Here is a 115,343-nt window from a genome sequence, read left to right on the forward strand (position 1 = left end):
GAAATTATGAATCTCAGTGACAGAATCGCCGTTATTTTTGAAGGACGCATTATCGCCAGCGTTAATCCGCAGGAAACCACTGAACAGGAGCTTGGTCTCTTGATGGCAGGAAGCACGCAAAAGGAAGCGGGGAAAGCAAATGGTTAAACGACTCTCTCATTTACTCGTGCCGCTCATCGCAATCATACTTGGTCTTGCGGCCGGCGCGTTGATTATGCTTGTGAGCGGCTACAGTGTGGCTAGCGGATATTCGGCTTTGTGGAATGGGATATTCGGAGAAATCTATTATGTCGGAGAAACAATCCGGCAAATTACGCCTTATATTTTATCCGGATTGGCTGTCGCCTTTGCATTCCGAACCGGACTCTTTAATATCGGCGTCGAGGGACAGCTGCTCGTCGGCTGGACAGCAGCGGTTTGGGTCGGTACGGCGTTTGACGGACCGGCATATATTCACTTGCCGCTCGCATTGATTACAGCGGCAGCTGCAGGAGGATTATGGGGGTTTATTCCCGGCATTTTGAAAGCGCGATTTTACGTTCATGAAGTCATTGTCACCATTATGATGAATTATATCGCGCTGCACATGACCAATTACATCATTTCAAACGTCTTGACAGATCATCAGGACAAGACGGGGAAAATTCACGAATCCGCCTCCCTCCGCTCTCCTTTTCTTGAACAGATCACCGATTACTCACGGCTGCATTTGGGAATCATCGTTGCCCTTCTCGCAGCAGTTATCATGTGGTTTATCATCAACAAATCTACAAAAGGATTTGAGCTCCGGGCGGTCGGGTTTAACCAGCACGCTTCCCAGTATGCCGGCATGAGCGTGCGGAAGAATATCATGACCTCCATGCTTATCTCCGGCGCTTTTGCAGGTCTTGCCGGAGCCATGGAGGGCCTAGGGACATTCGAATACGCAGCAGTGAAAGGCGCATTTACCGGCGTAGGCTTTGACGGTATCGCTGTCGCTCTTCTCGGGGGAAACACAGCCGTAGGCGTTGTACTGGCAGCATGCCTGCTTGGCGGGCTGAAAATCGGCGCATTAAATATGCCGATTGAATCAGGCGTTCCATCAGAGGTCGTTGATATTGTGATTGCCATTATTATTCTATTTGTGGCTTCAAGCTATGCGATTCGTTTCGTCATGGGCAAATTGAAGAAAAAGGGGGCGAACTAAGTGGACATTGTGCAGATTTTATCTATCATTGTCCCTGCCACACTCGTCTATGCGGCCCCGCTTATTTTAACTGCTCTCGGCGGCGTGTTTTCCGAGAGATCAGGTGTGGTGAATATCGGCCTAGAAGGCCTCATGATTATCGGGGCGTTCACCAGCGTGTTATTTAATTTATTTTTTGGTCAGGAATTAGGTGCCGCCGCACCTTGGCTTTCGCTCCTTGCCGCCATGGCAGCAGGCGCCCTGTTTTCACTGATTCACGCGGCAGCGGCGATTTCGTTTCGCGCCGACCAGACAGTCAGCGGTGTCGCCATTAACATGCTGGCGCTTGGGGCAACTTTATTTATCGTCAAACTGATCTACGGCAAAGCGCAGACAGACAAAATTCCAGAGCCTTTTTATAAGACGAAAATCCCCGGTTTGGGCGATATTCCCGTCTTGGGAAAGATCTTCTTTTCGGATGTCTATTATACGTCTATTCTTGCAATAGCACTTGCCTTTATTTCCTGGTTTATCTTGTTCAAAACGCCGTTCGGCCTTCGTATCCGTTCTGTCGGCGAGCATCCGATGGCGGCCGATACGATGGGAATCAACGTATATAAAATGCGCTACATCGGCGTGATGATCAGCGGATTGTTCGGCGGTCTCGGCGGCGGCGTATATGCCTCCACAATTGCGCTTGATTTCACGCACTCTACCATCTCCGGGCAAGGTTTTATCGCCCTGGCAGCGCTTGTATTCGGAAAATGGCATCCGATCGGAGCACTGGGGGCCGCCCTGTTTTTCGGATTCGCCCAAAGCTTAAGCATCATTGGATCGCTGCTCCCTCTTTTTAAAGACATACCAAATGTGTATATGCTGATGGCTCCTTATATCTTAACGATTCTCGCTTTAACCGGCTTTATCGGGCGGGCAGATGCGCCAAAAGCCAATGGCGTGCCTTATATTAAAGGAAAAAGATAAACATTCTCCCCTGGGAAGACGATTCTCAGGGATTTTTTTCTAATCCAAAAGACCCCCTTAATTTAATTGTTTATTAGTTTTTTAACTTAAAAAAATATGAAGTGTTAACGCTTTCTTGTAGACTGTAACAAACAATACATGGGGGTGTATGACATGGGAGCAATTCCAAAAACGGGGACAATTTCACCTGAGCAAAAAGACTCACAGGAGAAAAACCTGTTTCAAAAAATTTGGTCTTGGGAAATCGGTGTGATTCCTTTGCCATTATACACAGTATTAGCTGTTATTATTATTCTTGCAGCATATTACAATGAGCTGCCGGCAAATATGCTTGGCGGGTTTGCCATCATTATGATTCTTGGTGTGTTTCTCGGAGACATAGGCCAACGCATACCGATATTGAAGGATATTGGCGGCCCTGCTATTTTATCTTTGTTTGTTCCTTCATTTTTAGTCTTTTACAATGTACTGAATTCAACATCTTTAGACGCTGTAACCAACTTGATGAAAACGTCTAACTTCCTTTATTTCTATATCGCTTGCCTTGTTGTGGGAAGTATCCTCGGTATGAACAGAATTGTTTTAATACAGGGGTTTATCAGAATGTTCGTTCCACTGGTTGCAGGAACGATCGCGGCCGTTGCAGCCGGCATCCTTGTCGGATTTATTTTTGGCTATAGTGCCTATGATTCCTTTTTCTTTGTTGTTGTCCCGATTATTGCCGGGGGAATAGGTGAAGGGATTTTGCCGCTTTCAATCGCCTATTCACAAATACTGGGCTCATCCGCCGATGTATTTGTGTCTCAGCTGGTGCCAGCCGCAATTATAGGAAACGTTTTTGCTATCATATGTGCAGCCTTAATGAAAAAGCTTGGCGACAAGCGTCCAGATCTAAATGGGAACGGACGTCTCGTAAAATCTAAAAAAGCAAATGAGATTTTCAATCAAAAAGAAGCCGAAGCAAAAATTGATTTTAAACTAATGGGAGCAGGAGTTCTGCTCGCGTGTACATTCTTTATTTTTGGCGGGTTATTGGAGAAATTCATCTTCATCCCGGGCGCGATCTTAATGATTATTTCAGCTGCGGCTGTCAAGTATGCAAATATTCTTCCGAAAAAAATGGAAGAAGGCGCTTACCAGCTTTATAAGTTTATTTCTTCAAGCTTTACATGGCCGCTGATGGTCGGTCTCGGCATCCTCTTTATTCCGTTGGATGACGTAGCGTCTGTGATTTCTATACCGTTTGTCATCATCTGTATTTCAGTTGTTATCGCGATGATTGGTTCTGGATATTTCGTAGGCAAGCTGATGAACATGTATCCGGTTGAATCCGCAATCGTTACCTGCTGCCACAGCGGTCTCGGCGGAACGGGTGATGTTGCCATTTTATCGGCATCAGGAAGAATGGGCCTTATGCCGTTTGCCCAAATTTCAACCCGTCTCGGCGGTGCAGGCACAGTTATTTGCGCGACAGTGCTGCTTCGTTTTTTCACTTCATAAACAGAAAGAGTTCCGTTTTATGCGGAACTCTTTTTTTATTTATTCACAATCCGAATATACTCTCGGGGACCAAACGGCAGATCCTTTGATTCCGTCTCACTCATTCTGGCTGACAGGTGGTGCTCCAGTAAATACAGCTCCCACTCATCACAAGCCGCCACACCGCTGCGCCCGTCATATTGATTCAACATGAATGCCCCTGCAAATACTGAGCAGAATAAACCTGAGCACATCACGACTTTTGTTTTCACATGACCAGCTCCTTTCCTTCAGCTTGATCAGGATTGATTTTAAATATACAAATAACCTCTTTTTTGTTAGACTTATTTTGAGGTCAAAAGAACTCATAAAAATCCATTACAGCAGTTCGAAGCGTGGCAGCTTGCAGAAAAGTGCGATATAATTTGGACTAGGTCGTTTGACCGTATATTTTATACATAGCGCATTTTTCAATTGAGAACGAGAAAAGGAGGTCTTATCTTTGCAGCTCTTACATCTTGCTATTTTATCGCCTTTTTTATTTGCTTTTATCATTCCCTTCTTGGCAAAATACGCAAAAAGAGTGCATACGGGCTGGTTTGTGTTGATCCTGCCCGTCTTGCTGTTTATATACTTTCTCCCAATGATCAGGATGACGCAATCTGGAGAAACACTTCGATCGGTATTAGAGTGGATTCCGTCACTCGGCATTAACTTTACCGTTTATATAGACGGCCTCGGGTTATTATTCGCTTTACTGATCACAGGCATTGGCTCTTTGGTCACTCTTTACAGCATTTTTTATTTATCGAAAGAAAAAGAACAGCTTGGGCCCTTTTATGTCTACTTATTGATGTTCATGGGCGCCATGCTCGGCGTCGTTCTAGTAGACAATGTCATGGTTCTCTACATGTTCTGGGAGCTTACAAGCCTTTCATCCTTTTTGCTGATCGGCTATTGGTATAAGCGGGAAAAGTCGCGCTATGGCGCAGCCAAATCACTTTTGATTACGGTCAGCGGCGGGCTGTGCATGCTCGGCGGATTTATTCTCCTTTATTTGATAACGGATTCCTTCAGTATTCGAGAGATGGTTCACCAGGTTCAATTAATTGCCGGCCACGAATTGTTTATCCCGGCTATGATTCTCATTTTATTAGGGGCTTTTACGAAATCGGCGCAATTTCCTTTTTACATCTGGCTCCCTGACGCGATGGAAGCTCCGACGCCTGTCAGCGCTTATCTCCATTCAGCTACTATGGTAAAAGCCGGCATTTATGTGATTGCGAGATTCAGTCCTATTTTCGCCTTTTCAGCTCAGTGGTTTTGGATCGTGTCCCTCGTCGGCCTCTTTACGATGGTTTGGGGTTCATTCCATGCCGTGAAACAAACTGATTTAAAATCGATTTTGGCGTTTTCAACCGTCAGCCAGCTCGGCATGATCATCTCCATGCTCGGAGTCAGTGCTGCGGCCCTTCATTACGGACATACAGAATATTATACAGTTGCCGCTATGGCTGCCATTTTCCATTTGATCAACCACGCAACCTTTAAAGGAAGCTTGTTTATGGCAGTCGGGATTATCGATCACGAAACAGGCACACGGGATATCCGGAAGCTAGGCGGCCTGATGGCGATTATGCCGATTACTTTTACCATTTCCTTAATCGGGACATTTTCAATGGCCGGCCTACCGCCGTTTAACGGATTTTTGAGTAAAGAAATGTTTTTCACAAGCATGCTTCGCGTGACACATTTTGACCTGTTCAACGTGCAGACATGGGGCGTTCTGTTCCCTCTTTTCGCCTGGATCGGAAGTGTATTTACGTTTATCTACAGCATGAAATTGCTGTTTAAAACATTCAGAGGAAATTACCAGCCTGAACAGCTTGAAAAACAGGCTCACGAAGCGCCTGTCGGTATGCTCGTTCCACCGGTCATTCTTGTCGCTTTGGCTGTCAGTCTCTTCTTTTTCCCGAATATATTGTCGTACAGCCTGATAGAGCCTGCGATGAACTCAATCTATCCGACACTGCTTGACGGCCATGAGAAATTCCACGTTCACATTTCACAGTGGCATGGGGTTACAACGGAATTGCTCATGACTGCGGGTATTGTTGTGATCGGAACAATTGGTTATTTGTCGCTGAATAAGTGGAAAGGAATCTATAAACTGTTTCCTTCGAAACTCACACTCAACCGGTTATACGATAAGCTTTTGACTATGATGGAGAAAGGCTCTTACCGGGTCACAAAACAATATATGACCGGGTTTTTAAGAGATTATTTGCTGTATATCTTCGCTGGTTTCATCATTCTGATAGGCGGAGCTTTTGCCATTAAAGGCGGATTTTCATTTAAAACGGAAGGCATGGCTAAAATCGGTGTATACGAAATCATTTTGACGCTTGTCATGATCAGCGCCACAGTGGCGACTGTTTTTGCTAGGTCAAGACTGACGGCGATCATTGCACTCGGTGTTGTCGGTTATACGCTTGCATTGTTTTTTGTCATTTTCAGAGCGCCGGACTTGGCATTGACTCAGCTCGTCATTGAAACGATTTCTGTGGCACTGTTTCTGCTTTGCTTCTACCATTTGCCGAAACTGAGGCTGAAAACAAAAACGAGAACGTTCCGGATGACGAATTTTATCATTTCTTTAGGCGTCGGTGTTATCGTTACACTGCTCGGCATCGCATCCTCAAGCCAGCGGACAAAAGACAGCATTGCGTCCTTCTTTGTCAAACACAGCCACGATCTCGGCGGAGGGGATAATGTCGTCAATGTCATTCTCGTTGATTTCAGGGGATTTGATACAATGTTTGAAATTACGGTATTAACGATAGCCGCTCTCGGCATTTACAGCATGATTAAAACAAAAGTAAAAGAGGAGGGGAAAAGCGGTGAATGAACAAAAAACAAATGACTTGATTCTTCAAACCGCGACAAAGCTTGTATCCTTTATCATTTTGCTTTTCTCTTTCTATTTATTTTTATCAGGGCATAACGCGCCCGGAGGAGGCTTTGTCGGCGGACTGATCACGTCCTCTTCCATCGTTCTCTTGCTCTTGGCATATGATTTAAAAACCGTGCGTTCCCTTTTGCCTGTCAATTTCATTTATGTCGCGGGAGCCGGCCTTCTGCTCGCTGTATTAACAGGCGTTGGCTCCTTTGTCTTCGGGGCTCCTTTTTTAACCCACACATTCGGATACTTTCAGCTGCCGATCCTTGGGAAAACGGAGCTCGCCACAGCGACGATATTTGATTTAGGCGTTTATCTTGTTGTCGTAGGCATAACGATGACCATTATTCAAACGATTGGAGAGGAAGAATAATGGAAATCTTAATGGCTGTATTAGCCGGTATTATTTTTATGGCTGCTACGTATTTGCTGCTGTCTAAAAGCCTGCTTCGCGTCATTATCGGAACAGCACTGTTAAGCCATGGCGTTCATTTAATGCTTTTGACTATGGGAGGATTAAAGAAAGGCGCCGCTCCGATTTTGAGCGAGCATGCCAAATCATTTGTCGATCCGCTTCCGCAAGCCCTGATTTTGACCGCAATTGTCATTTCTTTTGGCGTTACGTCATTCATCCTCGTCATGGCCTTTCGCGCTTATCAGGAATTGAAATCGGACGATATGGATCAAATGAGGGGAAATGATCAACATGAATAATTTTGTTATTTTGCCAATCCTGATCCCGCTTTTGTCGGCTATTCTTCTGATTTTCATGACGAAGAATCTTATGCTCATGAGAATCTTCAGCACGGCGGCATCGGCCATCGGGATTGTGATTAGCGGCATACTTGTACAGACTGTCTTCACAAAAGGCATCCAGACACTCAGCCTAGGCGGATGGAAAGCGCCGTACGGCATTGTGCTTGCCGCAGACCAATTCGCCAGCCTTCTCGTTCTCACAACAGCGATCATCGGTTTATTGGTTGGGCTTTATTCCTTCCGTTCTGTCGGTGAAAAACGGGAGCGCTCCTTTTACTACTCCGGCGTTCAGTTCTTGCTTGCCGGCGTCAGCGGAGCGTTTTTAACAGGCGATTTATTTAATATGTACGTATTTTTTGAGCTTCTGCTTATTGCTTCCTATATGCTGATTGTATTAGGCGGCACAAAAATTCAGCTGCGGGAATCCCTTAAATATATTGTGTTTAATATTGTATCGTCTGCCCTGTTTGTCATAGGGGTCGGCTTTTTATACGCTGTAACCGGTACGTTAAACATGGCGGATCTTAGCGTGAAAATCAGCGAATCAGGACAAACCGGGCTGATCACTGTGATTGGTGTCCTGCTGCTTTTGGTATTTGGCATGAAGGGCGGAATCTTCCCCCTCTACTTTTGGCTTCCAGGCTCTTATTACGCGCCACCGGCGGCAATCTCCGCGTTGTTCGGCGCTTTGCTGACAAAAGTCGGGTTATATGCGATTACGAGGGTTTTCACATTGATTTTTATTCACGATACAGCCTTTACCCATCAGTTGATGATTTGGCTGGCGGCGCTGACTGTGATTTTTGGTGTGATCGGTTCACTCGCTTATTCGAATGTCATGAAAATTGTGATCTATAACATTATTACCGCTGTCGGCGTGATTTTGTTCGGTGTGGCAGTACACACCCCCGCATCCATTCAGGGCGCGATCTACTATCTGATTCACGATATGCTGATTAAGGGCGCTTTGTTCATGCTGGCAGGTACGCTGATCGCATTGACTGGAACCGCGAGCCTGCATAAAATGGGCGGGCTGATCAAACGCTATCCTGTTCTTGGATGGATGTTTTTCATTTCCGCTATTTCTCTTGCAGGCATTCCGCCACTGAGCGGATTTGTCGGCAAATTTAAAATTGCAGAGGGCGGCTTCGCAGAAGGTGAATTTACGATATCCATGCTGATTCTGCTTTCGAGTCTGCTTGTACTGTACTCTGTGCTGAGGATCTTTATACATGCGTTTTGGGGCGAAGAAAAAGAAACGCCAAAACCAAATCATCGAACAGCTAAAGGACTTCTTTATCCGGCAGCTATTTTTCTCTTGCTGTCCCTTCTCTTCGGATTGGGTACAGAATGGGTGTCGCCTTACGTTGATCAAGCGGCCGAGACGCTGCTGAATCCGGAAAAATATATCGAAGCTGTTCTGAAGGAGTAGATCGCATGGCATTTCAAATTTTATTAAATGTGTTTCTCGCTTTTTGCTGGATGTTCTTAAGCAACAGTCCAAGCGCCGCAGGATTCATTACAGGCTATATTCTGGGAATGCTCTCTCTCTTTTTCTTCCGGCGCTTTTTCACTCGCCAGTTTTATCTATGGAAATTGATTTCTATTATCAAGCTCTGTTTCATTTTTATAAAGGAACTGTACCTTGCCAATGTCAGTGTGATGAAATCAGTCTTATCTCCAAAACTGAATATCAGACCGGGTATTTTTGCTTTTAAAACTGAACTGACGAAGGACTGGGAAATCACCATGCTTTCTCTGCTCATTACATTAACGCCGGGAACCTTGGTGATGGATATTTCAGATGACAGAACAATACTTTATATTCATGCAATGGATATCGAGGATGCGGAAAAAGCGATTTTTGACATTCGGGAGTCATTTGAAAAAGCCATACAGGAGGTGAGCCGGTGATGTTTACGCTGATCCTGCAAATCGCGCTCGGCATTATGGCAGTGTCTACCTTTTTGTATGTCATTCGTGTCATTAAAGGTCCGACTGTGCCTGACCGGGTCGTGGCTCTGGATGCAATCGGCATCAATCTGATCGCAATCACGGCGCTTGTCTCCATTTTGCTGAAAACAAGTGCGTTTTTGGATATTATTTTGTTGCTGGGGATTTTATCGTTTATCGGAACGATCGCATTTTCCAAGTTCCTGGAGAAAGGAGAGATTATCGAAAATGATCGAAACCGCTAAGGTCGTTGTGGCTGTATTCATTTTGCTGGGTGCTCTTATATGCCTCATTGCTTCATTTGGCGTACTTCGCCTTCCCGATGTGTTTACACGCGCTCATGCTGCTTCTAAAGGCTCAACATTAGGTGTCAATATGATTCTGCTCGGTGTCTTCTTCTATTTGTGGTTTGTGACGGGGGAGCTCTCCGCTAAAATCCTGCTTGGGATTCTCTTTATCTTTATTACGTCGCCTATCGGCGGGCACTTGATCTGCCGTGCTGCGTATAACTCCGGCGTCAAGCTTGATGAGAGAAGTGTGCAAGATGACTATAACGGAATCAGAAACTTTGTGATTAAACGAAAAGAGGATTCTTATTTATAAAAATAAGCAGCCGGACAGGCAGAGTTCCGGCTGTTTTTTTATTTCTTGATGACAGCCAGCGTGCATCTGGATATACAGATCAGCCTCTCTTGCTCGTCATATATGTGAATATGATAGACAATCGTCGTTCTGCCTATATGAACGGGCTCGGCTATCGCCTTTACCGTTCCTTCCTTTACAGATTTTAAATGGTTGGCGTTAATCTCCAAACCAACACAAGCTTGCGTTGTATGATCAATCAGGTTCTGTGCACCTGCGCTCGCCGCGGTTTCCGCCAGGGCCACTGAAGCGCCTCCATGCAAATATCCGAACGGCTGTACCGTCCGATGATCCACCGGCATGACCGCAACGCATCGTTCCGCTGTGTTTTCAACAATCTCAATACCAAGCGCTTCAAGCAATGTGTGCTTCATATCCATCTCTACACCCCCCAACATTTAAAGTACACCGTCTGATTTCGCAATCAAAACCGCTTCCGTCCGTGAACCGACATTCAGCTTATTGAAAATCGATGTCAAGCTGTATTCAATGGACCGCTTGCTTAAATGAAGGGCATCTGCGATTTCTTGGTTTGTAAATCCCTTTTCAACTTCTTGAAGAATCAGGCATTCTCTAGGTGTGAGCACATCTTGTTCTTTTTGAGAGGAAGGAGCCGGCTTTGTTTTTTGCTGAGTCATCAGCTGTTTAAAGTAAGCAAAATCGACTAAAATTTCTCCGTTGAGTACGTGGTATATGTATTGGGTGATCTTTTCTTTAGATTCCGTTTTGCTGATGGCACCGTGCAGACCCGCACGAATCGCTTCCTCGAAATAATCCTCGACCTCATAACCGGTATACACGATAATTTTACAATGAGGATTCTCTTGTAAAATCTGTTTAGAAAGCTCCATCCCATTGACCTCGCCGCCTAGATTCAGATCCATTAAAATGAGATCATATGACGAGAAATCATGCTGCTTGATAAACTGTTCGCTCGGTTCAGGACTGAGACAATCAACAGACAAATTCGAATCCGTTTCCAAAATTGTCTTGGTGCCTTCCATGACAGCCGGATGGTCATCAATCACTAGTATCTTTTTCATGTTTTCCTCCCTTTTACTCACTCTTTTCCATTTTATAAAAAAGACTTGGCCTGTGCCAAGTCGTTTCCGTTATAAATCCATTACAATTCGATTTCAATATCAGCCTTAAAGCCCTTTCCTTCACTTGTTTCAATCCGAAGGCGCCCATCTAAAGCCCTGACTCTCTCCTTAATGCCAGAAAGCCCCATGCTCATGGAATGCTCAGTATTTTTTTCTTGATCAAACCCAACGCCATCGTCCTCATAATGAAGAACGATTTTGTTTTGAATACTGATGAGCATAATCAGCACATCCGTCGCCTGAGAGTGCTTGACCGCATTAGACAGAAACTCTTGAATGATCCGGTACAAATTCAGCTGCGAATCCAGATCAAGGGAAGCCGTAAATCTCCCGGTATTTAAACGGATATGAAACGGAACCCGCTCCTGCTGCTGCGCCACCAGCTTCGACAGCGCCTTCACCAATCCAAGATCATACAGAAGCTGCGGCCGCAGCTCATGACACGTCTCCCTCGTCATCGAAATCACATCAGACATCTGCTCATTCATCTGTACAAGCTTGTCCTGCACCTCTTCACGGCACGGATTATCATCCTTCTTGAAATCACCCAAAAACAGCTCACACTGGCGTTTTAAGGAAATCAAATCCTGAAGAACCGAATCGTGGAGATCGCGGGCGAGTCCTGAACGCTGTTTTTCTTCGATTGCAAACATTAGCTTTTTCAGCCAGATGGGGTTGGTTCCCTCTTGTTTTAAGTCCTTCAAATGTTCCATGAGCTCCTCAATATGCAGGACATTTTCCATGGACACACTTGTATAAAAAGACAGTGTTTTCAGCCACGATATTTCATCACGTGTTAGCCGGGGAGTGTTAATATTAGATAAACAAAGCAGAACATAAGAACTACCGCCTCGTTCACCAACTTTCATAAGAAAGCCTTGATTGACTTCTATAATTTTCCCAATTTCTGAAGTTACGTTTTCAAATTCCTCTTGATAAAAATTCCAGTCCGGTCCAACTTCATGCTTATCTAAAAATATCACTTTGTGATCAGGAGTAACCTCAAAGGTATAAGCTTTGCTTACAAGCAAAACATCCAGTATAGTATTTTTCAGTTCTTTAAAAACTTGTTGAAGAGAAGTTACACCCCTCATTAGCTGAGTATATTTAAAAATACTGTCCTGATAGTTGAATTTTTCGGAGAAACGTTTTAACCGAAATTTAAAATCCATGACCTCTTTAAAATAAAAGACAGCGAACATGACAACGAAAAAAAATACAGTTTGACGCACAGGGTTCATCTGGATGTCCATTACATCAAACAGAACTAATGCACCAACTATTAGAAGAGTTGGTATCATGGCAAGTAGAGCATAGTATCTCATTCTTCCTAAGATAAACTCTATATCAAACATCTTATTGGCTACAAATTGGTATACTAACCCGAACGGAATTAGTACTAGTAATGACGCCGAAGCTAATGCCGGGAAAATATAATTACCTGTAAATATTATTGGAAGAACAAAAAATATCAAAAAAGGCGCAAATGAAAGAGTGTTTGTTAAAATTAGTAATTTAAGAATAAACGAATGCTCAGCATATTTATATTTATTAAGATGTAAGTATATCGCTGAAAAAGAAAATAGAGTCAAAGTTGCAAAAGAAACCAAATTAAGAGTTGCTAAAAAATCAATATCTACTTGTAAATAGTCTTGAAAAAACTCAATACCAAGATTAAATATTGGTATGATATAAAGAAAAGAAATTCTATTCAAAAAAGTTTTACCTATTTCTCCAAGGTATCTTTGTATAAATTGAAGATAAAGAATAGGAGAAGATATAAAAGTAAACAAGTTAATATACCGATTGATTATATGTCCTCTAAATGGTCCGCCTGCACTTATATATGCTATCGAAATGTCTAATAACAATAGAATAAGAATATAGGCAGCAAATGATCTCCTTTTTTTATTTACTTTAAGTATATAAAAAATACATATTATGCTTAAAAAATAAAAAACCAAAGGAAGTACGAACAGAAAAAAACTATAAGGTCTATTTAGAGTAACTAAATCAAAATCTTTGAGATGAATCTTTTTTCCACTTCTCAAAATATCCAGACTGTTAATATGACTCAAATATCCCCATTTCAAATGTTTGTCTGAAGGTTTTTCTTTATTAATTTTTAATATGATGTCTCCCTGTCTCAGACCAACAAATTGTCCATATGAAGATTCCGATATTTCTTCTATCATAAATTGACTTTTATCATTTTTATGAATCTTAGTCCCAATAATAATTCCATTCATACTGATATAAGTTGTATAGCTTATATAAAGGATACTCAAAACAATTACAGCTATTGTGAATTTTTTTATTAAGTTCTTCAATATTAATCCACCTATTAATCACCCCATTGACGGGTTATTGGATCAGCCAGATAATAATCATTATAAGCTTTAATTATTGTTTCAGTTTCTTGCACATCAAAACCTATAAGGCAGGCTTCTTTATTTTTCAATTTTTTTAAAGCCTCAGGATAATTTAAAAAGTAGTTAATTAGGTCTTGCATCTTGTATCCCCCTTTGTATAACTTAATAAGCATTCCTTTATTAGCTCTTTTTTTTCTTTATCTAAATTTAATTGTTCTATAGCAGAAATACATTTCTGTTTATATATTTCCAATAATACCGAAATGTATTGAGTAACTCCCGCTTTAATTAATTTTTCTTGGAATTTCTCTTTATCAAGTAACGATTTATAATATAAGTCTTTATGTGAAATTAAGTATAATAAATCTTCCGAAGCATCATTAAAAAGGCGCTTAAGATATAAGTAAATCAGTGTATGTTTGTTTTTTTCAATATCACTGCGATTTCCGGATAAAAGAACATAATAATCTCCAGAAATTTGAGCTATAATCCCTTTATAGTAGGAATATCTTTCAACTGTTTCATTATATTCTCCTGTAGCCAATAAAACACCTGCTACATTTGCTAGTGCAATCAGACTTCCACATTTTAATCTAATTACTTCTAAACTTTCATCTTCTGTTTTAGATTTATTAGTGATATCGTCATGTTGACCTTGCATGGCCTCGTTTACGTATTTTAAAACATATTTAAAAATTAGAGGATTGTTATTTAATGAATAAATACTCGTTAATCCTACTGTATACAAGGAAAGTGCTGCATTTAACGACTCCGAGCGATTAATTTTCATCCATAATGCATGGTGATTATCTTCATCTTCAAGATCATCCATAATATCTGATGAAAGAATAAGAATTTCTATTCCCGCGCCAAGCCTTGTTGCAACATCTAAATTCTCCCCTCCAAAAACAACATAATGTAAGATTGTGGATTCAGCAAAGGAGAATGTTTCTTTAGAATCAATAAATGAGTAAAGAAGTTGTGACAAATCCTCGTTAAATATGTTTTGCTCCACAATCTCCTTCATTTTCTCCTTGATCCGGACAGAATCTAAACATATCTGCTCAATAACGACTTCCCCCCTCCCATTCCATTTTACTAAATGGGACATTTAAAGGACAGCAGGTTTTTCGTTTTTTAACAATCATATAATACTTTATCCATTTATTGTATCGGTAGAACGAAAAAAAAGACTTGTTTCCAAGTCTTTTTCACGAAATTTTCATTGCATAATTGTATTTATCGAGTTGATCAATGCTTTTGTTAATGTTTCGTAATGAATCTGTCGTTTCTTTAATATCAAGTTCGAGTCGGAATAACAATTGTTTTACTTCTTCAAGTTTCTTTTCCATCGTTTCCACACTCCTTTTTTTGAAAGATCAATGAATTGTGTATGGTGAACGAGTCCTAGGTATTTGATCTGTTACTAATAGTGTATCTGCTTTCGGCTCATTTTTCACCGAAAAGTATGCAAAAAAGTCCTGCGTGACACCGCAAATCTCAATAGGTCCTTATACTCAAAGGAATCACAACAAGAACGGGACTATCTTTCTATGCGAAAGAGCGTTTATATGTGCTGAAATTGAGAAAGATTCTTAATCTCCTTGATTTTAACGGGTTTCGCATTTTCACTAAGCAAGACTATAGTCCTTCATACCGTATTTTCAAAATTGAATATGCGATTCTTGGCGTTTCCTGACCGACAAACACCGAAAAAGACCGCAACGCTAAAGTTGTGGCCTTTTCGCTTTGTCATATTCGGCAATTAGGGATCTATACATATAGAAACATCCTTTTTTGCGAGGTGCTCCCATGAGATATCGTTATCCCTGGTTTTACGTGTATCCGTATGAGGTACGCCGTCCGCCCGCTCCTGCCAACAATATTGATACCTTTATCCGTTCAGCGAAGCAGGCCGCAGGGATATTTGCGGATGCCCAGCTCGTTCTCAGCCGCATTGCGGGCTCGCGGGAGCTTTCGCGCCGCATTCTGACCGCAGCCGAACAGTCTGATAAACAAACTATAAGGCGCCTGATCAAACAAATGGGCGTCCGGCATGAAGTGGATACGGTCTTTAATCCCGACGGCATCTATATCAGCCTTATCGGAACGCAAAGCCGAATGATTCTTGCTTTGCGGTGGTCAGAGGACCGCAATCATTTTGCGTCCATAAGATTATGACACCATTCCAGAGCCTCTAAATAACATTCATACGCTTCTTCTTTGTCCAGTTGATTGCCTAATTCTGAGCAAGTGTCCCAGTTGTTGCTTTCAATTAATTTCACAAGCTCAAGCATTTGGTAGTAGTCGTTTTGATGGCCTAATAATGCTTGCCCGACTTCATCTTTTAAAGGCAATTCTTGAACAATTTCCTCTATTTCTCTATGCAGGAGGGTGTCTATGAGAGAAAACATTCCGATCAGCATATAAGAAGCAGGCTGCGGCCGGGATGTCTTTCTCGCCAGCAGTTCGCAAAGCTTTGCTCTTATCAGAGAAATCTTAATGATTTCGTGCTTGCTGGAATGCCCTTTCCTGCTTAAATCCTTAAAGGAAAGAATATATATCCACCGTTTGATTTCATTAAATCCCAGCAGCATAATGGCCTGTTGAATGCTTTCAATTTTCTGGCTCAAACGGCTGTGGGATGAGTTTAAAAATTTTAAAATTTGATAGGACAGTGATAAATCCCGCTCTATGTACTCTGTCACACGCTTTATGTTAGGCTGCTCTTTACTCAGTTCGTTAAGCAGTTCATAGTAAGAATAGAAATGAGTCGATAGGTCATGCCCGCTGATGATGCGCGGCTCGCTGAAAAAGTAGCCTTGGAATAATTGAAAGCCGTCTTGGACCGCCTGTTTATATTCTTTTCGGGTCTCTACTTTTTCCGCTAAAAAAATCAGGCCGCGGCAGCCGTAGGTTTGCAAAATTGTTCTGCGTTCCATTCGTGTTGTTTTGAGAAAATCAATTTTCAATATATCAATATAGCTCATGAGTTTTTCCAGTAAGTCCTCATCTTGCGGATTTATTGCATAAAAATCATCAAGCGCCAGCATATACCCCATTTTTTTCAATTCTTTGCATCTAGAAATGAGGGCCGGCGTGATCGGTATATCTTCAAGGATTTCAATGACAAGCTGTTTCGGATTGAAGGAGGTGGGAAGATTCGAAAACATCAGGCTTTCCGTAAAATTAACAAAACAGCGTTTCCCTTCCGTCAGCTTCTCAATTCCGATGTTTAAAAAGCTGTTGATCACCAAATCTGTTGTTGCCTGATCGCCGTCTTTAGCGCTATACACGTTCTCTTCGCTTTCTCTATACAGCAGTTCATAAGCAACAACCTGTTCTTTTCTATTAAAAATAGGCTGTCTTGCAACAAACACCCTCATTGATTTATCCCCCTTACAATACGCGCGGCTTTCACCCCTAAGTATATCAAATAATTTGACGAAAATTGTCTAAACATGAAAAATAATATATACATAAAGAAAACTGGCCCTTCGCGAATGAAAGGCCAGTTTTTCTTTATTCTTCCTCAAGCTCTTCTTCAATTCTGCTTTTCACTTCGTGGATCCGCTGCATTTTATTGCTCCAGCAGTCCTCGCTTAAATCAACCGGGTATTCCTCCGGCTTGCTGATTCTCTTATATTCCTCCCAAAGCAGGCTGAGGTTATCCTGCACATACTGCTGTATGTCTGAAATCTCAGGGTTTTGGTAGCAAAGAATACCCTTCTCAAAAATCAGTTCATGAAGATCCTTCGCATAAAAATTCGTGACAAATTTGCTGATGAATGTATGAACCGGGTGGAACATTCTGAGCCGCTTCTGATCATTCACCTGCTCATCATAAAGCGCAATATAGTCGCCTTCAGAATGATGGTTGGACTGATTAATAATGCGGTAGACTTTCTTTCTGCCCGGTGTCGTCACTTTTTCAGGATTGGACGAAATTTTGATCGTGTCGACCATTTTCCCGTCTTCTTCAATGGCAACGAGTTTATAAACTGCGCCGAGAGCCGGCTGGTCATAGGCAGTGATCAGCTTCGTACCGACACCCCAGACATCAATGCGCGCTCCCTGAGCCTTTAAATTCATAATGGTGTGCTCATCCAAATCGCTTGAAGCAATCACCTTCGCATCTGTAAATCCTGCTTCATCAAGCATTTTCCGGGCTTTTTTTGACAGGTACGCCAAATCGCCGCTGTCCAGACGGATGCCAATGAAATTAATGCGGTCGCCGAATTCCTTGGCAACCCTAATCGCGTTCGGCATGCCTGAACGAAGCGTGTCATACGTGTCAACTAAGAAGACGCAATCCTTATGTGTTTCCGCGTATTTTTTGAAAGCTGTATATTCATCGCGGTAAGCCTGCACAAGCGCATGCGCATGTGTGCCGGAAACCGGGATATTAAAGCGCTTTCCGGCTCTTACATTGCTTGTCGCGCTAAAGCCGCCGATTAAGGCTGCTCTCGCTCCCCACATGGCCGCATCCATTTCGTGCGCCCGTCTTGTTCCGAATTCAAGCGCAACTTCATCACCGATGACGCCTTTAATCCGGGCAGCCTTTGTTGCGATTAATGTTTGATAGTTCACAATGTTGAGCAAAGCTGTTTCAATCAGCTGCGCTTCTACCAGGGGTGCCTCCACCCTCATAATCGGCTCATTGTTAAAAACGAGTTCTCCTTCTTTCATGGAGTAAAGTGAACCTGTAAAAGATAAGCCGCGCAAATATTCAATAAAATCTTCATGATACCCGAGTTCATCCTGTAAATAACTCAAATCGCTATCCGTAAACTTGAAATTTTCCAAGTATTCAATGGCTTTTTCCAAGCCCGCAAATACGGCATAGCCATTTTCAAACGGAAGCCTTCTGAAAAACAGCTCAAAAATCGCTTTCTTTTCATGAATGCCGTCTCTCCAGTACGTTTCCGCCATATTGATCTGATAAAGGTCTGTATGTAATGACAGGCTGTCATCTTTAAATCCGTACTCTAACACTGTTTTTCCCCTTCCTTACTCTGCCACTTGCGCTCCGATGCTGTTTGCAAAATGGGAAAGAGCCCATGCGTGCCCCTCCTGATTAAAGCTGGCAACAGCTTGTTTATGCACAACAATCCGAAAACCTTTGTTGTATGCGTCAACAGCTGTATGCAACACACAAATATCTGTGCAGACACCGGCAAGATGCAGTTCGCCAATCTGCCGCTCTCTGAGTTTGAGCTCTAAATCAGTTCCCGCAAAAGCAGAATATCTCGTTTTTTCCATGTAGTAAACATTAGGTTCATGTTCATGTTTCTGATATAGAGGCAAAAGCTTTCCGTACAGATCTTTTCCTTCCGTGCCTTTTATATTATGCGGAGGAAAAAGACGGGTTTCAGGGTGATATTGATCCCCTTCATCATGAGAATCTACTGCTAATACGACGTAATCACCGTTTGTGATGAATTCTTTAGTTAAATTGACGATCGCCTCTTCAATCATTCTGCCGGGCTCCCCGCAGGTCAATTTTCCGTCACTCGCCACAAAATCATTCGTATAATCAATACAAATAAGTGCTTTTTTCATAGCCGGCCTCCCCGCCATCAGTATGAGAACATTATATCTTATCTCCAGTTGTAAGTGAATTGCCATGAACAAAAAGACAAACGGTCCGTTTGTCTCTTACGATTTCAGTACTGACCGATTATAAATGTCGTCCTGAATATATATCAATTCACGATTCACAGCGATATCAGCCGCAATGACGATGCCTAAGGGCGTATGAAACTGGAGATCAGATACAATCTTGAAAGGCACTCCGTACCGGCTCGCCATTTGGATATAAGAAGAGTAAGACTGATACTGAAGCTCTCCATTAATCAAAAGGGTGACGTTATGGCTGTTTTTCAGCTCGTGCTCTGCCTCTTTATACGGTTTGCTTCTAAGCACCTGTCCTTTCGTCAGTGCCAAAACGACTCTTTCTCTTAAAGAGCCTAAAAACAAATGGCGCTCGTCAGGCTTTGTCTCCAAAGGCCCATACATTCCTTGCTGCAAATAGAGATCCATTTTATCTTCACTCAAAAGCCTGTCCTCCCGTCTTGTTTGTCTTCATTATCACCTGATCAGGCAGGAGCTAAACTTTCAAGCGCCGTTTACATTTCTGTTACCCAATGAATGATTTTTTTGGCCAGCTCACCAGCAGGGGTTTCCTCTGTATGCCGGCGCAACGACGCTTCCAGCCGTTCAGGCAGAGTTGCTTTATCTTCTTCATAGGAAATGATCGTGCTCCACTCCAGCTGCGGTACCGCTACAAGCGTGCGCAGTTCTTTTCTGTTTTCATGCAGATACACGTCCGTGATCATTCCGGTTTGCGTATTGATATTTGCTTTTCTGATTTTCATAACATGACCTCTCTATTCAAAGACTACCCATATTATACAATAAAAAAGCAACAGCCTCTTGTGAAAAGGCTGTTACCCGTTAAACGAAACTGTTTCATCAGTGATATCGGCATCTTTGAAGAGAGTTTTACTCGTTTGGTTGTTAATCTTCACAAAATCACCAAGCTGAAATGTGCCTGACCCCGCCCCTGAATGAGCGACGCTTTTGGGCGAAATCGCAAATACGTCTCCAAAGCTTGCCGCGGCATTATCCGTAACTGACATGATATAAATCGGCCCCACAATTGCAGGCATTTCCCCACCTCCGCATTGATTTACAGCATCATATGCAAGGAGCCGATAATGGTGCCCGCCTATTCAGCTGGCTTTGCGTTTTCCTCGAGTCGTGACCGCTGGCGCAGCTTGATCAAGCGGACAATATTCAGGAAGAACGCCTTCACTACCGCATAAACCGGCACCGCTAAAATCATGCCGAGAATTCCGCCGAAGCTTCCCGCTCCGATTAATAGCAAAATAATCGTAAGCGGATGGGTATTCAGCCGCTTTCCGATCACAAGAGGAGACAGCAGGTTTCCGTCCAGCTGCTGAACGATGACGACCACAATAATCGCAAACAGCGCTTTGGCCGGCGAGTCCATAAAACCGACAATGACAGCCGGCGCGGCACCGAGAAAAGGCCCGACATAGGGAATGATATTGGTAATCGCCATGACAATCCCAAGAATCAGGGCATACGGCAGTCCGGCAATTAAATAGCCGATAAAACACGCTGTTCCGACAAAAAGACAGATTAACAGCTGCCCCTGGAAATATGCCGCAAGCGTATCGGATAAATCTTTAAAAATCTTTAAGCCTTCTGTCCGATAAGAAGCCGGTAGAATTTTTACTGCCAAATGCGGAAAGCGGTGTCCGTCTTTCAGCATGTAAAAAAGGATAAATGGAACAGTAATAATAACAAGCGTGATGTTTGTCACGACACCAAACACCGCAGATAAACTGGACGTGATATTTTGCGGCAGGTTTTGGAGAAAACTTGTCAATGACTGTTCAATTTTTGATATCGATACATAATCCTGGTTCATCATCCAGGTAAACCATTGAGAATGGGACAAATCCTTTGTCAGCGCCTGAATCTGTTTTATATAATCAGGAAGGTTGTTAAACAGCCCTGTCACCTGTGCGGTGATGATAGGTCCGACTGACGCTGAAATAAAGGCAAGCAAACCGATAAACAGTAAATAGATCAATAGAATGGATAATGTCCGCGGAATTTTTTTCTCAAGCAGGCGGACGACCGGATTAAATATGAAATACAAAATTCCCGCAATTAGCATCGGGAAAAACAATGTCGAGATAAAAACAATAAACGGCTGAAATACAAATGAAACTTTTGTTGCTACAAAAATAATCAGCAAAACAAATAAAATCTGCAATGTCCAAAAATGGACTTTTGATTTCAACAAGCTTTGTTCCTCCTAGTTTTTCTTTGTCTGTCAGATAAAAGAACTTATACCCCATCATTGTAACAAAAATGAACTCATATCAGAACTCTTAATATAATGAAAGGAGTGTTGGTGATGAAGGCCGTGACATACGATACAGATTCAGAACTGGCTTATATCTATGTTCTTCCTCCGAAAAAGAACAGGAATGTACGGACTGAGGAGCTCAGAGTCAATGATTGTCTCCTGCTGGATATCAGCCAAGATGGCAAAATCGCCGGATTCGAATGTTTTGGTGAGGCAGCACACCTCTGTGCCCCATTTGCCGGGAAATCCCGGCTGTATGTAAAAGATTCAGACGGTTATCATTTTCGGGTCTGCCAGCATGCTTCAGTCCGTTCCTGCTATACGGTGTACCGTGTCACTTTCTGTTTTTCAGATGGTGACTATCAGGAATTTGCCGGCTTTGACCTTGATGGAACAATGTATCATAGTGCGTTTTTACAGCGCTTAACTGAAAAATAGGACGTCCTGTTGTACGCCTATTTTTCATGCGCAAGCACTGTTAGACCCGCTCACTGTAATCTGGGGTGACGGAAATCATGTGCTGGATTCTGATCAAACAAACAGAATTTCGGGCTCCTTCAATTGTGATATGGTCAGGTTTTACATCGATCAGTCTGCCTCTGACCGTATCTCGTACTGTCTGTATAACGAACCTTGAGCCGATGAGCTTTTTAATGGTCTGATAGACATAAGGATCGACTAAAGAGACCAGTTGCGGACTACCTTGGTTGACCATACTTTTATCCCCTTTGTGTGTTTTATCTCAGCTTATGCCGCGCTTATGGATAATGACACAGGCTTACCTGATAAAACAAAGGGGTGCGGAGATTTTAGGAGAATACGTTTGGAGGCGGGTGTAAAGGAAGTATCGATGAAGCGGAGACAGCGAAGAAAGCTGGCGCTGTTCCGTACTTATACAGGCTTTATCACGGATGCCTGGGCTTGGTCGATTAATTGGTCCAGCTTTTCTATTTTTTTTCGTGCGGTTGAAGGATCAATTTGGCGGTAATGATGGTGGCCGCCCGGCTCTTCATCCAGTTCGTCCGCTTTTTTGACAATCTGCTGCAGTGTGTTTTTATCTAATTCGCCTTCAGGCAAATAGGAATCTGTATGAAGCAAAATGGCTAGTGCAATCTCTTTTGCTGCTTTCGGTTCCTCGCCAAGCCGAATCAGAAGTTTATGCGCCCGTTCCGCCCCTTTAATGGCATGAATGTCATTTCTTTTGTATTTCTCATAATCCCACTTTCCGTCTGTATACCATTCATAATGGCCAATGTCATGAAGCAGTGCCGCTTTTGCTGCTAAATCAGGATTAATGTCAGCCTTCACAGACAGCCTGTATGCATGATAAGCGCAGGCAATCGCATGTGCCACGCCGGAACGCTGAAGATATTTTTGTGCAATTGGATGGGTGAAAACATCCATTAATGTAACCTTTCTCATGGAAACCCCTCCTTTAGATATTTTTAGAATCCTAACATAATTTGCAGAGAAACTCAATTCTTATGTCACATCATTTTGATCTTCTTATCATCATTGTTATACCCTAAAAGCAACGTTTCAGTCAGTATATGCGGCTGTTCAATAAAATGCGCTGGCTGCAGCCTTTTGTATAAAAAAAAGAGCAGAAAATATCTGCTCTACAAAAACTCTTTAATATCATAAATGCGGCCGTTTTCCGTCCCTTTTTCTAGTAAAGAAAGCAGCGTGCCGGCAATAAAGTCCGGACTGCGAAGGCTTCCTGTTTCATTTAATTTCCGGAATCGTTCAATGTGGTGGAAATCCTTTTTCGATGAAGAACGGATGACGGCCTGCATCTCAGTGTCCATCACTCCAGGTGAGAACGAAATCATGTTCACCGGCAGCTCTTCATCCTCCTGTTCAAATCCGAATGTCCTCGTAAACATGTCGAGCCCGGCTTTTGAACTGCAATACGCGCTCCATCCCTTATATGGATTTTTGGCGGCTCCTGAAGTAATGTTGACAACCGTCTTTTTGCCGCTGTATGAAGCAAACCGTTTTGTAAACAGCTGACTCAAAAGCACGGGCGCAGTCAGGTTCAGCTGATAATGGCGCTGAAGCTCGTCAAGAGACGCTTCGCCGGCACGTTTGATCGGCGTTACCATTCCGGCGTTATTAATAAGGGTAATACCAGAATAACGATCTGAATCGATGGATGAGAGCAATGTTTCAAATTGCTGTTCAGCTTCTTCGAGATTGATGAGGTCTATTTGATGCTGCGTTAGTTTTTTGTGAGAGACATCTGTTTTCGTTCTGGATAAGGCATGGACTTCATGCCCCTTTTCTAAAGCCTGTAATGCAATGGCTTGACCCAGCCCTTTTGACGCTCCGGTGATGATATAAAGTTCCATTGGAAACCTCCTTTTCCGTTATTATTGTACGGCACCTCTTTTACACAACACAAGCACGCGGCCTACGCCTTCTTGTTTTCCTGCGCTGTGACTTTTGGGATGAGGAACACGATGCCTGCAATTCCGAGCAGGATCAGTACGACATAGATCATCGGCAGCAGCAATGATGATGTTTCTTGTTCATCTTCTGTTTCCGTTGATGATGTCTTTGTCATTGGTTTTTCAGCAAAAGTAATTCCAAGCTGTTTCGACTGGGCCGCAATCGTGTTGGAATCCTCGGCATTTGTTGATGTAAACAAATCTTTTATCAGCTCGGCGTCCTTGTCCTTCGGTTTATCAAAAGTGATATCCTTTTGTTCCTCAGGCAGTTCTGTTTTTTCTTCATAGTAGGTATCTTCATGCAAATAATTCGTATCGATTTCGATGTCTTTTTTCTCATACTGGTTTGGCGCGACATCTGTATTTTCTTCAGTTTGGGCAGCCGCTGCAGAGGGTATGAAAAGGGAAAAGGAGAGCATACAAATCATGATCCCCTTTTCCATGCTGCGATCACGCTTCATACGTTTCATCGCTTTCTGCTGTGTGTTCAGCCATCAACCGGATAATCAGCGGCAGAGCCACGGCAATCACCGTAATGATCAGCAGAACTGTTATTCCCATTGTAAACAAGTGCCCAGTACCGTACTGGATGTCGATATATACTTTCGAAACCGGATCTTCAAATGTAAAGTTCGGCATGATCAAATCAATAAGCGGTGCGACATAGAATAGGATCATTGCTGCTGAAGCAACCCAGCCAGGGATTGATCCGAATCTGAATGCCGTCCGGATGAAGGCAGAGCTTGCGACCAGCAATAGAATCGTAAACACCGACCACTTAATCGTCTGATCGTCCGGCAGTGAATAAATATTCAAGCCGAACAAGCTGATCATAAGTCCGACAAGGATATTCAGAATTCCGAATAACGCTCCTTTGACGAGAAGCGGTGCGTTTTGGTAATACGAGCTGAAATAGCCGATTAACAGACTGCTGATCAACACAATGACAAGGATGACAACCGGAGGTACCGTCTGAATTTTTTCTTCCGGAACCTCTCCGCTGATTTTAAGCGGATTCGCTAAGTAATCATATACATAGCCATTGTTTTGCCCGTCTACTAATGTATTTCCGAGTATGCCGTATACGTCATTTCGCACGAGTTTCGTGGAGGCGACATTTTTCCCCCAGTTGTTGTTTAAGGTGTCGGCTTTCGCTTGAACATCATTAACGCTTTGCTGCATGTTGGTTGTGTAATCAATGATGCCGGACTGGCGATCAGACAATGAACCCATCATGTCTGACATTTGCAGCACTTCCTGGCCGACCGTATCTTGGACACTCAGTGCCATGGTACCAGACAGCCCATCGTTGCTGAACGTCGCAGATTCCTGTGTTGCGCCCGTTACAAGCTGTTCTGACGCTTTTGCGGCACTTTCAGAGATTTTCGTCAGTTCGTCGAGAACACCTGCTTGAGAGTCACGGATATAGCCGCTGTAGTCGTCCGCAAATTTGGTCATGCCGTCGATGAAGCTGTTAATATCCTCATCTGTTTGCATCGTGTTGTTTTTGAGAGCTTCCCAGCTGGCTGATTCTTCAGGTGTGAGAGCCAGGACTGATTGGACGTTGCCATCTTGCTCTTGGATGACTTCACCTTTAATAATAGTCAAAGAGCCTAGATCCAGATTATCATTTAGCGTAGACTTATATAAATTTAAAGAGTTGTAATACTTCATCAAGTTAGAAATATTATCAGTTTCAATTCTACTTGAAAAAATTGAACTTAGTTTTTCTTTCTGATCTATATAGCCTCTACTCTGCAAAGTTTGTATTATTTCGTCTTCCAAATTGTATATTAACCTATAAGCATCATTGACATTATTATCAAAATCAACCAACTTTTTTGTTAAGTCACCAATTTGATCATTTAATTTTGAAACTGTTTTATTTAACTCTTTAATTTCTTGATTTAACTCATCAATATGTTTCTCTAGTTTGTTGTTATGTTCCTCTTGTTTTTCTTGAAGTGCATTTTCTATTTCCTCTAATTTTATCGCTGCTTCGTTCAGACGTTTTTTTGCACCTGAAATATCAGTTTCACCGTCAGCTCCGTCACCCTGTAGCCCATCACTTTGATTTGAGCCATCGTTTTCATCTGCGAGTTCAATCAAAGAGAAATCTGTTTTAGAGGTTCCTGTATTCTCCGTGTTTGTATCTTGTTCAGGAACGTTTTTTGAAGATTCTTGATGTTTTTGTCCCGTTTCAATGTTAGTTTGAACATCATTTTGTGATCCATTATCTTGAGTACCCTCTTCTGATGAGCCAGTATCTTCATTTGTTGGCTGATCATCGGATGTTGGAATATCATTCGACGGTTCTTCAGTATTAGGAGAATCATCGGTTGATGGTTCTTCAGCATCGGGTGTTGTTGGTTTTTCTTGTTCAGGTTCTTTTAACCCTTCAGAGATATCTTTAATTTCAGTTGCAACATTTTTGAGCTCATCCCGCTGCTTCTCTAAATCCAATTTTATATCTTCAATATCTTCCTTATCTGTGTCATCTTTATTATCAGATGTGTCTTCTCCATCTTCCTTTTCGTCGCTTTCCTTAGGTTTAAGTAAACTAAGGCGGTTCTTCCCGATATTCTCTTGCAATTGATTTAAATTTTGATATTTAATAGCTTCATATTGACTTTTATATCGAGATAGAAATGCATTAAACATGTCATTCTCAATTTTTTTCATACCCATTTCTTGCAATGGCACTTGATTTTGCCTTAACTTTTCAGCATTGTTCAACGCAAGGTTTGTCAGTCCTATTTGTGTCTTCGCTTGGCCGATCCCGGTTGCCAATCCGCTCATGCGTTCGCTGAACTGATTCGCCTTTTGCTGTGCCTGGATGGCATCCAGACCTGTCCGGATTTGCTGCTGTGTTGAATCCTGGGCTGCCAAAAGCAGCTTTTTCTGATTCTCTTGATATTCTTTGTACCTTTCAACTGTATCAATGAATTCTTTCAGCGTGTTTTTGGCTTCCTCCGCCGTAGAAGCTTTTTCTTTTGTCGTGCCTTGCGCTTCATTCATTGATTTCTTCAGCTCATCGATTAAGTCTTTTTGCTGTTTGATTTCACCTGCTAAATCATTAGAGCTTGGTTTGTAAAAGTTGTACATGACATTCTGGAATTCAGATTCTTTATTGACGATCTTGTCAAATTCTCCTCTGATGTTGTCCACTTTTTGCGAAACAAAATTCCAGTATAAGGCCGACATTTTTTTGTTCATTGTCTTTTGGGCATCCTCAAGCTCACGCTGAACTTTTTCTTTGTTAACCGCATTCAGGTTATCTTGAATGCTGAATTCGAGCGTTGCCTTTTGAGGATGGTCTTTGTCATAGCTCAAAATGTTTTTTGAGAAGTCTGAGGGAATGTAGACAATCGCATCGTATTTCTTTGAAGCGAGACCGGTCTCGGCCGCGCTTCGGTTTACGACCGTCCACGAATAATCAGGACGTTCACCCAGAACGGCCGCTACTTCCTTGCCGAACTGGGCGGATTTGTCCTCTTCATCAGACTTTACCTCATCACTCAATACGCCTGTGTCTTCATTCACCACCGCGATTTGCCGGGTAGAATTGACTGCTTTTTTCGTTGGGTCGTCTCCGATAAATCGGAAAAACAACACCGGCAGCAGCAAAATGATGATGACGGCGGATATTAACTTGATCAAGCTTTTTCGTTGTTCTGTCATCTAGCACTCTCCCTTTCAGCAGAACATAAAGGAATTTGAACTTTTTGCTCCTTCCCGTTTTCCACAACATATCCGAAGCCCGGCTGAATCTCAGGCTCCTGTCTTTGGTACGGGAGAGGAATGACATTTTGCTCAGACTTTTTCATCAGCAGAATCGCGTGGCGGATTTGCTTCATCTCAGTCGTCAAGGAGTCATAGCCTTTTGAGAATTCGCTGTGGTTTCCGCCCGGGATAAAGCTGAACCCAAGATGAGCGTATGATTTCATGAAGTTAGCGAGACGATCTTGTATTCTCGTATCAATCGTCTGCTGGAATCTCGTTATCCCGTCAATCATCAGCACGACTTGTGAGAATCGCAGATTTTGTGCGTCTCCTTGGCGGACGGCTTCTACATACATGGCTTCTCTTGTTTTGAAAATGTCTTCTGCTGTTTCAATCCACTGCTCAATATCTTCTTTCGTTTCCAAATATGAAACATCTGATTCCTTCGCATAATGAGATAAGCCGCGGTCAATCGAGTCAAACAGGCCGATCATTTCGGTTTCATCATCAATCAGATGTTCAAGCATGACTTTTAGGACGTTTGTTTTCCCGCGCTGAGTTTGGCCTAAAATCAGGCAGTGCTTATGCTTGCCCAAATCAAAATAGACTGGGCTGACTGTTTCTTCATGAAGCCCGATCGGTACAGATAAAGGCTTGCGTTCCAGCTTGAAGCGGATAGACAATTCTCTCGTCGACAAGCTCTCAGGCAGCATCGGAATCGGTGCCGGCTGCTCCATTGAAGCAAATCGCCCTTGAAGTTTCTGTACGTCTGATTTCAGCTCGTTGAACATGCCGATATCATCATCGGCGTCAACAGGCAGGAACATTTGCGCGAAATAAAGCTCTTCCTTTTGAATGATGACGCGTCCCGGAATCGGCTCAAGATTGAATTTCGGACGGCCGTAAATGGAATATCCTTCTGATTGATCCATGAGATAATGGACAATCTTTGTTTTCAAGTTATTTAACAATGACTGGCGGACAGCATTCACCCGCGTTGCTGTCAGCATAAAGTAGATACCCAAGCTTTGTCCGTCTCTGGAAAGCTGGACAAATTCCGATTCAAGCTCATGCATCTCATCCTTGACAATGTCAAAGTTGTCAATGGTGATAAAAATGAATGGAAGCTCTTCTTCGCTCAGCGCATTGTACATTTTGATGTGGCTGATTTCTTTTTCCCGGAACAAACGTTTACGGCGGTCAATTTCTTCTTTGATGCGAATCATGAACTTTTCAATTTTCCTTGACTGGTCCATCAGGAAGTAATCCGCGGTATGCGGGAGCTTCGCTAATGGCAGCAGCGTTCCGTTTCCGAAATCAAAGATATAGACATGAAGCTCTTCAGGTGTGTATACGTCCGCAAAACTCATCAGGAACGTTGCGGCTGCAATCGATTTTCCGTAGCCCGAAGAGCCGAAGATGCCGATATTTCCATCTTCCATCATCTTATAAGCAATTGGCGCCTGTCTTTGCAGATCAGGTTCATCGACATACGCAAAGTGGAAATGGTCTTTTTCGTTTGAAGGGAAAAGAGTGCGCGGAATACGTTCCGCAAGCGGCGGCAGCCAAGGGCTTGGCAGCTTCTCGATTCCCATTTCATCTTGGATGCGTTCAATTTCGTCAACTACAGCTTCGATTTCGGTTTGAACGTCTTTTTTCGCGTTATCTTCGGTATCAACCTCAGAAAGCGGGATCAGACCCGTATCTGTGACGATCGCGATTTCATCCTCGGTACCGTAGACTTCCTCTAAGTAAGGCGCCCCGCTCCATGCAGATTGGAACAGCTCATACACTTCATTGTTTCCGACCTGCAAATAGCCGCGGCCTGTTACGGTAATGTTTGCGGCATCGCTGTTTTTCAAAATTTCTTTACTGTCGGTGGCATCCTGGACCTTGAGCGCTACTTTAAAGCGCGAGTTACTCCAGATCTGGTCGTCGATGATGCCGCCTGGCTTCTGTGTCGCCAAAATCAAATGAACGCCGAGGCTTCGTCCGATACGCGCGGCACTGACAAGCTCCCTGATAAAATCAGGCTCCTCGCTTTTCAGCTCGGCAAACTCATCAGAAATTAAGAACAAGTGAGGCATCGCCACTTCTGCTTTCCCTTGCTTGTATAGCTTTGTATAGTCATTGATGTGATTGACTTGATACTGGTCAAACAGGCGCTGCCTTTTTTTTAGCTCGCTTTTAATGGAAGCAAGCGCACGCATACTGAAGTTTTTGCTTCCTTCAATATTTGTGATCGTGCCGAGGAGGTGGGGAATGTTACGGAACGGCTGCGCCATTCCTCCGCCTTTATAGTCAATTAGTAAGAAAGCCGCTTCATGCGGATGAAAATGCACTGCAAGTGACAAGATGTAGGTCTGGAGAAATTCACTTTTCCCTGATCCCGTTGTCCCCGCAAGCAAGCCGTGCGGACCGTGTGCTTTTTCGTGAAGGTTCAGATACACAATGTCATCTTTCCCTTTATAGCCGATCGGCACTGACAGCGACTTCGACGATTCACTTGTCAGCCATCTTTGCTGAATGCCGATTTCTTTTACTTCCTTCGCATGAAAAAGCTCCAGGAACGATACCGTTTCCGGAATGGAATTCGTAATGCCGACCTGGTGGTTCAGCGTCCGCAGTGTGCGTGAAAACCGTTCGTTATCCTCACGCTGATGATGATCGAGACGGAACGGAATTCTTACCGCTTTTTTCTTTTGTATTAAAATGTCGCCTTCATGCTCATTAATGTAGCGGACAAGAGTTGTAATGTTTTCCGACAAGCTTTCCTTTGTTTCTGCAGCGACAATTGTCGAGATGCCCAGATGCTCATGCTGCCCTTCTAAATATTCGAGAATGACATGCTCAGAGATCAGCTGCTGATTCGTGATGACAAATACAAAATGCGGTTTGAACTGCAGTTTTTCTTTGTCATCTTCGAGATCACGCTCTCTGATCAATTCGTAAAGTGAAGACAGGAGCTGATCTCGGGTTTGCTCATTATAAATAAATCCTTTTGCATAAATATGGGGCATTTGAAATTGCGGAAGCCACTTCATCCACTCCCAGTCTTTATACTCTTCTTCATGAAAAATAAATACGAAACGCAAATCGTGATAGCTGTTAAAGAACGACAGCTGTCCGATTAGCTGGTGAATCTCATTTTTCACAATTTGTGATTTACCGACAAGCCCCATCGGACCTTCTGCCAAATCGACCGTCACCGGCGCATTACGGATATCTTTATAGACGCGTTGCATGTGCTGCGATTTCTCCATGAGGTCATCGATATCACGATTCGCCAAGTCTCCGCCACTCATATTGATTTCATAGCTTGACGGAACTGTTCCCGTCCCAAGCCGCAGCTGGAGATAATCCTTGCTTTCAAGTGATTTTTCCCAGATCCGGTCACTGATTTCACTTGTTAAGTATTTCATTTGTTCAAATGAAGGAAAGTGAAATTCAAGAACCTGCTTTTGCTTTTCAGCAAGTGCCTGAAGCTCTTTCCGCTTATTGTCTAAGTAAAGCTTATATACACGCTCCCGTTTTTCCTCGCGTTTTTTCCGCTGGTTTTTATCACGGAAATATTGCACTGTCGAGGTAATGAGAGTCATCATAAACATCGCCAAAGAAACGAGTATAAATATGCCGCGCGGCTGGATGATGGCAACTACGCCCATCACGATCAGCATCACAAGCGGAGGCAGGATGACGAGCCACAGCCCTCTGTTGGTTTGATCGCTCTCCTGAGAGGGAAAACTGAAAGAAACGCGGTCATCCGGCAGATCGTATACCATCCGCGGCGTTCTTCTGTACTGCGGATATTTTTTCTGCATCTCTGTACTCGGTTTGACCGTTTCTGTTAACGCTGTTTCAAACTGGGCATAATGAACAATTTCTAAAAGGTCTTGTTCCGTCACCCTCATTTGCGTGAAGTTCCAGAATATTTCATCCCCCGGCTTGAGCGGCGTATTGGCGTTGATTTTCTCTCCGTTCAAGAAGATCGTTCCGCTTTCAGGGCGGACCGACCAGCTGCCGCCTGCACGGAGCAAAGAAAACGTGCTTTGTTCTGCAAATGCAAAATCTTGCGGATTCAGATAAATATCTGCATTCGTTTTTTCTGAGGAACATACAATTTCATCCCGATTTCCCGTAAAATAAACGGATTTCTCAGGTTCACTGCCCGTCAATATCAAGCGTATATCCTGCTGATCCGTTTGGAGAGTAAATGATATATCCGTCTCAATCGTGCCGAGACAATCATTTCCCAGGAAAACTTCGTATTGGCCGCCGGATTCCTTTCTTTTAAGAGAAATCACTCCGCTATTAAATGGAATGGTGCTGATCGTAACAGAATCCTTCACATCAGGCCCTATGGTCACCGGATGAGACGACGGGAGGTTAGACAGATTTAATTTTTGAACGTTATTTTGGTAAAAAACCCATAATAGACTCAAATGGCGAACCCCCTTACGGCCGAATGGCAGCATGCGATGACCTGCGCTTCATGTCTCACGTTATTTGTCATCTTTTTTCTCATCTTTCTTTTCTGTTTCTTTTTTCTCGTCTTCTTTTTCCTTCTGTTCTTCTTTTTTCGCTTTTTCCTCGGCTGCGGCTTTTTCTTCTGCCGCTTTCTCTTCTGCTTGTTTTTCTTCGTCTGTTTGTGTCTGTTCTTCGCTTGTATCGACTAACGATGTTTCAGAATTAGACTGTTTATTTTCTTGACGTTCTTTTTGGGCTTTTTCAAGCTCACTATTTACTGAATCAAGTTCTTTTTGTATGTCTTCATCATTTGTATCCTCAGATAAAAGCTGCTGTTTATATTTAGCTAGGGCAAAGTAAATATAATCATTGTATTCCAGCTTACGGCCGATACTGATCGCTTCTTTGTATTCTCCTCGACCATAATCAATCCAATATAAGAAATGCTGAGGGTCTGATTGAAGGGTGACTAAATTATTTTCTATATTTTTGGTTTTTGCACTCCCCAGGTTTTCGACCTCAACATAGGACGTCGCCAGCTGATACTGCACCGATTCAGGCAGGCTTTCCGCATCGTACTTGGACAGTGTGCTGATGACTTCACTGTACTGCTTGTTTAAGAACGCACGGTTGCTGTCCACTATCGCCTGGTGCTTTGGCTGCGCGAAAAATAAGGCGTACATCGAATAAATAAGTGCCGGTACAAGCAAAACAATGAGCCCCAGGCCGATATATCGCTGGATGTTCCACTTCTTTCTCGGGATATGTATGTATGTTTTTGCTTTGGCTTCGAGCTCATCAATATGGGTTTGAATCAGCTCGAGCAAATCATCATAGGATTCAGCATCTAATATCGCCTTTGCCTCTGCGGAGAACGTCAGCGTTTCATTGAATTTCAGGTAGTCTTCAAACGCAAAAGCGCCGTCAACTGCCAAAGCCGCTGCCGCTTTCAGCTCCTGCCATACTCTTTCCTCATCACGCTCGTAAGGAGGAATGCTTTCTTTTACTCCATAATGGAGAAAATAAGGCGTAAGCCCTTTATCGAATACAATGTTTTCAGGAGCGACAATCAAATTCAGCCTCGACAGATTGTGCTGCTGTACGGCTTGAACAAGCTGATAGGCAAACTGCCATTTACTTTTTTTATCCTTAGCTTTCATGAAGCGGAATGCTTTATAGGAGGAGGGAGGTTGGATTGTGATGATTACTTCATCATCCGTCACATCGATTTCTTTATGAAAAAATGGATTTATATCTTTGATCACGTTAGCTTCAAGACCGTCGAGAAGCTTTATTTTTTCCCGTTGAAAGGTAAATGTATAGCCGGCATCTGTTTTCTCGGCAACAGCTTCTAATTGGTTTTCTAAATATGATTTTTGTTCACCTGACATTCAACCAGATCCTTTCATAATATTTCAAGCCGGTCTCCGTTTGTAATGCCGCAATCAGACAGCTTGCATTCTCCGGAAAACACCTTATCCTTGTTCACCACTCTGATCCAGTGCCCTTCGCGCGGAGGCATAGATACGCTTTGGGCCTGCCAAGCAATATCAATTACTTTTTTCACCGGGTGGTAATCTGACAATCTGAGATCAAAGACACTGCCGTTATAATGTTTCAAATCTATTGTAATATCAATATACATTTAGGATCACCCTTACATAGAAAGAGCGCCGTCTTCTTTTGAATCAGGCGCTCCTTCCCTTTCATACTGTTATCCGCGGATTTGATTTGCGATGTCTTGGTCAGTAGACTCAAGTGTATTTGCTGTTTGATCAAGCTGCTGATTCACATCTTGAAGCAAATCTGACATTTTGATAAATGAAGGTTTGAGCTGCTCGTATTGATCTGCGAACGCTTCGCTTGAAGCACCTTCCCACATGCTTTTCAAATCAGAGATCATTCGGTTTAAACGATCAACCTGATTTAATACTTCTTGGCTTTCAACGCCGTATTGCTTCGCCATCGCTCTTAGCTCTTCGGGTGTGACACGAATTAATCCTGCCATATTCCTCATTACCTCCTGTGCCATCAGCCTAAATATGGGCTAATTCACTTATTTTTAGAACGTCATTATTATAAAAACAGTTTTTCGGCATAGTCAAACAAATATGTTTTAATTTTACAAAATGAGTCCAATGGTTTACCCCGAATCACTCAAAAATGACATATACTGTAAAGTAAATAGGTTTATTTTCTTAATCTTCTCTTCATTCTCCGAATAATCCAAAAGACCCAAATAACTCTCCAACTCCCAAAAAAAACCTTTCAGAAAATTTGATGCTACAGCACCATTTCTGAAAGGTTCAGTTTTTTCTTTCCTTAATTAGTCTTGCCTCCGATGACTTTCTTAGAAGATTAATAGGATAAGCTGTCGTATTATATGAGACATACACTGTCCTGCAAAAAGGCGATTACACCGCCAAATGTATATAGAACGTTTCTCTCATGAAATTGTTTTTTTGCTTCTGTTCTTTGTTGTTGATTTTCACAAACAACAACAATCATAATAAAAGGAAGGGGATGAGATGTCAAAGAGAAATCAAGCACGAAAAGTAGGGAGATTTATGACCATGCCGAATGATCCGTTTAAATATAGTTTTGACAGACTTGAAGATGTGGCTGATCATATCAGCGACGTTCTGCGGTGCCCGATCACCATAGAGGATGTTAACCACAAGCTGCTTGCCTACAGTACACACAGCGACTGCACAGACCCTGCCCGGACGTCTACCATTATTGGCAGAAGGGTACCGGAGAAGGTGATTAACAAGCTGTGGAAAGACGGGACAATTCCTGCTCTCTTAAAAACGGACCAGCCGATCAGAGTCAAGCAAATCGATGAAGTCGGGCTGAGCAATCGCGTCGCTATTTCGATTTGGAAAAACAAGCAAGTACTTGGCTTCATATGGGCGCTTGAGATCCAAAAAACATTGTCCGATGAAGATCTGCTGACATTGCAAATGGCAGCAAAAGCAGTGAAAAACAAGCTTCTCAAACTTCAAATCAGAAAAACGAAAAATGAAGAACGCAGCCAAGAATTTTTCTGGAAAATGCTGACCGGACACATCCATCAGGAGGATGATATGGCGGATGGGTTCCATAAGCTTGGAATGGCCGCTCCTTCAGAGTTTTCCGTTATGATCATCCGCATAAATGGCGAGCTGACTGAAAAAATCGAACAGCAGCTGCAATATTTACAGGAAACGACCCAGCAGGTTTACGTGCTGCTGGCGACCGTAGATTCCAATGAACTTATTATATTAACCTCACCCAAAACAGATCATCCTTTTCAAGATTTAAAACAGTTTGCTTTAAGTACGCAAAAACAGCTGAAGGAGCGGTATAAAATAGAAGACGTTTCTATCGCTTTTGGCGGAATATACAACTCTATTTCTTTTGTCTCCCGCTCCTATCAGGAAGCATTGTCCGTCTTAAAAACGAAGGAACGGTTCGCTGAAGAGACCAAACATCTTTTCAGCTTTTCTGAGTTAGGCATTTATCAATACTTAGATGTCTTAAATGAAAAACGGAAACAGGCGGGCCATTATAATTACTCGCTTTCCAAACTGGAACAATATGACCGGGATCACCAGTCAAATATGGTAGAGACGCTAGAGCGCTTTATTGAAGCGGACAGCAACGTGAATACCGCTTCCAAGCTGTTAAATATACACGTTAATACGTTGAATTACCGACTCAAGCGGATCAGCCAGATCGCTGAAATTGATTTGAAAAATGTGAATCAAAAATTCACCATCTATTTAGATATCAAACTTCGGCACATGGATTTGTGAAATTTCACAAATCCATGTTTTTTTATTTTCTTAATCAAACAAAGAATTTTCCAAAATATCAAGCTACACTAAAAATATCACATATACAGGAGGAGACAGATATGATCATAGGGGTTCCTAAAGAGATAAAAAACAATGAAAACCGTGTCGCATTAACACCCGGGGGCGTTTCTCAGCTCATTTCAAACGGCCACCGGGTGCTGGTTGAAACAGGCGCGGGCCTTGGAAGCGGATTTGAAAATGAAGCCTATGAGTCAGCAGGAGCGGAAATCATTGCTGATCCGAAGCAGGTCTGGGACGCCGAAATGGTCATGAAAGTAAAAGAACCGCTGCCGGAAGAATATGTTTATTTTCGCAAAGGACTTGTGCTGTTTACGTACCTTCATTTAACAGCTGAGCCTGAGCTTGCACAGGCCTTGAAGGATAAAGGAGTAACTGCCATCGCATATGAAACGGTCAGTGAAGGCCGGACATTGCCTCTTCTGACGCCAATGTCAGAGGTTGCGGGCAGAATGGCAGCGCAAATCGGCGCTCAATTCTTAGAAAAGCCTAAAGGCGGAAAAGGCATTCTGCTTGCCGGGGTGCCTGGCGTTTCCCGCGGAAAAGTAACAATTATCGGAGGAGGCGTTGTCGGGACAAACGCGGCGAAAATGGCTGTCGGCCTCGGTGCAGATGTGACGATCATTGACTTAAACGCAGACCGCTTGCGCCAGCTTGATGACATCTTCGGCCATCAGATTAAAACGTTAATTTCTAATCCGGTCAATATTGCTGATGCTGTGGCGGAAGCGGATCTCCTCATTTGCGCGGTATTAATTCCGGGTGCTAAAGCTCCGACTCTTGTCACTGAGGAAATGGTAAAACAAATGAAACCCGGTTCAGTTATTGTTGATGTAGCGATCGACCAAGGCGGCATCGTCGAAACTGTCGACCATATCACAACACATGATCAGCCAACATATGAAAAACACGGGGTTGTGCATTATGCTGTAGCGAACATGCCAGGCGCAGTCCCTCGTACATCAACAATCGCCCTGACTAACGTTACTGTTCCATACGCGCTGCAAATCGCGAACAAAGGGGCAGTAAAAGCGCTCGCAGACAATACGGCACTGAGAGCGGGTTTAAACACCGCAAACGGACACGTGACCTATGAAGCTGTAGCAAGAGATCTAGGCTATGAGTATGTTCCTGCCGAGAAAGCTTTACAGGATGAATCATCTGTGGCGGGTGCTTAATTCACAATAAGCTTGCAGAAAGATTTCTGCAGGCTTTTTTATTTTTTAAAAGGAAAAAAGAGACCATTTCACGAATTATGACTATGAAGTTGATCATAAAGGAGGATTCATATGGCTGTTCAGCAATATGGCGTGTTAAAAGGCATAGTATTAGACATGAAGCGGGAAACAGATGATGACAGTCCTCATTTCCAAGTCAAAATGCTCGGTGAAGAGAATACGTATTACAGGTGCGCCATCAATGTGATGTCCAGTTCTGAGGAATCTGAAGTATTGTATTTGGCTGACGATCAGTTTGATTCGGGCTCAATTACCATCCTTCCGAACATGCCGTATGGATATACAAGGATCAATGAAGCAAACCGTGAAGTGGCACTGGATTATGTGCGGGGCAATTTGTTTGACCCGCGGGAAATGAAGCCTTTGCCTCATGAAATCACGGGACCTGATAATGATTTAAATGATTTTATTGAAACCTATATGAAGAAAGCACAAGATGAGAAAACGCCGGTTTATATATTCGGTTCAAAATTCGGCCCTGAACAGGCTGCAGATAAAATATTCGGCTTTACCCCGACTAACGGAATGCACAATATCCATATGAATCAAGGGAATGCAATGGATACCCGCTGGAAAAAAGACAACGGCTCTTGGCATGACGGGGGTATTCTGATTCAGTTTGCAGATCAGTGGGCCGCTGTGTTTTTAGCGTTTTTATCCCAATCTTGGTGTACCGATGAAAACGGAAACCCTGTCAGAGATTGTGATCATACCCAAACGTCTGCGTAAGATAGAAAAAGAGACTGCGGCAAGCAGTCTCTTTTTGATAAGATTACACATTTTCAACAGTCTTTAGGCTGTTTGGCCTCATATCGCTCCAATGCGATTGGATATAGTCCAAACAAGCTTCACGCCCTTTTTGCTCATGAACGACTGTCCAGCCGCTCGGCACATCTATAAAACCCGGCCATAGGGAATATTGGCCTTCTTCATTGACCAGCACCAAATATGTGCCATCCGCATTTTCAAAAGGATTTGCCATTCTATTTCTCCTCCCTTATTTATTCAACTCTTCCAATTTGACAGCGAGAACCTTGCCGATTTGAGCCAGAGGTTCAGGCTGACATAAATCTTTATGACGGCAGTCGATGTCGATTTGTTCAATCTGTCCGTTAATATAAGGCTTCCACGAGTCAGGTTCAATCGGGTCAAACCATTCAGGAATGATTGTTGATCTGAAAAACAAAACATTTCCGCGGAAGGTTTTCGGCTTATAGGAACCTAAAATGCCGACAGAATTTACATACGTATTCTTCAAATTTAAAATGACCGTTTCATCCAGGCTCGCAAGCGCACTGCCGTCACGGCGAAGAATCTCAATCGCCGCTTCAAAATCTAGCGGTTTTTCCCCTAAGCTGTCTGGATCATACCCGCCTAACGCCAGAAGGGCAATAAGCGCTTCCTCATCATCCGGTGCCTCTTTTATAGGAAGGAAGTGGTTCGGATAGGCGTCCAGCATCACCAACAGGGATACTTCTTCTCCTTGATTTTGCAGCTGGGTAGCCATCGCTTGAACGACATTCCCGCCCAGGGACCAGCCCAGCAGATGGTACGGGCCTTTTGGCTGGACCGTTCGGATTTGTTTAATGTAATCGGCAGCCATGTCATCAAGTGTTTTCGGAAGCTCCTCGCGCTGCCCGATTCCCCGTGCCTGCAAGCCGTAGATCGGATAATCTGTTCCTATATTGGTCATCAAACCGGCATAACACCAGCTGAGCCCCCCTGCCGGATGAACACAGAATAAAGGAGGCTTGTCTCCGCTTGTTCGGAGCGGCAGCAGAACGTCAAGAGCGCTTTGGCTTGATCCCATTTCAAGTCTTTCAGCGAGCCCGGCTACAGTAGGTGCTTCGAACAAGTTGCCGATGCTGAGTTCAACGCCGAGCGCTTCACGAATGCGGCTCATGAGCTGTACAGCAAGCAAGGAATGTCCGCCTAAATCAAAGAAACGGTCATCAATGCCGACACGCGGCAAGTGAAGCACCTCCATAAAGAGGTCACAGAGAATTTCTTCCTGCGGCGTTCTCGGTCCTCGTCCTGTCACTGCCGCTGCGAAATCCGGAGCGGGCAGCGCTTTACGATCAAGCTTTCCATTCGGTGTCAGCGGCAATTCTTTCATCGTCACAAAGGCAGCAGGCACCATGTAATCCGGCAGTCTCTCAGCAGCATATCTGCGCAGTTCCGCCGTATCAAATGTTTCTTCCGAAGGGATGACATAAGCTGCTAACCGTTTATCTCCCGGCTGATCCTCACGAACGATCACTGCCGCATCTTCAAGCTGCGGATGCTGAACAAGCGCGGCTTCAATTTCTCCCAATTCAATCCGGAATCCCCGAATTTTCACTTGATGGTCTGCACGGCCGACATAGTCGAGAGAACCGTCAGCGCGGAGGCGGGCCACATCCCCAGTGCGGTACATCCGGGTGCCTGGAGGACCGAACGGATCAGCTATGAAGCGTTCAGATGTTAAACCAGGCCGGCCTAGATAACCTCGTGCTAACCCCGCTCCTGATACATACAGCTCTCCGGCAACACCCGGCGGGACCGGCTGCAGGCGTTCATCCAGCACGTATACACCAAGATCGGGAATGCCGCAGCCGATCAAGCTGTTTGCCCGTAAAGCTGCCATGCTTCGGTCTAATTCGATATAGCTCACATGCACCGTCGTTTCTGTAATACCATACATATTGATAAGCTGCGGTCTATTTTCAGGGTGGCGGTTGTACCAATCCTCTAAACGGCTGAGTTCAAGCGCTTCTCCGCCAAAAATGACATAGCGCAGACTGAGTGCCTGTCCGAGATCCGGCTGTTCCCGTTCCGCCTGCATAAACTGATAGAAAGCAGACGGTGTCTGGTTCAGAACAGTCACCCCCTCTTTGACAAGCAGGCGCAGAAACGCTTCTGGCGATCTGCTGACGTGGTGAGGCACGATTACAAGACGTCCGCCATGCAGCAGAGGACCCCAGATCTCCCACACCGAAAAATCAAACGCATAGGAATGGAACATGGTCCAGATATCACCTGAGCTGAAACGGAACCAGTGCTCGGTCGCTGCAAATAAACGTGTTACATTTTGGTGAGGAATCATCACACCTTTTGGAACACCTGTTGAGCCGGATGTATAAATGACATATGCCGTATTCAAAGGGGAAAGCGGCTGAGTCCTATCCTTATTTTTTGGATTACCTGCAGGGTACGTGTTTAGTTTCTCTGCCAGCTCGGGATCATCCAGCACGATTTTCGGCACGTTTTCAACTGGCGGAATGTGATTTGCAGCTTTAGTGTTCGTCATGATAAACGCAGGCTGTGCATCTTTTAGCATAAAAGCAATTCGATCAGCCGGATAATCCGGATCAAGAGGGAGATAAGCTGCCCCGGCCTTTAGCACCGCCAATAGGCCGACAGCCATTTCCAACGATCGGGGCAGTGCCAATGCCACAAATTGCTCCGGCCCGACACCTTCACTAATCATCATTCGGGCAAGCCGGTTTGCTCTTTCATTCAGCTCTGCATAGCTCAGTTCCTGATTTTCATATACAACGGCAATGGCATCAGGACGTAAAGCAGCCTGCTTCTCAAATTGCTCTGGCAAACATGCGTGCGGAATCTTTTCAGATACACTTTGCCAATCAGTCACCATGCTGCTGTGTTCCTCTGGCGCAAGAATATCCAGATTTCCGATTTGCTCGTCAGGATCAGACTCGGCAGCCTCCAACAGGCGCATCAATCGGTCAGCAAGAGCCTGAGCAGTTTCCCGTTTGAAAAGATCAGTGCTGTATTCAAGCAGTCCTTCCATTCCGTTTGGTGTCCCGTCAGCAAGGCGATCTTCACTAATTTCCAGCGTCAAATCAAACTTGGCAGAACCGACACTGTTGATTCGCAGGCTGCTCTCCATATCAGGAAGATGCAGTTCAGCGTCCGGTGTGTTTTGGAACGCAAGCATGATTTGGAATAAAGGATGCGTCGCACGCGAACGAGCCGGATTGAGCACCTCTACAAGTCTCTCAAACGGCAGATCCTGATTGTCATAGGCGGCCAGATTCACTTCCCGTACTCTGTCTAGAAGCTCACGAAAGCTTGGGTCACCGGACGTATCAGTTCTGAGCACCAATGTATTAATGAACAGCCCTACAAGATCGCCCAGCGCATCATCATTCCGTCCCGCGATCGGACTGCCGATCGGAATGTCGGTGCCCGCCCCGAGCCTTGTCAATAAAGCGGCGAGACCGGATTGAAGCACCATAAACAGGCTCACCCTATTTGCGCGAGCCAGCTCCTGCAATCGCTTGTGAAACTCGGGCTCAATACGAAAATGAATCGTATCTCCATCATGACTCGGCTCAGCCGGACGTGAATAATCGGTTGGCAGTTCAAGCTGATCAGGCAGGTTTTTCAAGGTTTCTTTCCAGAAAGCAAGCTGTCCGGCAATCAAGCTATTTGGATCATCCTCGTTTCCAAGCAGTTCTTGCTGCCAAAGCGCATAGTCTGCATACTGCACAGCAAGAGGCGCCCATTCGGGAGATCGTCCGTGGCAGCGAGCCGCATAAGCTGTCCCAAGGTCTCTGGTCAGCGGTGTTAAGGACCAGCCGTCCCCGACAATATGATGGACGAGAAGAAGCAGCACGTACTCGTCAGGACCGATCACAAAAAGCTCGGCACGAAAAGCAGGTTCAGCTGCAAGATCAAAGCTGTAGCGTACAGCTTCGGCAAGCCGATCAGAAAGCTCCTTCTCAGCAATTTCAGTAACATGTAACTCGGGACAGGCTCGATCGGCATCTAAAATATGCTGATAGGATGTCCCCTGTGATTCAGGGAAGATCGTCCGAAGACTTTCATGACGGCAGACGAGGTCATAAAGTGCCGCTTTCAGCAATCCTTGATCCAACTCACCTGACAAACGGACAGCAACCGGAATATTATAAGTAGGACTCGGTCCTTCCAGACAATGCAGGAACCATAGCCGGCGCTGGGCAAATGAGAGCGGGATCTTTTCAGGCCGCTCAGCTCTCTGCAAAGCGGGACATGCACTCTGCGCCAAATCAAGATGGGCAGCGAGTCCGGCTACTGTCGGTTCGTCAAAGAGCTTGGCGATACCAAGTTCGGCTCCCATTACCTCGCGAATGCGGCTCATCAGACGGGCTGCAAGAAGAGAATGGCCCCCAAGCTCGAAGAAACTGTCATCGATACCGACGCGTGCCAAACCGAGAACCTCTGCAAACAAGTCACACAATATCTCTTCCTGAGGAGTCCGCGGGGCCCGATCACTGACAGATGTGCTGAAGTCTGGTGCCGGCAGTGCTTTCCGGTCAAGCTTGCCATTAGGTGTTAACGGCAGCTCGTCCATCTCCACAAACGCCGACAGTACCATATAATCAGGAAGACTAGCCCCCATATAACGACGAAGCTCTGCAGTATCAATAGCAGCATCAGCGACTACATAAGCCGCCAATCGTTTGTCTCCCGGCTGATCTTCCCGTACGACAACCGCGGCCTGTTCAATGTGCGGGTGATTGGCAAGCACGGCATCAATTTCTCCAAGTTCAATTCGGAATCCGCGAATTTTGATTTGATGATCCGCCCGCCCGATATAATCCAAAGACCCATCGGCGCGCCAGCGGGCCTGGTCTCCGGTCCGATACATCCGAGTTCCCGGCGGTCCGTATGGATCTGCAACGAAGCGCTCCGCCGTTAAATCAGGACGATGGAAATAACCTCTGGCCAAGCCGGTTCCTGCAATATAAAGCTCTCCGACAACGCCCGGCGGCACCGGCTGCAATCCATTATCAAGCACATACACCTGCGTGTTCCAAATCGGTTTCCCAATCGGAGGAACGCCCTTCAGCCCTTCTTCAAGAAAAGCTGCGGCAGACCAAATCGTTGTTTCAGTGGGACCGTATAAGTTCGTGACTGAACAATGAAGGTCTTGAAGTTCCTGCAAAAGACCGCTCGGCAGCGCCTCGCCTCCTACAAGCACTCTAAGCCCCCGAAGTTTCTCAGGTTCACTCGTTACCAAAGCGTGCCACAGTGTCGGTGTCGCCTGCATAATGTTAATATCGAAATTTTCAATCATTTGAGCTAATGCCTGCGGCTCACGGATCGTTTCTTTCTTTGCGATCACGATTTGCGCTCCGCTAATCAGCGGAAGATATAACTCCAATGCTGAAATATCAAAAGCGACAGTCGTCACAGCCAACAGCCTGTCTTCTTCTCCTAGAGAAAATGCCTCCTGCATAGACAGCAGAAAATTGCTTAAGCTTTTCTGTGTCACAACGACTCCCTTCGGTCTTCCTGTTGATCCTGAGGTATAGATGATATACGCAGGATGGTCAAGCGAAACCGATACATCCTGATTTTCCGGCGAATAGCGTTTTATAATCTCCTGTGTAACAGCCTGATCAAGCACAAGCTCAGGTACAGCCAGGTCATCAGGCAGACTGGCTGCTATTTCCTCAGTCGTTATGATGCATGAAGGTTTCGCATCCTCCAGCATGTAAGAAATGCGGTCGGCTGGAAACTCCGGATCAAGGGGGAGATACGCCGCACCAGTCTTGAGCACACCAAGCATTGAAGCCACCATCTCAGGGGAACGCGGCAGCGCCAAAGCGACAAATTGCTCCGGACCAATCCCTTTTTCGATCAACAGACGCGCGAGGCGGTTTGCCTCTTCATTGAGCTTTCGATAGTTGACTTGAATGTCATCACACATGAGAGCGATACGTTCTGGCGTAAGAACTGCCTGCTTTTCGAACATGTCCTGAAGGCTGACCAGCTTCTCGGATTTTGCCGTCTCATTCCATTTAGAAATGACTTTTTCTTTCTCCTCTGGCAACAGAAGCTCCATTTGCCCAATCAGCATGTCCTCTCCGGCAGAAGCCGTTTGCAGCAGCTGCAAAATACGCTGCTGATGAAGCTTAATATCAGACTCACTGTATACCTCGGGATTCGCATCAACATCAATTCGCAGCCCGCTGCCGTCTGTTCTGTCATATACATTGATTGATAGATCATCAACAGGACCGGCTGAAAGATTATGCGTTGTGCCCCGGACGCCGGCAAAGTCGAGACCGTAATCAAACGGCATAAGATTGATTTGAGGGCCAAATAATCTATGATTTTCTCCTATCAATTTCAGATCGCGCCTAAGCTCTTCATGGCGATACTTATGATGTCGCCGAATACTGCGGATTTCCCGGGAAATTTGCTGAATCAGTTCAGAAAAGCTCATCGAAGAGCTTACCGTCAGCCGGAGCGGGAGAAGGTTCATCACCATAGCCGGTACATTCAGTGACGCGGACCCTATCCGACCCATCATGGGCAGGCCGAGCACAACATCCTCAGAGCCGGTCATACGGTGCACATAAACAGCTGACACCGCAATCATGACTTCATGCCAGCTTCCTGAGAAATAGCGCGCCGCTTCTTTTAACGCGTTTACATCAGACGGAGGCAGATATGCCGTATGACGAAGAAAACTGTTAGATGTTCTTGGCGCCCGATCAGCCAAGCTCACAACTTCAGGTGCATCTGCAAAACGGTCCAGCCAGAATTGACGATCCTTCTCATACTGCTCTGATCCGCGATAATCTGTATCCTCCTCCAAAATGGCCTGGAGAGACCCAAAGGAACGGCTTTTAGCTGTTTGTCCTTTTATAAGGGCAGTATATGTACTTGCCACACGCTGGGCTATCAGGGAAAAACCGAAGCCGTCGATCGCTATATGGTGAATGCGCTGATACCAAAAGAAACGATCAGGCCCGGCAATAAACAGAGCTTCATTGAACAAAGGGGCATACCCTAAATCAACCGGCTTTGCTAAATCAGCTTTCATCCAGTTTAATGCTGTTTTTTCCGGATCAGGCTCAGAGCTGACGTCAATGACGTGCAGCTGTACATCCGGAGACGGGTTTATCATCTGCCAAGGCCCGTCCATATTTTCACCGAAGCGGACATGCAGCGATTCCGCTTCCTTGATCACGTGCCGCAAAGCTTCTTCAAAAAGAGCAATATTGATTGGTCCATTGATTTCTATATATTCCGCTGTATTGTAGATTGGATTGTCCGGATCAAGCTGCTGAGCAAACCATATGCCAGTTTGCGCCCCGGTCAAAGAATATTGAAGATCTTTTGTATCAGGCATCCGTTTGTTTACCCTCCTTTTATAAATAATCCGCGTTTGGCAGCACTTGCTGGCTGCGGGTTGTGAGCAATTTCTGCCATTCTTCGATCGTTGGGCGTTCAGCCAATTCCACGAAAGTCACCTCTGCCCCTTCACGGCGCCATTGTTCCACCAATGTCATGATCCTTACCGAATCAAGACCACGATCGAGCAAATCCTCTTGATCTGTGATGTCTTCCGGTGTTTCTTGTAGAAGCTCAGCAATTTGTTTACGGATATTCTCACATGTAAACACGTTCTTTTTGCCAGTGTTTGCTGACGTTTTTTGAACGTCTGCCGGCGCATTCTGCAGCTGATCAAGAAGACTGTCAGTCATCACGGTAAACGCACAGCGTCCAGCCGCATATTCCAGCGCCATTTGATGTTTTTCTAATGAAAAATCAGCAACTGCATCTCCCACAAAAAAGGCTTTAATATCCTCCATAAATGCTTCACATGCTGTAACAAGACAGCCGATATGGGCGTAAATTCCTGTAATGATCAGCTGATCGCGTCCCTCTTTGCGCATCATTTCAAGCAGATTCGTTCTCTTAAACGCGCTGTATCTCCATTTTGTCAGCACAAGATCATCATCCTCTGGTGCCAGCTCGGTTATAATTTTCTCCTCATAAGGACCGCTGTTTAATCCCGGGCCCCAAAAGTCTGTCAGCAGCGCACGGTCATCCGGATTTTGGCTTCCCGGCTGTGCGGTATAGACAACAGGAATCCCAAGCTGAACACATTGATTCTTCAGCTTTCGTATATTCGCTGAAAGCTCTGTTACCGGAGACGCTCCCGCTGTGAAAGCATCAACAAAATAGTTTTGCATATCGTGTATTAACAAGACAGCCCGATTCGGATCAGGCACCCATGATACTTTGTTTTGCGGCATATCAGATGCTGTCGGCATTTGATACGGCTGAATGGCAGGTATAGCCATATGAACACTTCCTCTCAAATTGTTGTTTTATTTTTTTAATCCTGCAAGAAGCTTCTCGGAAATGGCTTCACGGAGCGCTTTTTTGCTGACTTTTCCTACTCCTGTCTGCGGGAAGGATTCGACAAATTCAACTCGATCAGGGATTTTATATGCCGCCAGTCCGCGCTCTCTCAAAAATGCTTTAAGCTCTGCGGCTTTTGGGGCTTCATCCCGGGGAATAATGAACACACAAGATCTTTCGCCAAGAAATTGATCAGGCATGGAGACCATTGCCGCATCATGGACAGCCGGATGCGCCAGCAGATGATTTTCTACCTCTTCAGCCGCAACCTTTTCTCCTCCACGGTTAATTTGATCCTTCGCCCGGCCTTCAACGACAATATAGCCGTCTCGTGTCAGCCTGACGATATCACCCGTACGGTAAAAACCGTCCTCAGTAAATGAAGCGGCGTTATGCTCTTCTGCCTTATAGTAACCTCGAATTGTATACGGCCCCCGCGTCAGCAGATGGCCTGTTTCACCAGGTTTTACGTCGCGATCATGATCATCCCAAACACGCACTTCATCATATGGAGACATCGGTTTTCCTTGGGTGTTGACAATGATCTCCTCAGGATCATCCAATCTCGTATAATTGACGAGACCCTCTGCCATTCCGAACACCTGCTGCAGCGTGCAGCCGAAAACAGCTTTTACCCTGCGCGCGGCTTCAGCACTAAACTTGGCACCGCCGACCTGCAGCACTTGAAGGCTGGATAAATCATCACGGCGTGAGGATGCCGCATCCATCCATACCATCGCAAGAGGCGGAACAAGAGCGGTTATCGTGACCTTTTCCCGTTCAATTAAAGGAAATGCGTCATCTGGACTTGGAGAAGGAGATAATACCACTCTTCCTCCAGCGTATAATACGCCGAGAACGCCGGGTGAGCTCAGCGGATAATTGTGTGCCATCGGCAGCGCGGCCAAGTACACCGTGCTGTGGTCGAGCCAGCAGACCTCCACACTCCGCTTCAGGCTGTATATGTAGTCATCGTGGGTCCTCGGAATCAGTTTCGATAGCCCGGTGCTCCCGCCAGAAAGCTGGAGGAACGCCACATCCGATGATTTGACTTCAGGCAGTTTTACAGGTTCTGCATGCAAATCCTCCAGCGGTAAAAATTCCTCTGCCTCACCTGCGACAATGATGTTTTTCAAAGTCGGCAGCTTACTTTGAACCTGTCTGGCAAGCGTACGGTAGTCAAAACCGGAATAAGCGTCGGGAATGATATATGCAGCCGCTTCAGCAAACTCGCAAAAATATGTAATTTCACTGCTTCGATGAGAAGGCAGTGCGAAGACTGGAAGCGCCCCCAGACGGAAAAGCGCGAAAATGACTTCAAAAAACTCTTTGATATTTGGCAGCTGCACCACAACACGATCCATCTGTTGAATGCCGAGCTTTTGAAATCCGGCAGCCAGGCGATCAGCTCTTGTGTCAAGCTCTCGATAGCTCCAATGGGTGTTTCCGTATGTAATGGCAATGCGATCACCATATTTGGCTGCCCGGTCCCTTAACAAATCTCCAAACGTCTCACCGGCCCAGCAGCCGTTCTTTCGATAGGTCTCAGCTAACTCATCAGGCCAAGGCGTAAATCCTTTCAGCATGTTGTATCCCTCCAGCAATTCATTCTGTTCATATGTGATCCACGCCCATTGCCCGCAGCATTGTCCGAAACTTTGCGGACGTCTCCTGAAGCTCGTCCTCAGGCTTTGAACCGGCCACAACACCAGCTCCAGCATACAGGCGGAGTGAGCGTTCTTCTGCTTCTGCACAACGGATGGTCACGATCCATTCTCCGTCACCGGCATCGTCACACCATCCGACCATGCCGGTAAAGAAACCGCGGTCAAATGGTTCAATGCTGAGAATCGCTTCTCTTGCAAGATCAGTCGGTGTTCCGCAGACGGCTGGCGTCGGGTGGAGCGCCGCCGCCAATTCAAGTGCGGTTACAGACGGATCGGAAAGCTCTCCCTTAATCACGCTGGACAGGTGCCACATCGTTTCCGTTTTGATCAGTGAAGGCTTCTCCGGAACCTCCAGCGTCCGGCAGAAAGGTCTCAGCGCTGCCGCAACCGCGTCAGCGACAACCGCGTGCTCATGAAGATCCTTTGCGGAAGAAAGCAATTCAGCTGCCCGGCGCTGGTCTTCAACAGGATCATTACTGCGCGGCCTTGAGCCGGCTAATGGGTTGGAAACGACCTGTGTTCCCATCCTTGAAACGAGAAGCTCCGGACTTGCTCCGAGCAATGTTCGGCGGGGAGACGTTTCCTCCTGACTGGACACGTCTGCGGCAAACGTGTAGCCATGCGAGTTATGCTGAGCCAGATGGCGAAGCAATTCATCCGTCTGAATCGGTTCAGGCGATGTCAAATGCAGCGACCTGGACAGGACGATTTTGCTGAGTGTTCCATCGGCAATGCGTGCCAGCCCTTGTTCAACACCATTTTTATAATCCTCAGGTTCAGGAACAGGCTTTATGTGGTATGTATGCCCAGCCTGCTGTTCCTTTTCCTCATGATCAAATTGAAGCGGTCCTGACCAGCGCACTTCTTCAGGTACAACGAGCCGCGCTGCTTTTACTTGATCAAAAGGAACGGCCCCGACAACAAGCGGCCGGCTTTGCCCTGATTGTTTTGCCTGACGTAACGCCTCTGCAATTCGGCCAGAAAGGGTTTCCATTTGGTTTTGCCCGTCTGCCTCCGGTACAATTTCACATATGCCTTTCGCTAACAGTACACGATGAGGAGACGCTAAGAAAAAGGCGCCCGGCTGATATTCATGAAGCAAATGCTCCGCTTTTGTTTCTGTTATAACGTTTTGATCCAACATTCTCATGAACCTCCTTTAAATTCAGTTACACGCCTAAGGTCGCGCCGCCATCTACGCATAAATTATGCATCGTAATATGCCCTGCCTGGCCAGAAACCAAAAAGAGCACCGCATCCGCAATATCCGAAGGCTTGGCTAGTTTTTTGAGCGGGATCCCTGTTTTAAATGTCTCAAGTGATCCTTTTATGACTTGCTCCGCTCCATTCTCGTCGGCCCATAATGACCACTGCATGTCTGTTTCCGTTGATCCGGGAGATACAATGTTGCAGCGAATATTGTATTCTGCAAGCTCAAGGCCAAGGCATTTCGTAAACATCACAGCCGCAGCCTTTGAAGACGCATATGCCGCCATAGATGTTCTTGGTACACCGGCAGCATTCGATCCGACTGTTACAATCGAACCCGATCTTCGGTCCATCATATATTTGCTGACTGAACGCGAGGCGTTAAATACGCCAGTCGAATTCACTGAGAACGTCGCCTCCCATTCCTCATCGCTAAGCGAATGGATCAGTCCCGGGCGAAGGACACCCGCTACATTCACTAAAATATCAATCGGCCCCATTTCACGTTCGATGCGCGCCGTGATCTCGTCAATCGCCGCGCTGTCTCTCACATCCGCAGGAAAAGCTTCTGCATGGCGGCCTTCTGCTTTGAGGCTGCTCACAACCTTTTCCAGCTTTTCAGGATTATAATCAACTGCCGCAATATGTGCGCCTTGACTGGCAAGCGTCCGCGCAACAGCTTCGCCTATTCCTTGGGCAGCCCCTGTTATAAAAGCAATTTTTCCCTCTATACCCTTTGCATTCATATCATCAATTCCTTTCTTCGCTCTAAATGCCAAACAGACATCCAGCGAAAAAGACTGCTGCGCCTTGAAAAACGCAATCTATTGATAATGATTATCATTATCAATTATAAAAATAATCATATCCAAATGTCATGTGACAGTCAAATATAATTTCAGTGACAAATATTTTTTTAAAGGCAAGGCTGAGTATGTCTCAGCCCATTGATAGATGCGGTCCGTCAGGGTGAAGCGCAAAACGCAGCGCCCTGCTGACCAAAACAGGAAGAACTGAAATATGTCCTTCTCCTGAAAACTCGCAAAATTCTGCCCGTATACCTTGTTCAGATAAAACGGCCAGCCGCTCATAAAGCTCCCTTGCATTATCATTCATCCGGCTTTTATGATGCTGCTCTAATTCTCCTGCGGCAAGCAGGATATTGATAGGCTGATTGTTTTTCTTGGTGAGAGAGACGAAATGGTCCGTTTTCTTGAGAATAAACGGTTTATTCCAATGAATGGACGGACTTCCCGCGATATACGTTTGAAACGCATCGGGCTTTGTTAGCAGCACCTGCAGCACGAAAAGCCCTCCGAGCGAATGGCCAAAGATTGTTTGTCTTTTTTTATCAATCTGGTAATCTCGTTCTATCTCCGGTTTTAAATCCTCTTCAATAAATCTGAAAAAGCCCTCCGCTCCGCCATGCTCCGGCCATTCTCTGCCGTCGGGCCTTTCCGGCAGCTTCGATTGGGCTGTTGGCATTGTAAAATCCCGGTGGCGTGCTGAGGAGAACGGCTCCGCTGTCTCATAGCCAATGCCGACGATCACTGCAGGGATCACCCCGGTTTTTTCGGGTCGGCGTCCCTGTATTCGAACGGCTTCCGTCATCGTTCCGAAGACAGAATTGGCATCCAGCAGATAAATCACAGGATAACCAGCGGGTGGCGGCGGCGTACTAGGTTTCGAGATAAAAATGTGATAGGTACGGTTTTCATTGCGTGAAGACATCATACGCACTTCCGTACCAGGAATCGTAAATGCGTTTGATGTCCCGCCATTTGTCCGGTCTGTTGTTTGTTCTTTCATGCAGTACGACATTCCTCTCCTTAAACTAAACCGCAATGTATGATAATGATTTTCACTATCAACTAGACACCTCAAATAATAGGTTTTCTTCCAAAGAAAGTCAACTTTTTCCCGAATAAAAAAGGCACCTTGATCAAATAAGGTACCTGCAGACTATCAATATGGAAGTAAAAACCTAATAAAGATGCGTATTGTCCTATTTGAAATAGAACCTTAATCCCATGTAAACCTTTGATTTTGCCAAGGGTCGCCTCTCATGTGATAGCCATTCCGCTCCCAAAAGCCAGGGTGATTTTCTTTCGTAAATTGGATGCCGCGCAGCCACTTGGCGCTTTTCCAAAAATACAGATGCGGAAATACACCCCGCAGCGGAAAGCCGTGTTCAGGGGTTAAAGGTTCGCCATTATGCGCATAAGCCAGAAGGGAAGTTTCCGCTAAGAAATCATCAAGCGGCAGATTGGTCGTCCAGCCCTCTTCAGCATGTAAAATGACGTAGCCCGCTTCTTCTTTTACACCCGCTTTTTCCGCTATATCACAAGCCCGCACGCCTTGCCACACATTATCAAGCCTTGACCATCCCGTGACGCAATGAATGTCGTTTTTCGATTCATACCGTGGAAAGGCTTTGACATCTTCAAAGCTTAGCAGCATCGGATGGTCAACCAAACCGTATACTTGAAGATTCCATTTCGTCATATCTTCGTAATATGGGACATCTCCGGTATGAAGCACAGGAAATGAAGTGGTGACGTTTTGATTTGGCGGCACTCTTCCAGATTGATCGGACTGTCTTGTTTTTCCGAAATACATATGGGCCTCCTTTTTGTTAACCTAATTTAAAATCATGTTGACAATCTTTTTGTTCTTTATTACTCTATGATTGTGTATGTCAACCTAAGGGGGAACAACGATGAAACAACGTAAACTTCGTGCGGGAGATATGGCGCTGATTGGCATGTTCGCCGCACTTATGGCTGTCGGGGCCAACATTACATCAGTAGCACCCTTTTTACAAGTAGCCGGCATTCCGCTTTCGATGCAGCCGTTTTTCTGTCTCTTGGCAGCTTTGCTTCTTGGCAGCAAACGGGCAGCGATTGCCATGATTGTATATGCACTTGTGGGATTGGCCGGAGCGCCTGTGTTTGCTCAATTTTCAGCAGGCTTCGCACCGTTTGCAGGGAAAAGCGGCGGGTTTATTATCTCATACATTCCGGCAGCATTTGCAGCGGGATGGTTTTTAGAACGAAACATTCAGCCAAGTAAAATTCGATTTCTCATTGCTTCACTTATCGGAACGGCGATCATGTATCTCATCGGCACTACCTATATGTATCTTGCACTGAAGCTGTGGATTCATACGCCAGTGAGCTACGGCACGGCTTGGGGCTTTATGATTTGGTTTATGGTAAAAGATACAGCGCTGGCTGTGATACTGTCGTTTATCGCACCAGCAATCTACCGCTCTATTCATAAAGCAACCGGCTTTAACAGAAATCACATATCATCTACGTAAAAACCGTTCTATTGGACGGTTTTTTTATCATAACGAGAAAAGGCTCCCCAGTAAAGGGGAGCCTTTTTCCTATAAAACAAGCGCTGCAATCCAGCCAAAGATGACAAGCGGAATATTATAAAATATAAATGTCGGCACACAAGTATCCCAAATGTGGTGATGCTGGCCGTCCGCACTCAAACCTGAAGTCGGCCCAAGCGTACTGTCACTGGCAGGTGAACCGGCATCGCCAAGCGCAGCAGCAGCCCCGATAATCGCAATCGTTGCCATCGGGCTGAATCCAAGCTGCATGCATAGAGGCACGAAAATGGTTGTGATAACAGGAATGGTCGCAAAAGAAGATCCGATCCCCATTGTAATTAATAAGCCGACAATGAGCATCAGCAATGCGCCCAAGGACTGACTGTGTCCGATAAAACCAGCTGACGTTTTGACCAGTGACTCGACATCTCCGGTTTTCGTCAATACGTTTGAAAATCCGGCTGCAACAAGCATGACAAAGCCGATAAAGGCCATTAAAACCATTCCATCAGTAATCAGTGAGTCCGCTTCATCACGCTTCATCACACCGCTGACAAACAGAACAATCAGACCAGCGAGCGCCCCCATAATCATTCCTTCTACTCCCAAAGTCTGAGATAAGTAAAGCTGGACGCCGAGTGACACAACAATGGCTAGAACCGCGATACCAATACTTTTTCTCGTATATGGCGATGCTTCTGCACCTGAAATGTCTTTTGTTTCATATTGTTTCGGTTTACGGTATACGATCACTGATAAAATAAGGCCGACAACCATACCTGCAACTGGAATAATCAGTGCGTACGGAATATCAGCAAGCGGAACGTTTAACCCGGCATCCGCCATATTGTCCTTCAGCATGCCTTGGAAGATTTGGCCGAAACCGACCGGAAGCAAAATATAAGGAGCCGTTAAGCCAAATGTAATTACACACGCGATCAGACGGCGGTCCATTTCAAGTTCATTAAAGATTTTCAAAAGCGGCGGAATCAGCACCGGGATAAACGCGATGTGAACCGGAACGACGTTTTGCGAAAAACAAGATACAATTAAAATAATCAGCACAATCAGCACCTTAGACAGTGCTTTTTTTCGAGAATCTTCTTTATTTCCGATTAATTTAACGGAGGCTTCCACCATTGCGTCCGGAAGACCCGTTTTCGTCAAAGCGGCGGCAAACGCGCCAAGCATGGCATAGCTAACTGCAACGGTGGCATTTCCGCCGAGACCGTCTGTGAAAGCTTTAACCGTTTCGCCAAGACCGAGCCCGCCTGTTAACCCGCCGGCCAAGGCGCCTATAATTAATGCGATAACAATATTGACACGCAGCAGGCTTAATACAAGCATAAGCAGGACTGCGATGACGACTGCATTCATGATGATACCCCTCCAAAAATCCTTTAGTTTGCTAATGTAGTAGATAAATAAAGTACGAACGTATCGTATCATAACCGATCCACTTTAGTCAACTAAAGATTTCGGAAGAAAAAATCCCTGCCGCATCATACAGCAGGGATTTTTCATTACTCGTTTTTATCTTCTTCCAATGTAAATCGCTCCGCAAGTGTAGCCAGTGTTCTTGCCATAACGCCAGTAGCCCCGGCCGGTCCGAAGCAGGTTGCTTTATTGGCAGTCGCTGTGCCTGCAATATCAAGGTGAACCCAAGGTGTTGACTCAGCGAATTCACCAAGAAACGTTCCTGCCATAATCGCATGTCCCTCGCGTCCCGGTGAATTGCTGAGATCCGCCATTTGGCTGCTTTTCACGCGTTTTTTATCCTTCTCTGTTATCGGCAGCTGCCAGATCGCCTCGCCGCACTCTTGTGCAGCATCAGCTACCTGCTGGTAAAAGCTTTGATCATTTGTCATTGCACCGGTTGTTTCTGTTCCTAATGCCACAACGACGCCGCCGGTAAGCGTAGCTACATCGACAAGAACTGATGCGCCATGCTGTTTCGCGTATGTAATGCCATCTGCAAGCACTAGCCTTCCTTCAGCATCCGTATTAAGGATTTCTATTGTTTTTCCGCTTAAAGATACGATCACGTCATCCGGCTTCATGGCCCCGCCGGAGATCATATTATCGGTTGATGGAATAACGCACAGCACGTTTTGTTCAGGACGAAGCTCTCCGATCGTTTCCATAGCCCCGAGAACCGCAGCTGCTCCTCCCATATCTGATTTCATGCCAACAATTCCAGATTTCGTTTTAATGGAGTAGCCGCCTGTGTCAAAGGTAATTCCTTTCCCGACTAGTCCGACGACGTCTTCCCATTCCTTTTTGCCCTGATATTTCAACACAATCATTTTCGGCGGTTCGGTGGAGCCTTGGTTTACCGCAAGTATTCCGCCCATACCGAGCTCTTCCATCTCTGATTTCTCCAATATCTCACACTCAAAATCATATTTCGCCGCAAGCTCTTCAGCATACGAAGCGAGGTCAGTCGCTGTCAGCATGTTTCCCGGCATATTCACAAGCGTTCTAGCCGAATTTGTCCCTTGTCCGTATGCCTGGCCGACGCGAAGCCCTGCCTGCACTTCCTGTGTATCTTCATCTGTTACAACATACACGGCTTCAATTTGTTTGTCAGGCTCATTTGATTTATGCTTATAATCCTGCACCTCATAGGAAGCAAGCAGGCAGCTCTCAGCTAAAGCATGAGCGGCATCGGCTGGAGGCACGTCTTCCGAAATAAACGTATCAAGCAGAACAGCAGTTTCTTGTTTTCGATCTTTATGAATGGCTTGAAAAACATGAGCAAAACGTTCCTTCGCCTGTTCAAACGAATAATTTGCTTCTCTCCCCAGGCCAACGAAATAAATCCGTTTCATACCCGCAGAAGATGGAGGGAATACTTTTGATACTTGATTCGGTTTCGCAGAGACATCACCCTCTTTTAAAAGCTGTGTCAGATGGCCTTCGAGCATTTCATCAATTTCCAACGCTTTTCCTGTCAGCTGGCTTTTTTGAAAAAGCCCGACAACAAGGGTTTCTGTATGCTCTGATTGTTGAACCGCATAAAACATGAGGCTTACACTCCTAACGTAATGGGTATTTGTAATGAACAATGGTATAATAGGAAAAACATTCTTTCCACTATACTTATTTTAACAAACAACAGTCTAAGACTTGCTTTTTTCTTTTGAAACACGAAGGATTTTTCAAATAGAAAGGATGTCGCCGATGGAACTTTTAACGAATTTTCCTTTATTATCAAGCCTGGCCGCAATTATTTTTGCTCAGGTCATCAAAGTGCCCATACAGTTTATCGTGTCCAGAAAACTGGACTGGTCGCTGGTCACAAGCACAGGCGGCATGCCTAGCTCTCACTCCGCAGCGGTCACTGCGCTTTCTACAGGCGTAGCCTTGGAGCATGGATTAGACTCCTCACTCTTTGCGGTTTCCGCCATTTTCGCCGTCATAACCATGTTTGACGCAACTGGCGTCAGACGTCACGCCGGTGAGCAGGCAACAGTCATTAATAAGCTTGTTATTGATTTTAACCGTTTCGTAAATGAAGCGAAGGACTTCCCTAAGGCTGCAGAGAAAGAAAAGCAAAAAAAGCTGAAAGAGCTTCTCGGACATCAGCCGATCGAAGTCTTTTTCGGAGGATTAACAGGTATTTTACTGACATTGGTACTCGCTTACTTTTTCATGTAAAAAAAACGCTCCTGCTTTCGCTGGAGCGTTTTATTCTTTCACCGTTTTATATTGATTTCTGAACACTTGCAAAGATTTTGTTTCATTGAGCTTCTCAAGCTCATCCTCGGTAATCTTTCCCGTTCCCTTTTTAATCACATATACATCAAGGGTTTTTTTGCCCCATTCATTGTATACATCTTTGACTGTCTCAAAGTACAGATCAAGGCGGTTTCCCTTAATAGCTGATCCTGTGTCGGCCACAACTCCGAGACCGTAGTTCGGAATGAATAAAATTGTTCCGATCGGGAAAACGGACGGGTCAGCAGCAACCGTGGAATATAAATCCCGTTTCACTTTCACACCTGAATATGTAAGCCCGTATAATGGATCACCGGGATTTTTGCCCGTCGACTCAGCTCCTGCTGTGTAGCCTGTTGCTGTTACTCTTTGGACTGGATATTCATCCCAATCAAATGCCTCTTCTAACGGTTTTGTTTTATCCTCAGCCGCGGACGTGGTTTGTGTTTGTTTCTGCTGCAATGCTTTTAATCTCAGTCCTGCATGCTTCAAGTGCTTTTCCTGATGTTCCTGCACCCATTTTGACAAGTCCTTCGCTTCAATTCCTGACACTGATAAAAATGTCGTGCCAAATGCAAGCAGAAATAAACAGGTCATCAGCAAACGTCTGATCATATTCAACATCATTCACCTCTCCTCCGAATCATTGTTCCCAAGTGGAGAGAGCATTATTCAAAATGGTGAATGAGCTGAACGCATAAAAAAAGCTTTCTTTAGAAGAAAGCGGCATTTAAAACATTTGATATCCTCTTTTTCTAAGCATGTTGATCGCTATACCGGACACGATGGCGCCGGCCAAACCGCTGACTAAAATCAGCACATCAGCAGCCGCTAATGATAAGACACGATGAAACAGGCTGGCAAAGGATTCTCCCGGCGACTGGACATAGCTGATCAGCTTTTCTTTGCTGATAATGAAAAGGCATACAATTGGATAAATCACAGCCATAATCCAAGACATTCTCAGCAGCATGTTTAATAAGAAACCGATTCCAAAAAACAAGACAAAAAACAAAACAATTGAGATGATTACGACTGGCAGACTAATCAACCTATTCCACCCCCCTGCGTTGTTTTTAGTGTAACGCGGGGGCTGAAATAAAGTCAACGGCTGGAAAAAGAATGACTGTCTTTTCCTGTCCCCTGGCAAGACGGACAAGTCTCTGAACCGCCGAGAATCAATTGAAAATATCCTTTCCCTGAACAAAATGGGCATGCATGTGAAGCGGTTGTCGTTGCAGTTTTCATCTAATCATCACCCTTTTTCTTAATTTTCTGATAATATACCATATCAAGCTGTCAACAATAAAGTCAGATCATGTGACAAATCTTTTGATGTAAGCGGAAACATACTTGTTTTCCTCTCGTTCTCTTTTTATTTTGGCGTTTTTTAATAAAGAAAACCCGCTTCCGCGGGTTTTTAGAAAAACTTGAACTTGCCTTTTTTCAATGTCAGTCCGAGTCCGCCAATCATAAACAGTGAGCGGTTATCAATGACTTTTTTCATAAACGAAGCGGGCGTGCCTTTCAGCTTTCTGCCATAAACAACCCCAACCGCGTTATGCTCGCCAAGAGAAGCCACTGTTCCCTTAATGTCCGGCTTGAATTCCTCAAGCTCTCCGCCTTTAATAAGCCTGCCAAGGTTTTTAGCGACCGTTATGCCCTGCTGCATTGCAATTTGCGCAGTCGGCGGATACGGGCGCTCTGTATCTTCATTCATAAACAGCGAGCTGTCGCCGAGAATAAAGACATTGTCATGTCCCGGGGCGCGGAGATCAGGGTTGACTTTGACTCGGCCGCGCATATTCTCAAAACCGGCTTCCTCCACAATCGGATGGCCGCGGACACCTGCCGCCCATACAACGGTTTGCGATTTGATCTGCTCTGGTTCTTCATCTTTTTTGCCGACTCTGACTCCTTCTGGTGTACATTCTTGTACAGCCGTTCCGATCTTGAACTCAACTCCGTTTTCCTCAAGATAATGTACGGCGTAATCAACAAGTTCCGGATCAAAGCCCGGCAAAACGGTCGGCGCTGCTTCCACACAAATGATGCGGACAAGGCTTCTGTCAACGTCATATTCCTTACAGAGCTCCGGCACGCGAGCAGCCAGTTCGCCAAGAAATTCAATTCCCGTAAATCCGGCACCGCCAACAACGATCGTTAACCTGTCCGGCCGTTTTTCCGCTTCCGTATTGTAAGTCGCAAACTGCAGCTCAATATGTTCCCGCAGCAGGCGCGACGTGTTGATGTTGGCAATCGGAAACGCATATTCTTTTAAGCCTTTAATGCCGAACGTTTCAGGCACGGCGCCGAGCCCGATGACTAAATAATCGTACTGCAATTCTCCATTCGCAAGCACAACTTTTTTCTCATCAATTTTGATTGCCTTTACGGTATCCTGTACAAAATTCACCCGTGACTGGTTGATTACATCTTTTATCTGATAACGGCAGCGGTCATGATGGAGCGTACCCGCGCTCGCTTCATGCATCCATGTCGTTTCATAATGATAATTGTGTTTATTTACAAGCGTAATGTCAGCATCATTCGGCCCGACATACTTCGTCAGCCTTGTCACCGTCATCAATCCGCCATATCCTGCACCTAAAATCACGATTTTGGGCTTATTCAATGCCATCACATCCACCTTCTCTTTTTTTGCTTTTGTTAGACCCATAATAAAATCATCATTTGTGTTAGCTTCAGCTTATTGGCGGGATTTTATGAAATATATTGAAAAGTTTTTTGTGAAGTCCTTACCCGTAGCACTATTATCATGTTTATCCGGCTGGCCCAAGAAACATTCAGAAAAAGATCATTTCATTTGGTTATTATCGTAGCGGCCTGCGGAAATATTTTCAAGAACGGATGGGCACGTTAGATCCTTACGATTTTTTCTGCTGACTCGTCAATTTGAACGGCAATATGGTATAATTAATAACAATTTTCATTTAGGAGGCAATTTTCGTATGCGAGAGGATACAAAGGTTTATGATATTACAATTATAGGCGGGGGACCGGTCGGCTTATTCACCGCTTTTTACGGCGGGATGAGACAGGCAAGCGTCAAAATTATCGAAAGCCTGCCTCAGCTCGGCGGACAGCTTAGCGCCCTATACCCTGAGAAGTATATATATGATGTAGCGGGATTCCCGAAAATCCGCGCGCAAGAGCTTATCAATAACCTAAAAGAGCAAATGGCGAAATTCGACCAAACCATTTGTCTGGAGCAAGCGGTTGAATCTGTTGAGAAACAAGCGGACGGCGTGTTTAAGCTTGTAACAAATGAAGAAACCCACTACTCTAAAACGGTCATCATAACTGCAGGAAACGGCGCATTCAAACCGAGAAAGCTGGAACTTGAAAATGCCGAGCAGTATGAAGGCAAAAACCTCCATTACTTCGTTGATGATCTGCAAAAATTCGCCGGCAGACGCGTTGCGATCCTTGGCGGTGGAGATTCCGCGGTTGACTGGGCGCTTATGCTTGAGCCAATCGCAAAAGAAGTATCGATCATTCACCGCCGCGACAAGTTCCGAGCGCACGAGCACAGTGTGGAAAACCTTCATGCGTCGAAGGTTAATGTCCTGACACCATTCGTCCCTGCGGAGCTGATCGGCGAAGACAAAATCGAACAGCTAGTGCTTGAAGAAGTGAAAGGCGACCGCAAAGAGATTTTAGAAATTGATGACTTAATCGTCAACTACGGTTTCGTTTCATCTCTTGGACCGATCAAAAACTGGGGCCTGGACATCGAGAAAAATTCCATTGTCGTGAAATCAACAATGGAAACAAATATCGAAGGCTTCTTTGCAGCAGGTGACATTTGTACATACGAAGGAAAAGTCAACCTGATTGCCAGCGGCTTCGGCGAGGCACCGACAGCAGTGAACAACGCCAAGGCTTACATGGACCCGAAAGCCCGCGTACAGCCTCTTCACTCAACAAGTCTTTTTGAAAATAAATAATAAAAAAAGGAGCTTGTGTCTGCGACACAGCTCCTTTTTTATTTGAAGATATTTATATAATTCAATGCAGTTCCTACAACCAGCGCAATCACAAGGGCTGCGACTACCCAGATCATTGCCATAATAATGCGGTCCTGAATCTTTTGGGACTTCGGTGTTTTTTCTTCGTTTTGGGCCATCTTATTCGCTCCTTTCCCATGTCCATGCCATAAAGAAAGCCTGGTGCTGAACGACCAAGCTTTGCTGAACGTATATCATTCGCGTTTTGATCCGCTCTCTAAGACCATTCGTTAAAACTATGATACCTAAACTCACCCTGCATGACAAGCTTCGGCACTTGCACCACACCTGCCAGCAAATCATAATGTTTGACATCCTAAATAAAACAGAGTACATTATATAAGGCGAACATTTCATATATTATACTTTTAAATATTCGTTTTTAGGAGTGAAAACCATGGAAAACGTATTTGATTACGAAGATATTCAGCTAATTCCTGCAAAATGCATTGTGAATAGCCGTTCAGAATGTGATACATCCGTACGTTTAGGCGGACATACATTTAAATTGCCCGTCGTCCCTGCCAATATGCAGACGATTATAGATGAAAAACTAGCGATTTCATTAGCCGAAAATGGCTACTTTTATGTGATGCACCGATTTGAGCCTGAGACACGAATTGATTTTATTAAAGATATGAACGCACGCGGGTTATTCTCTTCTATCAGCGTGGGCGTCAAAGATGAGGAGTATGAATTTGTCCGCCAGCTGGCAGAAGAAAATCTGACTCCTGAATACGTGACAATTGACATTGCTCACGGGCACTCAAATGCTGTCATTGAAATGATCCAGCACCTTAAAAAACATTTGCCGGACAGCTTTGTTATTGCTGGCAATGTCGGAACGCCGGAAGCGGTCAGAGAGCTTGAAAATGCGGGAGCGGATGCCACTAAAGTCGGCATCGGACCGGGAAAAGTATGTATTACGAAAATCAAAACAGGCTTCGGCACAGGCGGCTGGCAATTAGCAGCGCTGCGCTGGTGTGCCAAGGCTGCCAGCAAACCGATTATCGCGGATGGCGGCATCCGCACCCATGGCGACATCGCAAAATCAATCCGATTCGGCGCAACGATGGTCATGATCGGTTCACTATTTGCCGGACACGAAGAATCGCCAGGCCAAACGATCGAAAAAGACGGAAAGCTTTACAAGGAGTACTTCGGCTCAGCCTCTGAATTCCAAAAAGGCGAAAAGAAAAATGTCGAAGGCAAAAAAATGCACGTGGCGCATAAAGGCTCAATCAAGGATACACTGATTGAAATGGAGCAGGATCTTCAATCTTCTATTTCTTATGCAGGCGGAACAAAGCTTAACGCCATCCGCAATGTGGATTATGTGATTGTGAAGAATTCCATTTTTAATGGGGATAAATATTAATCATAAAAAAACGCCAAGTCAGCGGTTCTCCGCTTGAGTTGGCGTTTTCTGCTACTTCTTCAGCAAAGTAAGCTTATATTTGCTTTTTGAGTTTATCTTCCATCAGTTCTGCCATTTGTTTTGCATTTGGATTTTCTTCATTTTGCAACTGTTCAATGACGTTCATATAATCCGTTTCATTTCGGTTCTGGCTTAATTTATATGCCGCTTGAATGTCTTCCACCTTAATCTTAAATCCAACAATACCTTTCAATTCACTTTCTAAGAGTTTTGGAGAAAGCTTATCCCATAACACAGGATTGTCACGATGTTTTTCGTATTTCTCCAACATGATTGTTAATTCTTCTGCTAATTCATCTTTCTCTAACATACTTGCTTTTCCATACATGTGGACAGCCTGATAATTCCACGTCGGAACATTTTCGCGCGAATACCAGGAAGAAGAAATATAAGCGTGCGGTCCCTGAAACATCACAAGCACATCTTCACAGGCTTCAAACGTTCTCCACTGAGGATTTCCATAAGCGAAATGCCCCGTAATATAGTAATGATCGTCTTTTTTATTGAATCCTAACGGCAAATGTGTGGCAATTGGTTTTCCTTGTTCTGTTGTGACAACCGTACCAAAGGAGTTTTCTTGTACAAAATTCCAAATTTCTTCAGCATTTGTGACTTTAAAATATTTTGGAATATACATCATCATCCACCCTTCGAAAAATATTATATGAGTGTTTTAGCCATGATTAAATCCGTTTGTTCTTCATCACCCATATAAAATGAGTGGGCGCCGGTCTGAACAAACCCCATTTTCTTATAAAAGGCAATGGCATTTTCATTTTTTTCCCACACACCTAGCCAAATGTTCTTTTTATTACGTTCCAGCGCAATTTCTATCGCTTTATTCAGCAGATGTTTGCCAAGCCCATGTTTTTGAAAGCTGTTCTTTATATAAATTCTCTCGATTTCAAGTGATTCAGCACCCATTTCTTCAGACTGAGCATCATCGATATTGACCTTTACATATCCAGCGATTTCATGATCAAAGTAAATAAAAAAGAATTGCGAAGACATATTAGATAACTCTTTTTCCAGCTGCTCAGTGTTAAATGCGCTTTCTAAATAGGCTTTCATATTTTCAGGTGAGTTCTGTTCTTTAAAAGTGTCATTGAATGTTTCAATACTCAATTGTTGAAGTGTTTGTAAATCTTCCCGGCTGCATTTTTTCATTTTTACACTCATTGTTCGGATTCAGCCCCTTTATTTAAAATTCAATTGTCTTGTGTCCCTTTTATATATTTAAACACGGAACACATACTGACCTTGTTACCATTCCAAAAATCTTCTTCATCACCAACTCCCTATCGTGATTTTGTTGTAAATGCAATAAAATATACTCCGCATTAAATATATCGTAACTTTGCTGTATTTACAACAAAAATCAAACAACAAAGCAGCGTTTCTCTTGCCGAAGTTCCCGGAACTCTCTGCATCATTTCCCCATAATAAAAACGCCTCCCTTAACGATGATTTATCGCTAAGAAAAGCGTCAGTAATAGTTGCTATCCGTTTTTAGTGCTTAGCACTCTTCAGGCTTGCCTGCATTCGTTGCTGTTCTGAACGAAGAACCGCAGCCGCATGAAGCGATGGCGTTTGGATTGTCGATGGTGAAGCCGCCGCCGAGCATGGATTGTTTATAATCAATCACGGTGCCGTTCATGATGTCAAGGCTTTCTTTGTCAACTAGAACAGTGATGCCGTGCTGATCAAACACACTGTCTGATTCACTCTTTTCATGCTCAAAGCCCATGCCGTAAGAAAGTCCGCTGCAGCCGCCGCCTTTGACGCCTACACGCAGAAACGCGTTTTCTTCTTCATGCTCTTTCATCATATCTTTTATATGCAAAGCTGCTGCTTCTGTAATTGTTACCGGGTTGCTCATCATTATGAACCTCCTTTTAAAAACCGGTTGCTGTCTTTTATTATAAACATGATCGTTCCAATTCTCAAACAAGGTGTTTTACAAGAAATAGACACCCTCACAAACGGTTTCAGCCGGCCCTGTCATCATTACATGGCCGTTATCTTTCCAGTTTATCACCAAATCCCCGCCTGCTAAATGCACCGTGATGTCTTGATTTCGCTTTGATACGCCGTTTAATACAGATGCGACTGCCGCTGCACATGCTCCTGTCCCGCATGCCTGAGTAATCCCTGATCCCCGTTCCCAGACGCGGAAATGCAATTCTTGTTCATTCACGGTTTCAACGAATTCCACATTGATGCCTTCCGGAAATCTCGGATCTTTCTCAATCACCGGCCCCAGTGTCGTTAAGGGTGCCTGTTCAATGTCTGCGATCGGAAAAACGATATGCGGATTTCCCATTGAAACGGCAGTGCCTGTTAGTTCTACTTCACCAAATGCCATCGTTTCATTGATTGTGTGCTCTTCCCCGCCGTCAAGCATAGGAAGCTCGGATTTTGTCAAGCGCGGTTCGCCCATATCGACAGTGACCACATTCACTTTTCCGTTTTCGACTTGAACCTCCGCTTTCACAAGCCCGGAGAGAGTTTCAATCAGAAAAGATGTTTCCTCAACCAGCTTATGCTCATATGCGTATTTTGCGACGCAGCGCAGGCCGTTGCCGCAGTTTTTCCCTTCAGACCCGTCATTATTAAAAATCCGCATTTTAACAGGCGCTTGGTCTGATGGGCATATCAGGATCATTCCGTCGGATCCGATCCCTGTATAAACAGAAGAAACCTGAATTGCAATCTCTGACAGTTTTTCTTCTGGAAGCTGTTCTTCAAATTGATTCACATAAATATAACTGTTTCCCAGGCCGTGCATTTTGGTAAATCGAAATGAGTTCATAGGTGCCTCCAACTTTTTTTCTTTTTCTTAGTATAAAAGCTATTATAAGCGGACACAATACAATTATCCCCCGTTTTTCATACATAAAAGCTCCTTGCACTGACGCAAGGAGCTTTTATCGTTTATATAAACATGCCGGCAATGGCTGCGCTGAGCAGATTGGCTAATGTTCCTGCAAGAACAGCCTTCAGGCCGAGACGTGCGATATCTGAACGGCGGCTGGGCGCTAAACCGCCAAGCGTACCAAGCATAATCGCAATTGATGAAAAATTGGCGAATCCGCATAACGCGAAACTGATAATGGTAGCAGTTTTCTTAGAAAACTCGCCGATGTGCGAACCGAAGTTAGAATAAGCGACAAACTCATTCAGCACCAATTTCTGGCCGATATAGCTTCCCGCCTGCAATGCTTCATGCCAAGGCACGCCAATCAAAAAGGCGATAGGAGAAAACACATAGCCGAGAATGGATTCTAATGTTACGCCTTTTAAACCGAACAAGCCGAAAGCCCCGCCGAGAATACCGTTTACTACAGCGATTAACGCAACAAACGCAAGCAGCATCGCCCCAACATTTAACGCAATTTGCAGTCCTGTTGACGCTCCCTTTGCAGCTGCGTCAATGACATTGGCTGCGCCTTCGCCTTCATCCATTTTGAAATCGCTTTTTACGGTTTGCGTTTTTTCCGTTTCGGGTATAATCAATTTACCAAAGACTAGTCCAGCTGGAGCAGCCATAAAGCTGGCCGCCAGCAAGTACTCAATCGGAATACCGAGAAGCGCGTACCCAAACAAGGTAGATCCCGCAACTGCCGATAGACCGCTCGTCATAATCGTAAACAACTCAGAGCGCGTCAGCCCGGCAATCAGGGGTTTGATCACTAACGGAGATTCTGATTGTCCTACAAAAATATTGGCAGCAGCCGCCAGAGATTCCGTTTTGCTTGTTCCAAGGAGCTTCGACAATCCGCCGCCAATGACACGGAAAACGAGCTGCATGATTTTCAAATGATATAAAACTGCAATCAGTGCTGAGAAGAAAATGATAACGGGCAGTACACTTAATGCAAATGCCGGACTGTCTCCGACCTTTAGAAGCGGTCCAAAAATAAAACTGATGCCTTCATTCGCATAGTCAATCAGAAGCTGTACACGGCTTGAAAACCATAAAAAAACAGCGCGTCCCGCTTCCCATTTCAACACGATGTATCCAAACGCCACCTGTGTGCATAAACCAACGATGACGGTTCTTATCTTAATATTGCTTTTCTTTTCTGAAAATAAAAACGCGATAGCAATGATCGCAACTGCGCCCAGCAGCCCCCACAGAACATTCATGAATACTCGTACACCTCTTAAATTTTATTTAAAAAAATATCTTTTATACGATAACAATAATATTTTTTGATGTCTACACATTTTTTTAGTTCTTTTGTACGGCAAAATAAAAAAGGGCCTGTCCAGGCCCTTTTCTTTAAAACATTGGATTTTCTTCAATAAAGGTATATATATTCTCAACAAGCTCAGCAGGCGTTTCACCCATGACGACTTCTCCGTTTACCAGAGCGAAAAGCGATTCCATACATGTCCCGCAGTAGCTTAAGCAGCCATATTCAAGGACATCAAGGTTGGGATCCTTCTCCAAAATCGCCCGGGCTTCCTGAGAGCCGTGAGCCAGATTGCTGACACAAAATTCAATCATTGGATTCATGCGGTTTCACCTCACATATGTCCATTATCGCGAATTTTTCACTATTCGTCAAAGACAACGGATGATTCAAAATTTATTATCGTAACATATTATTTCTCAAATAACGTTTTACTAATTTGTGTTTTCAGGCTAAATTGTAGGTTATTTTGAAACTATTATTGTGATTTTAGATCAAATTCGATATAATTCTAGATGTTATTTTACATAGTTCGTATTTTCTTCAATGTATCTATCATACTCTTCGGATTAAAGGGGAATTCAAATGAAAAAATTGGTCTTGATCGGCGGAGGTTACGGGAACATGCGCGTTCTTCATCGCTTATTGCCAAACCAGCTGCCTGATGATGTTTCAATCACGTTAATTGACAGAAATCCTTATCACTGCTTGAAAACAGAATATTATGCCCTTGCCGCAGGCACAATTTCTGACCATCATATCAGAGTGTCATTCCCAGAGCACCCTCGCCTGGATGTCCAATACGGTGATATCACATCAATTGATATTGTACAAAAACAAGTGCTGTTCCAAGATCGTGAACCGATTTCTTACGATGACGCCATAATCGGGCTCGGCTGTGAGGATAAATATCACAACGTGCCGGGAGCGCCTGAATTCACCTACAGTATTCAAACCATCGATCAGTCCCGCGAAACCTACCAAAAGCTGAATAATCTGAGCGCTAATGCCACCGTCGCCATTGTCGGAGCGGGCTTAAGCGGCGTTGAGCTTGCAAGTGAATTGAGAGAAAGCCGTGATGACCTGAACATTATTTTGTTCGACCGCGGTAATCTCATTTTATCAAGCTTTCCCGAGCGTTTAAGCAAATATGTGCAAAAATGGTTCGAAGAGCACGGTGTCCGCATTATTAACAGGGCAAATATCACAAAAGTAGAAGAAGGCGTTGTGTATAACCACGATGATCCGATTTCTGCAGACGCCATCGTGTGGACAGCCGGCATCCAGCCAAACAAAGTCGTCAGAGACTTAGATGTGGAGAAGGACGCACAAGGGCGTATTGTATTAACGCCTCATCATAATCTTCCAGGTGATGAACATCTGTACGTTGTCGGCGATTGCGCCAGTCTTCCTCATGCACCGAGCGCCCAGCTGGCAGAGGCTCAAGCAGAGCAGATTGTCCAAATCTTGCAAAAACGCTGGAATGGAGAAGCCCTGCCTGAATCAATGCCGCAGTTTAAGCTGAAAGGCGTCCTCGGTTCACTCGGAAAAAAAGCCGGCTTCGGGCTTGTTGCTGACCGTCCGCTGATCGGCCGTGTTCCGCGTATGCTGAAATCCGGCTTGCTGTGGATGTATAAACACCATAACGGTTAATGATAGAGAAGAACCGCTGATCAAGTCAGCGGTTTTCTGTATACCCATGCTTCTCCATTTCCTCATAAACGTCTTTTAATTTTGGATTGCCTTCACCGACAATTTTGTCTTCTACAAGCACAAGCGGATAAAAATACTCGTCATTTCTGATTTTTTCCGCAAGCTCTTTCGCATGTTCATTGTCAGGCGGCTCATGAATATCGATGTACTGCATCTCAAAAGGCTGATTTGGATATTTTCTTTTCAGCGCAGCCTCAAGCCACTCGTATGTATCCTTGGCTGTCGGCATATTTACACAGCTCGCACAAACGTTTTCTGCCCCGTACACGCTTAGCATGACTGGTTTCATCACTTGTAGACGCCCCCTTCTCCTATGTAAGTCCTTTCTTTTAAGTATACAGAGCCTAAGGGCGTTTTTATAGAAAAAAACCGTTTTTGTGTTGAAGTCTGAATGTGCTATAATAGGGAAAGCAACTTTGCAAACCAAACAATAGATTTTTATTGTTACACTGAATATAATGGTTTTATGACGACGAAAGGAGCGAATGTCATGACTGAAGTTGAAATGAAAGAACAGGTGCAGGAAGTACTGGACAAACTTCGTCCGTTTTTACTTCGTGACGGCGGTGACTGTGAGCTTGTAGACGTAGATGAAGGTATCGTTAAGCTTCGTCTTCTAGGCGCATGCGGCAGCTGCCCAAGTTCAACAATTACGTTGAAAGCCGGAATTGAGCGCGCTCTTCTTGAAGAAGTGCCGGGTGTCGTTGAAGTAGAACAAGTCTTTTAATAAAGCAGCCAGGCTGATATTTGATCAGCCTGGCTTTTTTATTAGAGATGTTGATCAAACCATGAGCTGATATAATTCAGGCGCTTGATCCGCTGTCTTGGGTGTCCGGTGCGTGATAAATTGTGCGATGCATTCGGAAAACGGACAAGCTTGGTTTCCTTGCCCATTTTTTTCAGAGCGATAAACAGCTGCTCCGCCTGCTCGATCGGGCATCGGTCATCCCGCTCGCCATGCAGTATCAAAAGCGGTGTCTCCACGTTTGCTGCGTATTTTAAAGGAGACCGGTCCCAGAGCTTTTCTGTGTCCTCAAACATGTCATGCTCAAGCTGCCAGTCTGTAAAGAAATAGCCGATATCACTGACGCCGTGAAAGCTGATCCAATTTGATATCGAGCGCTGGGTAACGGCAGCTTTAAAGCGGTTCGTCTGCCCGACGATCCAGTTGGTCATAAAACCTCCGTAGCTTCCGCCCGTGACACCGAGCCGCTTAGGATCAATATGCGGATCTCGTTTGATAGCCTCATCCACAGCCTGCATCACATCGTCATAATCCTTTCCCCCATAATCTCCTCTGACCGCATTCACAAATTCCTGCCCGTAGCCGTGGCTTCCTCTCGGATTGATATAAACGACCGCGTATCCTTTCGCCGCCAGCACCTGAAACTCATGAAAATATGTATGTCCGTACATCATATGCGGACCGCCGTGTATGTTAAGAATAAGTGGATATGTTGTCTCACCTTCCATTTGTGCAGGCCTCATCAGCCAGCCGTTCACCATCACGCCGTCTTCTGTAGCATATTGAATCTCTTCAGGTATTGATATCGTATGCTCCCTGACAAACTTGTCATTCGCGCCAGTCAGCTGTTTCTCTTCCTGTCCAAGCGGGATACTGTAAAGCTCACTCGGTCTGTCCGGCTTTGTCACACTGGCAATAAAGTGCTGTTCATCAGGTGAAAGAGAAAAGCTATTGATGTACTCTTTTTCCAGACGAATCGGATACACAAGGCCTTCAATCGAAATATAATAGATGCCCGTACTGCCTTGATCTGTGCCGATGACATAAAACCCTTGGCTGTCCTTTGTCCAAATCGGGCGCTGTTCAGCACCACCGATCAATGAATCTCCAATCAGCGCATCCGCTAAATGAACGTCCAGCATCTCAGTAAGACATGTGAGGCGGCCTTGTTCGATATCATAGAGCCACGCCTTTGAGAGCGTAGCATTCTTATATTCCTTTTCATTTCCAAGCAAAGCAAGATACCTTCCGTCTGGTGAAAATGAGCTTGATCCGAATGAGCCGCGATGAGGTGTAACCTGCTTAAGATCTCCAGACTCCAGTGACATTATGTAAACATCATGCGGCTTGCTGGCATCATCTGTTTCAGTTAAATTAGCTGAGAAAACAAGCCATTTGCCGTCAGGAGAAAAAGCAGGATCACCATGATCAGCTTTGTGACTTGTCAGCTCTTTCATCTCACCCGACTTTACGCTGACAAGCACAAGCTGGGCATACGCACCTCTCGTCAGCCCTTTGCCGTCCCGTTTGTAGGAGAGGCCTTGCACTTCAACAGGTTCATAGCTGTCCTGCTCTGTTTTTTCTCGGTCATCAATGCTTTCCCCCTCTCCCAAACTGACAGTGACCAGAATCGATTCACCGTCCGGGGACCATAGCGGCTTTGACACGCCATATGGGATATCAGTCAGTTTTCTTGCTTCTCCGCCTTCAGTGCTCATGATATAAAGCTGTGCCGCATCGCCTTCTCGATCAGAAATAAAGGCAAGCGTGCGCCCGTCCGGAGACCATCTTGGGTCGGTGCTTCGCTTTTCTCCATGTGTCCAAGGAACAGATCCTCCCGTTTTCGTTTCATAGATCCATATATTTGATGTATACGAATCTTTCTCTTGATTTACTTGTGATTTTACATATGCGGCACGGGTACCGTCTGGGGCGTATTGAGGATCGGTCACAGAGACAATCGCTGTGATGTCGTCTGCGGTTATCAGCTTTTTCATATTCATCTCCTCCTTTTTACATGTATTTCGTTTTTCTAAATAAAAACTCCTTTATCTCCAGCAAAAAAAAGCGCCCTCCGCTGACGCTGAGGAACGCTTGGCATGATCTATACACTTTTTACTTGATATAAAGGATTTCGCTCTATTATACTTCCCTCTTTCGGAACGGTCAAAGCGTCTACTTCACAATGAGGGAAATGAAGCGCGAGCTGTTCTTTTAGCTCTTCTCCCTTTCCTTTTTCGGTCATGACGAGAATCGTTGGGCCTGCTCCGCTGAGAGCCGTTCCATATGCGCCCTTCATCTCGGCGACGTGCTCTACTTTTGACAGCTCAGGCACAAGCATCGCCCGGTACGGCTGATGGAACATATCCTTCTTCATGATTTTCCCGACAAGCGGCCAATCCTTGGACATGATCGCAGCAATGAGGATATTGCTGACAGCACTTGCTTTTACGGCATCGGCATATGGAAACTCCTTCGGAAGCACGTCTCTCGCGTCTCTTGTCAGCACTTCATAAAAAGGAATGACAACGACTACGTCAATGTCAGCATTCGGGACGCGGATCATTTGGGTCTCGTCATCCTCATGCAGGCCGATCACAAGTCCGCCGACGAGAGAAGCGCCAGCATTGTCCGGGTGTCCTTCTTCTAGACTCGCTAAATGCAGCTTGTCCGCTTCAGACAGCTTTAAGCCGCATAATTCATCAGCCAGTTCAATGGCCGCTACAATCGCTGCGGCGCTGCTGCCAAGGCCGCGTGCAAGCGGGATGTCGCTCCACACCTTCACATGGACAGGAGGCATTTCTTTTCCGTACAAATCTGCGGTCCGTTTAGCCACTTGGTAGATCAGGTTATCTGTACCCGCCGGAATTCCGGCGACTGTTTCTGTTTCAGCCTCAAAAGACCATTTGTCGCTTTCAAAGACGGTCAGCTTCAAATATCTGCTGAGCGCCATTCCGACTGAATCAAAGCCGGGGCCTAGGTTAGCTGTGCTTCCGGGAACAGTGACAGAGAACAGCATGTCGGCTTCGTTCATACACGGGCCGCTCCTTTTACATATTCAAGGATGCTGTCTTCATCAGTCGGCAATGTGACAGGCTTGATTTCTGAAATGTCGACCGCTGTGTTCGGATCTTTCAGTCCGTTTCCTGTTAACACAGCTACGACCTTGCTGCCTTTCGGAATTTCTCCGGATTTCACCTGTTTCAGCACTCCTGCGATAGACGCGCAAGAACCTGGTTCTGCAAACACGCCTTCTACACGGGCGATCAGCTGATATGCGTGAAGGATTTCATCATCAGTGACTTCGTCAATTTTCCCATTGGATTCCTCGGCTGCCTTTACAGCTTTGTCCCAGCTTGCCGGGTTTCCGATACGAATGGCTGTCGCTATTGTTTCCGGATTTTCAATCACTTCATTGCGCACGATTGCCGCCGCACCCTCAGCTTCAAAGCCGCGCATTTTCGGAAGGCCTGTGCCGTTTTTCTCATGATATTCCTTGAAGCCCTTCCAGTACGCAGTGATGTTTCCAGCATTTCCGACCGGGATCGCTAAAACATCAGGCGCTTCCCCCAGCTGTTCGCACACTTCGAAGGCAGCAGTTTTTTGGCCTTCAATGCGGTAAGGGTTGACTGAGTTGACAAGGGCAATCGGTGATTTCTCACAGATGGAACGGACAATTTTAAGCGCATCGTCAAAGTTTCCGTCAATTGCGATAATCTCGGCTCCGTACATGACAGCTTGAGCGAGTTTTCCAAATGCAATTTTTCCGTTCGGGATGATGACAATGCATTTCATGTTAGCACGGGCTGCATATGCTGCCGCAGCAGCGGAAGTGTTACCTGTTGACGCGCACATAATCGTGTCATTGCCTTCTTCTTTTGCCTTTGCCACAGCCATAACCATTCCGCGATCTTTAAATGATCCCGTAGGATTGACGCCTTCCGTTTTGACATGAAGCTCAATTCCGAGCTGCTCAGACAGCTTCGGCAGGTGAATAAGAGGTGTGTTTCCTTCATGTAAAGTTAGCGCCGGTGTTTGATCTGTTACAGGTAAAAATTCTTTATATTGATGGATAAGTCCTTTCCACATTAGCTCCAACCGTTCCCTTCTACACGATATGTGCTTTTGACTTCTTGAACGACTTCCAAATCATTTAGGTTTTGCAGGATATCACTGAAATCAGCTTCTGATGTATGATGTGTGACAATTACGATTTCAGCTAACTCATCATGGCCTTTAATTGGCAGCTGAAGGATTTTTTCAAAGCTCACGCCCCGCTCTGAGAACACAGATGTAATTTTCGAGAATGAACCAACCTCATCTTTTACATGAATTCTTAAAAACTGCTGTGCATAAATGTCAGACGGCGATTTCATGTTTTTCTCATATTGCGGTCCGACAAAGCTGTTGCCGGTTACACCTAGGCGCATATTTTTCATGACAGCGACGAGGTCAGAAACAACGGATGTCGCTGTCGGCATGCTTCCGGCTCCCGGCCCGTAGAACATCGTCTCACCGACAGCCTCGCCGTATACATAAACAGCGTTAAACTCATTATGAACAGCAGAAAGCGGATGATGGTCAGGAAGCAGTGTCGGCTGTACGCTGACCTCGATTTTGCTGCCGTCACGCTGAGCAATCCCGATCAGCTTCATTGTATAGCCGAGGCGTTTGCTGAAGCTGATGTCCTCGTCTGTAATTTGGGAGATCCCCTTTACTTTGACGTCTTCCAGATCCACGTTCATCGAGAAGCCGAGGCGCGCCAATATCGCCATTTTCCGTGCGGCGTCAAGCCCTTCCACGTCAGAAGTCGGATCAGCTTCGGCAAAACCGAGATCCTGCGCTTCCTTGAGCACTTCCTCGTATGGGCTTTTCTCTTTGATCATTTTGGTTAAGATAAAGTTTGTTGTACCGTTCACAATTCCCATCATTTTTGTAATTCGATCTGATGAGAGGCCTTCCTCTAACGTGCGCAGAATCGGAATCCCGCCGGCAACACTGGCTTCAAAGTAGATATCGCATCCATTTTCCTTCGCTTCGGCAAGCAGCTCGGAGCCGTACACAGCCATTAAGTCCTTGTTTGCTGTGACAACATGCTTTTTCGATCTCAGCGCGTCGACCAAATATTGTTTTGTCTGTTCAACGCCGCCGATCACCTCGATGACGACATCAACATCTGGATCATCAATGACATCATACACTTCTGTCGTGAGCACTTCCTTCGGCAAATCTACTTCTCTCTTTTTCTCTAAATCTTTTACAAGCACTTTTTTTATCGTAACCGGACAGCCGACCTGATGCATAAGCTTATCCTGATGGTCTTGAATAATTTTAACGACACCGCTTCCGACGGTACCTAAACCTAAAAGCCCTACACGAATCGCTTTCAAAAAAACTCCACCTTTCTTTTGATTGTCCTCTTGGAAAAGACAATTGTTAACTCAACACAGACATATAAGTTACAAACATTATATAAGCCCGCTCCTGTTTTGACAAGACATCATTAGGCTGAATTTTGCGAATGTAAACGCTTAACGCATTGATATGACAAGATTCTTTATTTTCTAATTATTTTTGTCAGATTTTCTCCTCACCTTGAGCTGCCTTTGCCGAGCCAGCTGACGCGTGGAACAAACAGCTTCTGCGCCCGCATATTCATGAATTCCTGCGCTGTATTGAGAAATTGTTCATAACGCCCACAGTCATTAAGAATGAAGTCAAGCTGTTCTTCAAAATAATGCTTTTCTGATTCTGATGACATGTAATAGCTTTCTACGATTTCAAAATAATGAAGCGGGAAAAGCAGACGGCTGTATAAAAGGCGTTTCGAAAATGAAGACAGCGGTGTGACTTGCTCGTATTCCTGTAAAAAGAGAAAGCCCTGCTGATTAAAATCTTGTCTGTGATGCAAAAACGTATGCCTCATATATTCAGCCAAATCACGGGAAGCGTGGTCAAACACCCAATCCGCCGGAATCCTGATCAATGATTCCGGTGACCATGTATGCCTTTCCATCCGCTGATGGCATATCGTTCCTGAATCAGCGGCTTGGGGCTTGTCATCCAGCTCAGTGTCCACTAAATATTGTATCGCGTTTTCTGACAGTCCTAAATAATATGGAAATGATTCGATCATTTTTTTATCGAATGGCTCATGCGGAGGGGTCTGAACCTTTCTCTGCCAAAATGCTTCCAGCTGATCAATTCGTTTTCCCCACAGATCCTTCCACTGGCCGATTCTTCCGGCCGCCTTCACCTCATATGGATATCCTCGGCCTTTTCGGTGAAATTCCGCAAGCTCCGCTCCAATGGAGAACGCCCTGTTTGAATAAGGGGGGGCCGCCTTCAGCAGAGCGTACGTTTTTCCCTCATGTTCAAATGTCAGTTCACCTTCTTTTGTAAAGATAAAAACCGAAACGTATGGGTCACTTTGTTCTTGTAAATACTGACTCATGTAATAAAGCTCCGCCAGCTCTGTTTCTGAGAATTGGGAAACGGGGACAATCAGAAAGTATGAATTAGGCGTCTGAAAGCATTGATATGTGTGCTGGTACATGGAAAGCTGCCTGATGTGAATGCCGTATTTTTCTTTTATTGTACCTTTCACCATGATCACCTGCCTGTTGAATTAGGGCTCATCACATCGTAGTCATACACAGCCGGAATTATGAATACATATTTTAATCCGAAGAAGGCGCAAGAAAAAGTCGTAAACTTCTCAAGCATTTTGTATAAACTAGTAAAAAAGATTGGGTGAAGCTGATGTCAGAAAACGAACAATTCAGTCAGATGGAAGCTAAAGCAAGAGCACGGATGAAGGAGCGCGGCGTTGAGGTATCAGACATTGCCGAGCTTGTCTTTTTTCTGCAGAAAAAATATCATCCGGATTTAACCATTGATGAATGCACGCTGAACGTCAATCGTGTTCTCGCAAAACGCGAGGTGCAAAACGCGATTTTAACGGGCATTGAATTGGATGTTCTTGCTGAGCAGAAAAAATTGTCTGAACCGCTGCAAACGATGCTGGAAATAGATGAAAGCCTATATGGAGTAGATGAAGTTCTGGCATTTTCCATTGTGAACATTTACGGATCGATCGGGTTTACGAACTACGGTTACATCGACAAAGAAAAACCCGGAATCCTTAAACGATTGAATGATAAATCAACCGGTGAATGCCATACCTTTTTAGATGACATCGTCGGAGCGATTTCCGCCGCGGCTTCAAGCAGACTTGCTCACCGCGCGCGGCATACAGAATAAGGGCACCCTTTTAGGGCGCCCTTTTTTCAAATGTATGGAATCCATTCAGTCAGAGAGTCAATGGCGTGAGTCGGTTTTTCCATATCGTCTGTCATATGTTCTCTTTTCGTTACGCCTGTGTGAACGAGCAGCGTATCCATACCCGCGTTAATGCCGGCCATAATATCAGTGGCGTAGTTGTCGCCGACCATGAGTGTTTCAGACACATCTGTGCCGAGAACGCGCATCGCCTGCTCCATAATAATTGATTCCGGCTTGCCGATAAATACAGGCTGTACACCTGTAGATACGGTTAACACCGATGTCAGTGAGCCGTTTCCCGGCAGGAGCCCTCTTTCAGTCGGAATCGCAATATCTCCGTTAGTGGAAATAAAGCGGGCGCCATTTCTGATTGCCAGGCAGCCAACAGCAAATTTTTCGTATGTAATGGAACGGTCGATGCCAACAACGACAAAATCCGCGTTTTCTCCGCCAAATGTCAGGCCGTTTTCTTCAATCGCCTGGCGGATTCCTTCCTCCCCAATCACATACACAGACGCGTCTTTTTTCTGCTGTGCAATGTGCTGGGCAGTTGCCATGCTGGTCGTGAAGACCTGCTCTTCTGTTGCCGGAATATCAAAAGACACGAGCTTGTCCGCTACCTGCTTCGGTGTGCGCGAAGAGTTGTTTGTCACGAAAAGATAAGGAACGCCGCGATCTTTCAGCGTTCTGACAAATTCACACGCCTCCTCGATTTTTTCCGTGCCATTGTACATCGTTCCGTCTAAATCAATTAAATACCCTTTATATGTTTTCATATCCAACACTCCTGTGGCTTTCCAGTTGTTATTTAAACGCGGAAACAGGTCCTAGCTCTGTTTCCAAATAGCTTCTGATCCGTTTCGGGAAGTCCTGAAGAGCTGTTTGATGCGCCTTGATCAGCCTGTAAAGCTCGCCGCTGTCAGCGAGCAGATACTGTTGAACCAACGTTTTGCGGTAGGCGATCAATTTTTTGAGCTCATCACCCTCTTTTTCCGTGACAACTTTCTCATCAACAAGTATATCCATAATGTCGTCATAGCTGCCCGGGTCCCGCATAATAAAGCCGTCAATCATGTCATTGCCTGTATCCAAAATGCATTCGATTAACAGATGGCCTATACGCTGAAGTGCCAATTCCCCGATTTCAGACTGCCAGTCTGTTTGTGAGTCAAATAGCGCCAGCTGGTGCTCGAAGAACCCTAGTGTTTTTTCGATTTTGCTTCTGTCAACAAAATACATGACAGCATCCCCTTTGTGTATATTTATTTTCTGATCCGTTTCAAGACAAAATACGCACAGCCGAAATTGCAGTATTCGTAAATATATTCATCTAATGTGCTGATTTTCGTTTCGAAGGTTGCCTTTTGATTCTGGTCGTCAAAGAAGCCCTTGAGCCTTAACTGACCGTATCCCCAGTCTCCCACAATATAATCGTATTTATTTAATATATCGGAGTAGCGGGCTTTAAAAGCCTCTTCGTTGAAGCCGTCTTTGAAATTGTGCACCAATTCAAATTCGGCATTTTGAATAAGAATCATGATCTCACCTCTTTTTTCACTCATTCCTATCATAATTCATTGCCCCGTCCCCATCAATTGCTAAAGAATAAATCATGCGATTTGGCTACCCTACACATGAGGAGGGATTGATAAATGAAACGAACCGCTGTCAGCCTCTGCCTGCTGACCGGACTATTATCCGGGTGCGGAGGCGCAGGATTGGATAATGCCCAAAATGTCCGGAATCAGACGCAGAATCAAACCAAACCCATTCATGTGTCGGACCGCAACGAGGCTTTTAACAGGCATAATGAGAACGAACAATTTGGCTATGTCCGCTATCAAAAAGAACAATTTGACGGAGAACAGCAGAAAACGCCGGTGATGAACCGGGAAGAAACCGCTCACATGATATCAAGTTTAACGGTTCAGCTCCCCCATATTCAAGATGCTGCGACATTGGTGACTGACCGAGAAGCGCTTGTCGTATACAAAACCGATTCTAAAAACCGGGAGCTGACCGCCGATCAGGTGAAAAAAACAGCGGCTTCTGTGATACCGCGATACTATCACGTGTATATTTCCGATAATCCAAACCATATGCAATCCGTCGAAAATTACAGCAATCTCGGCTCTGGTTCAAGGGATATTAGAGAGATCATGTCGGGGACGATTCAAGAAATGAAAACCTCCCCGCAAGGAAGCCCTGTCTCAGAGAATGAAAATGCCAATGGAGAAACGCGTCAGGACATGAAAATCGATAGGAATGACAAAAACGCCAGATGATCTGGCGTTTTGGCATTATGCTTGTGCTTGACGCTTTTTAGATGCTTCGTTTACTTGTTCATCCGCATGGTAAGAGGAACGGACAAGCGGACCGGCTTCACAATGGCTGAAGCCTTTTTGCATCGCGATTTCTTTTAATTCTGCAAATTCATCAGGATGGTAGTATTTTTGGACTTTCAAGTGTTTCTTCGTCGGCTGCAGATATTGGCCGATTGCCATAATATCCACGTTGTTCGCCAAGAGGTCGTCCATTACTTCAATAATCTCTTCTTTTGTTTCGCCGAGTCCGATCATGATACTTGATTTTGTCGGAATGTCAGGCTGCATTTCCTTCGCACGGCGCAAAAATTCCAATGAACGGTCGTACGTCGCACGCGCGCGGACTCTTGGCGTCAGGCGGCGAACCGTTTCGATATTGTGATTCAGGATGTCTGGGCGTGTATCCATCAAGGTTTTTAGGTTATCGTAGTTTCCGCCCATATCAGACGGCAGCACCTCAATTGTTGTGAACGGGCTTTTTCTGCGGATCGCACGGACAGTTTCCGCGAAAATGCCTGCCCCGCCATCTTTCTGATCGTCACGCGCAACAGCCGTAATGACCGCGTGTTTCAAATTCATAAGCGCGACTGAATCCGCTACGCGTTCCGGCTCTTGCAGATCAAGCTCAGTTGGAAGGCCTGTTTTGACAGCACAGAAACGGCATGCTCTTGTACAAACAGAACCTAAAATCATAAATGTCGCTGTACGTCTGACCGCCCAGCATTCATGAATATTCGGACACTTTGCTTCTTCGCATACGGTATGCAGGTTGTTTTCCCGCATGAGTTTTTTGAGCCCTGTATAGTTTTCATTTGTATTTAATTTAATTTTAAGCCATTCGGGCTTTCTGAGGTGTTCGTCTTTCTTTGCCAATTCCCATCATCTCCAATATCCAATATACTCAATTTCTGACACGAAACATTCTGAAAACGAGAAAGGTGCAGGTTTTAGTTCTGCAACAAAAATAATGTTTTTCTAACTAAAGAAAGTCTTTTCTTTAGACACTTTAACATAGGAAAAATTTCTCGACAAGGGAAGATGATTACTGACATTTTTAAGCCGGGTTGCCGCAAACTATGTGTATTCAATATGAAAGGAGATTATTTTGTGAAAGTTTTGTTATCCGCTCTTCTTCTCCTTTTGTTTGCATTTGAGCCTTCTGCGTCTGGAAAAAAACTTTCAGATCCAGTGCTGTCGAAACGGATGGAATTATATCATAAAATCGAAGCTGTGACGCAGATCCCTTGGTATGCGCTCGCCGCTGTTGATCAATACGAAGAAAACGTGCGGAGCAACCGGAAAGATCTGCCTGAAAAGGCGGGAATCATCAGCATCTATATACCCGATGATATCTGGAGCGGGCCTGAAAACCCGAATCCGAAAGACGATGCGCCGTTAAGCATTAAAGTGTTTGACGGAATCGGAATGGATGGCGATGGAGACGGGAAAGCCGAGGTCAGCAACGATGAAGATATCTTGTATACGTTCAGCCAATACTTACTGTCGTATGGCACAGATGAAGACAACATCCGGATCGGGCTTTGGAATTATTACCGGCGTGATCAGACAGTGGGGATTATATCTGAATTCATGAAGCTGTTTAAAGCCTACGGCCATATTGATCTGGGCGAGCATGCATTCCCGCTTCCGATCAGAACCGATTACAGCTACCGAAGCACGTGGGGAGATGCCCGCGGCTTCGGTGGAAGGCGGATTCATGAAGGTACGGATATCTTTGCCCATTACGGCCTTCCTGTCAAATCCACATGTTACGGCGTAGTTGAAATGAAGGGCTGGAACCGCTTCGGAGGATGGAGAATCGGCATCAGGGACATTAACAATACGTATCATTATTTTGCCCATCTCAATGGGTTTGCCAAAGGGATTAAAACAGGACAAATCGTTGAGCCTGGCCAAGTGATCGGATCAGTCGGCAGCTCCGGATACGGCCCGCCGGGAACCGCCGGGAAGTTCCCGCCGCATCTGCACTATGGCATGTACAAAGATAACGGAAGAACCGAATGGTCATTTGATCCATACCCGCATTTGAGGGCGTGGGAGCGATATGAATACCAAAAAAAGAAGTAACAAAAAGCCGCCTCTTCAACAGGCGGCTTATTTGCTGCTTTTTTCTTTTTTTGAATCGGCACCGTTTTCTTTGCTGCTCGGAAGCTGGACAGAAGGCGTGACACCCGAGCCGCCGCTTCCATTATAAAACTGCGGCACTTCGCCCTGCACTGCTTTAATCGATACAGGAACATTATTTGTGACGACAGCGGTTTTGCTGGCAAATGGAATGATGACCTTCACTTTAATTTCGACAAAGATGCTGATATCAATAAGTGCGTTATTTATGCCATACGGCTTGATTTTGGTTTTGACATCTGTAAAAGCGTCACCGATTAAATTGAACCGGACCGGGATTTTCGGCCCGAGGTTTCCAAGAAGGCTGTTGCCGGTTACCTGTCCCAGCGGAATGTTGATCATAATGTTTTCACTGGCGCCGCTGTGTCCGGTATGGGTTTCCATCTCTTTCAAATGAGCCTGAAGCTGCTTTGTCACTTTTGTTTTCACACTGTTTACAACCTGTGTATTAAAATCGATTGTCGTTAAGTTTCCGTTTTCATCAGAATTCATTTGAAACATATCTTTCATATTTTCACTGTCAGACATATAGTCCTCAATCGAATCCTGGATCACCTCTGTCGCTATACGCTTCGTTTCCATCTCGCCGATGTCCATTAAAACAGGTTTGATCGAGCCATTGATCATCCAAAGGCTGACCGTTGTTGACAGGATAAAAAAGACAACGGACAGGAGCATCACGTAACGGAAAGGCAAAGGTCCTCTCTTGCGAAAAGGGCCGCGATATCTTGGCAAGAAAATCCCCCCTTACATATCACAATGTATGCTTGTAAGAGGGGACATAGTAATAGCCGGGGCCAATTTATTTTATTTCATCATTTTTAAAAGCGCTTCTCTGCCGCTCATGCCGACTTTGATGCCAAGATCTTCCGCAGCGTACGTGACGGATTCTAAAGGTGCGTCTAACAGCTGGTCAATGGTGCGGACACCAACTGCGCGTCCCGCCACGATGCCGCGCTCCTTTAATTTTTCATTCAGCAGCGCCACATCAAGCGCGCCGCACATAATGTATCCGTGATCATTGGCGACGGCCATAAAATTCGTTTTGGGAAGCTTTACTGTCACAGCTGTAAAAGGCTGTCCTTCTATCATGATCGGTGTCAGGTTTACCACGTCAACCACTCCCTTCATTCATCACTTTATGATGAAGGGCACAGCTTGTTGTGGGCTGACTGCCTTATTGTGCAAGCTTCCAAGCAAGCAGATCCCGCAAAAATTCCGGCATAAAATATTCTTTTTCTGCAGCGTCGCGAATCAACGGAAACAGTTTGCCGAGCGTAAACATATCAAGCACCGCAACGGAGTATTGTTTATGTTTTTCAATATCTTCCCCGTTCAGTGTGATCCGAGTGACGTGGGTGATCCCGTCATCGAGCCGTTTCGTTTCTACCTCAACGCCGGCATACACCATTTTCCCCATCACTTCTCCGCGGAAGCCGAGTCCTTTGATCCGGAGCTGCTCCATTTGTTCGGAAGCGGCATGGACAATGGTTTCCTTCAGTTCTTCTCCCGTCAGGCGGACAGCCACCGGGTTGATCGGATGCGGACAGATGCGGTGCAGATCCAGCTTTGTCACAGGACCTGCTTTTAGCGGACCGAGAATGACACCTGAATTGACCATACTGATGTCCGTCTCGCACCATTCCTTTAAGGCGTATGCCAAAAGCAAAGGCAGCTCTGATTCTTCAAACCACTTCACCTCAGCATCTTGTGCAAGCTCTGCAACGGCATCGGACAGTTTCTCCTCGGCTTCACGTTCTTTTTCATTGAGAAACGCTTTAGTTTCTGCGGATTCTCCTGTCCATTCCGCCATGTTCTGCACAGAAGCCGTTTTGCTGTTGATGCTTCGCTGTACGCTGTCCACCGTGATTTCTACACAGCCGACATAATGCCCGTATTTCTCGGCGCTGGCCAGCAGTACCCCATTAACCACTTGTCCATCTTCGAGCAAATGATGGGTATGTGATTCGAGGATTACATCAATCTCAGGCACCGCTTCAGCCACTGCTTGATCATCAAGAATGCCTAAATGTGACAGCAGAACGATAATATCAGCCTGCCCTTTCACTTCCAGAATGGTTTCCTTTATGCTTTCAAGGGCATCCGTAACTGTCCATCCCAGCTTGTCATATACAGGATAATACGGCACAGTTACACCTAAGAAAGCAATGGACATACCGTTTTTCAATGATTTGATATGGTAAGGCACCGCCCAGGACGGACGGTTTCCATTTTTATCAAACAGGTTAGAGACGATGACAGGAAATTCAGCATGATCATATAAGGCAGCAAGCTCTTCATGCGGAAGCGTAATCCCTTCGTTATTGCCGATCGCCGCTCCATCAATGTGAAGGCGGTTTAAGAGATCGACATTCGCTTTTCCGAATGTCGCCTCTGTCACGAATTGAAAACGATCAAGATGATCGCCAATATCAAAAACGAGCGTCTCTTCGCCGTCTGACTGATGCTCTTTTCTTTTCTGCTCGATATAATCTACAATTTTCGGCCAGTTTTCAAAATGGCTGTGCAAATCATTTGTATGATATAAGCGGAGCTTCTCCTTCATAATATCTCTCCCTAATCGTTCAGCTGAAAATGCCTTCATAAATGAGCTGGCAGCCGATCAAAATCAATACGATCCGCATGATCATAACGATCGTTTTCGTCTGCATTTTTCTGTTGATGGCGGCGCCAAGCTTTCCGCCGAACCAAGCGCCGGGCACAAGCGCGAGGGCGTACAGCCAATTGACGTGCCCGGAAATCATATGTGAAACAGACCCTGTCATAGAAGACAGGAAAATAATAAACATGGACGTTGCCACCGCAACCTTCGGCGGAAACAGAAATAACAGCATCATCGCCGGAACCATCAGTGATCCGCCGCCTATACCGAAAAGTCCGCCTAAAAAACCGACAACAAAGGCAATGGCAATACCGACAGAGGCCTGATATGAGTACGTATAAGGCTCACCGGCATCATCCTGAAATGTCCGGATAATTCCTTTGTGCGCTTTGTTGATTGGCCGGGCTTTCGCTTTCAGCATTAAGGATAATGAAATCAGAATCATAAAAATGCCAAACCAAACGGAAAACGAGTTTGAATTGAACAGCTTTGACACGTAAGCCCCGATCATGCTGCCGGGACCCGAACCGATAAAGAAAATGAGTCCGCTCTTATAATCAACTGTTTTATATTTAATATAAGCCAAAGTTGAAGAAAGGCCCGTAAAAATAATGACCAAAAGCGAAGTTCCAATCGCAACCTGCGGCGTCACATCCTGAAACAGCTGCGTCACTGTGCTTAAAAACATCAGAGATGGCACAATGACAATTCCGCCGCCAAGCCCGATCAGACTTCCTACCGTACCTGCGATTAATCCCAGTACGACCAAAATCACAAACGACATCAATCAAAACCTCTTTTCTAAAATAAATCGAGCTGTCTCGGAGCAAGTCCGCTGTACTCGATATCAAGCAGTTCAAGCATCTGCTTGCCATTATCCGCAGCGTCACCGCCGGAATTGTTGTTGAACAGGACAAAAACATCCTTACATTGCTGCTGCAATTCATTCAGGTGCTTTTTCCAATCCTCCAGCTCCTGTTGGTTGTAGCGGTATAAGTACCTGACCTCCCGCCAGTTTTTCCCGCCATCAGGCTTCATCCAGCCCTGCTTGTTGCGTCCGTGAAACCTGACGAGCGTTTTGTTTTCATCGGTCGCGCGCAACACGGTCGGAACGCTGCCTTCTCCGATTTGCGGTTCATCACAGACACTGTGAATCCAGCCTTCCGCTTTCATAAATGAAAGCGTCTGCTCATAAAATGGCGGCGAGAACCAGGAACGGTTTCTGAATTCAAGCGCGCAAGGAATATCTCCCATTTGGTGCTTACACCATCTCAAATAGGCGACATTCTCCTTCTTGCAGTCAAACCACGGCGGAAATTGAAACAGCACCATGGCGAGCTTATTGCTATGTAAATATGGCGTTAAAGACACCTTAAACGCATCAAACATCTCCTCTTTTGAGTCAAAGGGAATTTCGCCGCGCTGATGCCCTGTCATGCCCTGATATGCTTTCACGATAAATTGGAAGGTTTCGGGCGTTTCCTTCACCCACTTTTCATTATTGCGCGCCGGCTGAATCGCGTAAAAGCTCGCGTCTAATTCCACGATCGGAAAATGGGAGGAATAGGCCTGCAATTTTTTCTGGCTGGCCGTTTTCGGCGGATAGATGCTGTCATGATCCCCCCATCCCGTCAGTCCGATATAAATCACACTCATTCACCTCTCTTCCAGTTTATCACACGTGTTTTCAGGTTTCCTCGGAAATGCTGTTCATATGGCGGGAAAATGCCTCACGCAAATGCTGATATTGTTCCTCATTCGTATCTAAAAACGCCTCTTCTCTTGAGGAAGGAATGTGCTGATATTCAATAGGCGCCTGAAACTGCTCACTCGTAAAATCGTACACCACACCATTGATGCTGTTATAAAAATGCCAGCTCTCATCGACTCTTGTTTTGAAAATCGTGCCGCCGAAATGGTCTTGAATCACCAATGCCGTCACGCCGCATTGGCCGCATGACGGGCATTCTTCCGTCCATTTAGAGCTCGAATGGCGCGACCAGGATTGCTTAAGTATGTATTTGACATGCTCCATTGCCTCCGCCTCCTTTAAAAAAAGATACCACGTTGATGAGATTTTAAAAACTAGAACGGAGGAAATCAAAAAACCCGGCGGTAAAATCCGCCGGGCTTACGAAGGAACGACCAGAGCTCCGTCAATTTCAGTGACTTTTTCCCCATCATTGTACACGCACCGGCCTTTGCTGTAAGTGGCCGAAATGCTGCAGGGAAATGTATGTCCTTCGTAAATGCTTTTTTTATGCTTTGCAAACATCGATTCTCTTGTAACAGTGTACGGCTCCATGCTGACGAGCACGAAATCTGCATCACACCCCGCCTCAAGCCGCCCTTTTTTCTGAAGGCCGAATCGTTTTGCAGGGGCCGCCGCTGTCCATTCTGCGATGGTTTCAAATGGAATCTGATGCTCAAGCGCCAGTTCCAGCATTCCTAATAAAGTGAACTGCCCGCCGCTGATTCCGCCCCATGATAAAAACATGTTATCCTCCCGCTTCAAGGATGGACGGCAAGGGGAATGGTCTGAGGAAACCATGTCAATGTCCCCGGCAATGAGCGTCTCGATCAGCGTCTCTTTTGATTGCCGTGACCGGAGCGGAGGCGCGCATTTTGCGACAGAGCCCCTTTGCCGTAAATCGTCATGGCTGAACAAGACATAATGCGGACATGTTTCAACCGAAACATCAAGACCTTCCTGTTTCGCCTCTCTGATCAGCCGGACCGCTTTCGCCGTGCTGATATGGACAAAATGAACCGGACAGCCTGTCACCTTCGCATACTGAATCGTGCGATACACCGCTTCAACTTCTGCTTCCTCCGGGCGGGAGGCGGCGTACGCATCCGCATCCACCTTTCCTTTATTGGCCAAAACCATCTGCAAGTAGCTTGTGATCGCGTCGCTTTCCGCGTGGAGAGCGAGGATTTTTCCTGCAGCCGCGATTTCTGCCATGCCTTTGAGCAATGTCCGTTCATCAACAGAGCGGAACTCATCAGTGCCTGACTTTGATAAAAACGCTTTAAACCCGATCGCTCCCGCTTCAGCCATCGGACGGATGTCCTCGATATGGCCTGGCACAAGGCCGCCCCATAGCGCAAAATCCACGGCAGATTTTTGCCTGCCTAGCTCAGCTTTTGCGAGAAGATGCTCTGCCGTCACGGTTGATGGAATACAGTTGAGCGGCATATCAAAATAGGTAGTGCAACCGCCTGCGGCCATCATTTGAGAACCTGTTTCAAACCCCTCCCAATCCTCCCTGCCCGGTTCATTAAAATGAACATGGCAATCTATCACACCAGGAAACACGTATTTCCCGTCTGCCTGGATGATTTCCGTCCCGCTTGCTTCAATGTCAGAACCTATCTCGGCAATGACACCGTTTTGAACTACAATATCAGCTTCTATAACGCCATCTGGCGTAACTGCCTTCGCACCTTTTATCACCATATCGTAAGCCATATTGATCCCCCCATGTCAGGATGACGATTTTCCATGTCAGTTTATGTAACACAACCAGTTCTATTTTCAACAGTTTACTGCTACTATGATCGTATTACATCAGCAAAACCGCTAGAATTCCTATTGAAAATTATTCACCTTAACCAATGTTTTTATAGAAAAGGAGAATGCGCTATGAATATTCTTGATGTGATGAAAATACCGGCTTTTGAAAACGCCAATTTAATCGCTGGAAAAGCAGGAGGGGAAAGAGAGGTTCAGCATGTCAATATGATGGACGCTCCGGATATCGTAGACTTTTTGCATAAGAATGAATTGCTCGTCACCACCGCCTATCACCTGAAGGATCACCCGCATCAATTATCTGAACTGATTCGGCAAATGGCAAAACGCGGCTGCGCGGGCCTCGGCATTAAAACAAAGCGCTATCTGGAAGATATCCCGAAGGAAATCATCGAACTGGCCGATTCATATGCGTTTCCGATCATTGAGCTTCCGGAACACATCCGACTCGGCGATATTGTGAATGCCACACTCAGCCATATTCTCGATATGCGTTCTAACGAGCTGCAGCAAGCCATTTACGCGCACAAAAAATTCACAAACCACATTATGAGCGGCAAGGGGCTGCAATCCCTCCTCAAAAAGGTGTCAGACATCCTTCAGCTTCCCGTGCTGCTGCTTGACCAGCATGCCAAAATGCTGTCTGCGTCTCATCAGATTTCAGTTGAGACCGAAAAGCTGAAAGGCACCCTGAATACCGTATCCGGGCCATTTTTCACTTGTTTCTCTACAATCTCAGATCAGAAAACATATTCTGTCCTGCCTATTTATAATCACGAAAAAAACTGCGGCTACCTGCTGATACCCGACATGGTGCAGGCAGGCGACAAAGGATTGATCCTCACGATTGAACAAGCGGCCAACGTCATTTCCTTTGAACTGCTGAAGGAAAATGCGCTGAAGCAGTTCAGCCGGCGGGCCCGCAATGAGTTTTTCAACAATTTTATTGAGCGGACCTTTTCTTCAGATGACGAAATCAAAAACCGGGCGAAAGAATTCAAGCTGCGCTGGGATCAAAAATACATGTGCATCGCCGGCAAACTCGATCGCAATGACGAATCAATCAGCTTTACAGAAAATCAGCTCGCTTCCGACAGCGTATTCGAATTTCTTGAAGGTGAATTATCAGCCTTCCCGTTTCCACCTCACTTCTTTATGAAAGGAAATGTCGGCATTATTCTAATCGAGGCGACAGACAGCTGGAGTGAAATGCACGCCTCGGTGATCAGCTTTTTAGAACAGTTTCAAACACAGGTCAGCGCTCAATTTAAACGAACCGTGTCCTTTGGCATCAGCAATATCTGCCAAAAGCTCATTGATGTTCCCGACGCTTTCACAGAAGCTTCTGATGCTCTGCAATCGGGGCATTTGTCAAGAAGCACCGCATTTATCCAGGTGTATCACGCCAAAGATGTGCCTGAGCTTCTGCGCTTGCTCCCAGTTGAGGATTTGAAGAAATTTTACAACTCCACGCTTCAGAGCCTCGCTGAAAAACAGCAGGAGGATCAAAGCCTGCTTCATACGCTTTCCGTCTATTTAGAGACACACTGCCAAATTTCAGAGACGGCAAAGCGTCTGTACGTTCATCGCAATACGGTCATATACCGCCTTGAAAAATGCGAAGAGCTTCTGGGGAAAAGCTTAAAAGATCCTGAAACAACGATGCGTTTGCGGCTTGCATTACGTATGCAGCGGCTGATCAGCTAAAGTTTGTTACATTTTCTTACAAAACGAATCGTTTTTCGTCACTTTCAGCAATCACACCTGTCTTTTTCAGCTACTGTATCCAATGACACCCCTCGACCGGAACGATATTATGTTACTAAAGTTCACATACAGGGAGGGACTATAGTGAAAAAAAGATCGTTTAAGGTGTTTACACTTAGCCTGCAGCATGTGCTCGCCATGTATGCAGGTGCGATTTTGGTGCCCCTGCTTGTCGGCAGGGCGCTGAATGTAACAACTGAACAGCTGTCCTACCTATTGGCGATTGACCTGTTAACATGCGGCGTCGCTACGCTTTTGCAAACCTTGCGCGGAACATACATCGGCATCGGGCTTCCCGTCATGCTTGGCAGTTCATTTGTGGCCGTCACCCCAATGATTGCAATCGGCAGCAATTACGGCATTCACGCGATTTATGGTTCCATCATTGCGGCCGGTGTGTTCATCTTTTTGTTTGCGCGTTTTTTCGGCAAGCTGACTGTGTTATTTCCTCCTGTCGTAACAGGTACCGTTGTGACCTTGATCGGCCTTTCACTTGTTCCAACAGGTGTGAAAAATATGGCTGGCGGCGAAAAAATAAACGGCAGCGCCAACCCCGAATACGGTTCGCTCGAAAACCTTCTTCTCTCTGTCGGTGTCCTTGTTCTGATCTTAGTCCTCAACCGCTTTCTCAAAGGATTTGCCCGAACACTATCCGTTCTGATCGGCATCGCCGCCGGAACAGCGGCAGCAGCGATCATGGGCAAAGTCAGCTTTTCTTCTGTTACAGAAGCACCGTTCTTCCAAATCCCGAAGCCTTTTTACTTCGGAGCCCCTGCGTTTGAAATCGGTCCGATCTTAACGATGCTGATCGTCGGAATCGTCATTATTGTGGAATCAACCGGCGTTTTTTACGCAATCGGAAAGATATGCGGCAGACCTTTAACTGACAAAGATCTCGTCAAAGGCTATCGAGCGGAAGGAATCGCCATTCTCATCGGCGGGCTGTTCAATGCCTTTCCTTATAATACCTTTGCGCAAAACGCCGGCTTATTGCAGCTGACCAAAGTGAAAACAAGAAACATCGTCGTTACCGCAGGCTGTATCCTTGTCTGTCTCGGACTGATTCCGAAGATTGCCGCCCTTGCATCTGCCGTTCCTGCTGCTGTACTTGGCGGCGCGACCGTCGTCATGTTCGGCATGGTGATTGCCTCCGGCGTCAAAATGCTCAGCACAGCGGATCTCAAAAATCAATACCACCTCCTGACCATCGCATGCTCAATCGCACTCGGCATCGGCGCCAGCACGGCCCCCGGGATTTTTGCTGAATTCCCCGCTCCGATCCGGATTCTGGTCAGTGACGGCACCATCACCGGAAGCCTAACCGCCATCTTTTTGAATCTATTTTTCAGCTTGCGCGACAAAAAAGAATTAACAGCACAGCAAACAGAACTTCCGGTATTAGAACATACACTCGCATTAGAAAAAGAGGTGTAAAAAAGATGAAGGAACAGCACAATGCCTTACAGCTAATGATGCTGGGGCTTCAGCACATGCTTGCCATGTATGCGGGAGCCATTCTCGTTCCGTTGATCGTCGGAGCAGCGATCGGGCTGAATGCGGGGCAGCTGACGTATTTAATCGCGATTGATTTGTTTATGTGCGGGGCGGCAACTCTTTTGCAGCTCTGGAGAAACCGATATTTCGGCATCGGCCTTCCCGTTGTGCTCGGATGCACGTTTACCGCAGTCGGCCCGATGATTTCCATCGGAAGCACTTACGGTGTCCCAGCGATATATGGTGCCATTATCGCCGCAGGACTGATTGTCGTCTTAGCCGCGGGCTTCTTCGGGAAGCTTGTCCGTTTTTTTCCGCCTGTCGTAACCGGATCAGTCGTCATGATCATCGGCATCAGCCTGATTCCAACGGCAATGAATAACCTGGCCGGAGGTGAAGGAAGCAAAGAATTCGGCTCACTCGACAACGTGCTCCTCGGGTTTGGCGTCACAGCTTTTATCTTATTGCTATTTTATTTCTTTAAAGGCTTTATCCGCTCCATAGCGATTTTACTCAGTCTTATCGCAGGAACAACGGCTGCATATTTGATGGGAAAGGTCGATTTTTCTGAGGTCTTGGAAGCGTCTTGGCTTCATGTTCCGTCTCTGTTTTATTTCGGACCGCCAACCTTTGAGCTGCCGGCTGTTGTCACGATGCTTCTCGTTGCGATTGTCAGCCTCGTTGAATCGACAGGCGTTTATTTTGCCCTCGCTGATATCACAAACCGCAGGCTGTCGGAGAAGGATCTGGAAAAGGGCTACCGGGCAGAAGGCCTTGCGATTTTGCTGGGCGGCTTATTTAACGCGTTTCCCTATACAGCTTTCTCGCAGAATGTCGGCATCGTTCAGCTCTCAAAGATGAAAAGTGTCAACGTCATCGCCATCACAGGAATCATACTGGTCGCGATCGGGCTGGTTCCAAAAGCAGCGGCCCTGACAACAGTGATCCCCACCCCAGTTCTCGGCGGCGCAATGATCGTCATGTTCGGCATGGTTATTTCTTACGGGATCAAAATGCTATCCAGCGTTGACCTTGATTCGCAAGGCAACCTGCTGATTATCGCCTCTTCCGTCAGCTTGGGGCTTGGCGCTACAACAGTTCCCGCGTTGTTTTCATCTCTTTCGGGCGCGGCCTCTGTCTTGGCAGGAAGCGGAATTGTGATCGGCAGTTTGACGGCCATTGCACTGCACGCTTTTTTTCAAACCAAACAGCCGAATAGCGCAGACATAAAAACGTAAAGGAAGATGCCAATGTTCACAATGGATGACCTGAACCAAATGGACACACAAACACTGACAGACACACTTGGCTCTATTTTTGAACACTCTTCATGGATTGCGGAGAGATCCGCAGCACTACGGCCGTTTTCGTCCCTTTCTGATCTTCACCGCAAAATGACTGGCATTGTAAAAGCTGCGGATCGCGAGACACAGCTTGATTTAATCAAAAAGCATCCCCGGCTCGGAACAAAGAAAACAATGAGCGATGACTCGGTACGAGAGCAGCAGAACGCAGGGCTCGGCAAATTAGAACAGCAGGAATACGAGGAGTTTCTCATGCTGAATGAACACTATTATGATCGCTTCGGCTTTCCTTTTATTTTAGCGGTGAAGGGAAAGACGAAACAGGACATTCACCAAGCCCTGCTGGCAAGGCTTGAGAGCGAACGAGAAACGGAGTTCCAGCAGGCCCTTATAGAAATTTACCGAATCGCCCGCTTTCGTCTGGCTGACATCATCACTGAAAAAGGAGAGACGCAAATGAAAAGAACCATGTCTTATGGCAAAGGAAATGTATTTGCATACCGAACGTATTTAAAACCGCTCACTGGAGTGAAGCAAATCCCGGAATCATCTTTTGCCGGAAGAGATAATACCGTTGTCGGCGTTGATGTGACATGCGAAATTGGCGGAGAAGCCTTCCTGCCATCATTTACAGACGGAGACAACACTCTCGTCGTGGCAACGGATTCAATGAAAAACTTTATCCAGCGCCATCTCGCATCCTATGAAGGAACGACAACCGAGGGGTTCCTACACTATGTAGCTCACCGATTTTTAGATACCTATTCTCATATGGACACGATCACTCTGACTGGCGAAGACATTCCGTTTGAAGCAATGCCTGCATACGAGGAGAAAGAGCTCAGCACAAGCCGCCTCGTCTTCAGAAGATCGCGTAATGAACGAAGCCGCTCTGTGCTGAAAGCAGAACGAAGCGGGAATACCATAACGATTACAGAGCAATACAGCGAAATCATGGATCTTCAGCTCGTCAAGGTGAGCGGCAACTCCTTCGTCGGCTTCATCCGGGACGAATATACGACTCTCCCCGAAGACGGCAACCGCCCGCTGTTTGTCTATTTAAACATCAGCTGGCAATATGAAAATACCAATGACGCATACGCTTTTGATCCAGCCCGCTACGTCGCGGCTGAACAAGTCCGCGACTTGGCGAGCACCGTTTTTCACGAGCTCGAAACCCCTTCAATCCAAAACTTAATCTATCATATCGGCTGCAGAATATTAGCGAGGTTCCCGCAGCTCACTGATGTCAGCTTCCAATCTCAAAATCACACGTGGGATACGGTTGTCGAAGAAATCCCGGGCTCAAAAGGAAAAGTCTACACCGAACCGCGCCCGCCATACGGTTTCCAACATTTTACCGTGACAAGAGAAGACGCCGAGAAAGAAAAACAGAAAGCCGCTGAAAAATGTCGGAGCCTGAAAGCCTGATGGGAAAACTGACAACCCATATTTTAGATTTAACCAGCGGCAAACCAGCGGCGAACGTAAAAATTGAATTGAAGCGGCTGGGCGAAAGTATTATGAAAGAGGTTTACACTAACAATGACGGCAGAGCCAATGTCCCTCTGCTGGCTGGTGAAGAGCTGGTTTCCGGAGAGTATGTGATGGAATTTCATGCAGGAGACTATTTTGCGAATAAAAACGTGAATACGGTCGACCAGCCGTTTTTAACCATAGTCACCGTCCGTTTTCAGCTAGCAGATCCAGATGCACATTATCATATCCCGCTCTTGCTGTCGCCGTTTGGTTATCAGGTGTATAGGGGGAGTTAAGAAGGAAGCCCGCCTCACCGGCGGGCTTCTATTTGCACTTCAATAAACTTTTGATCCTAGGACAGTACTTGAAGTGATCCCCACACTTAGTGAAACAACAGCTAGAATAAACATTCACCTATATTTTTCAGGATAATTGCCTACGAGAAAAATATCCTGTAGTCCTTTCATTTATAAATCGAGGTTTCAAACTAATAAGTCAGCTCTTAGCAGCCGAGCTCCCTTCTCCAATCCTATAAACAGACCGCGTTTTTTCTCGAAAAAATACTCTGAAGACAATTGCTGCGTTTTTAATAGTTTTGATAACGCGTTCTCTCTTACACCTTTAGACAAAATATTCATTTTTTCTTTTTTAGACTTAAATCTATGTCGAAAATGATCGTTGGCATATCTTATACTATCTCCACTAAGGAGGTGACATTATGGGATTCTACAATTCTGGTGGATACAGTGGAAACTCTGGTTACTCAAACGGTTTCGGGAGCTCCTTCGCTTTGATCGTGGTGCTATTCATTTTGTTGATCATTGTTGGAGCAGCTATCTTTAATTATTAAGTTTAACTTTCCTTGCCTCCGCCGTATCCAACACCTCCCTGTCCGACAGACGCCATAAGAAGTTTTTATGGCGTCTTTGCTATGGATTCACTAATCATTTTCTAATCCAGAAGCTGTCAAGTTCTACGAGATTTATCGTGTGTTTTCCCACAACGCTTCTGCGACTTGATCGCGCTGTCTGACTGAGGCTAAAAAAGTCCGGCTCTTAAAAGCCGGACTCCAGACTACCCCCGTTCAACTCTCTTCTAATCCTGCAAGCTGACCGCATAATCCCGCCATACCCGGTACACCGGCACAAGTTCCCCGCCAGCCCTTCTTCTATATCTTTGTCAGAAGGTTGAGGGGTTTCCCGAAACAGTGCTTTAAGCGCAATTATCATTCCTGGGGTACAGTAGCCGCATTGGAAGCCTCCTTCTTCCAGAAAAGCGGTTTGGCAGATATCCAGTTCCTCTTTTTGTACGCCCTCGATTGTTGTAATGGAGTGGCCGTCCACTTGATAAGCCATGGTCATACACGCATTGGCCAGTTTTCCGTCGATTAAAATAGAGCAGGCTCCGCAGCGGCCGATTCCACAGGACACCTTTGTCCCGGTCAGCTGAAATTCCTTTCTAAGCAAGTCACTCAGATGTGTCGTAGGAACGGCAGCAACCTCCCACTCCTGCCCATTCACGGTCATCCGGAACTGTTCCTTTTTTACAGGAAATGGCCCGGCCTCTTTTACGTCCATTGCTTCAGCCCCTTTCTGTCGATCGCTTCAAGCAGCTCTTCTCTTGAAATTGGCAGCTTGTTTATCCAGCATCCGACCGCATCATGTACTGCCTTTACAATCGCCGGAGTGATGGCGATTGTTCCAATTTCGCCAACACCGCGCGGTCCATATGCATCACCCTTCATTAGTTCTTCTATTGCGATCACCTTCATGTCAGGAACGTCTTTGACTCCAGGGATCAAATAGTGATCTAGATTTTCTGCGGCATAACGGCCGTCCGTCATTTTCGCTTCCTCCATCAGCGTATAGCCGAGTGCCATGGCAGCGCCGCCTTCAATTTGACCTCGATATCCCTGCGGACTGACAACCGGACCTGCCGCAATAGCGTGCTCACAATCTATCAATTTGACTTCGCCTGTTAACAGATCTACCTCCACCTCAACGGCAGCCGCTCCAAATGAGTAGAGGAAATGGCCGCCCACCACAGGGTCAGGCGTTGTTGGAAAGTCAAAGGCCGTTTCCTCTGCCAAAGGGCCTTTTTCAGCCAGCTCCTTATACGTAACTACGAGCGCCTTTGTGTTTTTGTCACGCAAGCCTGCAGCGCCGGGAATAAGGTTTTCCGCTGAACAGCCGCTCCATTCTGCCGCCCGTTTTTTCAACTGAGATAGAAACGGCTTCTTCAAACGCTGGATCGCGTGCCACACCATGCTTGTGCCGCGGGATGCTGTGGAGGAGCCTGACTTCGGCACTTTTGCGGTATCCCCAATAACAATGGAAATATCCTCTGCGGCACAACCCAGCTCCTCCATGACAATCTGTTCAATCGCTGCTAGAATCCCCTGTCCGCATTCTTCAAATCCAAACGAAGCAGTGATTTTGCCTTCACTCGAAAGAGACAAACGGCCTCCTGCCGCATCCATTCGGCCAAACCCCAGCCCGCCGCCGTGCATTGTAATTGCCGCTCCCGTGCCTCTTTGCAGATACCCGCAGTTCCGGCTTGTTTTTTTAAGAATGGGAGATTTAGATATGGCATTCAACACCTGTGCCGCTCCGTCAGTTGGTGCAATTCGATGCTCAAGCGGCCCCAAGTCATGCGGTTTTCTGATATTTTTTCTTCTCAGCTCGAGCGGGTCGATGCCAAGCATGCCGCTGAGACGATCGAGATGGGTTTCGAGTGCAAATGTGATTTGGTTGCCGCCAAAGCCCCGAAATTCCCCCGCCACCCCGTTGTTCGTAAATACTGATATTCCTTCAGTCCGGATATTCGGAATACGGTACGGCCCCGCGGCATGCTCGACAGAAAAATCAAGAACAGCCGGTCCGAGCGTAGCGTAAGCGCCTGTGTCCGCCACAATTTTCACGTCGTGCGCCAATAGATTTCCCGAATGATCTGCACCCGTTTTTATCGTAATCTTCATCGGATGGCGCTTAATGCCAGAACGTACAGATTCCTTTCGTGTCTGATGAATTTTGACAGGGCGTCCGCTTTTCAGGGCCAAAAGCGCAGCATACGGCTGAATATTCAGCTCATCCTTCCCTCCGAACGAGCCGCCCATCGGACTTGACACAATTCTGATCTTCTCTTCAGGAATATCAAAAATACGGGCAAGCTGGAAACGGTCTTTATAGCCGTGCTGGGTTCCTGCATACATCGTAAAACCCCCGTCGTCTTCCGGAACGGCTACACCTCCCTCCGTTTCCATATACGTATGCATCTGCCGCGGCAGCTCATAGGTTTCTTCAAAGACTGTGTCAGATGCTTGAAACCCTTCTTCCACATCACCGTTTGAAAAAAATGCGCGGTGCAGGATATTCCCGTCCTCATGCAGTCTTTGCGCATTCGGCCGAAGCGCTTTTTCTGGTGAATCCATGACTTCCAGCTCTTTATACTCAACTTGAATCAGCTCCAGCGCCGCTTCCGCGATTTCTTCCGTTTCCGCAGCAACTGCGGCGATCGCATCCCCGACATACCGCACCCTGTCCTCACATAAAACCGGCTGATCAGGGATGACAATGCCAAATCGGTTTAAGCCGGGAACGTCTTTATGTGTGACGACGGCCTGCACGCCTTCCATTTTCTCAGCTTTTATGGTGCAAACCGACACAATCTCTGCATGAGGATAAGCACTTCTCAGCACCTTGCCATACAGCATTCCTGGAAAGCTGAGATCGGTCATATATTTCAATTCCCCTGTGACCTTACCCCTTCCATCCGGCCTGACTCTTGACGGTTTGTTGATGATCATTTATTCCCCTCCCTCAGCCATCAGCTCTGCCATGATGACGTTGGCAGCGGCTTTTTTTCTGTATGCCGCTGACATAAAAACATCTGAGGAAAACGGCAGCTCATGGATAAGTGTTTTGTACAGCTCATGCGGGTCCCACCCTGGTGCCATCCATTTCGCTTCGCTGTCCAATAATCTCCTAGGAGTGATATCGGCATGGCCAGCGGCGAGGCGAATGCTGCCGTCTTTCAAAAAACGTCCAGCTGCAACAGCAGCCGCTCCGGTAAAAGCCTGGCGCCTTCCAAGCTTGTGATAAAATACACGCTCTCCCTCCGCCCGCGGGATGATGACACGCGTGACGATAGCCGTTCTAAAGTCTTCCTCACTGAGCCAAGCGCCAAGCGGCAGCCTGATTAGCTCCTTTTGATATACGATAAGCTCAGCACCAAGCACAAGCAGAAGCGGAATGAAATCACCGATTTTACTCGCTATGTTGCCGCCAATCGTGGCACGGCTGCGAATCCCCGGTGCAGCGACAGCGGAAGCAGCGTCACTGAAACAGCTAAGCGCTCTCTTAATCAAAGGGTTCTTTCTGCATTCATTCAGTGATGTGAGCCCCCCGATCGACACGTGGGTGTCACTGGTGCTGATCCCTCGCATTTCGTCAATCCCTTCAAGGCTGACAAGGTGCTGTTTCGGTAGAGTTCCTTTGTCCCACTGAAGCTGAAGGAGCGTGCTTCCCGATGCGGCACACACATCCGGAGCAAGCTTCTCTAAAAGCGAATAGGCCTCATCAAGCGCTGCCGGTCTCCATAATTGAATATTCATCCTTGCTTTTGTCACTTGGCCGTTCAAGACATCGCCCTCCTTACCATGTCATATTCCTCGGGTGTATCAATATCGTCCAACTCACCGCTATCCTTTGCCTCCAAAACCGCTCCTGCTCCAAGCTGTCCGCTTTTCAGGAGCCTGCGAGCCCCTTCATCTCCCTTTAATCCCTTTACATAAGGAAAACATGTCGACGAGAAGTAGATTGGCGGGGTGAACGCCCCTAAAAACGATGACACGGCAAATGACTCAGGAGCCAGAGCCACAAGGGCATTGAGATGATCGACGGAAAGCTGAGGCTGGTCGGCTAACAAAATGACAATGCCGTCCGCCCCCATGCTTTCTGCTTTTCTCACCCCGCTGCTGACTGAATGCCCCTGACCCTTTTCTGCGTCTTGGCAAACGTGCAGGCTCCAGCGTTTTTGAAAAGGCGGAGCGTGATACGGCGCTCCTATCCACTCAAGGGAGGCATGTTCTGTCCGCTCGACGACCAGCACGTGATCAAGGCGGGACGACAGAGCAGTTTTCAAGGAAAGTGAGCCTATGTTTTCTCCTTTTAGCGGCAAAGCCAGCTTGTTTTGTCCCATTCTTCTGCTTTTGCCGGCAGCGAGAAACACGCCGATCAGATAGGGGCTTCTCATACAACCGCCACCCGTTTTCTTGTTTGAATGATTTCTGCAACTACACTTACCGCAATTTCCTCGGGACCTTCCGCACCGATTTTCAGCCCGACCGGACTGTAAAAGTGAGACGGAGGATGTTTTCCGCTCAGCAGCCGTTTCGTGCGGTTTGCCGAACCCAACAGTCCAATATAATGGAGGTTTTGAGAAAATAAGAAGTTGATGATCGTTTGATCGTGCTGATAATGATGGGTTGCCACAACAGCTGCATCATGCGGAAAAAATTGAAATTCGCTAAGCATTTGTTCCGGAAAAGCGGTGATCAGCTGATCCGCTTTTGGAAAAAGAGAGGATGTACAATAAGCGGGCCGCCAATCCGTCACGATAACAGAAAACCCTGTGTCAGCCGCCAAATTGGCCAGCGGTACATTATCCGGTCCCGCCCCAAACAGAATGAGACGCGGCTTCGGTTCAATTCGCTGAATAAACATGTTAGTGGTTTGATCGAAATGCGGTAAATGAAGCGTTGAAACAGTACGTTGAATATCTTGCAGAGGCGCGTCCGGCCAGTTCCCAAAATGTCCGTTCTCCGTCAGAAATAAATAATGGGAGGATTCAATCTTTATAACGGAAGTGACAGCTTTGCCTGAATGAAGGCAGTCCCTCACTTTCTCATAGTGCCGCCTTTTTTCCTGAGTGATTCGCTCTGCATGAACATGAATAATGCCATTGCACCCGGCTCCCATGCCCCAAGAAAGATCGTCCTCCGACCGCATGTCGTAGGGAATCAGCGTTGATGTGAGCTGATCGCCCAGCGCACTGATTCTTTGGAATACATCTTCTTCCACACACCCGCCGCTCAGCAAGCCAATCCGTCTGCCTTTTTTCTTAAAGAGCATAGAGGCGCCTGCTTTTCGATACGCGGAGCCTTCAACTTGAACAATTGTCGCCAGTACAGCCTCCTCCTGGTCTTCCAGGAGCGCATCTAACATCGTGTGAAAATTCCCCAATGCCGCATCCTCCTCTCGAAAATTGCCGTGAGAAACAACTAGTTCAGCGTGATTTTATAGGTAACTTGTATAAAGAATAGACGATGGAAGAAAAAATGACTCATGATTTGTCAGAAAATGAAACACATAGAAAGAGGATTTGTAAAAAGAGTCAAACGAAGAAAATCAGATTGGAGAAAACACGAAATCATATCGTTAAAAAGCTTGCGGAGTTCCGCAAGCTTTTCTTTACACCGCTGCCTGGCGGCCAGCGTTTTCATACACATCCAGCGCTGCTTGGAGCGCTTTTCCTGCTTCGATTCCTGCGTTATGTCTGAGAAGCACAGCCTCTAACCCGGCAAGCACGAATAGCACGTTTTCTTTTCTGCAGCTGTACCCCATCGTGCCGATCCTCCAGATCTTCCCTGCAAGCGGGCCGAATGAGCTGGCGATTTCAATGCCGAATTGTGCCAGCAGCATGTCACGGACAGACTCGCCGTCAATGCCGCCGGGAATTTCGACACAGGTGACAACAGGCATTTTGCAGCTGTCATCTCCAAACAATCTTAGCCCCATTGCCTTTATCCCTGCTGCTAATGCGGCTTCATGGTGCCGATGCCGCTCGAAACGCGTCTCAAGACCTTCTTCAAGCACCAGTCTGACTCCCTCACGTAAGGCGTACAGCATCGTCGTCGCTTCTGTATGATGATTGAGCCGTCTTTCGCTCCAATAATCCTCAAGCTGGCTCAAATCAAAGTAGTTGCTTGTAATTGGCCGATTTCCCGAAAGTGCTGCCCTGTCAGCTTGTGTCGCAATCCCGCGTTCCACCTTTTTGCGAGCTGCAATCACGTCCGCCACCCGCTCATTATATGTAATCGGCGCCATTCCTGAAGGCACAGACAAACATTTTTGCGTTCCGCCGATGGCAGCGTCAATCTTCCATTCATCGACTTTAACCTCGCAGCCCCCAATCGTTGCGACTGCATCGACGATAAACAATGCATCCTCGGTGCGGCAGGCTTCGCCGATGGCTTTCAGCGGGTGAATCCGTCCTGTCGATGTTTCTCCATGCACCATGGCCACAATTTTCGGCTTCACTTTTTTTATCTCCCGTATGATGTCCTCCGGGTCAAAAACCGTTCCCCATTCGCACTCCAGCATATGAACATTTGCCCCATATCGCTCGGCGATTTCAGTCAGCAAATAACCGAAACGGCCGTAAATGGGAATGAGCACATCATCTTCCGGCTCTATCACACTAGCCAGCACTGCTTCAATTCCCGCCCGTGAAGTGCCGTCAATCGGGTATGCCCAGCGGTTTTTTGTTTGGAACAGCTCCCGAAGCATCTCCATCGTTTCATTCATAATACCTGTAAACGCCGGATCAAATTGGCCGACAACCGGGGTGCTCATTACTCTTAATACACGCGGATCAACCTCAACAGGCCCCGGTGTCATAATCGTTCTTAACGGGGTGCATAATTCTCTTCTGCCTGACACAGCCATTCCTCCTTTATCAGTAAGCCAGTTTGTATAATAAATCAGTCAGTGCGCGGACGCCGATCTCAAGCTGTCTGGCTGACGTATATTCCTTCGGTGAGTGGCTGACGCCGCCTCGGCTCGGCACAAACAGCATACAAGCAGGATAGCGCCTTCCGATCATTTGCGCGTCATGCCCTGCTCCGCTCACCATTTCCTCACAGCTGAAGCCGTTTTCTAATGCTGTTTCAAAAGCCGCAGCCTTCAGCCTTTCGTCCATCGGCACAGGCTCTATCCGCATATATTCATCAATCACAGCGCGAATTCCTTTTTGTAGGCAAATGCCGTTGATCAAAGCAACCATGTCTTGATGAAACTGTTCCAGCACATGCTGATGCTGATGGCGAATATCGATTGAAAACTGGACGCGGCCCGGTATGACATTGGCTACATTGGGCTCTGCCGTTATTTTTCCGCATGTCAGACGGAGCTCATCCGGCAGCTCATCCGACCGCAGCAGCAGCTCATGAATGATACGGCTGCTGGCTGCGAGCGGGTCCTTGCGCCATTTCATGGAGGTGGTTCCTGCGTGATTGCATTCTCCTTCGAGCGTGACGAGATATCGTCTCTGCCCCGCAATACTTGTCACGATGCCGAGATCCCGGCCTGACATTTCCAACGTCTTCCCCTGTTCAATATGCAGCTCAACAAACGCGCTGATATCTGTCCTATATGCTGACTGAAACACACCTTTGCCAAAACCGCTCTCATGCATCGCTGTTTGGAGGGAGACTCCCGACTCGTCTCTTGGCTCTTTTGCATCTTGTTCTGAAAAAACACCCGTCATATTCCCCGACCCCCAATAGGTCATTGGAAAACGGCTGCCTTCCTCCTCACATAAGGAGACCGCCTCGAGCGTTTTTTTTGGCGCTCCGTATGTTTCCTTGAGCTGCTTTAACGCGAGCATTGCCGCCAGAACGCCATAGGCGCCGTCGTATTTTCCTCCATTGATGACAGTATCGATATGTGAACCGGTTACAATGACTTCATCCGGAGACTGGGTGCCCGAAAGCCTTCCAAACACATTGCCGACATCGTCGAATCTTGTTTCAAGCCCGAAAGAAGACATTTCCGTTTTCACAGCAAGCTGTGCGTCCATCCACTCTTTTGTGTATAAAAGCCTCGTTACGCCGCCATCCGCAGACGCACCGTATTGGGCGAGCCATTCAATATAATCTGTGATGCTGTTTTTTACTGAAAGCTTCTGCTTTTCCATGTACTCCCCCCTCTGGCCGCTATGGTGACTTCATTATAGAAGGAGCAACATGATAGTTCATTGACAGATTAACCAAAAAAACGTTTATTTTTTAGCCACAGTATCCATCCAGCAACCAGATACACCCTACATGTCACAACTATTTTGATGTAAAGGTCAAAAGAAAACACGGTAAGGAAGAGAGCCAGCAAGAGCGAAAGAGAGGGTCAAAATGCCTTTCATATGAACAAGCTAAGCTGGAGAGGCGATGTTCGCGGAACGGATGAAAACAGAAATGCCGGCAGCCCGCAAAAACAGGACCTAAAGATATGGAAACAGGAGATTTCCGCCTCCTCCAAAGGGACTAATTTACAATTTTAATGAAAAATATACAAAATGACACTTCTATCCTTTATTTCAATTTTAGATAATAGATATGATCTGATAAAAGGAGGGCAAGTGATGACAAAAAAAGCATGGTTTCTGCCGCTCGTCTGTGTATTACTGATTTCCGGATGGCTTGCGCCAGCAGCTTCAGCAAGCGCGCAAACCACATTAAGCCTTAATGACCGATTGGCGTCTTCCCCTTCAGGAACGGGAAGCCTTCTCTCATTAGCCGCCCCCGCTGCACCCTATGCTGACACAGATACCTATTATGAAGGGGCTGAAGGTAAAACAGGAGACTCGCTAAAAAGCACCCTGCACCGTATTATCAGCGGACACACGATGCTGTCCTACAGCGAAGTGTGGAACGCGCTGAAAGAAACGGATGAAGACCCAAGAAATCCGAATAACGTCATCCTGCTCTATACGAATGAATCGCGTTCCAAAAACCTGAACGGCGGCAATGTCGGCGATTGGAACCGCGAGCATGTCTGGGCGAAATCCCATGGCGATTTTGGTACGAGCAAGGGACCTGGTACTGATATTCATCATTTGCGCCCGGCTGATGTTCAAGTTAACAGCGCCAGAGGAAATATGGATTTTGACAATGGCGGCACTGAATATGCGAAGGCACCCGGAAATTATTATGACGGCGATTCATGGGAGCCCCGCGATGATGTGAAAGGCGATGTTGCCCGCATGCTGTTTTACATGGCTGTCCGTTACGAGGGTGATGACGGCTATCCTGATCTTGAGCTTAATGATAAGACAGGCAACGGCTCAGCTCCTTATCATGGCAAACAATCTGTCCTGCTCGAATGGAATAAGCAGGATCCGGTTGACGACCGCGAGCGGAAAAGAAATGAAATCATTTATGAAAAATATCAGCACAACCGCAATCCATTTATCGACCACCCTGAATGGGCGGATGAGATTTGGCCGTAAGAAAAAGGTGCTCCTTTTGAGGAGCACCTTTTTCTAATACACAGCCTCTTCCGTTTCCGCATCGAAAAAGACGACGTGGTCCATTTTCACTGAGAGCTGGATTGAATCGCCTGCATCGATTCGCGTGTTTCCGTCCAGGCGGACCTTGAGCCGCTCGTCCCCAGCCATGACATGCACTATGAGCTCCGAGCCCAGATTTTCATTCACTTCCACGTTCGCTTGAAACACTGAATCAAACAACTGGTCATTTCCTGTCATTTGTGTGATGTGCTCCGGCCGTACACCGGCAATCATCTGTTCTCCGGCATATCCCTTTTCCTTCAGCCGCTTTGCTTTTTCTTCAGGAATATGAAGCCGGATCGAAGAATTTGTGAAAAACAGCTCGCCATGCTGCTGTTCTATGATGCCTTTCAAAAAGTTCATTCCGGGAGAGCCAATGAAGCCTGCGACAAACAAATTGGCCGGGTAATGATAAATGTCATGAGGTTTCGCCACTTGCTGAATTTCCCCTTCATTCATGACGACAATCCGATCTCCCATTGTCATTGCTTCGGTCTGGTCATGCGTGACATAAATGATCGTTGCCTCTAATCGCTGGTGCAGCTTGCTGATTTCTGTCCGCATCGTCACTCTTAGTTTTGCATCCAGATTAGAAAGCGGCTCGTCCATTAAAAAGACCTTCGGCTCCCTCACAATCGACCTGCCAAGCGCCACCCTTTGCCGCTGCCCGCCGGAGAGCGCCTTCGGTTTTCTCTTCAGCAAATGTTCAATTTCTAAAATTCTGGCTGCCGCATGAACCCGCTCGGCAATTTCCTGTTTCGCCATCTTTCTGAGCTTTAATCCAAACGCCATATTATCAAAAACCGTCATATGCGGATAAAGCGCATAGTTTTGGAATACCATCGCAATATCACGTTCTTTCGGCGGAAGATCATTGACCCGCTCCCCATCAATAAGAAGATTTCCTTCAGAAATGCTTTCTAATCCAGCCACCATCCGCAGCGTTGTTGATTTTCCGCATCCTGACGGCCCCACCAGCACCAAAAGCTCCTTATCCTTTACATCTAAATCAAAGTCCTTCACGGTTAATTGTGAGTGATATGATTTTTTGACGTGTTCAAATGTTAATGAAGCCATCAGAAAAGTCCCCCTATCTTTTGACCCGTTATTTCGTCACTGGAAACAACTTGGTCTTTCTGTTATTTTTAGAGTAATCGATTCCCATTTTTGCTATATTTCTAAAATAAAAAATGTAAATTTGTATTATAACGTCATAATACATTATAATATAAATAATAGGTTAAAAGGAGGCTACCCTTTGTTAAACAACGGAAGTTCTACACCTTTATACATTCAGCTAAAACAAATCATCACTGATGACATCAAAAAGGGCGTGTATTCCCCAACTGCCAAGCTGCCTACCGAAAACGAGCTTTGCACCAAGTATAACGTCAGCCGCATCACCGTCAGGAAAGCCATTCTCGATTTAGTCGAAGAAGGCTATCTGATCAGGCAGCAGGGAAAGGGAACGTTCGTTAAAAGCCCTAAATTAAAACGAGAGCTGATCGCTGTAAACGGCTACTCGGAATTTATGGAATCAACCGGCAAAAAACCGAAGCATCATGTGCTGTCCCATGACATCATTCCAGCGTCAAAACCCATCGCCGAAAAGCTTCAAATCCAACCCGAGAGCCCTGTGGTTGAATTAAAACGGATTTTATATAATGATGATCAGCCTCTCACCTTTGAAGTGACGCATTATCCGCTTGATTTGTTTCCCGGCATTGATACCTTTATTGCTGACGGCGTCTCCATGCATGATATTTTGAAACAGCAATACAAAGTTGTACCCACGCACAATACGAAGCTATTAAACGTTGTATATGCCCAACAGGAGGAAAGCAAATACCTGGATTGTGATATCGGGGATGCGCTGTTTGAAATTGATAAAACGGCTTTTACATCAAACGACCAGCCAATCTATTGCTCATTGTTTTTGATGCACACAAACCGTGTCACTTTTACCATCAACAGCCCCTACACATAACAGGCATAAAAAACGAGACACTGCTTATAGTATTCTCGTTTTTTCACTGCTTCCCCCGTCCTCCAAGCGATAAGGATAGCCATAGCCGAAAGCTCCGTACACACCGCAAGTTTTCGCAGCCGTTTCAGCAGCCTGGCGCAAAGCATACGTTATATCCTGCTTCACGCAAAAGGCAGTCAAAAAGCCTGCTATAAAAGAATCTCCCGCTCCAAGTGTATCTATTATATCAGCTTCCACAATCGGCTGATGATAGACTCGATCACCCGCAGACAGGATTGCTCCTTGGCCCCCTCGGGTCATACAAACCATTTTGGCTCCGTACCCATGAGCTGTTTTGGCAAGCTCACCGCATTCCGACTCACTCAAATCGCTTCCTGAAAAAAACGCATACGTCACATAAGGACAGACCCTCCTCAAATAATCATCCTCCCGATTGGTTGAAAAATCAAATGAGACCGGGACCAGCCCGCACAGCTGCGGAAGATCGTTCTCAAGCCTGCTGTACACGCTCGTATGCAGCAGATCATGCCCGCTGATAAAAGATACATCTTTCTCCTGAAACGCGAGGCGAAGCCGGGACTGAATGCCGCCTTTATTTGATCTGACAAAAATGCGGTCCCCCTGTTCATCAAGGGTGACAATCGCCATCCCGTTTTCTCCGTGCGCCTGGCGGATATAATCTGCATTGACCTGCTCCAGCTTGAGAACGTTCAACAGATGCGCCGCGGCTTCGTCATTGCCGACGATTCCGATATAGGAAGACTCATGCCCGAGCCGCTTGGCAAGCACAGCAACGTTTAAGGCATTTCCTCCCGGGTAAAATGTTTCTTGATCCTGGTAGTAATCTACAACATTATCTCCAACCGCAATCAATTTCATAGCGCTTCCTCCTTTATCCTTTTACACTGCCGCTTGCAATCCCGCGGACAAAATATTTCTGCATCAATAAAAATAGAATAATAATCGGCGCGGCTGAAATCGTTAACCCCGCCAGCAGGACGCCCCAGTCTGTCTGCAGCGCGTCTCTGAACTGCATCAGCCCGGCTGGAATGGTCCGTAAATTCTCATCATCTATGAAAATAATCGCAAACATAAACTCATTCCATGTATGGTAAGCCGTCAAAATGCCGGATGTCACCAAAATCGGCACGCTCATTGGTAAGAAAATTCTGAAAAATACTCCAAAACTTGTACACCCATCCAAATAGGCCGCCTCCTCCAATTCTTTTGAAATAGAAAGAAAATAAGAGCGGATCAAAATGATGGTGAATGGGATCCGATAAGCCGCATACGGCAAGATTAACGCCCAATACGTATTGTACAGGCCCAGCGACTGAATAATAGAATAAAGCGGCACAAGACTGACCTGCGGCGTCAGCATCAATCCGCCAAGACATAGCACCAAAAAGAATCCTTTTCCTTTAAACTCAAACCGGGAAAGGCCATACGCTGCCCATGCACTGATAAAGACAGTGATCACACACGTCAGCGCCGTAACGATGACACTGTTCATAAAATAAGAAGAAATCCCCTGATTCCAGGCGGAAACAAAATTTTCCGGATGCCACGAAGACGGCAGCGACCAGCTGTGCTCAAAAATATCGTCAGAGTTTTTAAAGGCGCTCATCACCATCCAGAGAAGCGGATAGGCAATCGCAATCAGATAAAGAAACAGAAAAACCCACACAGACGTTTCTCCGATATACCATTTTCGTCTAGGCTTATCTTTCACCTCAATGTGCTGGTCAGGCACCGGCTCCAATCTGAACGAATCTGTCTTCTTCTGAGGCAGCATCAGTTACTCCTCCTTTCCGGTTTTAAAGAACTTCATTTGCATGAGCGATAATGCAAGCGTAATGATTAACACGACAGTGGCAATCGCTGAGGCGTAGCCCATCATATCCTTTGTAAAGGCGCTTTTATATAAAAACGTGCTCAAGACTTCTGACGCTTTTCCCGGCCCGCCGCCTGTCAAAATGTACGGCTCATTAAAGACCGTAAAGGCTCCGGTCAGCGTCATGACCACCGCAACAAAAGACATCTCTTTCGTCTGGGGAACAGTAATATGAAAAAACTGCTGAATTTTACCCGCGCCGTCAAGCCGGGCCGCTTCATACAGTTCATCCGGTATTTTTTGAATCGACACGATGTACAGCATCGCAATATAACCGACAGATTGCCACTGGGACACAAAAATGACAGAAAGCATAGCTGTGCTGTCATCCCCGAGCCAGGCCCTCGTCAGCTGATCAAGACCGATGGCCTGAAGCAGCTGATTCAAAAGCCCTGTCTCCGGATTGTAAATAAAATCAAACAAAAGCGCGATCACCGTCATTGAGATGACAACCGGCAAAAAGAAAACGGTACGAAAAAACGGCGACCATTTTCTGACCAGCTTATCCTCAAGCACCGCCGCCAAAATCAAACCGCCAAATACCTGGCATACAATTGAGATCACTGCATAAAGCACATTATTGGTAAGTGCCTGATAGAAGACAGGATCATGAAATAATTCAACATAGTTTTTTAAGCCGATAAACGTTTTTTCCGGAGAAAATGAGCTCCACTGAAACAGGCTGAGGAATACATTCTCAAAAATCGGGATATAAACGAAAAGTAAAAAAACGAGAGCGGGCACCAAAAACAAATAGGGGATTATTTTATTCTGATTGACCAAGGGTATCTCATCTCCTTTATAAAAAGAAAAGGTGCGAAGCTTCACCTTTTCTTTGATTTATTCAGCTGACGCCCTCACCTGCTTTGCTGCCTTTTGAACGGCTTTCATCACCTGCTGCGGTGTCATGTCGCCGCCAAGCATTTGCTGGACGCCCGTTAGGTACGCATCTGCGACTTCAACATCGACATCCATATCAAACCATGGAACCATTGATTTGGCATCAACAATATGCTGAACGGCTTCACGCTGAATGGCTGTTGCATTTTCTTCAGTAGCCGTACCTTGCACTGCACTGTATTTCCCGACATCTTTCACGAGCTTTTCGCCCATTCTTTTCGACGTCAAGAACTGCAAAAATTCCATCGCTTCCTTCGGATGTTTTGTTCTTGAGGAGATCATGAATCCTTCCGGCGCTCCCGTTAACGCTTCTGAAGATCCTTTCTGCCCGCTGATTTCAGGAAATGGGAACATCCCGAGATTAACCGGTTCAACCAGCTTGATTTCCGCTGTTTCCGCATATATCATCGCCGACTTTCCGCTCTTAAATTGCTGTCTCACATATTCGTGGTCGACGGAGTTTACATGTTTATTAAAGTAAGGCATCAGCTCTTGAAGCTTTTCAAGTGCTTTTACGTAGCCTTCATCAGTAAATTCACCCGTTTTGGCGTTATAGTCCTTTTCCCGTGTTTTTTCATCGACCATCCGCTGATTAAGCGTGCCGATATAGTGCGAGATTGTCCAAGTCGCCTTTGTTCCAAAGCTGATCGGTGTGTAGCCATGTTCTTTCAGCTTTTTTGACACATCGATTAATTCATCCCACGTCTTCGGGGGATCAAGATTCAGCTTTTGGAAAATGTCTTTATTATAGAAGAATGATTTAGCGTCCATTTGCCACGGTACGCCATATTGCTTGTTTTCATAAGTAAATGGTGTAATTTGCGATTGAACGAGCTGTGATGACCAATCGGTGTCATTTTTGTAGTAGGACGAGAGATCAAGTGCTTTATTGCCTCTGATAAATTTAAAAGCAAACTCATCGCTCCAAGAGAAGTAAATGTCAGGAGGGCTGGTGGTTCCCAGCATGACCTTAATTTTATCTTTATAGGAGTCATTTAAAACGGCTTCAATTTGAATGTCGATATCTGGGTGATCTTTTTCAAATTCCTTAACAACCTCTTCAAAATAACTTTTTTCCGGCTCCTTTGGCCATCTGTGGAAAAATTTCAATGTCACCTTTCCGTCCGCTGAACTGCTTTGGCTCGAACAGCCTGCGATGGTGAGCATACTGACAGCTGCAATGATCAAGAACAACAACATTTTCTTCAAAGGGTTGGCCTCCTCTGGACATTAGACTATAATGTTATATAACATTATAGTCTAATGCATAATGGTTCTTCATTTTCAGATCAATACTCAACTTTCCACATGTATCTTCTATGAGATAAAGGATGATTTCTCTCCTCTGCCAGCTCGTCTGCATAGCTTCTCAGCACACGATTGAGAACGAGCGGAGCAAGATAGCCTTTAACTGAATCGTCAATTGCAGTGAAGTCGTAAGATGCAGCATCAAGCACAGTGAGCTTTTTGCCATACTTTTTCGAGAAGGTAAGCGCCCGCTCTTCAAGAGGTCTTGTTTCATCTAAACCGAGCAGGATGATAAACGGCACGGATTCATCAATAATTTCAAACGGTCCGTGAAAATATTCTCCGGCATGAATGGCGTGGGAATGAATCCATTGCATTTCCATGAGAATGCAGATGCTGTAGGAGTAAGCGACACCGTAGTTTGCACCGCTTGCCATGGTATAAATAATGCTTTCTTTTTCATGGGCTTTTGCAAATTGCTTGGCGTTGTCAGCTTCCTGCTTAAGGGCTTTTTCATATACAGCCTGCAATTGATCTAAGCCTTCAATTGCTTGCTCAAATTTCGTATTGTTTTCTAATACTTGCAGGGTTCCAAAAACGATTTGATACAAAACGCCATAGTTTGTATTGATCGCAAGCGCCTCATCACCCCAATCGTACTGGGCAACATATTGCGCTTCCTGCGCTAAAGGAGACTCCGGTTTAAACGTCATCGCAATCGTAAGTGCGCCCTTGCCCCTTGCAAACGCAGCAGCTTTGACTGTCTCCGGGGTATTTCCCGAATGCGAGCACAAAATAACAAGAGACTTTTCACCAAGCTGAACAGGGTTGCGCTGAATAAATTCGTTGGCGCTGTAGAGATCGGAGTTTATTGATTTTGACTCTCTGTCAAACACATACTTACTCGGATACATAATGGCAGAAGACCCTCCGCATGCGACAAAGAATACATGATCAATGGTTTTCCCTTTCAAATCCTGCAAGAAAGCTTGAACCTCACGATTTACTTTTGCTGTGGCCTGACTCAAATCCTTCACTCCTCGTTTTTATTATATAACGTTATATAACATTATATATTGTTATATTAAAGTCCGCGGGTAGGATTGTCAATATTATTTTCTGAAATTTCTCAATAATTTATTCGGATGACAGACAAAGGGTCTATATGCGAAAAAATGCCCAAATCAAAAGCCAGAACTTGACTTAAGCTCTGGCTTCGCTGTTCAATCCGCAGACTGACGTCTTATTTAAAAAATACCTTGTCTATATTGTACTTCGAGTGCTGTGTATTGATGATATATGTTTCGTAAATCTCTCTTTCCATTGGATCATCAACTACACATACCTCAATTTTATAAACTTCATCTCTGTGATGTTTGATCGGTGAAACAGTGTCTTCGAAATGCTTCTTAATTCTCTGTCTTAACTTTCTGGCTTTACCGACAAACAGCAGCTCGTCATGAATGTTGTAAAACATAAAAATGCCGCCTTTGTCCCTTGGGATCTGGTGAAAGTCGATGAATCCGTGAATCGGTTTTATCTTCGGCTCGTTATCATTAGCTGACTGCTGTCGTTCAGTGATGGTGACATTCGGTGCGGGTATATCAATTTTTATCAAAATCAGTTCACGTCCTCTTTTTCATTAAAGATAAATGCTAACACATACAGAAAAGAAAAGCTAGAACAGCTTTATTATATTTGTTTGTCATGCTCTTACTTATTATGCAAGTGCTCCGGCTGGATCATAAGGACTAAGGTCTAATTCTGTCTGCTTTCCGAGAACTAGCTTTGCGAGCTCTGCACCCAAAAACGGCCCCATCGTCAGTCCAGAAGCACCCAAACCGTTTGCAGCGTACAGGCCTTGAACATTCGGCACGGCCCCTACGACCGGCAGAAATCCCGGTGTAAACGGCCTGAAGCCCACTCTTGTTTCAACAGCAGCCGCATCAGCAAGACCCGGTGCAACGGCTAACGCTTTGCTCAATACTTCGTGCTGGCCTCCGGCTGTCACACGAAGATCATCAAGACCGGCATCGTTTTCGTGTGTGGCGCCGGCTACAATTCTGCCGTTATCAAACGACAGAATGTACTGATCACTCGGCGGCATTACAACCGGCCACGATCCTGTATCTGCATCTGTCATTTCAAAATGCATAATCTGCGCTTTTTGAAATGACACTTGAAAATGAATGCCAAGAGGCTTCAATATCTCATTGGCCCATGCTCCCGCCGTCACAATGACCGCGTCAGCCGCAAACTGCTTTGTATCTGTTTGCACGCCGGTGACTGTTCCGTTTTCAAAAAGCAAGGACGCATTTCCTTTGATGACCGTTGCGCCGCGTTTCTCTGCAGCGCTTAAAAGCGACCGGCACAGCGCTCTTCCGTTCACACGGGCGGCACCGCTGATATGAACCGATTCATAGCCGTCAGCTAAAATCGGAAACAGCTTTTTCGTTTCACTTGCAGACAAGCGGGTAATGTCGCCGATTTCCGGCGCATCCTCCCGTCTCTTATACGCCCTTTCCTCCATTTTATCGAGTTTAGACGCGTCAGTATGAATGCTGATGGCACCGACACGTTTGTATCCTGTATCCGATTCACCGTCTTTTTCCAATTGATGGATTAAATCCTTATAGTACCGCGCTCCCCCCTTAGCAAGCTGGTACCAATCCTGATTACGGCGCTGCGAGAGCCAAGGACAGACGATCCCCGCCGCCGCATCAGTCGCTTGTCCCGGCTCTTTCCGATCAATGACAGTAACGCGAGCGCCTGTTTTTGCGAGATGATAAGCCGTCGACGCGCCCAGAATCCCTGCGCCGACGATGATGTACGATTTCATATGCAAACACCTTTTCTATTATAATGTCTATTCATTTTACCAAATCAAATGCTTTCCTTCGACCTTTTGCCCTAATGTGGAAAAACCGCGAAGTTCGTCCAATCTCTTTACTCTCCTATCGAATATCCTGTCACTATCAATAGAGAAAGGATGATACCATGAGCGAAAATCGTCATGAAAATGAAGAAAACAGACGCGATGCGGCAGTGGCAAAAGTCCAAAACAGCGGTAATGCAAAAGTCGTGGTCAGCGTGAACACAGATCAGGATCAGGCACAGGCGCAGTCACAAGACGGAGAAGACTAATGAACGAAAACATCATTCCTCTTAACAGACATACTCAAGAGATACCCACTACTGAATCTGTTATCAAAAACAGCGGCAACTCAGAGGTCCATATCGACATTCACATTGATACAATGCCAATTGCTTTTGCTATATTATGCTCTGCATTAGCCGCAAAGCAGATGACAAAAGAGGAATTCGATATGGCTTATACTCAATTGCGAGAGATGAACAGAGAAAATAACAGCAGATCATCTGTAAAGCAAATTATCAATCAAGAGACAGAAGAAGAGTAAAAAACCGCGGCCCCTCGGCCAGCGGTTTTTCTTCTGCATACAAAAAGGACGCGACTGAATCGGTTACTTCTGTACAATTTGAATAAGGTTACCGCATGTATCGTCGAAGACAGCTATTGTGACTTCGCCCATTTTTGTCGGTTCCGTCGTAAACGTCACGCCTTTTTCCTTTAATCGGTTGTACTCTTTTTGAATATCTGCAACGCCAAACATTGTGGCCGGGAGGCCTTCGGAGAATATCTTCTTTTGATACTCCTTGGCGGCAGGATGTTCATTCGGTTCGAGTAAAAGCTCGGTTCCGTCTTGATCATCTGGAGAAACAAGCGTTATCCACCTGAATTTCCCCATGGGAACGTCTTCCTTTTTTATAAACCCAAGTTTTTCTGTATAAAACTCCAGTGCCATGTCTTGATCTTGTACAAATATACTGGTAACAACGATTTTCATACTGTTTTTCCCTCCTTCGATATGAATGAAGCATGGTACTATGCTAACAATCTGGCTACAAGCAAAACAACCCACACATTTATCAGAGGCCCTGTTCTGATTTTATAAAATTATTCTATCCATCCTTTCAGCAAATTTTTAAGCGGTTCGTTGTTGAATATAAGTACTCGATATTTTCCCTTTCGTTTTGATGTTACGAGTCCTGCATCCTCCAGTACAGAAAGGTGTTTAGCTATCGCCTGTCGCGTAATAGAAAGGTCGTACTTTGTAATAAGACGTATCGTAAGTTCATACAACGTCAGCTCGTTGCGTTCAGATAATTCGTCTAATATAAGCCGCCGAGTCGAATCGCCGAGTGCTTTGAATATAGCGTCTTTGTTCCCATTCATATATTGAGTATAAGCAACCCATTAGTTGCATGTCAAGTATAAGCAACTGTATGGTTGCGTGATATAGAAACTGAACCTATCCGGCGCAGGTCTGAAATATTCTAATCGATAAGGAATTAAAACCATTAAAATAACAGTGGATATGTCTCTGAAAAATAAAAGAAGACGAACTTCAAAAGTTCGTCTTCTACAATCAAATTCGGCACGCCGGCCATTTTAAAGTTGATAACTATCTCTAAACCCCTTGATAAACAAAGGAGTTTTCATCATTAACCGATAGAACCTTCCATTTCGAACTTAATCAAACGGTTCATTTCAACTGCGTATTCCATCGGAAGCTCTTTTGTGAATGGCTCGATAAAGCCCATTACGATCATTTCAGTTGCTTCTTCTTCAGAAATACCGCGGCTCATCAAGTAGAAGAGCTGCTCTTCAGATACTTTAGACACTTTCGCTTCGTGCTCCAATGAAATGTTATCATTTAAGATTTCATTGTAAGGAATTGTGTCAGAAGTTGATTTGTTATCCATAATGAGCGTATCACACTCGATGTTAGAGCGGGCGCCTTCCGCTTTGCGTCCGAAGTGGACGATTCCGCGGTACGTTACTTTTCCGCCCTGTTTTGAAATCGATTTTGATACGATTGTAGATGATGTGTTTGGTGCAAGGTGAATCATTTTCGCACCTGCATCCTGATGCTGGCCTTTACCCGCAAGAGCGATAGAAAGCGTCATACCGCGCGCGCCTTCGCCTTTTAGGATACAAGCCGGATATTTCATTGTCAGCTTAGAACCGATGTTGCCGTCGATCCATTCCATTGTTGCGTTTTCTTCACAGACTGTACGCTTTGTTACAAGGTTGTAAACGTTGTTCGCCCAGTTTTGGATCGTTGTATAACGGCAGTAGCCGCCTTTTTTCACGATGATCTCAACGACCGCACTGTGAAGTGAGTTTGTTGTGTAAACAGGCGCAGTACAGCCTTCAACATAATGAACGCTTGCTTCTTCGTCAACAATGATCAGTGTACGTTCGAACTGACCCATGTTCTCAGAGTTGATACGGAAGTAAGCTTGTAGCGGTGTTTCAACCTTCACGCCTTTAGGCACGTAGATGAAAGAACCGCCGGACCAAACAGCTGAGTTAAGCGCCGCAAACTTGTTATCAGTCGGCGGGATTACTTTTGCCCAGTGCTCACGGAAAATATCTTCATTCTCTTTCAGCGCGCTGTCAGTGTCTTTAAAGACGATGCCTTGTGCTTCAAGATCTTCTTTCATGTTGTGGTATACAACCTCAGATTCGTACTGAGCAGAAACACCCGCAAGGTATTTTTGTTCAGCTTCAGGAATACCGAGCTTGTCGAATGTTTGTTTAATTTCTTCAGGAACTTCATCCCAAGAACGCTCTGAACGCTCAGACGGTTTTACGTAGTACGTAATTTCGTCAAAGTTCAGTGAGTTTAAATCTCCGCCCCATTGAGGCATCGGCATATTGTAGAAATGCTCAAGTGATTTCAAGCGGAAGTCAAGCATCCATTGAGGCTCTTCTTTCATGCGAGAAATTTCTTCTACGATTTCTTTTGTCAATCCGCGCTCTGAACGGAAAATGGAAACGTCCTTGTCGTGAAAACCATACTTGTATTCACCAATATCAGGCATTTTTTTAGCCATCCATTTTCACTCCAATCCTTTTAATTGCCGCCTTCTTCTTTCGCGACTCCTTTTTCAAGTGCTTTCCATGACAGGGTTGCACATTTGATACGGGCAGGGAATTTTGAAACGCCTTGAAGGGCTTCAATATCCCCGAGATCTATAGAATCATCATACTCTTTCCCTTGCATCATATCCGAGAAAATCTTAGACATGGAAAGGGCAGTTTCAATATCTTTCCCTTTAATCGCCTGAGTCATCATCGAAGCGGATGCCATTGAAATGGAACAGCCTTCCCCTTCAAACTTCGCATCTTCCACGATGTCTCCGTCAAGCTTCATTGTCAGTCTGATGCGGTCGCCGCATGTCGGATTGTTCATATCCACGACAATGCTGTCATTTAAAACCCCTTTATTTCGCGGGTTTTTGTAATGATCCATAATCACCTGTCTGTACAATGTATCTAAGTTTGCATTAAAAGACATTTGTAAAATACTCCTTTGTCTTTTGAAGAGCTTCCACAAGCTTATCAATCTCTTCCTCTGTATTATACAGATAAAAGCTTGCTCTTGCAGTAGCAGTTACATCCAGCCATTTCATCAGCGGCTGCGCACAATGGTGGCCGGCTCTGACTGCGATTCCCTCCGCATCAAGCACAGTCGCCACATCGTGCGGATGAACATCATCAAGGTTAAATGTGACAAGCCCGGCACGCTCTTCCGGCCCGTAAACCGTTACGCCGTCAAGCTGGCGGAAGCGTTCAAGCGCATAAGCTGCAAGCTTGTGCTCATGGCGGGAAATCTCATCAAGACCGATTTCTTCGAGAAAATCAATGGCGGCACCGA

The 115,343-nt window shown here is 45.6% G+C and carries 118 protein-coding genes (2 of these 118 running past the window's edge); 37 read left to right on the plus strand and 81 right to left on the minus strand.

The features are described from left to right. The 4 genes from nupO to maeN form a co-directional block, all read left to right on the plus strand. A protein-coding gene (gene nupO / locus NST22_RS16525; protein ID WP_003228830.1) for a guanosine ABC transporter ATP-binding protein NupO crosses the window boundary here: on the plus strand, positions 1 to 147 show its final stretch. 1,386 nt of this gene lie to the left of the window's left edge; 147 of the gene's 1,533 nt are visible here — the last part of the coding sequence; its start codon lies off the left edge, out of view; it ends in the stop codon at positions 145 to 147. After that, the gene (gene nupP / locus NST22_RS16530; protein WP_003243735.1) at positions 140 to 1,186 is read left to right on the plus strand and encodes a guanosine ABC transporter permease NupP; all 1,047 of its coding nucleotides are present in this window, start codon (positions 140 to 142) and stop codon (positions 1,184 to 1,186) included. Before nupO ends, nupP begins: the two co-directional genes overlap by 8 nt. Beyond that, positions 1,187 to 2,146, plus strand: a complete 960-nt coding sequence (gene nupQ / locus NST22_RS16535; RefSeq protein ID WP_003228827.1) for a guanosine ABC transporter permease NupQ — start codon at positions 1,187 to 1,189, stop codon at positions 2,144 to 2,146. 153 nt (positions 2,147 to 2,299) lie between these two features. Further along, positions 2,300 to 3,646, plus strand: a complete 1,347-nt coding sequence (maeN, locus tag NST22_RS16540) for a sodium/malate symporter MaeN (RefSeq protein ID WP_003244241.1) — start codon at positions 2,300 to 2,302, stop codon at positions 3,644 to 3,646. Between the two features lie 35 nt (positions 3,647 to 3,681). Here maeN and NST22_RS16545 read toward each other — a convergent pair whose 3' ends face one another. After that, a complete protein-coding gene (locus tag NST22_RS16545; RefSeq protein WP_003228823.1) occupies positions 3,682 to 3,897 on the minus strand; it encodes a hypothetical protein in 216 nt (71 codons plus the stop codon). 230 nt (positions 3,898 to 4,127) lie between these two features. On the opposite strand from NST22_RS16545, the gene NST22_RS16550 reads away from it, so the two are divergent. Genes NST22_RS16550 through mnhG form a run of 7 tightly spaced genes read left to right on the plus strand, consistent with a single transcriptional unit; the run spans position 4,128 to position 9,896 of the window. Further along, a complete protein-coding gene (locus tag NST22_RS16550; RefSeq protein ID WP_003228821.1) occupies positions 4,128 to 6,533 on the plus strand; it encodes a Na+/H+ antiporter subunit A in 2,406 nt (801 codons plus the stop codon). Next, the gene (locus NST22_RS16555; RefSeq protein ID WP_003228819.1) at positions 6,526 to 6,957 is read left to right on the plus strand and encodes a Na(+)/H(+) antiporter subunit B; all 432 of its coding nucleotides are present in this window, start codon (positions 6,526 to 6,528) and stop codon (positions 6,955 to 6,957) included. The genes NST22_RS16550 and NST22_RS16555 overlap by 8 nt, the downstream gene beginning before the upstream one ends. Then, on the plus strand, positions 6,957 to 7,298 hold the full coding sequence (locus NST22_RS16560; RefSeq protein ID WP_003220730.1) for a Na(+)/H(+) antiporter subunit C: 342 nt from the start codon (positions 6,957 to 6,959) through the stop codon (positions 7,296 to 7,298). Before NST22_RS16555 ends, NST22_RS16560 begins: the two co-directional genes overlap by 1 nt. Continuing rightward, entirely contained in the window at positions 7,291 to 8,772 is a 1,482-nt protein-coding gene (locus NST22_RS16565; protein ID WP_003244432.1) for a Na+/H+ antiporter subunit D, read from the plus strand. Before NST22_RS16560 ends, NST22_RS16565 begins: the two co-directional genes overlap by 8 nt. 5 nt (positions 8,773 to 8,777) lie before the next feature. Further along, positions 8,778 to 9,254: a Na+/H+ antiporter subunit E gene (locus NST22_RS16570; protein WP_003244015.1), complete on the plus strand. Its 477-nt coding sequence runs from the start codon at positions 8,778 to 8,780 to the stop codon at positions 9,252 to 9,254. Next, a complete protein-coding gene (locus NST22_RS16575; protein WP_003228814.1) occupies positions 9,254 to 9,538 on the plus strand; it encodes a Na(+)/H(+) antiporter subunit F1 in 285 nt (94 codons plus the stop codon). The genes NST22_RS16570 and NST22_RS16575 overlap by 1 nt, the downstream gene beginning before the upstream one ends. Beyond that, positions 9,522 to 9,896, plus strand: a complete 375-nt coding sequence (mnhG, locus tag NST22_RS16580; protein WP_003244302.1) for a monovalent cation/H(+) antiporter subunit G — start codon at positions 9,522 to 9,524, stop codon at positions 9,894 to 9,896. Before NST22_RS16575 ends, mnhG begins: the two co-directional genes overlap by 17 nt. 38 nt (positions 9,897 to 9,934) lie before the next feature. On the opposite strand, the gene NST22_RS16585 is transcribed toward mnhG, so the two are convergent. The 6 genes from NST22_RS16585 to degQ all read right to left on the minus strand — a co-directional run bounded on the left by NST22_RS16585 (position 9,935) and on the right by degQ (position 14,762). Further along, entirely contained in the window at positions 9,935 to 10,315 is a 381-nt protein-coding gene (locus tag NST22_RS16585; protein WP_003228810.1) for a hotdog fold thioesterase, read from the minus strand. A gap of 18 nt (positions 10,316 to 10,333) precedes the next feature. After that, positions 10,334 to 10,978: a two-component system response regulator ComA gene (comA, locus tag NST22_RS16590; RefSeq protein WP_003220716.1), complete on the minus strand. Its 645-nt coding sequence runs from the start codon at positions 10,976 to 10,978 to the stop codon at positions 10,334 to 10,336. Between the two features lie 80 nt (positions 10,979 to 11,058). After that, complete coding sequence (gene comP, locus NST22_RS16595; RefSeq protein ID WP_015251333.1) at positions 11,059 to 13,368, minus strand: two-component system sensor histidine kinase ComP; 2,310 nt, start codon at positions 13,366 to 13,368, stop codon at positions 11,059 to 11,061. A gap of 14 nt (positions 13,369 to 13,382) precedes the next feature. Then, the gene (gene comX / locus NST22_RS16600; protein ID WP_003242801.1) at positions 13,383 to 13,550 is read right to left on the minus strand and encodes a competence pheromone ComX; all 168 of its coding nucleotides are present in this window, start codon (positions 13,548 to 13,550) and stop codon (positions 13,383 to 13,385) included. Continuing rightward, entirely contained in the window at positions 13,538 to 14,437 is a 900-nt protein-coding gene (gene comQ, locus NST22_RS16605) for a ComX modifying isoprenyl transferase ComQ (protein ID WP_003243039.1), read from the minus strand. The genes comX and comQ overlap by 13 nt, the downstream gene beginning before the upstream one ends. Positions 14,438 to 14,621: 184 nt before the next feature. After that, entirely contained in the window at positions 14,622 to 14,762 is a 141-nt protein-coding gene (degQ, locus tag NST22_RS16610) for a degradation enzyme regulation protein DegQ (protein WP_003220708.1), read from the minus strand. Between the two features lie 221 nt (positions 14,763 to 14,983). Here degQ and NST22_RS16615 point away from each other — a divergent pair, with 221 nt between their 5' ends. Together NST22_RS16615 and NST22_RS16620 are read left to right on the plus strand one after the other, a co-directional pair. Beyond that, positions 14,984 to 15,109 (plus strand): hypothetical protein, encoded by a 126-nt coding sequence (locus tag NST22_RS16615; protein ID WP_003228793.1) that lies wholly within the window; start codon positions 14,984 to 14,986, stop codon positions 15,107 to 15,109. Between the two features lie 113 nt (positions 15,110 to 15,222). After that, complete coding sequence (locus NST22_RS16620) at positions 15,223 to 15,591, plus strand: hypothetical protein (RefSeq protein ID WP_003243784.1); 369 nt, start codon at positions 15,223 to 15,225, stop codon at positions 15,589 to 15,591. Here the strand turns inward: NST22_RS16620 and pdeH are convergent. From pdeH to NST22_RS16655, 7 genes are all read right to left on the minus strand, one after another. Then, the gene (gene pdeH / locus NST22_RS16625) at positions 15,567 to 16,796 is read right to left on the minus strand and encodes a cyclic di-GMP phosphodiesterase (RefSeq protein ID WP_003243525.1); all 1,230 of its coding nucleotides are present in this window, start codon (positions 16,794 to 16,796) and stop codon (positions 15,567 to 15,569) included. The two genes, NST22_RS16620 and pdeH, sit on opposite strands and share 25 nt — an antisense overlap. A gap of 136 nt (positions 16,797 to 16,932) precedes the next feature. Continuing rightward, the gene (locus tag NST22_RS16630; RefSeq protein WP_003228788.1) at positions 16,933 to 18,405 is read right to left on the minus strand and encodes a nicotinate phosphoribosyltransferase; all 1,473 of its coding nucleotides are present in this window, start codon (positions 18,403 to 18,405) and stop codon (positions 16,933 to 16,935) included. A gap of 15 nt (positions 18,406 to 18,420) precedes the next feature. After that, complete coding sequence (locus tag NST22_RS16635; protein ID WP_003243099.1) at positions 18,421 to 18,972, minus strand: isochorismatase family cysteine hydrolase; 552 nt, start codon at positions 18,970 to 18,972, stop codon at positions 18,421 to 18,423. Positions 18,973 to 19,068: 96 nt separating this feature from the next. Further along, positions 19,069 to 19,467, minus strand: a complete 399-nt coding sequence (locus tag NST22_RS16640; RefSeq protein ID WP_003242987.1) for a YueI family protein — start codon at positions 19,465 to 19,467, stop codon at positions 19,069 to 19,071. A gap of 71 nt (positions 19,468 to 19,538) precedes the next feature. After that, complete coding sequence (locus NST22_RS16645) at positions 19,539 to 19,787, minus strand: YueH family protein (protein WP_003228783.1); 249 nt, start codon at positions 19,785 to 19,787, stop codon at positions 19,539 to 19,541. A gap of 72 nt (positions 19,788 to 19,859) precedes the next feature. Beyond that, complete coding sequence (locus NST22_RS16650; protein ID WP_003242933.1) at positions 19,860 to 20,081, minus strand: spore germination protein; 222 nt, start codon at positions 20,079 to 20,081, stop codon at positions 19,860 to 19,862. Between the two features lie 59 nt (positions 20,082 to 20,140). Beyond that, a complete protein-coding gene (locus NST22_RS16655; RefSeq protein WP_003243652.1) occupies positions 20,141 to 21,250 on the minus strand; it encodes an AI-2E family transporter in 1,110 nt (369 codons plus the stop codon). A gap of 114 nt (positions 21,251 to 21,364) precedes the next feature. Between NST22_RS16655 and NST22_RS16660 the strand changes: the two genes are divergently transcribed. Continuing rightward, positions 21,365 to 21,754: a DUF2283 domain-containing protein gene (locus tag NST22_RS16660; RefSeq protein ID WP_003243066.1), complete on the plus strand. Its 390-nt coding sequence runs from the start codon at positions 21,365 to 21,367 to the stop codon at positions 21,752 to 21,754. 40 nt (positions 21,755 to 21,794) lie between these two features. Here NST22_RS16660 and NST22_RS16665 read toward each other — a convergent pair whose 3' ends face one another. The 9 genes from NST22_RS16665 to NST22_RS16705 form a co-directional block, all read right to left on the minus strand. Further along, positions 21,795 to 22,031, minus strand: a complete 237-nt coding sequence (locus tag NST22_RS16665; RefSeq protein ID WP_003220677.1) for a YuzF family protein — start codon at positions 22,029 to 22,031, stop codon at positions 21,795 to 21,797. A 176-nt stretch (positions 22,032 to 22,207) separates the two neighbouring features. Next, positions 22,208 to 22,738, minus strand: a complete 531-nt coding sequence (locus NST22_RS16670) for an HD domain-containing protein (RefSeq protein WP_003244444.1) — start codon at positions 22,736 to 22,738, stop codon at positions 22,208 to 22,210. 197 nt (positions 22,739 to 22,935) lie between these two features. Further along, the gene (locus NST22_RS16675) at positions 22,936 to 23,667 is read right to left on the minus strand and encodes a (S)-benzoin forming benzil reductase (protein ID WP_003244421.1); all 732 of its coding nucleotides are present in this window, start codon (positions 23,665 to 23,667) and stop codon (positions 22,936 to 22,938) included. A gap of 62 nt (positions 23,668 to 23,729) precedes the next feature. Next, the gene (gene essA, locus NST22_RS16680; RefSeq protein ID WP_010886603.1) at positions 23,730 to 24,185 is read right to left on the minus strand and encodes a type VII secretion protein EssA; all 456 of its coding nucleotides are present in this window, start codon (positions 24,183 to 24,185) and stop codon (positions 23,730 to 23,732) included. Between the two features lie 31 nt (positions 24,186 to 24,216). Continuing rightward, entirely contained in the window at positions 24,217 to 27,447 is a 3,231-nt protein-coding gene (esaA, locus tag NST22_RS16685) for a type VII secretion protein EsaA (protein ID WP_003244105.1), read from the minus strand. Next, positions 27,444 to 31,931 (minus strand): type VII secretion protein EssC, encoded by a 4,488-nt coding sequence (essC, locus tag NST22_RS16690; protein WP_003243866.1) that lies wholly within the window; start codon positions 31,929 to 31,931, stop codon positions 27,444 to 27,446. Before essC ends, esaA begins: the two co-directional genes overlap by 4 nt. Before the next feature lie 60 nt (positions 31,932 to 31,991). Further along, entirely contained in the window at positions 31,992 to 33,347 is a 1,356-nt protein-coding gene (gene essB, locus NST22_RS16695) for a type VII secretion protein EssB (RefSeq protein ID WP_003243575.1), read from the minus strand. A 14-nt stretch (positions 33,348 to 33,361) separates the two neighbouring features. After that, complete coding sequence (gene yukD, locus NST22_RS16700; protein WP_003228763.1) at positions 33,362 to 33,601, minus strand: ESX secretion system protein YukD; 240 nt, start codon at positions 33,599 to 33,601, stop codon at positions 33,362 to 33,364. A 69-nt stretch (positions 33,602 to 33,670) separates the two neighbouring features. Beyond that, positions 33,671 to 33,964 carry a WXG100 family type VII secretion target gene (locus NST22_RS16705; RefSeq protein WP_003220661.1) on the minus strand — a complete coding sequence of 98 codons (294 nt, stop codon included), beginning with the start codon at positions 33,962 to 33,964 and terminating at the stop codon, positions 33,671 to 33,673. Positions 33,965 to 34,484: 520 nt separating this feature from the next. On the opposite strand from NST22_RS16705, the gene adeR reads away from it, so the two are divergent. From adeR to NST22_RS16720, 3 genes are all read left to right on the plus strand, one after another. Continuing rightward, positions 34,485 to 35,753 (plus strand): sporulation transcriptional activator AdeR, encoded by a 1,269-nt coding sequence (gene adeR / locus NST22_RS16710; protein WP_010886604.1) that lies wholly within the window; start codon positions 34,485 to 34,487, stop codon positions 35,751 to 35,753. A 101-nt stretch (positions 35,754 to 35,854) separates the two neighbouring features. Further along, on the plus strand, positions 35,855 to 36,991 hold the full coding sequence (ald, locus tag NST22_RS16715) for an alanine dehydrogenase (protein ID WP_339232934.1): 1,137 nt from the start codon (positions 35,855 to 35,857) through the stop codon (positions 36,989 to 36,991). Between the two features lie 111 nt (positions 36,992 to 37,102). Continuing rightward, on the plus strand, positions 37,103 to 37,780 hold the full coding sequence (locus tag NST22_RS16720) for a YukJ family protein (RefSeq protein WP_003242737.1): 678 nt from the start codon (positions 37,103 to 37,105) through the stop codon (positions 37,778 to 37,780). A 43-nt stretch (positions 37,781 to 37,823) separates the two neighbouring features. Here NST22_RS16720 and NST22_RS16725 read toward each other — a convergent pair whose 3' ends face one another. From NST22_RS16725 to NST22_RS16760, 8 genes are all read right to left on the minus strand, one after another. After that, positions 37,824 to 38,033, minus strand: coding sequence for an MbtH family protein (locus tag NST22_RS16725; protein WP_003243183.1), 210 nt, complete (start codon positions 38,031 to 38,033; stop codon positions 37,824 to 37,826). Positions 38,034 to 38,048: 15 nt separating this feature from the next. Then, the gene (gene dhbF, locus NST22_RS16730; RefSeq protein ID WP_339232935.1) at positions 38,049 to 45,185 is read right to left on the minus strand and encodes a non-ribosomal peptide synthetase DhbF; all 7,137 of its coding nucleotides are present in this window, start codon (positions 45,183 to 45,185) and stop codon (positions 38,049 to 38,051) included. Positions 45,186 to 45,204: 19 nt separating this feature from the next. Further along, positions 45,205 to 46,143, minus strand: coding sequence for an isochorismatase (locus NST22_RS16735; RefSeq protein WP_003228749.1), 939 nt, complete (start codon positions 46,141 to 46,143; stop codon positions 45,205 to 45,207). A 27-nt stretch (positions 46,144 to 46,170) separates the two neighbouring features. Continuing rightward, on the minus strand, positions 46,171 to 47,790 hold the full coding sequence (locus NST22_RS16740; protein ID WP_032730339.1) for a (2,3-dihydroxybenzoyl)adenylate synthase: 1,620 nt from the start codon (positions 47,788 to 47,790) through the stop codon (positions 46,171 to 46,173). 28 nt (positions 47,791 to 47,818) lie between these two features. After that, on the minus strand, positions 47,819 to 49,015 hold the full coding sequence (gene dhbC, locus NST22_RS16745) for an isochorismate synthase DhbC (RefSeq protein ID WP_003243699.1): 1,197 nt from the start codon (positions 49,013 to 49,015) through the stop codon (positions 47,819 to 47,821). 25 nt (positions 49,016 to 49,040) lie between these two features. Next, positions 49,041 to 49,826 carry a 2,3-dihydro-2,3-dihydroxybenzoate dehydrogenase gene (locus tag NST22_RS16750; RefSeq protein WP_003244476.1) on the minus strand — a complete coding sequence of 262 codons (786 nt, stop codon included), beginning with the start codon at positions 49,824 to 49,826 and terminating at the stop codon, positions 49,041 to 49,043. 193 nt (positions 49,827 to 50,019) lie between these two features. Continuing rightward, positions 50,020 to 50,889, minus strand: coding sequence for a ferri-bacillibactin esterase BesA (besA, locus tag NST22_RS16755; protein ID WP_003228740.1), 870 nt, complete (start codon positions 50,887 to 50,889; stop codon positions 50,020 to 50,022). Positions 50,890 to 51,102: 213 nt separating this feature from the next. Further along, positions 51,103 to 51,699, minus strand: coding sequence for a sulfite oxidase-like oxidoreductase (locus NST22_RS16760; RefSeq protein ID WP_003228739.1), 597 nt, complete (start codon positions 51,697 to 51,699; stop codon positions 51,103 to 51,105). A gap of 100 nt (positions 51,700 to 51,799) precedes the next feature. Here NST22_RS16760 and NST22_RS16765 point away from each other — a divergent pair, with 100 nt between their 5' ends. Beyond that, complete coding sequence (locus NST22_RS16765) at positions 51,800 to 52,402, plus strand: BioY family transporter (RefSeq protein WP_003228737.1); 603 nt, start codon at positions 51,800 to 51,802, stop codon at positions 52,400 to 52,402. A gap of 69 nt (positions 52,403 to 52,471) precedes the next feature. Here NST22_RS16765 and NST22_RS16770 read toward each other — a convergent pair whose 3' ends face one another. Both NST22_RS16770 and NST22_RS16775 read right to left on the minus strand, forming a co-directional pair. Beyond that, positions 52,472 to 53,800, minus strand: a complete 1,329-nt coding sequence (locus NST22_RS16770) for a Na+/H+ antiporter family protein (RefSeq protein ID WP_003228736.1) — start codon at positions 53,798 to 53,800, stop codon at positions 52,472 to 52,474. A gap of 146 nt (positions 53,801 to 53,946) precedes the next feature. Next, the gene (locus NST22_RS16775; protein WP_003228733.1) at positions 53,947 to 55,449 is read right to left on the minus strand and encodes a leucyl aminopeptidase; all 1,503 of its coding nucleotides are present in this window, start codon (positions 55,447 to 55,449) and stop codon (positions 53,947 to 53,949) included. Between the two features lie 157 nt (positions 55,450 to 55,606). Between NST22_RS16775 and NST22_RS16780 the strand changes: the two genes are divergently transcribed. Beyond that, a complete protein-coding gene (locus tag NST22_RS16780) occupies positions 55,607 to 56,083 on the plus strand; it encodes a divergent PAP2 family protein (RefSeq protein WP_003244337.1) in 477 nt (158 codons plus the stop codon). 30 nt (positions 56,084 to 56,113) lie between these two features. On the opposite strand, the gene spsC is transcribed toward NST22_RS16780, so the two are convergent. The 4 genes from spsC to NST22_RS16800 form a co-directional block, all read right to left on the minus strand. Beyond that, complete coding sequence (spsC, locus tag NST22_RS16785) at positions 56,114 to 56,770, minus strand: stationary phase survival protein SpsC (RefSeq protein ID WP_009969090.1); 657 nt, start codon at positions 56,768 to 56,770, stop codon at positions 56,114 to 56,116. A 103-nt stretch (positions 56,771 to 56,873) separates the two neighbouring features. Then, on the minus strand, positions 56,874 to 57,194 hold the full coding sequence (locus NST22_RS16790) for a YuiB family protein (protein WP_003243877.1): 321 nt from the start codon (positions 57,192 to 57,194) through the stop codon (positions 56,874 to 56,876). 53 nt (positions 57,195 to 57,247) lie between these two features. Continuing rightward, entirely contained in the window at positions 57,248 to 57,391 is a 144-nt protein-coding gene (locus NST22_RS16795; RefSeq protein ID WP_003243733.1) for a YuiA family protein, read from the minus strand. 172 nt (positions 57,392 to 57,563) lie between these two features. After that, a complete protein-coding gene (locus NST22_RS16800; protein WP_010886605.1) occupies positions 57,564 to 58,784 on the minus strand; it encodes an NAD(P)/FAD-dependent oxidoreductase in 1,221 nt (406 codons plus the stop codon). A gap of 331 nt (positions 58,785 to 59,115) precedes the next feature. On the opposite strand from NST22_RS16800, the gene yumC reads away from it, so the two are divergent. Then, positions 59,116 to 60,114 carry a ferredoxin--NADP reductase 2 gene (yumC, locus tag NST22_RS16805; protein ID WP_003220618.1) on the plus strand — a complete coding sequence of 333 codons (999 nt, stop codon included), beginning with the start codon at positions 59,116 to 59,118 and terminating at the stop codon, positions 60,112 to 60,114. Positions 60,115 to 60,152: 38 nt separating this feature from the next. Here the strand turns inward: yumC and NST22_RS16810 are convergent, their stop codons facing one another. Next, the gene (locus tag NST22_RS16810; RefSeq protein ID WP_003228723.1) at positions 60,153 to 60,293 is read right to left on the minus strand and encodes a hypothetical protein; all 141 of its coding nucleotides are present in this window, start codon (positions 60,291 to 60,293) and stop codon (positions 60,153 to 60,155) included. Between the two features lie 278 nt (positions 60,294 to 60,571). Between NST22_RS16810 and guaC the strand changes: the two genes are divergently transcribed. Further along, the gene (gene guaC / locus NST22_RS16815; RefSeq protein ID WP_003244278.1) at positions 60,572 to 61,552 is read left to right on the plus strand and encodes a GMP reductase; all 981 of its coding nucleotides are present in this window, start codon (positions 60,572 to 60,574) and stop codon (positions 61,550 to 61,552) included. A gap of 73 nt (positions 61,553 to 61,625) precedes the next feature. Here the strand turns inward: guaC and paiB are convergent, their stop codons facing one another. The 6 genes from paiB to NST22_RS16845 all read right to left on the minus strand — a co-directional run bounded on the left by paiB (position 61,626) and on the right by NST22_RS16845 (position 66,134). Further along, the gene (gene paiB / locus NST22_RS16820) at positions 61,626 to 62,249 is read right to left on the minus strand and encodes a protease synthase/sporulation negative transcriptional regulator PaiB (RefSeq protein ID WP_003244329.1); all 624 of its coding nucleotides are present in this window, start codon (positions 62,247 to 62,249) and stop codon (positions 61,626 to 61,628) included. A 23-nt stretch (positions 62,250 to 62,272) separates the two neighbouring features. Further along, positions 62,273 to 62,791 carry a spermidine/spermine N(1)-acetyltransferase gene (gene paiA / locus NST22_RS16825; protein ID WP_003244000.1) on the minus strand — a complete coding sequence of 173 codons (519 nt, stop codon included), beginning with the start codon at positions 62,789 to 62,791 and terminating at the stop codon, positions 62,273 to 62,275. Between the two features lie 337 nt (positions 62,792 to 63,128). Beyond that, entirely contained in the window at positions 63,129 to 63,491 is a 363-nt protein-coding gene (locus tag NST22_RS16830) for an iron-sulfur cluster assembly accessory protein (protein WP_003244166.1), read from the minus strand. A 78-nt stretch (positions 63,492 to 63,569) separates the two neighbouring features. Further along, positions 63,570 to 64,424 (minus strand): diaminopimelate epimerase, encoded by an 855-nt coding sequence (dapF, locus tag NST22_RS16835; protein ID WP_003243745.1) that lies wholly within the window; start codon positions 64,422 to 64,424, stop codon positions 63,570 to 63,572. A gap of 122 nt (positions 64,425 to 64,546) precedes the next feature. Continuing rightward, the gene (locus NST22_RS16840; RefSeq protein WP_003243750.1) at positions 64,547 to 65,761 is read right to left on the minus strand and encodes a NupC/NupG family nucleoside CNT transporter; all 1,215 of its coding nucleotides are present in this window, start codon (positions 65,759 to 65,761) and stop codon (positions 64,547 to 64,549) included. A gap of 136 nt (positions 65,762 to 65,897) precedes the next feature. After that, complete coding sequence (locus NST22_RS16845; RefSeq protein ID WP_003222913.1) at positions 65,898 to 66,134, minus strand: YuzB family protein; 237 nt, start codon at positions 66,132 to 66,134, stop codon at positions 65,898 to 65,900. Positions 66,135 to 66,396: 262 nt separating this feature from the next. Between NST22_RS16845 and NST22_RS16850 the strand changes: the two genes are divergently transcribed. Further along, positions 66,397 to 67,464 carry an NAD(P)/FAD-dependent oxidoreductase gene (locus NST22_RS16850; protein ID WP_003242518.1) on the plus strand — a complete coding sequence of 356 codons (1,068 nt, stop codon included), beginning with the start codon at positions 66,397 to 66,399 and terminating at the stop codon, positions 67,462 to 67,464. Positions 67,465 to 67,489: 25 nt separating this feature from the next. On the opposite strand, the gene NST22_RS16855 is transcribed toward NST22_RS16850, so the two are convergent. Then, positions 67,490 to 67,816 carry a YuzD family protein gene (locus NST22_RS16855; RefSeq protein ID WP_003242597.1) on the minus strand — a complete coding sequence of 109 codons (327 nt, stop codon included), beginning with the start codon at positions 67,814 to 67,816 and terminating at the stop codon, positions 67,490 to 67,492. A gap of 99 nt (positions 67,817 to 67,915) precedes the next feature. Between NST22_RS16855 and NST22_RS16860 the strand changes: the two genes are divergently transcribed. After that, positions 67,916 to 68,251 (plus strand): NifU family protein, encoded by a 336-nt coding sequence (locus tag NST22_RS16860; RefSeq protein ID WP_010886606.1) that lies wholly within the window; start codon positions 67,916 to 67,918, stop codon positions 68,249 to 68,251. A gap of 41 nt (positions 68,252 to 68,292) precedes the next feature. On the opposite strand, the gene NST22_RS16865 is transcribed toward NST22_RS16860, so the two are convergent. From NST22_RS16865 to cotNH, 5 genes are all read right to left on the minus strand, one after another. Continuing rightward, on the minus strand, positions 68,293 to 70,266 hold the full coding sequence (locus tag NST22_RS16865; protein ID WP_003243690.1) for a S9 family peptidase: 1,974 nt from the start codon (positions 70,264 to 70,266) through the stop codon (positions 68,293 to 68,295). A gap of 107 nt (positions 70,267 to 70,373) precedes the next feature. Then, the gene (thrB, locus tag NST22_RS16870) at positions 70,374 to 71,303 is read right to left on the minus strand and encodes a homoserine kinase (protein WP_003228699.1); all 930 of its coding nucleotides are present in this window, start codon (positions 71,301 to 71,303) and stop codon (positions 70,374 to 70,376) included. Beyond that, entirely contained in the window at positions 71,300 to 72,358 is a 1,059-nt protein-coding gene (gene thrC, locus NST22_RS16875; protein ID WP_003228697.1) for a threonine synthase, read from the minus strand. Before thrC ends, thrB begins: the two co-directional genes overlap by 4 nt. Then, the gene (locus NST22_RS16880; protein WP_003228694.1) at positions 72,358 to 73,659 is read right to left on the minus strand and encodes a homoserine dehydrogenase; all 1,302 of its coding nucleotides are present in this window, start codon (positions 73,657 to 73,659) and stop codon (positions 72,358 to 72,360) included. The genes thrC and NST22_RS16880 overlap by 1 nt, the downstream gene beginning before the upstream one ends. A gap of 200 nt (positions 73,660 to 73,859) precedes the next feature. After that, positions 73,860 to 74,879, minus strand: coding sequence for a spore coat-associated protein CotNH (gene cotNH, locus NST22_RS16885; RefSeq protein WP_003242649.1), 1,020 nt, complete (start codon positions 74,877 to 74,879; stop codon positions 73,860 to 73,862). Between the two features lie 152 nt (positions 74,880 to 75,031). Here cotNH and NST22_RS16890 point away from each other — a divergent pair, with 152 nt between their 5' ends. After that, positions 75,032 to 75,532 (plus strand): phosphatidylglycerophosphatase A, encoded by a 501-nt coding sequence (locus NST22_RS16890; protein ID WP_003243814.1) that lies wholly within the window; start codon positions 75,032 to 75,034, stop codon positions 75,530 to 75,532. A gap of 26 nt (positions 75,533 to 75,558) precedes the next feature. Here NST22_RS16890 and nucF read toward each other — a convergent pair whose 3' ends face one another. The 3 genes from nucF to NST22_RS16905 are packed head-to-tail and all read right to left on the minus strand — an operon-like array spanning position 75,559 to position 77,091. After that, positions 75,559 to 76,329, minus strand: coding sequence for a 5' nucleotidase NucF (nucF, locus tag NST22_RS16895; RefSeq protein WP_003243196.1), 771 nt, complete (start codon positions 76,327 to 76,329; stop codon positions 75,559 to 75,561). A gap of 28 nt (positions 76,330 to 76,357) precedes the next feature. After that, positions 76,358 to 76,792, minus strand: coding sequence for a DUF86 domain-containing protein (locus NST22_RS16900; protein WP_003228684.1), 435 nt, complete (start codon positions 76,790 to 76,792; stop codon positions 76,358 to 76,360). Between the two features lie 23 nt (positions 76,793 to 76,815). Further along, a complete protein-coding gene (locus NST22_RS16905) occupies positions 76,816 to 77,091 on the minus strand; it encodes a YutD family protein (protein ID WP_003228682.1) in 276 nt (91 codons plus the stop codon). 114 nt (positions 77,092 to 77,205) lie between these two features. On the opposite strand from NST22_RS16905, the gene NST22_RS16910 reads away from it, so the two are divergent. Further along, positions 77,206 to 77,838, plus strand: a complete 633-nt coding sequence (locus NST22_RS16910) for a YhcN/YlaJ family sporulation lipoprotein (RefSeq protein WP_003243821.1) — start codon at positions 77,206 to 77,208, stop codon at positions 77,836 to 77,838. Positions 77,839 to 77,853: 15 nt separating this feature from the next. Here the strand turns inward: NST22_RS16910 and lipA are convergent, their stop codons facing one another. Next, on the minus strand, positions 77,854 to 78,750 hold the full coding sequence (gene lipA, locus NST22_RS16915; RefSeq protein WP_003222888.1) for a lipoyl synthase: 897 nt from the start codon (positions 78,748 to 78,750) through the stop codon (positions 77,854 to 77,856). Positions 78,751 to 78,984: 234 nt separating this feature from the next. Here lipA and lytH point away from each other — a divergent pair, with 234 nt between their 5' ends. Then, positions 78,985 to 79,965, plus strand: coding sequence for an L-Ala--D-Glu endopeptidase (lytH, locus tag NST22_RS16920; RefSeq protein ID WP_003243462.1), 981 nt, complete (start codon positions 78,985 to 78,987; stop codon positions 79,963 to 79,965). 27 nt (positions 79,966 to 79,992) lie between these two features. Here lytH and yunB read toward each other — a convergent pair whose 3' ends face one another. The 7 genes from yunB to NST22_RS16955 all read right to left on the minus strand — a co-directional run bounded on the left by yunB (position 79,993) and on the right by NST22_RS16955 (position 86,117). Next, entirely contained in the window at positions 79,993 to 80,757 is a 765-nt protein-coding gene (gene yunB, locus NST22_RS16925; RefSeq protein ID WP_009968113.1) for a sporulation protein YunB, read from the minus strand. 72 nt (positions 80,758 to 80,829) lie between these two features. Continuing rightward, a complete protein-coding gene (locus tag NST22_RS16930) occupies positions 80,830 to 81,135 on the minus strand; it encodes a YunC family protein (RefSeq protein WP_003242587.1) in 306 nt (101 codons plus the stop codon). Positions 81,136 to 81,199: 64 nt separating this feature from the next. After that, positions 81,200 to 82,588 (minus strand): bifunctional UDP-sugar hydrolase/5'-nucleotidase, encoded by a 1,389-nt coding sequence (locus NST22_RS16935; RefSeq protein ID WP_003242525.1) that lies wholly within the window; start codon positions 82,586 to 82,588, stop codon positions 81,200 to 81,202. A 19-nt stretch (positions 82,589 to 82,607) separates the two neighbouring features. Continuing rightward, positions 82,608 to 83,429, minus strand: a complete 822-nt coding sequence (locus tag NST22_RS16940) for a sulfite exporter TauE/SafE family protein (protein ID WP_003228670.1) — start codon at positions 83,427 to 83,429, stop codon at positions 82,608 to 82,610. 17 nt (positions 83,430 to 83,446) lie between these two features. Then, the gene (locus tag NST22_RS16945; protein WP_003243895.1) at positions 83,447 to 84,295 is read right to left on the minus strand and encodes a DUF72 domain-containing protein; all 849 of its coding nucleotides are present in this window, start codon (positions 84,293 to 84,295) and stop codon (positions 83,447 to 83,449) included. Between the two features lie 37 nt (positions 84,296 to 84,332). Next, the gene (locus NST22_RS16950) at positions 84,333 to 84,680 is read right to left on the minus strand and encodes a hypothetical protein (protein WP_003242865.1); all 348 of its coding nucleotides are present in this window, start codon (positions 84,678 to 84,680) and stop codon (positions 84,333 to 84,335) included. A 96-nt stretch (positions 84,681 to 84,776) separates the two neighbouring features. Beyond that, a complete protein-coding gene (locus tag NST22_RS16955; protein WP_003243112.1) occupies positions 84,777 to 86,117 on the minus strand; it encodes an allantoinase in 1,341 nt (446 codons plus the stop codon). A gap of 174 nt (positions 86,118 to 86,291) precedes the next feature. Between NST22_RS16955 and pucR the strand changes: the two genes are divergently transcribed. The 6 genes from pucR (at position 86,292) to yuzJ (ending at position 93,074) form a co-directional block, all read left to right on the plus strand. Next, positions 86,292 to 87,887, plus strand: a complete 1,596-nt coding sequence (pucR, locus tag NST22_RS16960) for a purine catabolism transcriptional regulator PucR (protein ID WP_003244351.1) — start codon at positions 86,292 to 86,294, stop codon at positions 87,885 to 87,887. 144 nt (positions 87,888 to 88,031) lie between these two features. Beyond that, positions 88,032 to 89,381: a uric acid permease PucJ gene (gene pucJ, locus NST22_RS16965; protein ID WP_003243942.1), complete on the plus strand. Its 1,350-nt coding sequence runs from the start codon at positions 88,032 to 88,034 to the stop codon at positions 89,379 to 89,381. Positions 89,382 to 89,386: 5 nt separating this feature from the next. Continuing rightward, a complete protein-coding gene (pucK, locus tag NST22_RS16970) occupies positions 89,387 to 90,679 on the plus strand; it encodes a uric acid permease PucK (protein WP_046381309.1) in 1,293 nt (430 codons plus the stop codon). Positions 90,680 to 90,691: 12 nt separating this feature from the next. Further along, positions 90,692 to 92,176, plus strand: coding sequence for a factor-independent urate hydroxylase (pucL, locus tag NST22_RS16975; RefSeq protein WP_019712945.1), 1,485 nt, complete (start codon positions 90,692 to 90,694; stop codon positions 92,174 to 92,176). Then, positions 92,176 to 92,520 carry a hydroxyisourate hydrolase gene (uraH, locus tag NST22_RS16980; RefSeq protein ID WP_003228653.1) on the plus strand — a complete coding sequence of 115 codons (345 nt, stop codon included), beginning with the start codon at positions 92,176 to 92,178 and terminating at the stop codon, positions 92,518 to 92,520. Before pucL ends, uraH begins: the two co-directional genes overlap by 1 nt. 422 nt (positions 92,521 to 92,942) lie before the next feature. Beyond that, a complete protein-coding gene (yuzJ, locus tag NST22_RS16985; RefSeq protein WP_009968115.1) occupies positions 92,943 to 93,074 on the plus strand; it encodes a YhzE/YjcZ family sporulation protein YuzJ in 132 nt (43 codons plus the stop codon). Between the two features lie 205 nt (positions 93,075 to 93,279). On the opposite strand, the gene pucE is transcribed toward yuzJ, so the two are convergent. From pucE to allC, 7 genes are all read right to left on the minus strand, one after another. Then, a complete protein-coding gene (gene pucE / locus NST22_RS16990; RefSeq protein WP_003228648.1) occupies positions 93,280 to 93,801 on the minus strand; it encodes a xanthine dehydrogenase subunit E in 522 nt (173 codons plus the stop codon). Then, positions 93,792 to 96,029 (minus strand): xanthine dehydrogenase subunit D, encoded by a 2,238-nt coding sequence (pucD, locus tag NST22_RS16995; RefSeq protein ID WP_019712946.1) that lies wholly within the window; start codon positions 96,027 to 96,029, stop codon positions 93,792 to 93,794. Before pucD ends, pucE begins: the two co-directional genes overlap by 10 nt. Beyond that, complete coding sequence (gene pucC, locus NST22_RS17000; RefSeq protein ID WP_003228646.1) at positions 96,030 to 96,863, minus strand: xanthine dehydrogenase subunit C; 834 nt, start codon at positions 96,861 to 96,863, stop codon at positions 96,030 to 96,032. Further along, the gene (gene pucB, locus NST22_RS17005; protein WP_003228645.1) at positions 96,860 to 97,477 is read right to left on the minus strand and encodes a xanthine dehydrogenase accessory protein PucB; all 618 of its coding nucleotides are present in this window, start codon (positions 97,475 to 97,477) and stop codon (positions 96,860 to 96,862) included. Before pucB ends, pucC begins: the two co-directional genes overlap by 4 nt. Further along, positions 97,474 to 98,466 carry an XdhC family protein gene (locus NST22_RS17010; protein ID WP_003243519.1) on the minus strand — a complete coding sequence of 331 codons (993 nt, stop codon included), beginning with the start codon at positions 98,464 to 98,466 and terminating at the stop codon, positions 97,474 to 97,476. The genes pucB and NST22_RS17010 overlap by 4 nt, the downstream gene beginning before the upstream one ends. 228 nt (positions 98,467 to 98,694) lie before the next feature. Then, positions 98,695 to 99,945 carry a (S)-ureidoglycine--glyoxylate transaminase gene (pucG, locus tag NST22_RS17015; RefSeq protein WP_003244520.1) on the minus strand — a complete coding sequence of 417 codons (1,251 nt, stop codon included), beginning with the start codon at positions 99,943 to 99,945 and terminating at the stop codon, positions 98,695 to 98,697. Positions 99,946 to 99,961: 16 nt separating this feature from the next. Further along, positions 99,962 to 101,200: an allantoate deiminase gene (gene allC, locus NST22_RS17020; protein ID WP_003228640.1), complete on the minus strand. Its 1,239-nt coding sequence runs from the start codon at positions 101,198 to 101,200 to the stop codon at positions 99,962 to 99,964. Between the two features lie 222 nt (positions 101,201 to 101,422). Here allC and NST22_RS17025 point away from each other — a divergent pair, with 222 nt between their 5' ends. Further along, positions 101,423 to 101,560 (plus strand): hypothetical protein, encoded by a 138-nt coding sequence (locus NST22_RS17025; protein WP_003228634.1) that lies wholly within the window; start codon positions 101,423 to 101,425, stop codon positions 101,558 to 101,560. 81 nt (positions 101,561 to 101,641) lie between these two features. Continuing rightward, entirely contained in the window at positions 101,642 to 102,508 is an 867-nt protein-coding gene (locus NST22_RS17030) for an endonuclease I family protein (RefSeq protein ID WP_009968119.1), read from the plus strand. 33 nt (positions 102,509 to 102,541) lie between these two features. Here the strand turns inward: NST22_RS17030 and ugpC are convergent, their stop codons facing one another. Further along, positions 102,542 to 103,645: a sn-glycerol-3-phosphate ABC transporter ATP-binding protein UgpC gene (gene ugpC, locus NST22_RS17035; RefSeq protein WP_003228630.1), complete on the minus strand. Its 1,104-nt coding sequence runs from the start codon at positions 103,643 to 103,645 to the stop codon at positions 102,542 to 102,544. Between the two features lie 181 nt (positions 103,646 to 103,826). Between ugpC and frlR the strand changes: the two genes are divergently transcribed. Further along, positions 103,827 to 104,555, plus strand: a complete 729-nt coding sequence (gene frlR, locus NST22_RS17040) for a transcriptional regulator FrlR (protein ID WP_003228628.1) — start codon at positions 103,827 to 103,829, stop codon at positions 104,553 to 104,555. A gap of 24 nt (positions 104,556 to 104,579) precedes the next feature. Here the strand turns inward: frlR and frlD are convergent, their stop codons facing one another. The 7 genes from frlD to NST22_RS17075 all read right to left on the minus strand — a co-directional run bounded on the left by frlD (position 104,580) and on the right by NST22_RS17075 (position 111,436). Continuing rightward, positions 104,580 to 105,434: a fructosamine kinase FrlD gene (gene frlD, locus NST22_RS17045; protein ID WP_003228626.1), complete on the minus strand. Its 855-nt coding sequence runs from the start codon at positions 105,432 to 105,434 to the stop codon at positions 104,580 to 104,582. A 13-nt stretch (positions 105,435 to 105,447) separates the two neighbouring features. Beyond that, the gene (locus NST22_RS17050) at positions 105,448 to 106,350 is read right to left on the minus strand and encodes a carbohydrate ABC transporter permease (RefSeq protein WP_003228625.1); all 903 of its coding nucleotides are present in this window, start codon (positions 106,348 to 106,350) and stop codon (positions 105,448 to 105,450) included. Positions 106,351 to 106,353: 3 nt separating this feature from the next. After that, positions 106,354 to 107,232: a sugar ABC transporter permease gene (locus NST22_RS17055; protein ID WP_003243523.1), complete on the minus strand. Its 879-nt coding sequence runs from the start codon at positions 107,230 to 107,232 to the stop codon at positions 106,354 to 106,356. 57 nt (positions 107,233 to 107,289) lie between these two features. Next, on the minus strand, positions 107,290 to 108,558 hold the full coding sequence (locus tag NST22_RS17060) for an ABC transporter substrate-binding protein (RefSeq protein WP_003243455.1): 1,269 nt from the start codon (positions 108,556 to 108,558) through the stop codon (positions 107,290 to 107,292). Between the two features lie 80 nt (positions 108,559 to 108,638). Next, positions 108,639 to 109,625, minus strand: coding sequence for a fructosamine deglycase FrlB (gene frlB / locus NST22_RS17065; RefSeq protein ID WP_003243688.1), 987 nt, complete (start codon positions 109,623 to 109,625; stop codon positions 108,639 to 108,641). A gap of 215 nt (positions 109,626 to 109,840) precedes the next feature. Continuing rightward, entirely contained in the window at positions 109,841 to 110,215 is a 375-nt protein-coding gene (locus NST22_RS17070) for a nucleotide excision repair endonuclease (protein WP_003228617.1), read from the minus strand. 102 nt (positions 110,216 to 110,317) lie between these two features. After that, entirely contained in the window at positions 110,318 to 111,436 is a 1,119-nt protein-coding gene (locus tag NST22_RS17075) for an FAD-binding oxidoreductase (RefSeq protein WP_003228615.1), read from the minus strand. A 158-nt stretch (positions 111,437 to 111,594) separates the two neighbouring features. Here NST22_RS17075 and sspG point away from each other — a divergent pair, with 158 nt between their 5' ends. Then, complete coding sequence (sspG, locus tag NST22_RS17080) at positions 111,595 to 111,741, plus strand: acid-soluble spore protein SspG (RefSeq protein WP_003228613.1); 147 nt, start codon at positions 111,595 to 111,597, stop codon at positions 111,739 to 111,741. Beyond that, on the plus strand, positions 111,741 to 112,016 hold the full coding sequence (locus NST22_RS17085; RefSeq protein ID WP_003243521.1) for a hypothetical protein: 276 nt from the start codon (positions 111,741 to 111,743) through the stop codon (positions 112,014 to 112,016). The genes sspG and NST22_RS17085 overlap by 1 nt, the downstream gene beginning before the upstream one ends. 63 nt (positions 112,017 to 112,079) lie before the next feature. On the opposite strand, the gene glxB is transcribed toward NST22_RS17085, so the two are convergent. The 5 genes from glxB to sufS form a co-directional block, all read right to left on the minus strand. Then, the gene (gene glxB, locus NST22_RS17090; protein ID WP_003243237.1) at positions 112,080 to 112,463 is read right to left on the minus strand and encodes a methylglyoxalase; all 384 of its coding nucleotides are present in this window, start codon (positions 112,461 to 112,463) and stop codon (positions 112,080 to 112,082) included. A gap of 110 nt (positions 112,464 to 112,573) precedes the next feature. After that, the gene (locus tag NST22_RS17095; protein WP_009968126.1) at positions 112,574 to 112,852 is read right to left on the minus strand and encodes a metalloregulator ArsR/SmtB family transcription factor; all 279 of its coding nucleotides are present in this window, start codon (positions 112,850 to 112,852) and stop codon (positions 112,574 to 112,576) included. 269 nt (positions 112,853 to 113,121) lie between these two features. Beyond that, entirely contained in the window at positions 113,122 to 114,519 is a 1,398-nt protein-coding gene (gene sufB, locus NST22_RS17100; protein ID WP_003228608.1) for a Fe-S cluster assembly protein SufB, read from the minus strand. 20 nt (positions 114,520 to 114,539) lie between these two features. Beyond that, positions 114,540 to 114,983, minus strand: coding sequence for a Fe-S cluster assembly sulfur transfer protein SufU (sufU, locus tag NST22_RS17105; protein ID WP_003222809.1), 444 nt, complete (start codon positions 114,981 to 114,983; stop codon positions 114,540 to 114,542). Further along, positions 114,973 to 115,343 carry the end of a cysteine desulfurase SufS gene (sufS, locus tag NST22_RS17110; protein WP_003228604.1) on the minus strand. The gene runs 850 nt beyond the window's last position, so only the last 371 of its 1,221 coding nucleotides appear in the window; its start codon lies off the right edge, out of view — the gene reads right to left on this strand; it ends in the stop codon at positions 114,973 to 114,975. The genes sufU and sufS overlap by 11 nt, the downstream gene beginning before the upstream one ends.

This window comes from Bacillus sp. PS237, assembly GCF_037963345.1.
GTDB lineage: Bacteria > Bacillota > Bacilli > Bacillales > Bacillaceae > Bacillus > Bacillus subtilis.

What these genes read in the sequence shown, in the direction of transcription:
- pucD (WP_019712946.1), bottom strand. Translation starts at nt 96,029, where the DNA reads ATGATCATCAACAAACCGTCAAGAGTCAGGCCGGATGGAAGGGGTAAG.
- pucK (WP_046381309.1), top strand. Translation starts at nt 89,387, where the DNA reads ATGAAGGAACAGCACAATGCCTTACAGCTAATGATGCTGGGGCTTCAG.
- NST22_RS16800 (WP_010886605.1), bottom strand. Translation starts at nt 58,784, where the DNA reads ATGGCATTGAATAAGCCCAAAATCGTGATTTTAGGTGCAGGATATGGC.
- NST22_RS16890 (WP_003243814.1), top strand. Translation starts at nt 75,032, where the DNA reads ATGTCAGAAAACGAACAATTCAGTCAGATGGAAGCTAAAGCAAGAGCA.
- comX (WP_003242801.1), bottom strand. Translation starts at nt 13,550, where the DNA reads ATGCAAGACCTAATTAACTACTTTTTAAATTATCCTGAGGCTTTAAAA.
- besA (WP_003228740.1), bottom strand. Translation starts at nt 50,889, where the DNA reads ATGAAAGAACAAACAACAGACCGGACAAATGGCGGGACATCAAACGCA.
- pucR (WP_003244351.1), top strand. Translation starts at nt 86,292, where the DNA reads ATGAATATTCTTGATGTGATGAAAATACCGGCTTTTGAAAACGCCAAT.
- frlD (WP_003228626.1), bottom strand. Translation starts at nt 105,434, where the DNA reads ATGAAATTGATTGCGGTTGGAGATAATGTTGTAGATTACTACCAGGAT.
- NST22_RS16830 (WP_003244166.1), bottom strand. Translation starts at nt 63,491, where the DNA reads ATGAGCAACCCGGTAACAATTACAGAAGCAGCAGCTTTGCATATAAAA.
- NST22_RS16770 (WP_003228736.1), bottom strand. Translation starts at nt 53,800, where the DNA reads ATGAATGCAGTCGTCATCGCAGTCCTGCTTATGCTTGTATTAAGCCTG.
- NST22_RS16845 (WP_003222913.1), bottom strand. Translation starts at nt 66,134, where the DNA reads ATGAATCCAATGATTGAATTTTGTGTCAGCAATCTGGCTCACGGCTCT.
- guaC (WP_003244278.1), top strand. Translation starts at nt 60,572, where the DNA reads ATGGAAAACGTATTTGATTACGAAGATATTCAGCTAATTCCTGCAAAA.
- uraH (WP_003228653.1), top strand. Translation starts at nt 92,176, where the DNA reads ATGGGAAAACTGACAACCCATATTTTAGATTTAACCAGCGGCAAACCA.
- yukD (WP_003228763.1), bottom strand. Translation starts at nt 33,601, where the DNA reads ATGTATATTGATATTACAATAGATTTGAAACATTATAACGGCAGTGTC.
- NST22_RS16705 (WP_003220661.1), bottom strand. Translation starts at nt 33,964, where the DNA reads ATGGCAGGATTAATTCGTGTCACACCCGAAGAGCTAAGAGCGATGGCG.
- NST22_RS16865 (WP_003243690.1), bottom strand. Translation starts at nt 70,266, where the DNA reads ATGAAAAAGCTGATAACCGCAGACGACATCACAGCGATTGTCTCTGTG.
- adeR (WP_010886604.1), top strand. Translation starts at nt 34,485, where the DNA reads ATGTCAAAGAGAAATCAAGCACGAAAAGTAGGGAGATTTATGACCATG.
- essB (WP_003243575.1), bottom strand. Translation starts at nt 33,347, where the DNA reads ATGTCAGGTGAACAAAAATCATATTTAGAAAACCAATTAGAAGCTGTT.
- essA (WP_010886603.1), bottom strand. Translation starts at nt 24,185, where the DNA reads ATGCTCTCCTTTTCCCTTTTCATACCCTCTGCAGCGGCTGCCCAAACT.
- NST22_RS16900 (WP_003228684.1), bottom strand. Translation starts at nt 76,792, where the DNA reads ATGTATTTTGTTGACAGAAGCAAAATCGAAAAAACACTAGGGTTCTTC.
- NST22_RS16665 (WP_003220677.1), bottom strand. Translation starts at nt 22,031, where the DNA reads ATGGTCAACCAAGGTAGTCCGCAACTGGTCTCTTTAGTCGATCCTTAT.
- NST22_RS16620 (WP_003243784.1), top strand. Translation starts at nt 15,223, where the DNA reads ATGAGATATCGTTATCCCTGGTTTTACGTGTATCCGTATGAGGTACGC.
- NST22_RS16760 (WP_003228739.1), bottom strand. Translation starts at nt 51,699, where the DNA reads ATGTATTTCGGAAAAACAAGACAGTCCGATCAATCTGGAAGAGTGCCG.
- NST22_RS16935 (WP_003242525.1), bottom strand. Translation starts at nt 82,588, where the DNA reads ATGAAGGAGAAGCTCCGCTTATATCATACAAATGATTTGCACAGCCAT.
- paiA (WP_003244000.1), bottom strand. Translation starts at nt 62,791, where the DNA reads ATGAGTGTAAAAATGAAAAAATGCAGCCGGGAAGATTTACAAACACTT.
- sufU (WP_003222809.1), bottom strand. Translation starts at nt 114,983, where the DNA reads ATGTCTTTTAATGCAAACTTAGATACATTGTACAGACAGGTGATTATG.
- NST22_RS16720 (WP_003242737.1), top strand. Translation starts at nt 37,103, where the DNA reads ATGGCTGTTCAGCAATATGGCGTGTTAAAAGGCATAGTATTAGACATG.
- sufB (WP_003228608.1), bottom strand. Translation starts at nt 114,519, where the DNA reads ATGGCTAAAAAAATGCCTGATATTGGTGAATACAAGTATGGTTTTCAC.
- NST22_RS16750 (WP_003244476.1), bottom strand. Translation starts at nt 49,826, where the DNA reads ATGAATGCAAAGGGTATAGAGGGAAAAATTGCTTTTATAACAGGGGCT.
- NST22_RS16860 (WP_010886606.1), top strand. Translation starts at nt 67,916, where the DNA reads ATGTGCTATAATAGGGAAAGCAACTTTGCAAACCAAACAATAGATTTT.
- NST22_RS16650 (WP_003242933.1), bottom strand. Translation starts at nt 20,081, where the DNA reads ATGCCTGCAATTGTGGGGCCGATTTATATCATGTCAGTTACGGATAAT.
- nucF (WP_003243196.1), bottom strand. Translation starts at nt 76,329, where the DNA reads ATGAAAACATATAAAGGGTATTTAATTGATTTAGACGGAACGATGTAC.
- NST22_RS16810 (WP_003228723.1), bottom strand. Translation starts at nt 60,293, where the DNA reads ATGGCCCAAAACGAAGAAAAAACACCGAAGTCCCAAAAGATTCAGGAC.
- glxB (WP_003243237.1), bottom strand. Translation starts at nt 112,463, where the DNA reads ATGAAAATCGTTGTTACCAGTATATTTGTACAAGATCAAGACATGGCA.
- dhbF (WP_339232935.1), bottom strand. Translation starts at nt 45,185, where the DNA reads ATGCCTGATACAAAAGATCTTCAATATTCTTTGACCGGGGCGCAAACT.
- yuzJ (WP_009968115.1), top strand. Translation starts at nt 92,943, where the DNA reads ATGGGATTCTACAATTCTGGTGGATACAGTGGAAACTCTGGTTACTCA.
- NST22_RS16910 (WP_003243821.1), top strand. Translation starts at nt 77,206, where the DNA reads ATGAAACGAACCGCTGTCAGCCTCTGCCTGCTGACCGGACTATTATCC.
- NST22_RS16795 (WP_003243733.1), bottom strand. Translation starts at nt 57,391, where the DNA reads ATGAAAACTGCAACGACAACCGCTTCACATGCATGCCCATTTTGTTCA.
- NST22_RS16765 (WP_003228737.1), top strand. Translation starts at nt 51,800, where the DNA reads ATGAAACAACGTAAACTTCGTGCGGGAGATATGGCGCTGATTGGCATG.
- ald (WP_339232934.1), top strand. Translation starts at nt 35,855, where the DNA reads ATGATCATAGGGGTTCCTAAAGAGATAAAAAACAATGAAAACCGTGTC.
- comQ (WP_003243039.1), bottom strand. Translation starts at nt 14,437, where the DNA reads ATGAAGGAGATTGTGGAGCAAAACATATTTAACGAGGATTTGTCACAA.
- allC (WP_003228640.1), bottom strand. Translation starts at nt 101,200, where the DNA reads ATGGAAAAGCAGAAGCTTTCAGTAAAAAACAGCATCACAGATTATATT.
- NST22_RS16840 (WP_003243750.1), bottom strand. Translation starts at nt 65,761, where the DNA reads ATGAATGTTCTGTGGGGGCTGCTGGGCGCAGTTGCGATCATTGCTATC.
- sspG (WP_003228613.1), top strand. Translation starts at nt 111,595, where the DNA reads ATGAGCGAAAATCGTCATGAAAATGAAGAAAACAGACGCGATGCGGCA.
- dhbC (WP_003243699.1), bottom strand. Translation starts at nt 49,015, where the DNA reads ATGTTGGATCAAAACGTTATAACAGAAACAAAAGCGGAGCATTTGCTT.
- maeN (WP_003244241.1), top strand. Translation starts at nt 2,300, where the DNA reads ATGGGAGCAATTCCAAAAACGGGGACAATTTCACCTGAGCAAAAAGAC.
- ugpC (WP_003228630.1), bottom strand. Translation starts at nt 103,645, where the DNA reads ATGGCTTCATTAACATTTGAACACGTCAAAAAATCATATCACTCACAA.
- NST22_RS17025 (WP_003228634.1), top strand. Translation starts at nt 101,423, where the DNA reads ATGAACAAGCTAAGCTGGAGAGGCGATGTTCGCGGAACGGATGAAAAC.
- thrB (WP_003228699.1), bottom strand. Translation starts at nt 71,303, where the DNA reads ATGAACGAAGCCGACATGCTGTTCTCTGTCACTGTTCCCGGAAGCACA.
- nupP (WP_003243735.1), top strand. Translation starts at nt 140, where the DNA reads ATGGTTAAACGACTCTCTCATTTACTCGTGCCGCTCATCGCAATCATA.
- NST22_RS16660 (WP_003243066.1), top strand. Translation starts at nt 21,365, where the DNA reads ATGAAGGCCGTGACATACGATACAGATTCAGAACTGGCTTATATCTAT.
- mnhG (WP_003244302.1), top strand. Translation starts at nt 9,522, where the DNA reads ATGATCGAAACCGCTAAGGTCGTTGTGGCTGTATTCATTTTGCTGGGT.
- NST22_RS16740 (WP_032730339.1), bottom strand. Translation starts at nt 47,790, where the DNA reads ATGCTGAAAGGATTTACGCCTTGGCCTGATGAGTTAGCTGAGACCTAT.
- degQ (WP_003220708.1), bottom strand. Translation starts at nt 14,762, where the DNA reads ATGGAAAAGAAACTTGAAGAAGTAAAACAATTGTTATTCCGACTCGAA.
- NST22_RS17075 (WP_003228615.1), bottom strand. Translation starts at nt 111,436, where the DNA reads ATGAAATCGTACATCATCGTCGGCGCAGGGATTCTGGGCGCGTCGACG.
- NST22_RS16780 (WP_003244337.1), top strand. Translation starts at nt 55,607, where the DNA reads ATGGAACTTTTAACGAATTTTCCTTTATTATCAAGCCTGGCCGCAATT.
- NST22_RS16585 (WP_003228810.1), bottom strand. Translation starts at nt 10,315, where the DNA reads ATGGATATGAAGCACACATTGCTTGAAGCGCTTGGTATTGAGATTGTT.
- pucB (WP_003228645.1), bottom strand. Translation starts at nt 97,477, where the DNA reads ATGAGAAGCCCCTATCTGATCGGCGTGTTTCTCGCTGCCGGCAAAAGC.
- NST22_RS16560 (WP_003220730.1), top strand. Translation starts at nt 6,957, where the DNA reads ATGGAAATCTTAATGGCTGTATTAGCCGGTATTATTTTTATGGCTGCT.
- NST22_RS16850 (WP_003242518.1), top strand. Translation starts at nt 66,397, where the DNA reads ATGAAAAAATTGGTCTTGATCGGCGGAGGTTACGGGAACATGCGCGTT.
- NST22_RS16675 (WP_003244421.1), bottom strand. Translation starts at nt 23,667, where the DNA reads ATGGAACTTTATATCATCACCGGAGCGTCAAAAGGGCTGGGTCAAGCC.
- NST22_RS17030 (WP_009968119.1), top strand. Translation starts at nt 101,642, where the DNA reads ATGACAAAAAAAGCATGGTTTCTGCCGCTCGTCTGTGTATTACTGATT.
- pdeH (WP_003243525.1), bottom strand. Translation starts at nt 16,796, where the DNA reads ATGAGGGTGTTTGTTGCAAGACAGCCTATTTTTAATAGAAAAGAACAG.
- dapF (WP_003243745.1), bottom strand. Translation starts at nt 64,424, where the DNA reads ATGAACTCATTTCGATTTACCAAAATGCACGGCCTGGGAAACAGTTAT.
- pucL (WP_019712945.1), top strand. Translation starts at nt 90,692, where the DNA reads ATGTTCACAATGGATGACCTGAACCAAATGGACACACAAACACTGACA.
- comA (WP_003220716.1), bottom strand. Translation starts at nt 10,978, where the DNA reads ATGAAAAAGATACTAGTGATTGATGACCATCCGGCTGTCATGGAAGGC.
- NST22_RS17050 (WP_003228625.1), bottom strand. Translation starts at nt 106,350, where the DNA reads ATGCTGCCTCAGAAGAAGACAGATTCGTTCAGATTGGAGCCGGTGCCT.
- paiB (WP_003244329.1), bottom strand. Translation starts at nt 62,249, where the DNA reads ATGTATATTCCAAAATATTTTAAAGTCACAAATGCTGAAGAAATTTGG.
- NST22_RS16725 (WP_003243183.1), bottom strand. Translation starts at nt 38,033, where the DNA reads ATGGCAAATCCTTTTGAAAATGCGGATGGCACATATTTGGTGCTGGTC.
- NST22_RS16950 (WP_003242865.1), bottom strand. Translation starts at nt 84,680, where the DNA reads ATGGAGCATGTCAAATACATACTTAAGCAATCCTGGTCGCGCCATTCG.
- pucE (WP_003228648.1), bottom strand. Translation starts at nt 93,801, where the DNA reads ATGGACGTAAAAGAGGCCGGGCCATTTCCTGTAAAAAAGGAACAGTTC.
- thrC (WP_003228697.1), bottom strand. Translation starts at nt 72,358, where the DNA reads ATGTGGAAAGGACTTATCCATCAATATAAAGAATTTTTACCTGTAACA.
- NST22_RS16905 (WP_003228682.1), bottom strand. Translation starts at nt 77,091, where the DNA reads ATGATTCTTATTCAAAATGCCGAATTTGAATTGGTGCACAATTTCAAA.
- spsC (WP_009969090.1), bottom strand. Translation starts at nt 56,770, where the DNA reads ATGATGTTGAATATGATCAGACGTTTGCTGATGACCTGTTTATTTCTG.
- yumC (WP_003220618.1), top strand. Translation starts at nt 59,116, where the DNA reads ATGCGAGAGGATACAAAGGTTTATGATATTACAATTATAGGCGGGGGA.
- NST22_RS16735 (WP_003228749.1), bottom strand. Translation starts at nt 46,143, where the DNA reads ATGGCTATACCTGCCATTCAGCCGTATCAAATGCCGACAGCATCTGAT.
- NST22_RS16635 (WP_003243099.1), bottom strand. Translation starts at nt 18,972, where the DNA reads ATGAAAAAAGCACTTATTTGTATTGATTATACGAATGATTTTGTGGCG.
- NST22_RS16570 (WP_003244015.1), top strand. Translation starts at nt 8,778, where the DNA reads ATGGCATTTCAAATTTTATTAAATGTGTTTCTCGCTTTTTGCTGGATG.
- NST22_RS16670 (WP_003244444.1), bottom strand. Translation starts at nt 22,738, where the DNA reads ATGAGAAAGGTTACATTAATGGATGTTTTCACCCATCCAATTGCACAA.
- NST22_RS17085 (WP_003243521.1), top strand. Translation starts at nt 111,741, where the DNA reads ATGAACGAAAACATCATTCCTCTTAACAGACATACTCAAGAGATACCC.
- NST22_RS16565 (WP_003244432.1), top strand. Translation starts at nt 7,291, where the DNA reads ATGAATAATTTTGTTATTTTGCCAATCCTGATCCCGCTTTTGTCGGCT.
- NST22_RS16940 (WP_003228670.1), bottom strand. Translation starts at nt 83,429, where the DNA reads ATGTCGTTTGTGATTTTGGTCGTACTGGGATTAATCGCAGGTACGGTA.
- NST22_RS16775 (WP_003228733.1), bottom strand. Translation starts at nt 55,449, where the DNA reads ATGTTTTATGCGGTTCAACAATCAGAGCATACAGAAACCCTTGTTGTC.
- NST22_RS16645 (WP_003228783.1), bottom strand. Translation starts at nt 19,787, where the DNA reads ATGAAAATCAGAAAAGCAAATATCAATACGCAAACCGGAATGATCACG.
- NST22_RS16575 (WP_003228814.1), top strand. Translation starts at nt 9,254, where the DNA reads ATGTTTACGCTGATCCTGCAAATCGCGCTCGGCATTATGGCAGTGTCT.
- esaA (WP_003244105.1), bottom strand. Translation starts at nt 27,447, where the DNA reads ATGACAGAACAACGAAAAAGCTTGATCAAGTTAATATCCGCCGTCATC.
- NST22_RS17095 (WP_009968126.1), bottom strand. Translation starts at nt 112,852, where the DNA reads ATGAATGGGAACAAAGACGCTATATTCAAAGCACTCGGCGATTCGACT.
- NST22_RS16955 (WP_003243112.1), bottom strand. Translation starts at nt 86,117, where the DNA reads ATGGCTTACGATATGGTGATAAAAGGTGCGAAGGCAGTTACGCCAGAT.
- cotNH (WP_003242649.1), bottom strand. Translation starts at nt 74,879, where the DNA reads ATGGTGAAAGGTACAATAAAAGAAAAATACGGCATTCACATCAGGCAG.